The 115,343-nt window shown below is 63.1% G+C and carries 107 protein-coding genes, 2 tRNA genes, 3 pseudogenes and 1 riboswitch (2 of these 113 running past the window's edge); of the genes and pseudogenes, 58 read left to right on the forward strand and 54 right to left on the reverse strand.

The window, feature by feature from the left end; genetic code table 11:
* Together U1739_RS13805 and U1739_RS13810 are read left to right on the forward strand one after the other, a co-directional pair.
* On the forward strand, positions 1-179 hold the 3' portion of the coding sequence (locus U1739_RS13805; RefSeq protein ID WP_332709021.1) for a YggS family pyridoxal phosphate-dependent enzyme. The gene continues 502 nt to the left of window position 1, outside the view; 179 of the gene's 681 nt are visible here — the last part of the coding sequence; the start codon falls outside the window, past its left edge; its stop codon occupies positions 177-179.
* Positions 176-838 carry an HAD family hydrolase gene (locus tag U1739_RS13810; RefSeq protein ID WP_332709023.1) on the forward strand — a complete coding sequence of 221 codons (663 nt, stop codon included), beginning with the start codon at positions 176-178 and terminating at the stop codon, positions 836-838. Before U1739_RS13805 ends, U1739_RS13810 begins: the two co-directional genes overlap by 4 nt.
* A gap of 19 nt (positions 839-857) precedes the next feature.
* Here U1739_RS13810 and U1739_RS13815 read toward each other — a convergent pair whose 3' ends face one another.
* From U1739_RS13815 to U1739_RS13835, 5 genes are all read right to left on the reverse strand, one after another.
* Complete coding sequence (locus U1739_RS13815) at positions 858-1,376, reverse strand: YdcF family protein (protein WP_332709025.1); 519 nt, start codon at positions 1,374-1,376, stop codon at positions 858-860.
* 2 nt (positions 1,377-1,378) lie between these two features.
* Positions 1,379-2,440 (reverse strand): GTP cyclohydrolase II, encoded by a 1,062-nt coding sequence (ribA, locus tag U1739_RS13820; protein WP_332709027.1) that lies wholly within the window; start codon positions 2,438-2,440, stop codon positions 1,379-1,381.
* Complete coding sequence (locus U1739_RS13825; protein WP_332709029.1) at positions 2,437-3,231, reverse strand: exodeoxyribonuclease III; 795 nt, start codon at positions 3,229-3,231, stop codon at positions 2,437-2,439. The genes ribA and U1739_RS13825 overlap by 4 nt, the downstream gene beginning before the upstream one ends.
* 222 nt (positions 3,232-3,453) lie before the next feature.
* The gene (locus U1739_RS13830) at positions 3,454-4,056 is read right to left on the reverse strand and encodes a LolA family protein (protein WP_332709031.1); all 603 of its coding nucleotides are present in this window, start codon (positions 4,054-4,056) and stop codon (positions 3,454-3,456) included.
* Positions 4,057-4,123: 67 nt separating this feature from the next.
* Entirely contained in the window at positions 4,124-6,421 is a 2,298-nt protein-coding gene (locus U1739_RS13835; RefSeq protein ID WP_332709033.1) for an FtsK/SpoIIIE family DNA translocase, read from the reverse strand.
* A gap of 324 nt (positions 6,422-6,745) precedes the next feature.
* Here U1739_RS13835 and U1739_RS13840 point away from each other — a divergent pair, with 324 nt between their 5' ends.
* Entirely contained in the window at positions 6,746-7,963 is a 1,218-nt protein-coding gene (locus U1739_RS13840) for a UbiH/UbiF/VisC/COQ6 family ubiquinone biosynthesis hydroxylase (RefSeq protein ID WP_332709035.1), read from the forward strand.
* A 112-nt stretch (positions 7,964-8,075) separates the two neighbouring features.
* Here the strand turns inward: U1739_RS13840 and U1739_RS13845 are convergent, their stop codons facing one another.
* Positions 8,076-8,717 (reverse strand): LON peptidase substrate-binding domain-containing protein, encoded by a 642-nt coding sequence (locus U1739_RS13845; protein WP_332709037.1) that lies wholly within the window; start codon positions 8,715-8,717, stop codon positions 8,076-8,078.
* Positions 8,714-9,610 (reverse strand): tetratricopeptide repeat protein, encoded by an 897-nt coding sequence (locus tag U1739_RS13850; RefSeq protein WP_332709251.1) that lies wholly within the window; start codon positions 9,608-9,610, stop codon positions 8,714-8,716. Before U1739_RS13850 ends, U1739_RS13845 begins: the two co-directional genes overlap by 4 nt.
* 181 nt (positions 9,611-9,791) lie before the next feature.
* Between U1739_RS13850 and U1739_RS13855 the strand changes: the two genes are divergently transcribed.
* Both U1739_RS13855 and U1739_RS13860 read left to right on the forward strand, forming a co-directional pair.
* Positions 9,792-9,866 (forward strand) — tRNA-Gly (locus U1739_RS13855).
* Between the two features lie 103 nt (positions 9,867-9,969).
* Positions 9,970-10,767, forward strand: a complete 798-nt coding sequence (locus U1739_RS13860) for a DUF72 domain-containing protein (protein WP_332709039.1) — start codon at positions 9,970-9,972, stop codon at positions 10,765-10,767.
* 205 nt (positions 10,768-10,972) lie between these two features.
* Here U1739_RS13860 and U1739_RS13865 read toward each other — a convergent pair whose 3' ends face one another.
* The 3 genes from U1739_RS13865 to hemC are packed head-to-tail and all read right to left on the reverse strand — an operon-like array spanning position 10,973 to position 13,456.
* Complete coding sequence (locus tag U1739_RS13865; RefSeq protein ID WP_332709041.1) at positions 10,973-11,851, reverse strand: hypothetical protein; 879 nt, start codon at positions 11,849-11,851, stop codon at positions 10,973-10,975.
* A 31-nt stretch (positions 11,852-11,882) separates the two neighbouring features.
* Positions 11,883-12,536, reverse strand: coding sequence for a uroporphyrinogen-III synthase (locus U1739_RS13870; RefSeq protein ID WP_332709043.1), 654 nt, complete (start codon positions 12,534-12,536; stop codon positions 11,883-11,885).
* Positions 12,537-12,538: 2 nt separating this feature from the next.
* The gene (gene hemC, locus U1739_RS13875) at positions 12,539-13,456 is read right to left on the reverse strand and encodes a hydroxymethylbilane synthase (RefSeq protein ID WP_332709045.1); all 918 of its coding nucleotides are present in this window, start codon (positions 13,454-13,456) and stop codon (positions 12,539-12,541) included.
* A 283-nt stretch (positions 13,457-13,739) separates the two neighbouring features.
* On the opposite strand from hemC, the gene tsaD reads away from it, so the two are divergent.
* The 3 genes from tsaD to U1739_RS13890 all read left to right on the forward strand — a co-directional run bounded on the left by tsaD (position 13,740) and on the right by U1739_RS13890 (position 16,430).
* Entirely contained in the window at positions 13,740-14,771 is a 1,032-nt protein-coding gene (gene tsaD, locus U1739_RS13880; protein ID WP_332709047.1) for a tRNA (adenosine(37)-N6)-threonylcarbamoyltransferase complex transferase subunit TsaD, read from the forward strand.
* A gap of 151 nt (positions 14,772-14,922) precedes the next feature.
* Positions 14,923-15,900, forward strand: a complete 978-nt coding sequence (locus U1739_RS13885; RefSeq protein WP_332709049.1) for an NAD(P)H-dependent glycerol-3-phosphate dehydrogenase — start codon at positions 14,923-14,925, stop codon at positions 15,898-15,900.
* A complete protein-coding gene (locus U1739_RS13890) occupies positions 15,900-16,430 on the forward strand; it encodes a DUF1697 domain-containing protein (RefSeq protein WP_332709051.1) in 531 nt (176 codons plus the stop codon). Before U1739_RS13885 ends, U1739_RS13890 begins: the two co-directional genes overlap by 1 nt.
* An 85-nt stretch (positions 16,431-16,515) precedes the next feature.
* On the opposite strand, the gene U1739_RS13895 is transcribed toward U1739_RS13890, so the two are convergent.
* The gene (locus U1739_RS13895) at positions 16,516-16,680 is read right to left on the reverse strand and encodes a DUF1674 domain-containing protein (protein ID WP_332709053.1); all 165 of its coding nucleotides are present in this window, start codon (positions 16,678-16,680) and stop codon (positions 16,516-16,518) included.
* A 125-nt stretch (positions 16,681-16,805) separates the two neighbouring features.
* Here U1739_RS13895 and U1739_RS13900 point away from each other — a divergent pair, with 125 nt between their 5' ends.
* The 4 genes from U1739_RS13900 to purH all read left to right on the forward strand — a co-directional run bounded on the left by U1739_RS13900 (position 16,806) and on the right by purH (position 22,295).
* Positions 16,806-18,077 carry an RsmB/NOP family class I SAM-dependent RNA methyltransferase gene (locus U1739_RS13900; RefSeq protein ID WP_332709055.1) on the forward strand — a complete coding sequence of 424 codons (1,272 nt, stop codon included), beginning with the start codon at positions 16,806-16,808 and terminating at the stop codon, positions 18,075-18,077.
* Between the two features lie 233 nt (positions 18,078-18,310).
* On the forward strand, positions 18,311-18,973 hold the full coding sequence (gene rpe, locus U1739_RS13905) for a ribulose-phosphate 3-epimerase (RefSeq protein ID WP_332709057.1): 663 nt from the start codon (positions 18,311-18,313) through the stop codon (positions 18,971-18,973).
* Complete coding sequence (locus tag U1739_RS13910) at positions 18,970-20,697, forward strand: heparinase II/III family protein (protein ID WP_332709060.1); 1,728 nt, start codon at positions 18,970-18,972, stop codon at positions 20,695-20,697. The genes rpe and U1739_RS13910 overlap by 4 nt, the downstream gene beginning before the upstream one ends.
* 26 nt (positions 20,698-20,723) lie before the next feature.
* Complete coding sequence (gene purH / locus U1739_RS13915; RefSeq protein WP_332709062.1) at positions 20,724-22,295, forward strand: bifunctional phosphoribosylaminoimidazolecarboxamide formyltransferase/IMP cyclohydrolase; 1,572 nt, start codon at positions 20,724-20,726, stop codon at positions 22,293-22,295.
* A 234-nt stretch (positions 22,296-22,529) separates the two neighbouring features.
* On the opposite strand, the gene U1739_RS13920 is transcribed toward purH, so the two are convergent.
* The 5 genes from U1739_RS13920 to nadB all read right to left on the reverse strand — a co-directional run bounded on the left by U1739_RS13920 (position 22,530) and on the right by nadB (position 31,382).
* Entirely contained in the window at positions 22,530-23,957 is a 1,428-nt protein-coding gene (locus U1739_RS13920) for a lipopolysaccharide biosynthesis protein (protein WP_443025572.1), read from the reverse strand.
* Positions 23,958-24,055: 98 nt separating this feature from the next.
* Positions 24,056-26,824 carry a DNA polymerase I gene (gene polA, locus U1739_RS13925; RefSeq protein ID WP_332709255.1) on the reverse strand — a complete coding sequence of 923 codons (2,769 nt, stop codon included), beginning with the start codon at positions 26,822-26,824 and terminating at the stop codon, positions 24,056-24,058.
* 50 nt (positions 26,825-26,874) lie between these two features.
* The gene (locus tag U1739_RS13930; RefSeq protein ID WP_332709064.1) at positions 26,875-28,488 is read right to left on the reverse strand and encodes a hypothetical protein; all 1,614 of its coding nucleotides are present in this window, start codon (positions 28,486-28,488) and stop codon (positions 26,875-26,877) included.
* Between the two features lie 42 nt (positions 28,489-28,530).
* Positions 28,531-29,625 carry a serine hydrolase gene (locus U1739_RS13935; RefSeq protein ID WP_332709066.1) on the reverse strand — a complete coding sequence of 365 codons (1,095 nt, stop codon included), beginning with the start codon at positions 29,623-29,625 and terminating at the stop codon, positions 28,531-28,533.
* A gap of 182 nt (positions 29,626-29,807) precedes the next feature.
* Positions 29,808-31,382, reverse strand: coding sequence for an L-aspartate oxidase (nadB, locus tag U1739_RS13940; RefSeq protein ID WP_332709257.1), 1,575 nt, complete (start codon positions 31,380-31,382; stop codon positions 29,808-29,810).
* 174 nt (positions 31,383-31,556) lie between these two features.
* Here nadB and U1739_RS13945 point away from each other — a divergent pair, with 174 nt between their 5' ends.
* The gene (locus U1739_RS13945) at positions 31,557-31,724 is read left to right on the forward strand and encodes a hypothetical protein (protein ID WP_332709068.1); all 168 of its coding nucleotides are present in this window, start codon (positions 31,557-31,559) and stop codon (positions 31,722-31,724) included.
* A 47-nt stretch (positions 31,725-31,771) separates the two neighbouring features.
* Here the strand turns inward: U1739_RS13945 and U1739_RS13950 are convergent, their stop codons facing one another.
* Positions 31,772-32,698 carry an ABC transporter ATP-binding protein gene (locus tag U1739_RS13950; protein WP_332709070.1) on the reverse strand — a complete coding sequence of 309 codons (927 nt, stop codon included), beginning with the start codon at positions 32,696-32,698 and terminating at the stop codon, positions 31,772-31,774.
* Between the two features lie 210 nt (positions 32,699-32,908).
* Between U1739_RS13950 and U1739_RS13955 the strand changes: the two genes are divergently transcribed.
* The 5 genes from U1739_RS13955 (at position 32,909) to U1739_RS13975 (ending at position 36,798) form a co-directional block, all read left to right on the forward strand.
* The gene (locus U1739_RS13955; RefSeq protein WP_332709072.1) at positions 32,909-33,142 is read left to right on the forward strand and encodes a zinc-finger domain-containing protein; all 234 of its coding nucleotides are present in this window, start codon (positions 32,909-32,911) and stop codon (positions 33,140-33,142) included.
* 19 nt (positions 33,143-33,161) lie between these two features.
* A complete protein-coding gene (gene tldD / locus U1739_RS13960; protein ID WP_332709074.1) occupies positions 33,162-34,592 on the forward strand; it encodes a metalloprotease TldD in 1,431 nt (476 codons plus the stop codon).
* Between the two features lie 59 nt (positions 34,593-34,651).
* Positions 34,652-34,855, forward strand: coding sequence for a putative signal transducing protein (locus U1739_RS13965; protein ID WP_332709076.1), 204 nt, complete (start codon positions 34,652-34,654; stop codon positions 34,853-34,855).
* Positions 34,856-34,996: 141 nt separating this feature from the next.
* Positions 34,997-35,335, forward strand: coding sequence for a P-II family nitrogen regulator (locus U1739_RS13970; RefSeq protein ID WP_332709078.1), 339 nt, complete (start codon positions 34,997-34,999; stop codon positions 35,333-35,335).
* A gap of 11 nt (positions 35,336-35,346) precedes the next feature.
* The gene (locus U1739_RS13975; RefSeq protein ID WP_443025565.1) at positions 35,347-36,798 is read left to right on the forward strand and encodes an ammonium transporter; all 1,452 of its coding nucleotides are present in this window, start codon (positions 35,347-35,349) and stop codon (positions 36,796-36,798) included.
* 247 nt (positions 36,799-37,045) lie between these two features.
* Here U1739_RS13975 and U1739_RS13980 read toward each other — a convergent pair whose 3' ends face one another.
* The 5 genes from U1739_RS13980 to recQ form a co-directional block, all read right to left on the reverse strand.
* Complete coding sequence (locus tag U1739_RS13980; RefSeq protein ID WP_332709082.1) at positions 37,046-37,201, reverse strand: hypothetical protein; 156 nt, start codon at positions 37,199-37,201, stop codon at positions 37,046-37,048.
* A 34-nt stretch (positions 37,202-37,235) separates the two neighbouring features.
* Entirely contained in the window at positions 37,236-38,138 is a 903-nt protein-coding gene (locus U1739_RS13985; RefSeq protein ID WP_332709084.1) for a sterol desaturase family protein, read from the reverse strand.
* A gap of 232 nt (positions 38,139-38,370) precedes the next feature.
* Positions 38,371-38,712, reverse strand: coding sequence for an FXYD domain-containing ion transport regulator (locus U1739_RS13990; RefSeq protein ID WP_332709086.1), 342 nt, complete (start codon positions 38,710-38,712; stop codon positions 38,371-38,373).
* A gap of 6 nt (positions 38,713-38,718) precedes the next feature.
* Entirely contained in the window at positions 38,719-39,153 is a 435-nt protein-coding gene (locus U1739_RS13995; RefSeq protein WP_332709088.1) for a protein tyrosine phosphatase family protein, read from the reverse strand.
* A 2-nt stretch (positions 39,154-39,155) separates the two neighbouring features.
* Positions 39,156-40,940, reverse strand: a complete 1,785-nt coding sequence (recQ, locus tag U1739_RS14000; protein ID WP_332709089.1) for a DNA helicase RecQ — start codon at positions 40,938-40,940, stop codon at positions 39,156-39,158.
* 53 nt (positions 40,941-40,993) lie between these two features.
* Between recQ and U1739_RS14005 the strand changes: the two genes are divergently transcribed.
* The gene (locus tag U1739_RS14005; protein ID WP_332709091.1) at positions 40,994-41,266 is read left to right on the forward strand and encodes a GNAT family N-acetyltransferase; all 273 of its coding nucleotides are present in this window, start codon (positions 40,994-40,996) and stop codon (positions 41,264-41,266) included.
* 137 nt (positions 41,267-41,403) lie between these two features.
* Here the strand turns inward: U1739_RS14005 and U1739_RS14010 are convergent, their stop codons facing one another.
* Positions 41,404-43,518: a M3 family metallopeptidase gene (locus U1739_RS14010; protein ID WP_332709093.1), complete on the reverse strand. Its 2,115-nt coding sequence runs from the start codon at positions 43,516-43,518 to the stop codon at positions 41,404-41,406.
* A 216-nt stretch (positions 43,519-43,734) separates the two neighbouring features.
* A complete protein-coding gene (locus U1739_RS14015; protein WP_332709095.1) occupies positions 43,735-45,561 on the reverse strand; it encodes an ABCB family ABC transporter ATP-binding protein/permease in 1,827 nt (608 codons plus the stop codon).
* 103 nt (positions 45,562-45,664) lie between these two features.
* Here U1739_RS14015 and U1739_RS14020 point away from each other — a divergent pair, with 103 nt between their 5' ends.
* Entirely contained in the window at positions 45,665-45,895 is a 231-nt protein-coding gene (locus tag U1739_RS14020; RefSeq protein ID WP_332709097.1) for a hypothetical protein, read from the forward strand.
* 62 nt (positions 45,896-45,957) lie between these two features.
* Positions 45,958-46,389 carry a hypothetical protein gene (locus tag U1739_RS14025; protein WP_332709099.1) on the forward strand — a complete coding sequence of 144 codons (432 nt, stop codon included), beginning with the start codon at positions 45,958-45,960 and terminating at the stop codon, positions 46,387-46,389.
* 9 nt (positions 46,390-46,398) lie between these two features.
* Here U1739_RS14025 and U1739_RS14030 read toward each other — a convergent pair whose 3' ends face one another.
* The 4 genes from U1739_RS14030 to crtY all read right to left on the reverse strand — a co-directional run bounded on the left by U1739_RS14030 (position 46,399) and on the right by crtY (position 50,884).
* A complete protein-coding gene (locus tag U1739_RS14030; RefSeq protein ID WP_332709101.1) occupies positions 46,399-47,367 on the reverse strand; it encodes a phytoene/squalene synthase family protein in 969 nt (322 codons plus the stop codon).
* A gap of 118 nt (positions 47,368-47,485) precedes the next feature.
* Positions 47,486-48,067: an LOG family protein gene (locus tag U1739_RS14035; RefSeq protein WP_332709103.1), complete on the reverse strand. Its 582-nt coding sequence runs from the start codon at positions 48,065-48,067 to the stop codon at positions 47,486-47,488.
* A 163-nt stretch (positions 48,068-48,230) separates the two neighbouring features.
* A complete protein-coding gene (locus U1739_RS14040; protein WP_332709105.1) occupies positions 48,231-49,715 on the reverse strand; it encodes a phytoene desaturase in 1,485 nt (494 codons plus the stop codon).
* Entirely contained in the window at positions 49,712-50,884 is a 1,173-nt protein-coding gene (crtY, locus tag U1739_RS14045) for a lycopene beta-cyclase CrtY (RefSeq protein WP_332709107.1), read from the reverse strand. The genes U1739_RS14040 and crtY overlap by 4 nt, the downstream gene beginning before the upstream one ends.
* A 165-nt stretch (positions 50,885-51,049) precedes the next feature.
* On the opposite strand from crtY, the gene U1739_RS14050 reads away from it, so the two are divergent.
* From U1739_RS14050 to U1739_RS14085, 8 genes are all read left to right on the forward strand, one after another.
* On the forward strand, positions 51,050-51,838 hold the full coding sequence (locus U1739_RS14050; RefSeq protein WP_332709109.1) for a sterol desaturase family protein: 789 nt from the start codon (positions 51,050-51,052) through the stop codon (positions 51,836-51,838).
* Complete coding sequence (locus tag U1739_RS14055; RefSeq protein WP_332709111.1) at positions 51,825-52,199, forward strand: DUF2141 domain-containing protein; 375 nt, start codon at positions 51,825-51,827, stop codon at positions 52,197-52,199. Before U1739_RS14050 ends, U1739_RS14055 begins: the two co-directional genes overlap by 14 nt.
* Positions 52,200-52,292: 93 nt before the next feature.
* On the forward strand, positions 52,293-53,156 hold the full coding sequence (locus U1739_RS14060) for a MipA/OmpV family protein (RefSeq protein ID WP_332709113.1): 864 nt from the start codon (positions 52,293-52,295) through the stop codon (positions 53,154-53,156).
* 194 nt (positions 53,157-53,350) lie between these two features.
* The gene (locus U1739_RS14065) at positions 53,351-54,367 is read left to right on the forward strand and encodes a ferritin-like domain-containing protein (RefSeq protein WP_332709115.1); all 1,017 of its coding nucleotides are present in this window, start codon (positions 53,351-53,353) and stop codon (positions 54,365-54,367) included.
* A 50-nt stretch (positions 54,368-54,417) separates the two neighbouring features.
* Complete coding sequence (locus U1739_RS14070) at positions 54,418-55,482, forward strand: ferritin-like domain-containing protein (RefSeq protein ID WP_332709116.1); 1,065 nt, start codon at positions 54,418-54,420, stop codon at positions 55,480-55,482.
* Positions 55,483-55,570: 88 nt separating this feature from the next.
* Positions 55,571-55,680: riboswitch (TPP riboswitch) on the forward strand.
* 41 nt (positions 55,681-55,721) lie between these two features.
* A complete protein-coding gene (thiC, locus tag U1739_RS14075) occupies positions 55,722-57,635 on the forward strand; it encodes a phosphomethylpyrimidine synthase ThiC (protein ID WP_332709118.1) in 1,914 nt (637 codons plus the stop codon).
* Between the two features lie 81 nt (positions 57,636-57,716).
* Entirely contained in the window at positions 57,717-58,121 is a 405-nt protein-coding gene (locus U1739_RS14080) for a DUF5343 domain-containing protein (protein WP_332709120.1), read from the forward strand.
* A 203-nt stretch (positions 58,122-58,324) separates the two neighbouring features.
* Positions 58,325-58,912 (forward strand): Swt1 family HEPN domain-containing protein, encoded by a 588-nt coding sequence (locus U1739_RS14085; RefSeq protein ID WP_332709122.1) that lies wholly within the window; start codon positions 58,325-58,327, stop codon positions 58,910-58,912.
* Here the strand turns inward: U1739_RS14085 and U1739_RS14090 are convergent.
* The 4 genes from U1739_RS14090 to U1739_RS14105 are packed head-to-tail and all read right to left on the reverse strand — an operon-like array spanning position 58,870 to position 59,915.
* Positions 58,870-59,100, reverse strand: coding sequence for a type II toxin-antitoxin system YoeB family toxin (locus U1739_RS14090; RefSeq protein ID WP_332709124.1), 231 nt, complete (start codon positions 59,098-59,100; stop codon positions 58,870-58,872). The genes U1739_RS14085 and U1739_RS14090 overlap by 43 nt on opposite strands.
* A 14-nt stretch (positions 59,101-59,114) precedes the next feature.
* Positions 59,115-59,402 (reverse strand): type II toxin-antitoxin system RelE/ParE family toxin, encoded by a 288-nt coding sequence (locus tag U1739_RS14095; RefSeq protein ID WP_332709126.1) that lies wholly within the window; start codon positions 59,400-59,402, stop codon positions 59,115-59,117.
* The gene (locus U1739_RS14100) at positions 59,392-59,655 is read right to left on the reverse strand and encodes a type II toxin-antitoxin system ParD family antitoxin (protein ID WP_332709128.1); all 264 of its coding nucleotides are present in this window, start codon (positions 59,653-59,655) and stop codon (positions 59,392-59,394) included. The genes U1739_RS14095 and U1739_RS14100 overlap by 11 nt, the downstream gene beginning before the upstream one ends.
* Positions 59,656-59,705: 50 nt before the next feature.
* A complete protein-coding gene (locus U1739_RS14105) occupies positions 59,706-59,915 on the reverse strand; it encodes a hypothetical protein (RefSeq protein WP_332709130.1) in 210 nt (69 codons plus the stop codon).
* Positions 59,916-60,182: 267 nt separating this feature from the next.
* Here U1739_RS14105 and U1739_RS14110 point away from each other — a divergent pair, with 267 nt between their 5' ends.
* The 3 genes from U1739_RS14110 (at position 60,183) to U1739_RS14120 (ending at position 63,148) form a co-directional block, all read left to right on the forward strand.
* Positions 60,183-61,097: a hypothetical protein gene (locus U1739_RS14110; protein WP_332709132.1), complete on the forward strand. Its 915-nt coding sequence runs from the start codon at positions 60,183-60,185 to the stop codon at positions 61,095-61,097.
* Positions 61,098-61,322: 225 nt separating this feature from the next.
* The gene (locus tag U1739_RS14115) at positions 61,323-61,778 is read left to right on the forward strand and encodes a DUF4126 domain-containing protein (protein ID WP_332709134.1); all 456 of its coding nucleotides are present in this window, start codon (positions 61,323-61,325) and stop codon (positions 61,776-61,778) included.
* On the forward strand, positions 61,775-63,148 hold the full coding sequence (locus tag U1739_RS14120) for an FAD-containing oxidoreductase (protein WP_332709136.1): 1,374 nt from the start codon (positions 61,775-61,777) through the stop codon (positions 63,146-63,148). The genes U1739_RS14115 and U1739_RS14120 overlap by 4 nt, the downstream gene beginning before the upstream one ends.
* Before the next feature lie 13 nt (positions 63,149-63,161).
* On the opposite strand, the gene U1739_RS14125 is transcribed toward U1739_RS14120, so the two are convergent.
* From U1739_RS14125 to U1739_RS14145, 5 genes are all read right to left on the reverse strand, one after another.
* Positions 63,162-64,001, reverse strand: a complete 840-nt coding sequence (locus tag U1739_RS14125) for a hypothetical protein (RefSeq protein ID WP_332709138.1) — start codon at positions 63,999-64,001, stop codon at positions 63,162-63,164.
* Between the two features lie 73 nt (positions 64,002-64,074).
* Positions 64,075-64,629, reverse strand: coding sequence for a DUF3237 domain-containing protein (locus U1739_RS14130; RefSeq protein ID WP_332709140.1), 555 nt, complete (start codon positions 64,627-64,629; stop codon positions 64,075-64,077).
* Between the two features lie 12 nt (positions 64,630-64,641).
* A complete protein-coding gene (locus tag U1739_RS14135; protein ID WP_332709142.1) occupies positions 64,642-65,481 on the reverse strand; it encodes a shikimate dehydrogenase in 840 nt (279 codons plus the stop codon).
* A 43-nt stretch (positions 65,482-65,524) separates the two neighbouring features.
* The gene (locus tag U1739_RS14140) at positions 65,525-68,551 is read right to left on the reverse strand and encodes a TonB-dependent receptor domain-containing protein (RefSeq protein WP_332709144.1); all 3,027 of its coding nucleotides are present in this window, start codon (positions 68,549-68,551) and stop codon (positions 65,525-65,527) included.
* 125 nt (positions 68,552-68,676) lie between these two features.
* Positions 68,677-69,324, reverse strand: coding sequence for a TetR/AcrR family transcriptional regulator (locus tag U1739_RS14145; protein ID WP_332709146.1), 648 nt, complete (start codon positions 69,322-69,324; stop codon positions 68,677-68,679).
* 187 nt (positions 69,325-69,511) lie between these two features.
* Here U1739_RS14145 and U1739_RS14150 point away from each other — a divergent pair, with 187 nt between their 5' ends.
* From U1739_RS14150 to U1739_RS14165, 4 genes are read left to right on the forward strand one after another with little or no spacing between them, the layout of a single operon-like run.
* Positions 69,512-70,495 carry an alpha/beta hydrolase fold domain-containing protein gene (locus U1739_RS14150; RefSeq protein WP_332709148.1) on the forward strand — a complete coding sequence of 328 codons (984 nt, stop codon included), beginning with the start codon at positions 69,512-69,514 and terminating at the stop codon, positions 70,493-70,495.
* A complete protein-coding gene (locus U1739_RS14155; RefSeq protein WP_332709151.1) occupies positions 70,492-72,063 on the forward strand; it encodes a carboxylesterase/lipase family protein in 1,572 nt (523 codons plus the stop codon). The genes U1739_RS14150 and U1739_RS14155 overlap by 4 nt, the downstream gene beginning before the upstream one ends.
* Complete coding sequence (locus tag U1739_RS14160) at positions 72,063-73,172, forward strand: SMP-30/gluconolactonase/LRE family protein (RefSeq protein ID WP_332709153.1); 1,110 nt, start codon at positions 72,063-72,065, stop codon at positions 73,170-73,172. The genes U1739_RS14155 and U1739_RS14160 overlap by 1 nt, the downstream gene beginning before the upstream one ends.
* Positions 73,173-73,216: 44 nt before the next feature.
* Positions 73,217-74,524, forward strand: a complete 1,308-nt coding sequence (locus U1739_RS14165) for an MFS transporter (RefSeq protein WP_332709155.1) — start codon at positions 73,217-73,219, stop codon at positions 74,522-74,524.
* Positions 74,525-74,922: 398 nt separating this feature from the next.
* On the opposite strand, the gene U1739_RS14170 is transcribed toward U1739_RS14165, so the two are convergent.
* A tRNA-Arg gene (locus tag U1739_RS14170) sits at positions 74,923-75,017 on the reverse strand.
* A gap of 585 nt (positions 75,018-75,602) precedes the next feature.
* Here U1739_RS14170 and U1739_RS14175 point away from each other — a divergent pair.
* The gene (locus U1739_RS14175; RefSeq protein ID WP_332709158.1) at positions 75,603-76,418 is read left to right on the forward strand and encodes a tyrosine-type recombinase/integrase; all 816 of its coding nucleotides are present in this window, start codon (positions 75,603-75,605) and stop codon (positions 76,416-76,418) included.
* 30 nt (positions 76,419-76,448) lie between these two features.
* Here the strand turns inward: U1739_RS14175 and U1739_RS14180 are convergent, their stop codons facing one another.
* The 5 genes from U1739_RS14180 to U1739_RS14200 all read right to left on the reverse strand — a co-directional run bounded on the left by U1739_RS14180 (position 76,449) and on the right by U1739_RS14200 (position 79,622).
* Positions 76,449-76,964, reverse strand: coding sequence for a hypothetical protein (locus tag U1739_RS14180; RefSeq protein ID WP_332709160.1), 516 nt, complete (start codon positions 76,962-76,964; stop codon positions 76,449-76,451).
* Between the two features lie 49 nt (positions 76,965-77,013).
* A complete protein-coding gene (locus U1739_RS14185) occupies positions 77,014-77,388 on the reverse strand; it encodes a DUF3768 domain-containing protein (RefSeq protein WP_332709162.1) in 375 nt (124 codons plus the stop codon).
* Positions 77,389-77,413: 25 nt separating this feature from the next.
* Complete coding sequence (locus U1739_RS14190) at positions 77,414-77,974, reverse strand: tyrosine-type recombinase/integrase (protein WP_332709164.1); 561 nt, start codon at positions 77,972-77,974, stop codon at positions 77,414-77,416.
* A gap of 172 nt (positions 77,975-78,146) precedes the next feature.
* Entirely contained in the window at positions 78,147-78,977 is an 831-nt protein-coding gene (locus tag U1739_RS14195) for a hypothetical protein (protein ID WP_332709166.1), read from the reverse strand.
* A 72-nt stretch (positions 78,978-79,049) separates the two neighbouring features.
* Positions 79,050-79,622: a hypothetical protein gene (locus U1739_RS14200; protein ID WP_332709169.1), complete on the reverse strand. Its 573-nt coding sequence runs from the start codon at positions 79,620-79,622 to the stop codon at positions 79,050-79,052.
* Between the two features lie 437 nt (positions 79,623-80,059).
* Between U1739_RS14200 and U1739_RS14205 the strand changes: the two genes are divergently transcribed.
* The 8 genes from U1739_RS14205 to virB11 all read left to right on the forward strand — a co-directional run bounded on the left by U1739_RS14205 (position 80,060) and on the right by virB11 (position 87,938).
* Positions 80,060-80,371, forward strand: coding sequence for a TrbC/VirB2 family type IV secretion system protein (locus U1739_RS14205; protein ID WP_332709259.1), 312 nt, complete (start codon positions 80,060-80,062; stop codon positions 80,369-80,371).
* A 4-nt stretch (positions 80,372-80,375) separates the two neighbouring features.
* Positions 80,376-80,660, forward strand: coding sequence for a VirB3 family type IV secretion system protein (locus tag U1739_RS14210; RefSeq protein ID WP_332709171.1), 285 nt, complete (start codon positions 80,376-80,378; stop codon positions 80,658-80,660).
* Positions 80,639-83,011 (forward strand): VirB4 family type IV secretion/conjugal transfer ATPase, encoded by a 2,373-nt coding sequence (locus U1739_RS14215; RefSeq protein WP_332709173.1) that lies wholly within the window; start codon positions 80,639-80,641, stop codon positions 83,009-83,011. The genes U1739_RS14210 and U1739_RS14215 overlap by 22 nt, the downstream gene beginning before the upstream one ends.
* Positions 83,011-84,282 (forward strand): type IV secretion system protein, encoded by a 1,272-nt coding sequence (locus tag U1739_RS14220; RefSeq protein ID WP_332709175.1) that lies wholly within the window; start codon positions 83,011-83,013, stop codon positions 84,280-84,282. The genes U1739_RS14215 and U1739_RS14220 overlap by 1 nt, the downstream gene beginning before the upstream one ends.
* Entirely contained in the window at positions 84,279-85,070 is a 792-nt protein-coding gene (locus U1739_RS14225) for a VirB8 family type IV secretion system protein (protein ID WP_332709177.1), read from the forward strand. The genes U1739_RS14220 and U1739_RS14225 overlap by 4 nt, the downstream gene beginning before the upstream one ends.
* Complete coding sequence (locus tag U1739_RS14230; protein WP_332709179.1) at positions 85,067-85,780, forward strand: TrbG/VirB9 family P-type conjugative transfer protein; 714 nt, start codon at positions 85,067-85,069, stop codon at positions 85,778-85,780. The genes U1739_RS14225 and U1739_RS14230 overlap by 4 nt, the downstream gene beginning before the upstream one ends.
* 80 nt (positions 85,781-85,860) lie before the next feature.
* Complete coding sequence (locus U1739_RS14235) at positions 85,861-86,901, forward strand: TrbI/VirB10 family protein (protein ID WP_332709181.1); 1,041 nt, start codon at positions 85,861-85,863, stop codon at positions 86,899-86,901.
* Positions 86,898-87,938 (forward strand): P-type DNA transfer ATPase VirB11, encoded by a 1,041-nt coding sequence (gene virB11 / locus U1739_RS14240; RefSeq protein WP_332709183.1) that lies wholly within the window; start codon positions 86,898-86,900, stop codon positions 87,936-87,938. The genes U1739_RS14235 and virB11 overlap by 4 nt, the downstream gene beginning before the upstream one ends.
* Here the strand turns inward: virB11 and U1739_RS14245 are convergent.
* The gene (locus U1739_RS14245) at positions 87,908-88,312 is read right to left on the reverse strand and encodes a TrbC/VirB2 family type IV secretion system protein (RefSeq protein WP_332709185.1); all 405 of its coding nucleotides are present in this window, start codon (positions 88,310-88,312) and stop codon (positions 87,908-87,910) included. The two genes, virB11 and U1739_RS14245, sit on opposite strands and share 31 nt — an antisense overlap.
* A gap of 258 nt (positions 88,313-88,570) precedes the next feature.
* On the opposite strand from U1739_RS14245, the gene U1739_RS21225 reads away from it, so the two are divergent.
* From U1739_RS21225 to U1739_RS14260, 4 genes are all read left to right on the forward strand, one after another.
* Positions 88,571-89,302, forward strand: a complete 732-nt coding sequence (locus U1739_RS21225; RefSeq protein ID WP_443025566.1) for an Ig-like domain-containing protein — start codon at positions 88,571-88,573, stop codon at positions 89,300-89,302.
* A 567-nt stretch (positions 89,303-89,869) separates the two neighbouring features.
* Positions 89,870-93,664, forward strand: coding sequence for an RHS repeat domain-containing protein (locus tag U1739_RS14250; protein ID WP_332709187.1), 3,795 nt, complete (start codon positions 89,870-89,872; stop codon positions 93,662-93,664).
* Positions 93,665-93,995: 331 nt separating this feature from the next.
* The gene (locus U1739_RS14255) at positions 93,996-94,385 is read left to right on the forward strand and encodes a hypothetical protein (RefSeq protein WP_332709189.1); all 390 of its coding nucleotides are present in this window, start codon (positions 93,996-93,998) and stop codon (positions 94,383-94,385) included.
* Positions 94,386-94,387: 2 nt separating this feature from the next.
* Positions 94,388-94,741 (forward strand): hypothetical protein, encoded by a 354-nt coding sequence (locus U1739_RS14260; RefSeq protein WP_332709191.1) that lies wholly within the window; start codon positions 94,388-94,390, stop codon positions 94,739-94,741.
* A gap of 7 nt (positions 94,742-94,748) precedes the next feature.
* On the opposite strand, the gene U1739_RS14265 is transcribed toward U1739_RS14260, so the two are convergent.
* From U1739_RS14265 to U1739_RS14280, 4 genes are all read right to left on the reverse strand, one after another.
* A complete protein-coding gene (locus tag U1739_RS14265; RefSeq protein ID WP_332709193.1) occupies positions 94,749-95,144 on the reverse strand; it encodes an ATP-binding domain-containing protein in 396 nt (131 codons plus the stop codon).
* Between the two features lie 412 nt (positions 95,145-95,556).
* A complete protein-coding gene (locus U1739_RS14270; protein WP_332709195.1) occupies positions 95,557-95,985 on the reverse strand; it encodes a hypothetical protein in 429 nt (142 codons plus the stop codon).
* Positions 95,982-98,588 (reverse strand): RHS repeat-associated core domain-containing protein, encoded by a 2,607-nt coding sequence (locus tag U1739_RS14275; RefSeq protein ID WP_332709197.1) that lies wholly within the window; start codon positions 98,586-98,588, stop codon positions 95,982-95,984. Before U1739_RS14275 ends, U1739_RS14270 begins: the two co-directional genes overlap by 4 nt.
* Complete coding sequence (locus tag U1739_RS14280) at positions 98,579-100,489, reverse strand: hypothetical protein (RefSeq protein WP_332709199.1); 1,911 nt, start codon at positions 100,487-100,489, stop codon at positions 98,579-98,581. The genes U1739_RS14275 and U1739_RS14280 overlap by 10 nt, the downstream gene beginning before the upstream one ends.
* 396 nt (positions 100,490-100,885) lie before the next feature.
* Between U1739_RS14280 and U1739_RS21230 the strand changes: the two genes are divergently transcribed.
* Positions 100,886-101,512: an Ig-like domain-containing protein gene (locus U1739_RS21230; protein ID WP_443025573.1), complete on the forward strand. Its 627-nt coding sequence runs from the start codon at positions 100,886-100,888 to the stop codon at positions 101,510-101,512.
* A 78-nt stretch (positions 101,513-101,590) separates the two neighbouring features.
* Here the strand turns inward: U1739_RS21230 and U1739_RS14285 are convergent.
* The 3 genes and pseudogenes from U1739_RS14285 to tnpA all read right to left on the reverse strand — a co-directional run.
* Positions 101,591-102,217: pseudogene (locus tag U1739_RS14285) on the reverse strand (transposase domain-containing protein); the annotation flags it as partial.
* A gap of 48 nt (positions 102,218-102,265) precedes the next feature.
* The gene (gene tnpB, locus U1739_RS14290; RefSeq protein WP_332709201.1) at positions 102,266-102,607 is read right to left on the reverse strand and encodes an IS66 family insertion sequence element accessory protein TnpB; all 342 of its coding nucleotides are present in this window, start codon (positions 102,605-102,607) and stop codon (positions 102,266-102,268) included.
* Positions 102,604-102,945 (reverse strand): IS66-like element accessory protein TnpA, encoded by a 342-nt coding sequence (gene tnpA / locus U1739_RS14295; RefSeq protein ID WP_332709203.1) that lies wholly within the window; start codon positions 102,943-102,945, stop codon positions 102,604-102,606. Before tnpA ends, tnpB begins: the two co-directional genes overlap by 4 nt.
* A 97-nt stretch (positions 102,946-103,042) precedes the next feature.
* Here tnpA and U1739_RS14300 point away from each other — a divergent pair.
* Positions 103,043-103,338, forward strand: a pseudogene (locus tag U1739_RS14300) (transposase); the annotation flags it as partial.
* 337 nt (positions 103,339-103,675) lie between these two features.
* Here U1739_RS14300 and U1739_RS14305 read toward each other — a convergent pair.
* The 3 genes from U1739_RS14305 to U1739_RS21235 all read right to left on the reverse strand — a co-directional run bounded on the left by U1739_RS14305 (position 103,676) and on the right by U1739_RS21235 (position 108,964).
* Complete coding sequence (locus U1739_RS14305) at positions 103,676-106,309, reverse strand: RHS repeat domain-containing protein (RefSeq protein ID WP_332709205.1); 2,634 nt, start codon at positions 106,307-106,309, stop codon at positions 103,676-103,678.
* Positions 106,306-108,147, reverse strand: a complete 1,842-nt coding sequence (locus U1739_RS14310; RefSeq protein ID WP_332709207.1) for a hypothetical protein — start codon at positions 108,145-108,147, stop codon at positions 106,306-106,308. The genes U1739_RS14305 and U1739_RS14310 overlap by 4 nt, the downstream gene beginning before the upstream one ends.
* Positions 108,148-108,394: 247 nt before the next feature.
* Complete coding sequence (locus U1739_RS21235) at positions 108,395-108,964, reverse strand: Ig-like domain-containing protein (protein ID WP_443025568.1); 570 nt, start codon at positions 108,962-108,964, stop codon at positions 108,395-108,397.
* 439 nt (positions 108,965-109,403) lie between these two features.
* Between U1739_RS21235 and U1739_RS14315 the strand changes: the two are divergent.
* The 7 genes and pseudogenes from U1739_RS14315 to U1739_RS14345 form a co-directional block, all read left to right on the forward strand.
* A pseudogene (locus U1739_RS14315) lies at positions 109,404-109,891 on the forward strand (transposase); the annotation flags it as partial.
* A 597-nt stretch (positions 109,892-110,488) separates the two neighbouring features.
* Complete coding sequence (locus U1739_RS14320) at positions 110,489-111,238, forward strand: DNA-processing protein DprA (RefSeq protein ID WP_332709209.1); 750 nt, start codon at positions 110,489-110,491, stop codon at positions 111,236-111,238.
* Positions 111,153-111,818 carry a hypothetical protein gene (locus U1739_RS14325; protein WP_332709211.1) on the forward strand — a complete coding sequence of 222 codons (666 nt, stop codon included), beginning with the start codon at positions 111,153-111,155 and terminating at the stop codon, positions 111,816-111,818. Before U1739_RS14320 ends, U1739_RS14325 begins: the two co-directional genes overlap by 86 nt.
* A 149-nt stretch (positions 111,819-111,967) precedes the next feature.
* Positions 111,968-112,474, forward strand: a complete 507-nt coding sequence (locus U1739_RS14330; protein ID WP_332709213.1) for a DUF4365 domain-containing protein — start codon at positions 111,968-111,970, stop codon at positions 112,472-112,474.
* Positions 112,475-112,520: 46 nt separating this feature from the next.
* Entirely contained in the window at positions 112,521-112,943 is a 423-nt protein-coding gene (locus U1739_RS14335; RefSeq protein WP_332709215.1) for a hypothetical protein, read from the forward strand.
* Complete coding sequence (locus tag U1739_RS14340; protein WP_332709217.1) at positions 112,913-113,338, forward strand: hypothetical protein; 426 nt, start codon at positions 112,913-112,915, stop codon at positions 113,336-113,338. The genes U1739_RS14335 and U1739_RS14340 overlap by 31 nt, the downstream gene beginning before the upstream one ends.
* Positions 113,335-115,343 carry the 5' portion of a hypothetical protein gene (locus U1739_RS14345; protein WP_332709219.1) on the forward strand. Its footprint extends 796 nt past the window's final position, so 2,009 of the gene's 2,805 nt are visible here — the first part of the coding sequence; the start codon lies at positions 113,335-113,337; the stop codon falls past the right edge of the window. The genes U1739_RS14340 and U1739_RS14345 overlap by 4 nt, the downstream gene beginning before the upstream one ends.

Consider the following 115,343-nt stretch of genomic DNA (forward strand, 5'->3'; position numbering starts at 1 on the left):
TGGCGATTCCGCCCGCCGAGACGGAGCCGGCGCCCTATTTCGCCCTGCTCGCCAAGCTCGCCCGCGACAACGATCTGGCCGGGCTGAGCATCGGCATGTCGAGCGACTATGAAACCGCCGTGACGATCGGCGCGACCTATGTGCGCGTCGGCACCGCCTTGTTTGGAACGCGCGCATGAAATTTTCCGGGATCATTTTCGATTTCGACGGTGTGCTGCTGGAAAGCGAATATGCCGGCAATCTGCAGCTTGCCGCGTATCTGACGGGCATCGGCCACCCGATCACGCCCGAACAATCGATGCAGAACTTCATGGGCCTGTCCGGCGGCGCCTTTATCGGCGCGGTCGAGGGGTGGATCGGCCGCCCGCTGCCGGCGAGCTTTCACAGCGAACGCGAGATCGAGAACGAACGCGTGCTGCGTGATGGGATCGACCCCGTGGTGGGGGCGATCGATTTCGTGCGCAGCCTGCCCGCCGATCTGCCGCGTGCGATCGCTTCGTCCAGTTCGACACGGTGGATCACCACGCATCTGGAGCATCTCGGTCTGCTCGATGCGTTCACGCCCCATATCTTCAGCGGTCATGAACATGTCGCGCGTGGCAAGCCGGCACCCGATCTCTATTGGCACGCCGCCAAGGCGATCGGCGTAGATATCGCCGAGTGCATGATCCTGGAGGATTCGGTGGTCGGCGCGACCGGGGCGGTCGCCTCGGGTGCGTATGTCATCGGGCTGTGCGCAGGCACGCATTGCGCGCCGGCGCATCGCGAGCGGCTGATTGGTCTGGGGGTCGATGCGATCGCACATGATTTCGATGAGGTGCGGGCGCTCATCGCGTAGGATCGCAGGAGAGCAGACGTTAGCGCCGCCGCAGCAAATCCCGCGCCCGCGCGCCGAGCCCGGCGACGAAATCATAAGGCAGCGCCGCGCCTTCGCGGGCGCGCATCCGCCACCACGCCTTGGTGCGCTCCTCGTCGCGGTAGAACATGATCGGCCGCGCATAGATGCCGTAAAACGCGAACAGCATGCGGATACGGGCCTGGTGATAGCGATCGGTACAGGTCAGGCAGTGGTCATAGCCGCCTTTGCGAAAGAAGGCGGCGGCGGCGCGCACGGAGGTCAGCGTGTCGATGCTCACCTCGTCGAGATGCAGCCGCGCCGGATCGATGTGCTCGGCCAGAATGGCTGCCATCACCGATGCTTCGGACGGTCCTTCGGCGCCGGCGGCGCCGGAGCAGAACAGATCGGCCTCGGGATAGCGCGCCGCGGCGCCGGCGGCATAGTCGATCCGGCGGCGTAGCGAGGGGCTGGGCCGGCCATCGGCGCGCACCGCCGCGCCAAACACGACGATCAATTGTCGTGGCGATTTGGCGAGCATGGTTACAGCTGGTGTCCGGTGCGATCGCGCTTGGTGGCGAGATAGCGTTCGTTGTGCGGATTGGCCGGCAGGAAATGCGGCACGCGCTCGATCACCTGGACCCCGGCGGCTTCCAGCTGCGCGACCTTTTCGGGATTGTTGGTCAGCAGCCGCACCTTGGGCTGGGCGAGCAAGGTCAGCATCCGCGCGGCGACGCGAAAATTGCGCGAATCGACCGCAAAACCAAGCCGGGTATTGGCATCGACCGTGTCGAATCCCTGATCCTGCAGCGCATAGGCGCGCAATTTGTTGATCAGCCCAATGCCGCGGCCTTCCTGGCGCAGATAAAGCAAGATGCCCCAGCCGCTCGCCTGAATCGCCGCGATCGCCGCATCGAGCTGTGGTCCGCAATCGCATTTGAGGCTGCCGAGCACATCGCCGGTGAGACATTCGCTGTGCAGCCGGACGAGCGGCGGCTGGCCATTGGGCGCACCGATCAGCAAGGCGACATGCTCACCGGGCATTTCTGGCGTGCGGAAAGCGACGATCTCCGCATCCTCCGCGCCCGCGACGGGAAGGCGTGCGCGCGTCGCGATGGCCAGGCGCTGGGCGTCTTCGTGCGCGGCGATATCGGCGACATCGAGCGTCAGATCCGCGCTACCGCCGGGAAGGGCGAAAAAGGCCGGCAAGACCCCGCCGATCCGCGCCAGCCGTAGCGCCGCCGCGCCCGCCGCGCTCTCGTCCAACGGAATGGCGCGAAACGGCCCCTTGAGCGGCGTCTGCAGATCGAGCTGCGGATCGGCCAGCGCGGTCGCCGCGGCAAAGTCGAGCCACGGCGCGCGGTCGACCAGCACCGGCGCATCGGGCACGGCGGCGGCACGCTGATTGGCCAGCTTGAGCGTCAGTGCGCGACCCGCCGAGAGCAGCACCGCCGCCCTGCCGTCGGGATCGAACGCCGCCAGCCGCACGGGATCGGCGGTCTCGATCGGCAACAGCGCCAGGCGACCATCCGCGCCGGTAAGCGCGATCGACCAGCCGCGGCGCAGCGCATCGATCGCCAGCGCCGTCTGGCGCGCATCGCTCACACCCGGAACTCGGTCATGATCGGAATGTGATCGGAGGGTTTCAGCCACGAGCGACAATCCTCGAACACGCTATGGGCGGTGGCGGTCGCGGCGACATCGGCGGTCGCCCACATATGGTCGAGCCGCCGGCCGCGATCATTGGCGGTGAAATCGGGCGAGCGATAGCTCCACCAGGTATGCAGCCGCGCCGGCGCGGGATGGAAATGGCGGCCCAGATCGACCCAGTCGTTCGACGCTTGCAGCCCGTTCAGCGCCTCGATCTCGATTCTTGTATGGCTGACCGTGTTGAGCAATTGCTTGTGGCTCCACACATCGGATTCGAGCGGTGCGATGTTGAAATCGCCGGTCAGGATCGTCGGCGTCTTGAGATCGGCCGACCAGCGCGTCATGCGCTCGACGAAATCGAGCTTCTGGCCGAACTTCGCGTTGACCTCGCGATCGGGCACGTCGCCGCCTGCGGGCACATAGACATTGTCGAGCCTGACCCCGTTGGGCAGCCGCACGCCGACATGCCGCGCTTCCATGTTCGCCTGCCAGTCGTAGCGATCATCCTCCACCACCGGCACGCGCGAGATCGTCGCCACGCCGTGGTGCATCTTCTGACCGTGCAGGATGACCTGATCATAGCCCAAGGCGCGGAATGCGGCGCTGGGGAAGTCGCCATCGATCACCTTGGTTTCCTGCAGGCACAGCACGTCCGGCTGAACCTCGCGCAGGAAGCGCTCGACGATCTCGATGCGGAAACGCACGGAATTGATGTTCCACGATACGATCTTGAGCGTGTCCGTCATGCCGAGCATGTAGCCATGGGGTGGATCGAACGCCAGAGCGAGCGCACGCGCTGCAAAAACGAAAGGCCCCCGCTCCGGGGGCATGGAGCGAGGGCCGACCTAGCGTTCGTCACGCAGGCGGGAAATGAGCCAGTTCGAGCAACAGGGGGAAAATCCCGAACCGCCCCACATCCGCGAGGTCGTATCTAGCGAGAGGAACCTGTCGCCAGTATGAATGAACGTTCAGCGTCCGCCGGTTTTGCGCTGCGGATCGTTGAAGCGGAACGTTCCGTCGCTAACCGGCGCGTTAAAGCGCTGATTGGTCAGCCGGATCGAGGTGCGATTGTTCTGCGCATCAAGCGCCACCCAGCCCTGCAGCATCAACCCACCCGGCGCCGTCGGGCTGCGCGCGAAGATCAAGGTGATGCGGCCATATTCAGGATGTTTGGGGTCGTTGGCCTCGACCGAGACGATGCGCGGATCGCCGCCGGGAATGACCCGGGCGAACCGTGTCATGTCCTTGTCCGGGTTGAGCAATACGCCGAGCGGCGAATTGCCGATCGGCCAGCGTTGCTTCTGCCCCACCGAATAATCCAGGAACCACAGCGCCTTGCCATCGCCGACGATCAGGATCGGCACGCCCTTTTCATATTGAAAGCGGATCTTGCCCGGCTTCTTCAGCGTCAGCACGCCGGTCAGCACCTTGCCGGTGCGATCGGTCTGGGTGAAATTGGCCGTCATGCTCTGCACCGATTGCAGATGGCTCTGCACCCGGCCAAGTTCGCCCGGCGCCGCGGCAACCAGCGCCGGCGTCAGCGCGAGCGCGGTAAGGAAACGATAGGTCACGGAATTCTCCTGAGGACTGGCCGGCGCTATGGGGGGCGCGCATTGAATGCGCCGTGAACCGCTCGGGCTAGAGCGGGTTCCCGTCGCGGTCGCGCAGTACTTCGCGGCGGCCCACATGATCCGGGCGGCCGACGATGCCGTCTTTCTCCATTCGCTCGATCAGTCGGGCAGCCGAATTATAACCGACGCGGAGCTGGCGCTGCAGCCAGCTGGTCGAGGCCTTCTGGCTTTCCACCACCAGCTGGATGGCGTTGCGATATTGCTGGTCCTCGGCCGAATCCTCGCCGTCCGGCGCGCCGTCGAGCGCGAAGCTTTCCTCGGGCTCCTCGGTGACCGACTGGATGTAATCGGGCTGCCCTTGCGCGCGCCAGTGATCGGCCACCGCGCGGACCTCGTCGTCGGTGACGAACGGCCCGTGCACGCGCACCACGCCGCGGCCGCCGGGCATGTACAGCATGTCGCCCTTGCCGAGCAGCTGCTCGGCGCCCTGTTCGCCCAGAATGGTGCGCGAATCGATCTTGCTGGTCACGTGGAAGCTGATTCGAGTCGGCAGATTGGCCTTGATCACGCCGGTGATGACGTCGACCGAGGGGCGTTGCGTCGCCATGATCAGGTGGATGCCGGCCGCACGCGCTTTCTGCGCCAGGCGCTGGATGAGGAATTCGACTTCCTTGCCTGCGGTCATCATCAGATCGGCGAGCTCGTCGACGATCACCACGATCTGCGGCAGCGGGTTATAATCGAGCTGTTCTTCCTCGTAGATCGGCTGGCCGCCCTCGGAATAGCCGCATTGCACCTTGCGCCCGAGCGGCTGGCCCTTGGCCTTGGCGGCGCGGACCTTCTCGTTGAAGCTGGCGAGACTGCGCACGCCGACCGAGGACATCTGGCGATAACGGTCCTCCATCTGCTCGACCGCCCATTTCAGCGCGCGCACCGCCTTGTTGGGGTCGGTGACCACCGGCGACAGCAGATGCGGGATATCCTCGTACATGCTCAGTTCGAGCATCTTGGGATCGATCATGATCATGCGGCACTGTTCCGGCGTCAGCCGATAGAGCAGCGACAGGATCATGCAGTTCAAGCCCACCGACTTGCCCGAGCCGGTGGTGCCGGCAACGAGCAGATGCGGCATCGGCGCGAGATCGGCGATCACCGGATCGCCGGCGATATTCTTGCCCAGCACCAAGGGCAGGGAAGCAGACTGATCCTCGAAGCTCCGCGAGCCGATCAGCTCGTGCAGGCCGACCATCTCGCGCCGAGCGTTGGGCAGTTCGATGCCGATCACCGTGCGCCCGGGAATGGTCGCGACGCGCGCGGAAATCGCGCTCATGTTGCGCGCGATATCGTCGGCCAGCTGGATCACGCGGCTCGCCTTGATGCCGCTGGCCGGCTCGAGTTCGTACATCGTCACGACCGGGCCGGGGCGGACCTCGACGATCGATCCCTTGACGTGGAAATCGTCCAGCACCGATTCGAGCAGCCGCGCATTGCGCTCCAGCGCGGCCTTGTCGATCACGTTGCCGGCCGAGGGCGGGGTGGGCTTGAGCAGGTCCAGATCGGGTAGCTGATAATTGTTGTCGCGCAGGTCGAGCCGTTCCTGCGCCACGCGGGGCTTGGCCAGCGACGGGGCGAGCGAGCGATCGGCGATCACCGGGCCAGGCCGCGCATCGGGCAAGGCGATGGCGCGCGGCTCGGGCGCCACCTTGCTGCGCACCGGCTCGGCTTCGAGCACCTCGCGTTCGGAAATCGGGCGATCGACGCGGAATTGCGGCAGGCGCGGCAGGTTGCGGGCGGAGAAACCGATCTGTAACGCGCGCGCCCAGATTGCCGCGCCGGCCACAGCGGCGACCAGTCCGACGCCGCGACCGGTCCAGGTCACCGCGGTCGGCTCGCCGATAAAGGCGATGATCCAGCGCAGCGCGTCGGCCAGCCCGAGCCCGAGCACGCCGCCCCAGCCCGCCGGCAGCGCCAAGACGGAAGAAGCGGAGATGAAGGTCAGCGCGGTGCCGATCAGCACCACGCCAAGGCTCGCCAGCAGCAGCATCCGCACCCAGCGGCCGAGCGGCGCGTCGCGCCACAAGCGCATGCCCAGGATCGGCGCGATCGGCAGCAGCAGGATCACCGCCGGCCCGAAAATCGCGAACACCAGATCGGCGAACCAGGCGCCGGGCGCGCCGAGCCAATTTTCCGCCGGCCCGCCAGACGCCGTGTTGAGCGAAGGGTCGCCGGAATGATAGCTCGCCAACGCGATCACCATCAGCAGCGTCGCGGTGAACAAGCCGAGCGCGCCGAGCAACGCGCTGCTGCGCATCGCTCCCGCCTTCACCGTTTCACGCCAAAGCGCAGGCCGAGCCCGGCTTGCCATGTCTCGTCCCCATCTGTCCGCTATCTGTTCCGGTTAATCGCTCTTGCGGAGTCTGGCGTCAAGCAATCCGGGTCGGCTCGTCGCCTGGGCGGCAGGGAAGGAAGAGGGGATTTCACGCGAAGGCGCGGAGGGGAAGGAAGGCGCGAAGGACAGAAGGCCGGGCGTTCCATCGGCCCGGCGCTCGGCCCGATAAACCTTCGTGCTGCGCTCTTCGCGCCTTCGCGCCTTCGCGTGAAACATCCTTCTTAGGCCCAAACCGGACTGCGCTGCGCGCGGCCCGTGTGGCGCATTGGCAGCGGCCGGGCAGGGCGTTACTATCGGTCCATGGAAAAAGCAGACGTCATCATTCTCGGCGGTGGGCTGGTCGGCAGCGCGCTGGCCGTTGCGCTCGACGCGCACAGCTTGACCGCCATCGTCATCGACATCGCCGATCCCGAGGTGATCCTCGCCGCCGGGTTCGATGGCCGCGCTTCGGCCATTGCCAGCGCGCCCTATCGCATGCTCAGCGCGCTCGGCGTGGTCGATCGGCTGGCTGGCCACGGTTGCCCGATCGCCGGGATCCGCGTCAGCGATGGGCTGGAGCCCGGCGCGCTCGATTTCGAACCCAGCGAGGATGATGGCGCGCTCGGCCATATGTTCGAGAATCGCCTGCTGCGTGGCGCGCTGTACGAAGCGGCGGTGGCCGCGCCGAACGTCGATCTGCGCATGCTGACCCGGGCCGTCTCGGTCACGCGCGGTGAGCATGGCGTCACGGCGGTGCTCGATTCGGGCGCCACGATCACCGCGCCGCTGCTGATCGCCGCCGAGGGTCGTAATTCGCCGACGCGCGACGCGGCGGGTATTCGCACCGCGCGCTGGCAGTACGACCACGCTGCGATCGTCACCTCGCTGCACCACGAACATAGCCACGAGAACATCGCCTTCGAGATTTTCTACCCGCAAGGCCCGTTCGCGATCTTGCCGCTCAACGACGATGCCGACGGGCATCGTTCGGCGATCGTCTGGTCGGTCAGTCGCGCCGAGGCGCCGGGCATGCTCAAACTGTCCGAGCGCGGCTTCCTTGCCGAAGCGGAGAAGAAAATGGGCGGGTTCCTGGGTAAGCTCGGGCCACTTGGCGGTCGCTCGAGCTACCCGCTCGGCTTCCACCACGCCGCGCAGATCGTTTCCAACCGCGTCGCTTTGGTCGGCGATGCCGCGCATGGCATCCACCCGATCGCGGGGCAGGGCGTCAATGTCGGCTTCCGCGACGTCGCCACCTTGGTCGAGGTGCTGGTCGAGGGCAAACGGCTCGGGCTCGATCTCGGGGACCCGGCGCTGCTCGCGCGCTACCAGCGCTGGCGCAGCCTCGACACGCTGATGGTGTCGATCGCCACCGATGGGCTGCAACGCCTGTTCGGCATTCCCGGCAAGACCGCCAATACGGCGCGGCGCTTCGGGCTATCGGCGGTGCAGAGGCTGCCGATGGTCAAGGACCGCTTCATGGCCGAGGCGCGCGGCGAAAGCGGCGAAGTGCCGAAACTGCTGCAGGGGATGATGGTCTAACGCTTCCCACCGCGTCATCCCAGCGCAGGCTGGGATCTCCACCGGCCGGCGCGGGACAGGAGCCGCACGAGACCCCAGCTTTCGCTGGGGTGACGTGGCTGGCTAACACCAACTATTGCAGCGTCACCGATTCATCCCCGTCATGTCGGCCGAAAAACTGCATCAATTGGATGATCAGTTCGGCACGGTCCTCGATCCCCTCCGCTTCGAGCAACGCCTGCTTGGCCGCCACGTCGAATGGCGCGATCTGGGCGATGCCGTTGACCAACGCCTCGTCGTCGAGCCGCGTTACCGCTTCCCAATCCACCGCATAGCCTTGCGCATCGGCGAAGCGGCGTGATTCCATTTCCAGCGAGGAGCGGCGCGACAGCGACAGCGTATCGTCTACCACGGCCGCCGGCAGCAATTCCGCCTCGACCTGGCGAAACGCCGTGCTGACGTCCAGCTCGCGCACGATGCGGAACAGCGACAGGCCTTCCAGCACGAGATTGTAGCGCCCGTCGTCGAGCATCTCGAATTCGGCGATCCGGCCGACGCAACCAATGTCGAACAGGGGTGGCGCTTCGTTGGGCGCATAGGTGCCCGGGCGCGGCTGGATCATGCCGATGCGCCGGTCGCGCGCCATCGCATCGCTCATCATCGCGCGGTAGCGTGGCTCGAACAGGTGTAGCGGCAGGTGCATGCCCGGGAACAACAAGGCGCCGGGGAGCGGGAAGACCGAGAGGCGCGTCGTCTGGCCGGCGGGTTTGATCATCCGAACAGGATCGCGGAAAGCTTGCGCCGCTGCGCCGAGACCCAGGGATCTTCGAGCCCGACGACCTCGAACAATTTGAGCAATTGCGTCCGTGCCGCGCCCTCGTTCCAGCTGCGGTCGGCGGCGATGATCGCCAGCAGCGATTCGGCCGCGGCATCGCGATCGCCCGCCGCCATCTGGCCGCCCGCTAGCTCGAACCGCTTGGCATGGTCGTCCGGATTGGCCGCGACTTCCGCCGCCAGCCCCGACAGATCGTCGACCGGCCGCGCATCCTTGGCCAATGTCAGCGCCGCCTTGGCGCGATCGAGTTCCGGCAACGCGGCCGTTTCGGGATCGAGCGCGGCGAGATGCGCGTCCGCCTCGTCGAGCTGCCCAGCGGCGACCAGCGCGCGAATCATCCCGGAATGCACGGCGGGGTGCCCGGGGGCCAGTTCCGCCACCTGGCGGAAGATCAGGATCGCCTGTTCGGCATCGCCCTCCGCCAGTACTTCCTCGCCCATCGCCAATAACGGGCCAAGCTCGGCCTCCAGATCGGCCGCCTCGCTCGGGATCGGCAATTTGGCGAGGATCTGGTCGAGCATCGTCTTCAGCGCCGATTCGGTCCGCGCCGGCGTCAGGTCGGCGACCAGCTGCCCCTGGAACATGGCATAGACGGTGGGGATCGACTTGATCTGGAATTGCGACGCGATGAACTGGTTCTTGTCGGTATCGACCTTGGCCAGCACCACGCCCTTATCGGCATAAGCGGCGCAAACCTTTTCCAGCAGCGGCGTCAGCGCCTTGCACGGCCCGCACCATTCGGCCCAGAAATCGATGATGACGAGGCTCGACATCGACGGTTCGACGACGTCGCGGCGAAACGCCTCGACCGCTTCGCGTTCGGCCGCGCTCAATCCCAAACTTGCCAAGACAGACTCCGTCGTTCGTGTGTTCGCCTTATGTGGGCGCTCTGGGCCGCACGCCAAGCCTTTTCGGCTATATCTCCAACGGGGGTTGCCGGATGCCGATACCACTGTTAGAGGCCGCCACCTTACCCCGCCCCTCCGGTCTCCGGCAGGGGCGATAGGCGCCAGAGCGGGCGTAGCTCAGGGGTAGAGCACAACCTTGCCAAGGTTGGGGTCGAGGGTTCGAATCCCTTCGCCCGCTCCAGCCGCCACCACAGATTTAGCGCAGCTAAATCGATTAGGTGGCGGCTCGGCCGACGCGGCCAACAGCCGCGACGCTCTCACTATTCCCCGTTATGGTGTTCGGCATGAGCAAACATCCGATTCGCGTCGGCATCGGCGGCTGGACCTTCGAACCGTGGCGCGGCGTGTTCTTCCCCGAAGGCCTCGCGCACAAGAAGGAACTCGAATTCGCCACCCAGGCGATGACCGCGATCGAGGTCAACGGGACCTATTACAGCACGCAAAAGCCGGCCACTTTCGCCACCTGGGCCAAGACCGCGCCCGACGGCTTCGTGTTCGCGCTAAAGGCCTCGCGCTACACCACCAACCGCAAGGTGCTGGCCGAGGCGGGCGAATCAATCGAGCGGTTCCTGGGCCAGGGCATCGTCGAACTGGGCGACAAGCTCGGCCCGATCCTGTGGCAATTCATGGCGACCAAGAAATTCGACGCCGATGAGTTCGGCGCGTTCCTCAAATTGCTGCCGGCCAAGCAGGATGGCATTGCGCTGCGCCACGCCGTCCATGTGCGGCACGAAAGCTTCGCAGTGCCCGAGTTCATTGCCATGGCCCGCGCGGCGGGCGTTACCGTCGTTTATGCCGATTCGGCGGACTATCCGGCCATCGCCGACGTCACTGGCGACTTTGTTTATGCCCGGCTCGAAAGCGCCGTGGAGGAAGTGACCACCGGCTATACCGACAAGCAGCTCGATCGCTGGGCCGAGGCGGCGCGGCTATGGGCCGCGGGCGGCGCGCCCGACGGCTTGCCTTATGTCGAACCGGCCAAACCGAAGAAGGTCGGCCGCGATACGTTCGTATTCTTCATCAACGGTGCCAAGGTCCGTGCCCCGGCTGGGGCGATGGCGCTGATCGAGCGCTTGAAATAGGATTTCGCGAAGGCGCGAAGAAGGTTGGTTCGCGCAGAGGCGCAGAGGCGCGGAGGACGCGGAGGTGATGCGCTTTTCGGGCAGGTCATGATCGGCCGCTGCTGCTTCGTTCGGCCAGCGAGTTTCGCTGCCGCTGTGCGGCACGAGCGCCCTCGCTGCGTCCTCCGCGCCTCTGCGCGAACCAACCCTCCAGGTCTCTTCGCAATCAGCCCGTCGGCGTGCCCATGCCCGGAATATCGGTCGGATTGGCCTGTCCGGTGATTGCCGCCGCCTCGATCGTATCCAGCGCCTGGCGCGCGCCGATATAGCGTCGCGCCGCAGCGGTCCAGCGCGCCGCCTGCGGGGCACCCGGCATGCGCGCGACTTCGGCCAGTGCGGCTTCGACCTTGCCGCCTTCGAGCATCTGCCGCGCGCGCGCGAGGCGGTCGATCGGCAGCGGGGAGGGGGTGTCGGCGCGGTGGATGACGATCAGATTGGCGAGCTCGCGGCGCAGGCTGTTGAGCCAGCTCGTGCTGGCCTGGCCGGTGACCAATTCGGGAGCGATGCTGTCGAGCCCGGCGCGCAGCTCGGCGACGGTGACCGGTTCGCGCGCCGCTTGCAGGATCGCGGCGACCGCGCGCGGCTGCGTCGCGGCGAAGCGCGTGCGCAATTGATCCTCGACATAGCCAAGCGCCAAGCCGCGATCGAGCGCCCGGCGCGCGGCAAACGCCACCAGCATGTTCTCGGATCGTGTCGCATAACCAGACGCGGCCTGTGCGTCGCTGCCGATGCGCGCGGTGCGCTGCTCCAGATCGGCCAGCCGCCCGGCCAGTTCGGTCTCGCGCGACGACAGGGCATTGAGATCGATCACCGGGGCTGCCGGCCCGGCGGGCGCGCCGGTTGCCGGAACGACCACCACCGGCACCTGGCCCTTGGCGGCGACCACCGGCACGGTGGCGGGCAGGCCCAGCCAGCGGCTCTGATACTGCAGCACCGCGGCCATCGCCACCAGACCGGCAAGGAAGGCGAGGCCGGCGACGATCGCCGCCCCCCGGTAACGGGGCTTGGCCGGGGTAACCAGCGGGGTCGGCATGAAATCGCTCATGCCGGTCTTATCCGCGCGCGCAGCCGGGTGGTCAATCGGCGAGCGCAATGGCGGCGGCGATCAGCGCGGCGTCGTCCGGCGTGGTGGCGACGGTGACGGCGGCCCAGCCGGGCCCGGCGGCGTGGAGCACGGCGTGGCTCAGGGCAGCGATACGAACGGTGGCGCGATCCGCGACCAGATCGCCCAGCCGCCGCGCCGCACGCGCGGAGTGGAGCAAGGCGACGGTATCGTCGAGTTGTGCGATCTGCGCCGCCGCGATCGGCAGCGCGTCGCTGGCATAGACCGCGATGCTCGCCGTGACGGTCTCGCTATCCGGCATCGTCCGCTCGCGAGCCCCGAGATGCAGCGCGCGGGTGATCCCATGTCCGGCGGCGAGCGCGAGCAGGTGCGCGGCATTGCGCTCCCCCGTCAGCAGCACGTCAAACCCGGCCGCGCGCGCCGCCGCCGCGGTCGCTTCTCCTACCGCCAGCACGGGCAGCGCGCGCAATGGGGCGAGTCCGTGGCCACCGTGGCGCAGCGTGTTGGCGCTGGTCAGGATCAGCGCGTCATGGTGCGCAGGATCGGGCGGCGTCCAGGCCAGCGCGCGCACCGCGAACAGCGGCAGGCACAGTGCGCGATGCCCCGCCGTGACGATCCGCGCGGTGGTCGCGGCGTTGCCGGGCGGCGGCCGCAGCACCGCCAGCATCCTCATCCCGCGAACAGGGCGCGGATCGCCGGGCTTGCCCGGTCCAGCAGGTCGCGCGCCAGCCGCGCGGGCAAGGCGGCATCGCCGAGCGGCCCGCTCAGCACCGCGGCGACATGATCGCTGCCATCCTCGGCCAGCAATTCCGCGCGCACGGTCAGCGTGTCGCCGTCGAGGCTGGCCAAGGCGGCGACCGGCGAATGGCAATCCGCCTGCAGCGCCGCGAGCAAGCCGCGCTCAGCCAGCACGCAGGTGCGCGTCGCCAGATGATCGATCGCGCCGATCAAGCCGACCGCACGGGCATCGTCGGCGCGCGTCTCGATCCCCACCGCGCCTTGCGCCGGGGCGGGGAGCATCACGTCGATCGGGATCGGCGCGCCGACATCGTCACGCCCGAGCCGCGCCAGCCCGGCCGCGGCGAGCAACGTTGCATCCACCTCGCCCGCCGCCAATTTGGCCAGCCGCGTATCGACATTGCCGCGGAACAGCACGATCGTCAGGTCCGGCCGCGCCCGGCGCACCTGCGCCGCGCGGCGCGGCGAGCTGCTGCCGACCACGCCGCCCGCGCGGATATCGGCGAGCGTCGCGGCGCCGATCAGCCGATCGCGCACATCCGCGCGTTCCAGCATCGCGACGATGGCGATCGCCGCCGGCCGCACCGTCTCGACATCCTTCATCGAATGCACCGCGCAATCGATCTCGCCCTCCAGCAGTGCGCGGTCGAGCTCCTTGGTCCACAAGGCCTTGCCGCCGATCTCGGCCAGCGCGCGATCCTGCACGCGGTCGCCGGTGGTACGGATCGGCACGATCTCGACCGCCCCGTCGGACCAGCCATGCGCGGCGTATAGCGCGTCGCGCACCATGCCGGCCTGGGTCAGCGCGAGCGGCGATCCACGGGTTCCGAGGCGAAAGGGTGTGGGCAAGAAAGGCTCCGTGCTTTTCGACCGCCCCCTTGAGAAGAAGAATGGCTCGCGCGGAGGCGCGGAGGCGCGGAGACGATGCGTTCGAGACCAGCGGCTGCCACGAACACTGGCCCCGACGCCATCATGGCTGTGCGCAACGGCTGCGCCGGGGATACCATCTCCGCGCCTCCGCGCCTCCGCGCGAACATTTCACGCTTCGACGCAGGCACCCGGCCAATTATGCCCCAGCCTAAAGCCAGGGCGAGGCTTCGACAAGCGGAGGGGGAGGGGGTAGGGGTGGCCGATGCTCATTCTCGGACTCGAATCCTCCTGTGACGAAACCGCGGCGGCGCTGGTCACCGGCGACCGGCGCATCCTCAGCCATCGCCTGGCCGGCCAGGAAGCCGCGCACCGCCCGTTCGGTGGCGTCGTGCCGGAAATCGCCGCGCGCGCCCATGTCGAGGCGCTGATGCCGCTGATCGAGGGCGCGCTGAGCGACGCTGGCGTCACCTTGCGCGAGGTCGACGCGATCGCCGCCACTGCTGGCCCGGGGCTGATCGGCGGGGTGATGGTCGGGCTGGTCACGGGCAAGGCGCTGGCGCATGCCGCGGGCAAGCCGCTGGTCGCGGTCAACCATCTCGAGGGCCATGCGCTCTCGCCGCGGCTGACCGATGCCGCGCTCGATTTCCCCTATCTGCTGCTGCTCGTCTCGGGCGGGCATTGCCAGTTGCTGCTGGTCGAAGGCGTCGGCGCGTATCGGCGGCTCGCCACCACGATCGACGATGCCGCCGGTGAAGCGTTCGACAAGACCGCGAAGCTATTGGGCCTCGGTTTCCCCGGCGGCCCTGCGGTGGAACGCGCCGCGCTTGCCGGCAATCCCCACGCCGTGCCGCTGCCGCGCCCGCTAAAAGGCTCGGTCGAGCCGCATTTCTCCTTTGCCGGGTTAAAAAGCGCGGTCTCCCGCGCGGTCGATTCGGCGCAGTGGAGCGCGGAGGATATTGCCGCTTCGTTCCAGCAGGCGGTGGTCGATTGCCTGCTCGATCGTACGGTGCGCGCCCTCCAGCGCGCCGATGGTGCGACCGCCCTGGTCGTGGCCGGCGGCGTGGCCGCCAACCAGGCGGTGCGCGGCGCGCTCGAAGGCCTGGCGACCGCCAACGGGCTGCACTTCGTCGCGCCACCGCTATGGCTGTGCACCGACAATGCGGCGATGATCGCCTGGGCCGGCGCCGAGCGCTTCGCCGCCGGCCTCACCGACCCGCTCGACATCGCCGCGCGCCCACGCTGGCCGCTCGATCCGGTGGCGGAAGCGGTGCGCGGGGCGGGGGTGAAGGCGTGAAAGTCACAATGCGGTCCATTCTTACTCCCCTCCCTGGAAGGGAGGGGCTGGGGGTGGGTCGGCCCATGAGGGACCGCTGCGACCGCCCCTTACCAACCCGCCCCCAACCCCTCCCTTCCAGGGAGGGGAGCATCGACCCGGAGACCCACGCATGAAGATCGGCGTTATCGGTGGCGGCGCCTGGGGCACCGCGCTCGCGCAAGTCGCCGCGCGTGGCGAGCGGGAAGTCCTGCTGTGGGCGCGCGAGGCGGAAGTCGTCGCGGCGATCAACGATAGCCACGTCAATTCGGTGTTCCTCAGCGCGGTGCCACTGCCGGAGACGATCCGCGCTACAAGCGATCTCGCCGAGTTGCGGGATTGCGAGGCGCTGCTCGTCGTCGCCCCGGCGCAGCATGTCCGCTCGGTGCTGACCGCGCTCGAGAGTGGCGCGACTCCCTTGGTCCTGTGCGCCAAAGGCATCGAAGCCGGCACGCAATTGCTCGTCGGCGAAGTGGCCCGCGCGGTGCGTCCCGACGCGCCGATCGCGGTACTCTCCGGCCCGACCTTTGCGCACGAAGTCGCCGCCGGGCAACCGACCGCGGTAACGCTGGCGTGCGAAAACGAAGCGCTCGGCGCGCGGCTTGCCGACCGGCTCGCCGGCCCGGCCTTCCGCACCTATGCCTCGAATGACGTCATCGGCGCAGAGATCGGTGGCGCGGTGAAGAACGTGCTGGCGATCGCCTGCGGCGTGGTCGAAGGCGCCGGGCTCGGGCAGAATGCGCGCGCCGCGCTGATCGCGCGCGGTTTTGCCGAGATGACGCGCTTCGGCCTCGCCCGCGGGGCCCGCGCGGAAACGCTCGCCGGCCTGTCGGGGTTGGGTGATCTCGTGCTGACCTGTTCGTCGACCAGTTCGCGCAACTTCTCGCTTGGCGTCGGCCTCGGCGAAGGCCGCCCTGCCGGCGAACTGCTTGCCGATCGCCGCACCGTAGCGGAGGGCGCGTTCACCGCGCCGGTGCTGCGCGAGGCCGCCGCCGCGGCGGGCATCGACATGCCGGTGTGCGAGGCGGTGTGCGCCTTGCTCGGCGGCGCGGATGTGCGCGCGGTGGTCGGTGCCTTGCTGGCCCGCCCGCTGACGCGCGAGCATGGCTGATGCGCTGGGCGGCGTTGCTGAAAGGCGTCAATGTCGGCGGCAATCGCAAGCTGCCCATGGCGGAACTCAAGGCGTTGGTCGAAGGGCTCGGGCATACCAACGTGAAGACGTTGCTCGCCTCGGGTAATGTCGTGTTCGACTGCGACGAGGATGGCGCGGCGCTTGAGACGCGACTGGAACAGGCGCTCGAGACGCTGGGGCTCAACACTGATGTCGTCGTGCGCAATCTCGCAGATATAGAGCGGGTGATCGCTGCCGATCCATTCCCCGACGCTGCGGCCGATCATCCCAGCCACTATCTGGTCGCGTTCCACCGCGATCCCGTGCCGGACGGGCTGATCGAGCGGGTGCCCGAACTCTACACCGGGCCGGAGCGGCTGAAAGCGATCGGGCGCGAGCTGTATCTCGATTATGCCGACAATATCGGCGACTCGAAACTGCCCCAGGCGATGGCCAAGCTGAAATTCCCCAAGCTGGCGACGACGCGCAACTGGAATACGGTGATCAAGCTGCGCGACTTGTTGGCGTAACCAGGTTCCCACCGTCATCCCCGACTTGGTCCGGGATCCAACGGGCGGCTAGGGACGGGCATAGCGACGGGGGGCGCTGCGTATCTCAGAAATCGATCGCGATGCCCTTCAGTTCCCAATCGCCATAGCGCGTCGGGTTGAGCCCCAGCGGATCGTCCTGCGCTGGCTTCGGCTTCTCCTCCGCCACCGGCAGCGGCGGATTCTTTGACAAATAAGCCGGCGGTTTCACGTGGGCGGGGCGCTGGCCCATGGCGAAAATCTCCTGGTTGCGACGGCCGCGCGCGTAGTTCCGACGGCGGCATGGCTTTACATCGGGTCTGCGCTGTCCAATGGCAATATGATGTTCCCGATCCACGATAAGACGACGCGCGCCTGATGGCCCAGTATGACGATACCCCCGGCGTTCCCGCGCGCCGCGCCGCGCTGAAACTGCTCGATGCCGTGCTGCGGCAGGGCCTGCCGCTGGAAGCGGTGCTCGACCGCGCCACCGCCGGCATCGACCGCGCCGATGATCGCGCGCTGGCCCGCGCGATCGCCTCCGAAGTGCTGCGTCGCCTGCCCGATCTCGATGCGTTGATCGATTCGGCCACCGCCCGGCCGTTGCCCGACGACGCCAAGGCGCGCTTTGCCCTGCGCATCGCGCTGATCCAGACGCTGGCGCTCGGCACGCCGGCGCATGCCGCGATCTCCACCGTGCTGCCGTTGGTCGATGGCGGACCGCGCAAACTGGTCCACGGCGTGTTCGGCACGCTGTCGCGCCGCGGCGATACCTTGCCCGAACAGCCGACCCTGCCCGATCCGGTGGCGATCCGCTGGCATGCCGCCTGGGGCGACGATGCCATCGAGGGCGCCGAACTGGCCATCGCCACGCCGCCGCCGCTCGACCTGACCATCGCCGATGCGGCGCGCACCGACGAATGGGCCGAGCAGCTCGGCGGCACCTCGCTGATGCCCGGCCATGTCCGCCTGCCCGGTGGGCATGTGCCGGAAATGCCCGGGTTCGAGGAAGGCGCCTGGTGGGTGCAGGATATCGCCGCGTCGATCCCGGCGCGGTTGATCGGTGTAGGTAGCGGTATCGCGCTCGACATCTGCGCCGCGCCCGGCGGCAAGACGATGCAGCTCGCCGCCGCCGGCTGGCAGGTCACGGCGCTGGACAATTCGCCGACCCGGCTGGAACGCCTGACCGACAATCTCGCGCGCACGCATCTCGCTGCTGACGTGGTCACCGCCGATGCCTTGCTGTGGAAGCCCGCCGAACTCGCCGACGCGGTGCTGCTCGACGCGCCGTGCAGCGCGACGGGCATCTTCCGACGCCACCCCGACGTGCTGCACCGCGTCCGCCCCTCGGTGATTGCCGACATGGCGACGATCCAGGCCCGCTTGTTCAGCCGCGCCGCCACCTGGGTGAAGCCCGGCGGCACCTTGGTTTACGCCACCTGCTCGCTCGAACCGGCCGAGGGCGAGGAGCAGCTCGATCATTTCCTGAAGAACAATACGCGCTTCACGATCGATCCGATCCGCCAGGACGAGCTTCCCGCCGGTCTCGCCCCGCACGACAGCGGCTATCTGCGCCTGCTGCCGGGCATGCTGGCGGATGTCGGCGGGTGCGACGGCTTCTTCATCGTGCGGCTGAAACATACCGGCTAGGCGTCGATTTAGGGCATGATGAGATTCCCCTGACCCGTCACCCCGGCCTTGAGCCGGGGCCCAGCTTCTTCATCGCTGCGAAAGCTGGGTCCCGGGTCAAGCCCGGGGTGACGAGGTAAATTGATCGATACCCGCATCTCTCGCTCTAAATGCCCCGCCAGGGGGTGATGTTGCTAGCCCGATACATACCAAGCCGGCTTGTCGGCGCGGACCGTCATGCTACAGGATCGACCATGCAATCTCCCGTCCGCATCGCGCCCTCGATCCTGTCCGCCGATTTCGCCAAATTGGGCGAGGAGGTGCGCGCGATCGACGTCGCTGGCGCCGATTGGATCCATGTCGACGTGATGGACGGGCATTTCGTGCCCAACATCTCGATTGGCCCGGCGGTGGTCAAGGCGATCCGCCCGCACACCAATAAGCCGCTCGACGTGCATCTGATGATCGCCCCGGTCGATGCGTTCCTCGATGCCTTTGCCGAAGCCGGCGCCGACACGATCAGCGTGCATGTCGAGGCAGGCCCGCACACGCACCGCACCGTCCAGCGCATCAAGGGACTGGGCAAGCGCGCCGGCGTCGTGCTCACCCCGCAGACGCCTGCCAAGGCGCTCGATTATCTGCTCGAAGAACTCGATCTGGTGCTGGTGATGAGCGTCAATCCGGGCTTTGGCGGGCAGGGCTTCATCGACAGCCAGCTGCGCAAGATCGAGGCGATCCGCAAGATGATCGACAAGGCCGGCCTGCACATCGACCTCGAAGTCGATGGCGGGATCGATCACCTCACGGCGCCGCGCGCGATCGCCGCCGGCGCCGACGCCTTGGTCGCGGGTACCGCCACCTTCCGCGGCGGCCCGGCTGCTTATGCCGCGAACATCGCGGCGCTGAGGGGCGGGTGAGCGACCAGGGTTCCGGCGGCGACGGTATCGAGGAAGGCAAGCGGCTGATCCGGCTGGGCGGCGACACCGGCCTGTCGCTGACCGAACGCCTCGCCGAACGCTTTCATCGCCTCACCTGGCGCACCCCGATCCATGGCCTCAAGCTCAAGGGCCGCCATCCGCTCAAGCTGATCGCGGTGCCCGACGATCCGTTTCTCGGCGATATCAAGCGCGGCCAGGCATTGCTGCGCGGCGAGATGATGCTGCGCGGCGACGTGCGCGCGATTGCCAGCCTGTTCGGCGCGAAGCCCGAACCGTCGCGCGACTTTAGCGATTATCTGCACAGCTTTGCCTGGCTGCGCGATCTGTCCAGCGTAGCGACGCGCGCGCAGGGCGCGCCGATTGCCGAGGAGATCATGCGCGGCTGGCTGGCGAGCCATGCCGATACCGTCGCCGAGCCGGCGTGGCGCGCCGATCTATGGGGTCGGCGTATCCTGTTCTGGACCGCGCACGCGCCGCTGATCCTGTCCTCCGCCGATCTGGTCTATCGCAGCCGCGTGCTCAACACGCTGGCGCGGGGCGCCCGCCATATCGATCGCGCGGCCGAAAAGATGCCGCCCGGCGCACCGCGCATCGCCGCGATGTGCGGCGTGGTCGCCGGTGGGCTGCTGATCGCCGGCGGGGATGCACGGCGTGCGGGCATGGAAGCGGCGCTCACTCGCGCGCTGTCCATGTCGGTGTTCGAAGATGGCGGCGGCGTGGCGCGCGCGCCGCTGGCGCAGATCGACGTGATCCAGCTGCTGACGATGCTGCGCGAAACCTATGCCGCGCGCCGGCTGGAGGCGCCGGCTGCGGTACATGAAACGATCGCGCGGATGATCCCGGCGTTGCTCGGCGTGTGTCTCGGCGACAAGGCGCTGTCGAGCTGGCAGGGCGGCGGGCCGGTTGCGGCCGACACGCTGGCGCAGATCGTCGAGGCCACCGGGGTGCGCACGCGCCCGCTGCGCCAGGCGCGCGATTGGGGCTATCAGCGGCTCGCCGCGGGCAACACGATCGCCATCGTCGATGCCGCGCCGCCGCCGATCGCGCGGCTCGTGGAGGGTGGCTGTGCCTCGACCCTGGCGTTCGAAATGTCCGATGGGCCGCATCGGTTGGTGGTCAATTGCGGCGGTGCGCGCGCCGCGCTCGCGCACGTGCCAACAGCGCTGGCCGAGGGGCTGCGCACCACGGCGGCGCATTCGACGCTGACCGTCGGCGACAGCAATTCCACGGCCATTCATGCCGATGGCACGCTCGGCCGCGGGGTCGCCGAAGTGGAACTGGCGCGCCAGGAGAGCGATGCGTCGAGCCGGCTCGAGGCCAGCCATGACGGTTATGCCCGGCGCTACGGCTTCCTGCATCGCCGCCAGCTGATCCTGTCGAGCGACGGGCGAGAATTGCGCGGCGAAGATATGCTGTTGCCTTCGGGCAAGCGCAGCAAAAGCGCGCAAACCGCGTTCGCCGTGCGTTTTCATCTCGGCCGTGGTATCCAGGTGTCGCCGACCGCCGATGGCCAGGCGGCGTTGCTGCGCCTGCCGGGCGGCGGTTTGTGGCAGTTTCGCGTGCGTGGTGGTGCCCTGGCGGTCGAGGACAGCCTGTGGATCGATGCCGACGGCCGCCCGCAACCCACGCATCAGCTCGTCGTTAGCGGCGAATCCCCGGCCGGCGGCTGCAATGTCAGCTGGGCCTTCAAACGCGCCAATTGAGCGCCAAAATTTCGACCGGAGCTACCATGACCGCTATCACCATCCGCCGCGCGCTTCTGTCGGTGTCCGACAAGACCGGCATCGTCGAGCTCGCCACCAGCCTGGCGCAGCACGGCGTCGAACTGGTCTCGACCGGCGGCACCGCCAAGGCGCTGCGCGATGCGGGCCTCGAGGTGCGCGACATTAGCGACCTGACCGGTTTCCCCGAAATGATGGACGGCCGCGTCAAGACCTTGCACCCGGTGGTGCATGGCGGGCTGCTCGCGGTGCGCGACAATGCCGAACATGTCGCGGCGATGGAGGCGCACGGCATCGGCGCGATCGATCTCGTCGTGGTCAATCTCTATCCGTTCGCCGCCACCGTGGCCAAGGGCGCCGAACGCGACGAGATCATCGAGAATATCGATATCGGTGGCCCATCGATGATCCGCTCGGCAGCGAAGAACCATGCCAGCGTCGCGATCCTGACCGATCCGGAAGATTATGCGCTGGTCGCCGGCGGCAGCACCACGCTGGCCGACCGCAAGAAGCTGGCGGCGAAGGCCTATACCGCGACCGCGACGTACGATTCGACGATCGCCGGCTGGTTCGCGCATGGCGACCAGGGCGAGGCGTTCCCGGCTGCATTGCCAATCGTACTCAAGCGTGGCGAAACGCTGCGCTACGGCGAAAATCCGCACCAGCAGGCGGCGTTCTACACCACCGCCGGCGCGACGACCCGCGGCATCGGCCAGGCCGAACAGGTCCAGGGCAAGGAATTGAGCTACAATAATCTCAACGATGCCGATGCCGCGTTGGAACTGATCGCCGAATTCCGCGACGCCGCGCCCAGCGTCGTGATCGTCAAACATGCCAATCCGTGCGGCGTCGCCACCGGCGAAACATTGGTCGCGGCGTATGAAGCCGCCTTTGCGTGCGACACGGTGTCGGCATTCGGCGGGATCATCGCGCTCAACCGTCCGCTCGATGCCGAAACGGCACGGGCGATCACCGGCATCTTCACCGAAGTCGTCATCGCGCCGGACGCGGACGAGGAAGCCCTGGCGATCTTCGCCACCAAGAAAAACCTGCGCCTGTTGCTTACCGGCGACCTGCCCGATGCGGCGCGGCCGGGCCTGCAGGCCAAGTCGATCACCGGCGGCTGGCTGTTGCAGACGCGCGACAATGGCATGCTCACCGACGCCGATCTGAAAGTCGTCACCAAGCGCCAGCCGACCGCCGAGGAACTGGCCGATTGCCGCTTCGCCTGGACGGTGGCCAAGCACGTCAAGTCCAACGCGATCGTCTATGCCAAGGGTGGCAGCACGGCGGGGATCGGCGCCGGCCAGATGAACCGCCTCGAATCCGCGCGCATCGCTGCCTGGAAGGCGAAGGACGCCGCCGACAAGGCCGGCTGGGCGACGCCGCGCACGATCGGCTCGGCGGTGGCGTCAGATGCCTTCTTCCCGTTTGCCGATGGCTTGCTGGCGGCAGTGGAAGCCGGCGCAACGGCGGTGATCCAGCCGGGCGGCTCGATCCGCGACGCGGACGTGATCGCGGCGGCGGACGAGGCTGGCTTGGCGATGGTGTTCACGGGGATGCGCCACTTCCGGCATTGAGGGTGGCGCAGCCTTCAAAAAGGTGTTTCCCGCGAAGGCGCGAAGAAGGCTATTCTTCGCGCCTTTTCTCCTTCGCGCCTTCGCGTGAAACTCTTCTGCAGCGCCAATATGCGGACGTTGATGGTTCGCGCAGAGGCGCAGAGAGCGCAGAGGAGAAATTGGAGGAGGCTTCGCCTCATATCCGCTCTGCGTCCTCCGCGCCTCTGCGCGAACCAACCTTCTTCTCGAGGGCGATTAGGCGGTGGCGACAGCGCCCTCTTTTGGCATCGACTTGAACAGCGCCCGGTCTTCCGCCGTCATTGCCCAGCGAAACAGCACGAACAGATAGGTGCCGGCGATCGCCGGTACGCCGAGCAGCACTTCGAGCCATTCGAGCCGCTTGGGCAGCAAAGTAAACATCGACCCCACCGCGATCGCTGCCAACGCGCCCCACAGCATCGGCCAGCGCCACCCGGCAACGCGCGCCTTGAGCAGGTGCGACAGGAAGTTCGATTTGATCACCGAGGTCAGCCCAACCGACAACAGCAAGGCGATGGCCGGCCCGGCCGCCTGGAAATTGACCGGCCAGCCCCAGCGCCGGATGGCGAAGATCAGCGCGAAGCTTAAGCCGATCTGGAAGCACAGCATCGCCGCCGAGATCAGCAGATTGCGGATGCGCGCGATATACACCAACGCGCCTTCCGAGACCGCACCGGTCGACGCCGCCGCCTCGGCGGTGAGCAGGAAGCCCAAGGCCGCGGTGCCGGCGACGAATTGCGGGCCCACCACCCCCATCACCGCTTCGCCCGGGATCGACCCCATCAGCGCCAATCCGGTCTGCGCCGCCATGATCCAGAAGCTCACTTGGCGTACTTGATGGGCGACCGCTTCCTTGTCGTTGCGGGCCAAAGCGGCGGTGACGACGGGGCCGAGAATGGGATCGAAGCTGGTCTTCAGTTTCTGCGGGATCGAGGCGACCTGTTGCGCCATATAATAGATGCCGACGATCTTGGGCTCGAACATCACGCCCAAAATGAAGCGATCGACGTTGCGCGTCGCCCATTCGATCGCATCGGCGCCGGCCAGCGGCGCATTGCGGCCTGCCAGATCGATCAGGATGCTCGGGCGCGGCCGCCAGCCATGCGGCAGGCCGTAGCTGCGCAGGAATGGGATGAGCGACGCGATCAGCGCCGCCGCCATGGAGGCGATGTACGACAGCACCAGCCCGTCGCGCAGCGAATAATAAGAGAATGCCCAGGCCGCGACCGAGATGGTCCATGGCTCGACCACCGCGCGCGCCGTGACGGTTGCTTTGACATTATGACGGTAAGCGAGCGCGGCCAGGCTGATATCGGACCAGGCGGTGGCGAAAACGATCAGCGCCAGCCAGCGATCCATGCCGCGGATCGCACTGTTGGGATACATGATCTCCGGAAGCGCGACGAGCACCGCACTGGCGATCAGCGACGCGATCAGCGCCACCGTCATGGCATCCCACACGACGCATACCGCCGGGCGATCGCCCTTGGACAAGGCCTGCGCCAGCCCGCGCTTGAGCCCCAGTGTCGCAACCAACGCCGCCAGCTCGACCACCACCACGGCAAGCGCGAAGCGCCCGACCATATCCGGGCCATAGATGCGCCCGGCGATGAACAAAAACGGCAGCCGCGCGACGAGCCGCATCAGGAAGCCGATGATGTTGGTGCGCCCGCCTTTGGCCAGCGCGTTCAACTCATCCTTACCATCGGCAATCTGGGCGTCGGTTTGGCTCCCCGTCTGGCTCAATGCGCTGCGCCCCAGCTCAAGCCCGTACCGATCTCGATCCCCAAGGGTACATCCAGCACCACCGCCGGCTCGGCCGCCTTGGCCATTACGCGCTCGATCACGGGCTTGGCGGCTTCGACGTCGCCGTCTGGCAGTTCGAACACTAGTTCGTCATGCACCTGCAGCAGCATGCGCACATTGGGCAGGCCAGCTTCGAGCAAGGCCGGCCCCATGCGCACCATCGCGCGCTTGATGATATCGGCGCTGGTGCCCTGGATCGGGGCGTTGATCGCCGCGCGCTCGGCGCCCTGGCGTTCGTGTTGCACCTTCGATTTGATGCGCGGGAAATGCGTCTTGCGCCCGAACAACGTGGTGGTGAAGCCGGTATCGCGCACCGTTTCGGTGGTCGCGGCGATATAGTTGCGGATACCGGGGAAGCGTTCGAAATAGCGATCGATCATCGCCTGCGCCTCGTCCGCCGTCACGTCGAGCCGGCCGGCCAAACCCCAGCGGCTGATGCCGTAGAGGATGGCGAAGTTGATCGTCTTCGCGCGCCCGCGCGTGTCGCGGTTGACTTCCCCGAACAGCTCCATCGCCGTCAGGCTGTGAATGTCGTCACCATTGGCGAAGGCGGCCTTCAGCGCGGGCACGTCCGCCATATGCGCGGCGAGGCGCAGCTCGATCTGGCTGTAATCGGCGGCGAGCAGCACGTTGCCCTCGTCGGCCACAAAGGCGTCGCGGATCTGGCGCCCGATCTCGGTGCGGATCGGGATGTTCTGCAGATTGGGGTCGGTCGAGGACAGGCGGCCGGTCTGTGCGCCGGTCAGCGAGTATGACGTGTGCACGCGGCCCGTCGCCGGATTGATCTGCGCCTGCAACGCATCGGTATAGGTTGATTTCAGCTTGGAGAGCTGGCGCCATTCGAGCACTTGCCGTGCAATATCCTTGCCCGGCGAATCCTTGTCCGCGGCGATCCGCTCCAGCTCGTTGACGTCGGTCGAATAGACGCCGGATTTGCCTTTGCGGCCGCCCTTGATGCCCATCCGCTCGAACAGCACGTCGCCCAATTGCTTCGGGCTGCCGATCGTAAACGCGCCGCCGGCAGCGGCATGAATTTCGACTTCCAGTGCGCCCATCTGGTGCGCGAACTCGGTCGATAGCTGCGACAGTTTCGCCGCATCGACCTTGATGCCGTGCCGCTCCATCTGCGCGATGACGGGAATAAGCGGCCGATCGACCATCTCGTATACGCGTGTCGCCGCCTCGGCGGGCAGCCGCGGCTTGAACCGCCGCCACAGCCTGAGCGTCACATCGGCATCTTCGGCCGCGTAGCGTGTCGCCGCCTTCAGATCGACCTCGGCAAAGCTGCGCTGTGTCTTGCCCACGCCGACCACGTCCTTGAACGCGATACAGCTGTGCGACAGATGCGTCGCAGCGAGTTCGTCCATCCCGTGGCCGTGCAAGCCGGCGTCGAGATCGAAGCTCATCACGATCGTGTCGTCGAATGGCGCGACGTTGAGCCCGCACCCGGCCAGCACAATCATATCGTATTTCAGGTTATGCCCGATCTTGAGGACGCTCGGATCCTCGAACAGCCCCTTCAATTTCTCTAGCGCCACGGTGCGATCGAGCTGCACCGGCACTTCGGCAAACATATCGGTGCCGCCATGCGCCAGCGGAATGTAGCAAGCGAGGTTGGGGTGCAGCGCCATGCTCACGCCGACCAATTGCGCGCGTGTCGCATCGACACCGGTGGTTTCGGTATCGATCGCCACCCAGCCCTGGTGCCGTGCGATGGTGATCCAGCGATCGAGCGCCTCTTCATCGACCACCGTCTCGTATCCGTCATGCTCGCACGGCGGGTCTTCCTCTTCCGCCACGCCGGGCAGTCCAGGCGCCGGCTCGGCCACCGGCGCATCCGCCACGGCCGACAATTTGTTGAGCAAGGTCCGGAAGCCGTGATGCTCCAGAAACGCGCGTAGCGGCGCATCGGGAATGCCCTTCAGCTCCAGATCGTCGAGCGGCTCGGGCAGCGCAACGTCGCAGCGCAATTCGACCAGTTCGCGGCTGAGGCGCGCCATATCGGCATGCTCGATCAGATTGTCGCGCAACTTGCCCGGCTTCATCGTCGGCGCGGCGGCGAGCACCGCCGTCAAATCGCCATGTTCGAGGATTAATTTTGCCGCAGTCTTCGGCCCCACGCCCGGCACGCCCGGCACGTTGTCGACGCTGTCGCCCATCAAGGCGAGCACGTCGCCCAGCTGTGTCGGGACGATGCCGTGGAATTTCTCCGCGACATGCTCCGGCCCAAGCCGGCGGTTGTTCATCGTGTCGTACAAATCGAGCCCCGGCTCGATCAGTTGCATCAGATCCTTGTCCGAGCTGACGATCGTCACCGACCAGCCCTGCGCCAGTGCCGCCTTGGAGTAGCAGGCGATGATATCGTCCGCCTCCAGCCCCTCGGTCTCGATGCACGGCAGGCTGAACGCGCGCGTGGCATCGCGGATCATGGGGAATTGCGGCACCAGGTCTTCCGGGGCCGGCGGGCGGTGCGCCTTATATTGATCGTAGAGTTCGTTGCGGAACGTGTGGCTCGATTTGTCGAGGATCACCGCCATGTGCGTCGGGCCGTCGGCGGCATGCAGCTCGTCGACCAGCTTCCACAGCATCGTGGTATAGCCATAGACCGCGCCGACCGGCTCGCCATGCTTGTTGGTGAGCGGCGGCAGGCGGTGATAGGCGCGGAAGATATAACCCGAGCCATCGACGAGATAGAGATGCGGCATGCGGCAGGGGATAGCAGGGTCGTTCGGCCAACGCGACCCATGCGGCACGATCAGCGTGTAGAAACGCAGCACACCTCGCCAGTGGCGATCGCCTTGGCGCGCAGTTCGGGTGGCATGTATGCGCAGGCCAGCACCGCGCCGGGCGAGTCGTGGCGGCGCATCCACGTCATCGGGTCGCCGGCATTGCCGTTCCACACCGATAGCACGCCCAGCCGGTGCATCGGGGTCGCGCTGTCGGCATAAGCGAAATAGGTCGAATCATCGATCAGGACACGGTGCAGCTTCGGGCCGCGCACGATGCCGCACTTCGCCCCCGCCGCCAGAATGTGCGCGCGTGGATAGGCGAAGGCGCTCAACGAAAAAGGTTGCCCGGCGATATAGCCGCCGCCCCGCCCCGCTGCCCAGAGCGGCGCGGCATAGCTTCCGATCAGGAGCAGCTGGCTGATCACCGACAGCGCCGCAACGGCCAGAACCGGCCGTTTCAACCACGTGGGAAGCACCGTCGGCGCAAACCATAAAAAGGCCAGGGCGAGCGTCATGACGGGCATATAGACGGACGATTCGTAGGCGTTCTTGTTGAGCTGCAGCATGGCCCAGCCGGTCGCGCAACCGGCCAGTACGAGAGCCGCGATTAGCGGCCATAGCCTGCGCGACGGATCCCGCGCGGTCACATACAGTAAAACTGCCCCGAGCAACGCCGCCACATACCAGGCGAGCAGCACTGCGATACGCCACAAGAGGAGCACGAACGGGGGCACCGGCGCGGCCGGCAGCCAATCGGACATGTAGGACGCTGCCGGCAGGACATGGTGGAGATACGGCCCGGGCAGCATGTTTTTCAACAAGGCGGGCACCGCGCCGGGCAGGCCACTCAGGCCGCCATTGCGCAACACCATCATGATGTTTTCTTGCTGCAGCTTGGCCGACAGGATGGGGTCGTCGGGGCAGGCAAAGCGGCCGGACCAATATCGATAGGCCGACCAGGTGCAAACCGCCAAGATTACGAAGGCGACAGCGCGAACGCGGTATCGGGGGCAATCACGAGCACTGGCCATGATCGCCAGCACGAAAACGGGCAGGTAGAACACCCCTTTGACGTGGTAGCCGAAGGCGATCAAGGCGAGCACGGTGATCGCCGCAATGCGCCATAGCGGTTCGCGCCCACTGCGCTCGGCGCGGCCACCGAACCCCAGCCACAAGCTGCCGACCATGGCGAGCCAGATCGGCTGGTCCGGCCGGCTCCACACGAGCAAAAACGGCAGGACGCCGGTGCCGAGCAAGGCGATGACGAGGATCATCACCAACGTCCGCCGATCGGATGCGGCATATTGTCGACGGATGATCCCGAGCATGGCGACCAAGGCGGCGATGGCCATCGCTATGCCCGCCAGCCGGACCGCCAATGGACCCCATAGCCAACCCGTCACCGTCGAACTGAATATCCGCAGCGGCACCATGAACCATGCCGGCGCGGCCAGCGTATTGAGGCCGCAAGTCTCCCCGGTCGCGCGGTCCAGCCCGTCCTGCAGATAGCGAGAGATCTGGAAGCGCCACGCCACTTCGTCGGTATAAACAGGCACCAGCACGCCGACCATCAAGGTCAGCAGCAACAGTCCAAACAGGGCGTAGACGACGCGGTTGAGTAGCTTGGTTCTGGTATCCATCGTCGCAACCATAGCGGGCGCGCTCGCCACTGACGAGTATCGTCAGTGATGGTTGAGCACCACCGCCATCACCACCGCCTGCATCAGATGCTGTCGCTCCGGGATGCTCCGCGGCGTGTCACCGATCATCACCGCCAGCGAATAACTCCGCCCGTCCGGCGCGATCAGGATGCCGACATCGTTATACCCCGCGGTGCGCCCGGCGAGATCCTGCCCCGTACCGGTCTTGTGCCCGAAGCTCCACCCCGCCGGCACCGCGCCGCGCAGCCGTTGCTTGCCGGTCCTGGACGATTCCATCGTGCCGATCAGATAGCGCGTTGACTCGGCCGACAGGATTTCGCCCTTCTTCAGCTTGGCCAGCGCGCCAGCAATGGCGATCGGCGCGGCGCCGTCGGGGGGATCACCGACATAGCGTTGGAACGCCGCCACCCGCTCCGCCGCGGGCAATGCCGCGCGCGCGCGTTCGAACGCGCCGCTTGCGGCATATTCCGGTTTCCACGAGAGCCCAGCCGTGCCGCTTTGCAGGTCGCGTTCGCCCGGGCCGAAGCGGATATCGCCGAGCCCCTTGCGCGCGATGAAGCTGCGCACCGCGCTCGGGCCGCCGACATAGTGGAGCAGCCGATCGTTGCACAGATTGTCGCTCATCGTCAGTGCGCGTTGCAGCAATTCGCCGACTGTCGTGTGCCAGCCATCGCCTTTGATCAGCATCGCCGAGGGCTGGTGGAACAGCGTCAGATCCTCGTTCCGCACCGTTACGGGATCATCGAGTCTCAACCGTCCCTGGTCGCGGAAATCGAGCACGGTCATCGCGACCCACAATTTGCTCACGCTCTGCTGGGGGAGGCGCGTCGTGCCGCCGCTCTGCACGGTCCAGCCCTCATCGATGCTTTTGACCGCGATACCGAGCTTGCCCGGAAAGTTCGCGCCGAGCGCCGCGACATTCATCGCCAGCACCTGCGGCGCGACGATCTCTTTCACTGCCTTGGCCGGTACGGGAATGACGAGCTGATAGAGCGGCTTGGGCAGGACGGTGACGCGTTGCTGTTCACCGTGCCCGCACGAGCCGAGGATCAACGCCAATGCGAGCACAGCGCTCGATTGCCGTAACGCGTCCTGCTCTACCCGAACTGGTGTCAAATCACTGCCCTACGTCCCGCCCGCCATCGTCCGTACTGCACGAAATCCGTTGAAGAATAGCTGATTAACCGTGCTGCGATGAACCGTCGCTGAAATGCGGCGGGGTGATCGGGGTGCACCCTGCAGCGGGCCACTATTATTGCGCTCTTACCCTGCCTCCTGCTTGCGCAGGAGCACTGGCCTTATGGCACCAGCACCGTATCCACCGCGACCGGCAGCGTCTCGGGATAATCCAGCGTGTAATGCAGCCCCCGGCTCTCATGCCGGTGCAACGCCGAGCGCACGATCAAATCGGCGGTTTGCAGCAAGTTACGCAGCTCGATCAGGTCGGGCGTGACCCGGAAATGGCCGTAATAATCGTTCACTTCCTCGGTCAGCAGCTTGATACGGTGCTGCGCGCGCTGCAGCCGCTTGGTAGTGCGGACGATGCCGACATAATTCCACATGAAGCGACGGATCTCGGTCCAGTTCTGCTTGATCACGACCTCCTCGTCGGAATTCTCCACGCGGCTTTCGTCCCAGGCGCGGATCGGCGGTGGCGGGGGCAGGTCGTCCCAGCAGGTGGCGATATGCTTGGCTGCCGCCTCGCCGAACACGAAGCATTCGAGCAGCGAGTTGGAGGCCAGGCGATTGGCGCCGTGCAACCCGCTCTCGCTGCATTCCCCGGCGGCGTAGAGGCCGGGCAGATCGGTGTTGCCGTGCATGTCGATCACCACGCCACCGCAGGTATAATGCTGCGCCGGCACCACCGGAATCGGCTCCTTGGTCATGTCGATGCCGAGACCCAGCAGCTTTTCGTAGATCGTCGGGAAATGGTGCATCACGAAATCGGGTGGCATGTGGCTGATGTCGAGATGCACGTAATCCAGGCCGTAGCGCTTGATTTCGGCATCGATCGCGCGCGCCACGATGTCGCGTGGCGCCAGTTCCATGCGCGTCTCGTCGTAATAGCTCATGAAGCGCTTGCCCGTGGTCGGGTTGATCAGCCGCCCGCCCTCACCGCGCACCGCCTCGGTGATCAGGAAATTCTTGACCTCGAGATTGTACAGGCAGGTAGGGTGGAACTGCATCATCTCCATGTTGGAGACGCGGCAGCCGGCGCGCCAGGCCATGGCGATGCCGTCGCCGGTCGCGCCGCGCGGTGCGGTGGAGAACAGGTACGTGCGCCCGGCGCCGCCGGTGGCCAGGATCGTCGCGCGCGCGGTATACAATTCGACCCGCCCGCTCGCGCGGTTGACGGCGTACACGCCCCACACATGGCCGGCGCCCGAATAGCGTTCCTCGTGCCGCCCGGTGGCGAGATCGATCGCCACCATGTCGGGCACCAAGGTGATGTTGGGATGCGCCACCGCCGCATTCTGCAACGCTTCTTGGACAGCCCAGCCGGTGGCGTCGTCGACATGCACGATGCGGCGGTGCGAATGCCCGCCCTCGCGCGTCAGGTGCCGCGTGTCGCCTTCCATATTGAACGGCACGCCGAGTTGCGCGAGCCGCTCGATCGCCGCCGGAGCGCCCTCGACGACGAATTCGACGGTGGCGCGGTCGTTCAAGCCGGCGCCGGCGATCATCGTATCCTCGATATGGCTGTCGAACGTGTCGCCGGGTTCGAGCACGGCGGCGATGCCGCCCTGCGCCCAGGCGGTCGAGCCCTCGTTGAGCTGGCCTTTGGCGAGCACCGTGACGTGGAAGCGATCGGCCAGGTTGAGCGCCGCGGTCAGCCCGGCCGCGCCGGATCCGATGATCAGCACGTCGCTCATATGTCCGCCGTCGCTCACGCTTACTCTCCTCAAGGTCGGGGCGTCTTAAAGGCCTTCGCGCCGCCGGTGACAAGGCGGCACGCGGTTTGGCGCGATCGATCCGATGCCGGACACGCTTCGCCGGGATGCGACGAACCACCGGAACGGCAAGCGCGCTCGCGCTTTGGGCTTGGCGTGACCAAAGCCAAGCATGCCCGCCCCTCGACCCGCGCCGCCAAGCTCCACCAGCAAGCGCTCAATTGCCTGACCATCGCGGTGAAGGAGGACGCGCATAGTGCCGAGTTGATCGACGAAGCGCTTAGGCTGGCCAAGCGATCGCGCGAGTTGAGCGGGGCGGAGTAGCCAACCACCACCGTTCCCCGGGGAAGCGCGCTTCTTCTGAACCGCCCTCAGGCCGCGTTGGCCGCCCGAGTGAGATTGAGGAACACATCCTCCAGATCGGCTTCGCGCGTCGATACGTCGACGATGCCGTACCCCCCGGCCTGCACCGCGCCCAGCACTTCGCCGGCATTCACCTTGTCCTTGGCGTAGGTGATGGCCAGCGTCCGTGTCCCCTTCAGCTCGATCTTTTGGAAGCACGCATTGTCGGGCGTCACCGCCACGTCGCGGTCGACCGTCACCTCGACCAGTTTCTCCGTCGCCATGCCGACCAGTTCGCGCGTCGGCTTGTTGGCGATCAGCTTGCCGTGATTGATGATGGCGATGCGGTCGCAGAGCTGCTCGGCCTCCTCCAGGTAATGCGTCGTCAGCACCACCGTCACGCCCTGCGCGTTGAGGCTTTTCACATAGGCCCAGAGCTGCTGGCGGAGTTCGATGTCGACGCCGGCGGTCGGTTCGTCGAGCACCAGCACCGGCGGCGAATGGACCATCGCCTTGGCCACCATCAGCCTGCGCTTCATGCCCCCGGACAGCGTGCGGGCGTAGGCATTGGCCTTGTCCTCGAGATGCACCGCGCGAAGCAATTCCATCGAACGGCGCTTGGCCTTGGGCACGCCGTACAGCCCACCCTGGATCTCCAGCGTCTCGAACGGCGAGAAGAACGGATCGAACAGGATCTCCTGGTTGACGATGCCGATCGAGGCCTTGGCGTTGCGCGGATGCACATCGGTGTCGAAGCCCCAGATCGTCGCGCTGCCGCTGGTCTTGTTGACCAGCCCGGCCAGGATATTGATCAGCGTCGATTTGCCCGCGCCGTTGGGCCCCAGCAGCCCGAAGATCTGGCCGCGCGGCACCTCGAACGACACGTCGTCGAGCGCGCGCTTGCCGCCCGCATAGGTCTTGCACAGATTGGCGATGCTGATGGCGGCTTCGGTCATGCGCGTGGGAATACGATCTTGGCCAAGCGGTGCAACACTATTCCTCCCCGGCACGGGGAGGGGGACCGTTCGTATCCTTCACGCGAATGGTAGAGGGGGCCCACCACGAGCGGTACCGCTGCCGGCCCACCCCCTCCGTCAGCCTGCGGCTGCCACCTCCCCGTGCCGGGGAGGATTGTTAGCGGCGGCCACCCTTGCTATCTGCCTCCCATGATCGCCCCACCAGAAGTCCTCCGCGTCAGCCACAAGCGCAACACCTGCGACGGCGCCACCGACATTGCCGGCGGCGCCGCGCTCGGCCATCCGCGCGTATTCCTCGAGATTGACGAGCATGGCTATGTCGATTGCGGCTATTGCGATCGGCGCTTCGTGCTGATCGGCGGCCCGGCCGACGGCGTGGATCAGGCGACGTTGCGCGACATCCCGTCTGGCGCCAGCATCTAACGCCCCTATATTGTGGGGCATGACCAGCCCGACAGACCCCCGCGCCTTCCTGTATCACGACGGCCAGCTCGATCCCGCCGAAGCGCAAGCGCTGACCGCCCAGGTGCTCAGCAAGGCCGATGACGGCGAACTCTATCTGCAATATCGCAAATCGGAAGCGTTCGGCTTCGACGATGGCCGGTTGAAGACCGCGAGTTACGATACGCAAAGCGGCTTCGGCCTGCGCGCCGTCTCCGGCGAAACCACTGCCTTTGCGCATGCCAACGAGCTGAGCGGCGCCGCCATCCTGCGCGCCGGCGAGACGATGGCGCTGATCGACCCCTCGACTGGTCCCAAGGCCGGACCGCCGCAGGGCACCAACCGCCATCTCTATACCGATGCCGATCCGCTCGATCTCGTGCCCTTCGCCGACAAGGTCAATCTGTGCCAGACGATCGATGCCGCCGCCCGCGCGCGCGATCCGCGCGTGGCGCAGGTCTCTGTCGGGCTGATGGGCTCGTGGTCGGTGGTCGAGATCGTCCGTGCCGACGGCTTCGTCGCCACCGATATCCGGCCCCTGGTCCGCCTCAACGTGTCGATCGTGGTCGAACAGAATGGCCGGCGCGAGACCGGCACGTTCGGGCTCGGCGGGCGCTATCTCTATCACGACCTGATGCAGCCCGAGACCTGGAACCGCGCGATCGACGAGGCACTGGCGCAGGCCGTGGTCAATCTCGACTCGGTCGATGCGCCGGCCGGCGAGATGACCGTGTTGCTCGGGCCCGGCTGGCCTGGCATCCTGCTGCACGAAGCGATCGGCCACGGCCTGGAAGGCGATTTCAACCGCAAGGGCACCAGCGCTTTCTCCGGGCGCATCGGCGAACGCGTTGCCGCCCCCGGCGTGACCGTGATCGACGACGGCTCGATCGCCGATCGCCGCGGCTCGCTCAGCATCGATGACGAGGGCACGCCGACGCAGGAGAATATCCTGATCGAGGACGGCATCCTCAAGGGCTATATCCAGGATCGCCTCAATGCCCGTCTGATGGGCGTCGCGCCGACCGGCAATGGTCGCCGCGAATCGTTCCAGCACGCGCCGATGCCGCGCATGACCAACACGTTCATGCGCGCCGGCACCGATGATCCTGCCGAACTCCTGTCGCGGGTAAAGAACGGCATCTTCGCCAAGAGCTTCGGCGGCGGGCAGGTCGATATCGTTTCGGGCAAGTTCGTGTTCAGCTGCACCGAGGCGTATAAGATCAAGAATGGCCGTCTCGGGGCCCCGATCAAGGGCGCGACGTTGATCGGCGACGGCCCCAGCGCGCTCACCAAGGTGATCGGCATCGGCAACGATTTCGCGCTGGATGAGGGCGTCGGCATGTGCGGCAAGGGCGGCCAGAGCGTCCCCGCCGGCGTCGGCCAGCCGACCGTGCTGATGAGCGGGCTGACGGTGGGCGGCACGGCGGCGTAGCAAACAACGCTCCGGCCCAGTTTCTTTTAGGGGGCGGGGCCATAACGGGAATGTTTCGCATGCCTCTCGTCGAACTTGGCCGCTTCACTCGCAACGAAGCCCATATCCTGATCGGCCGCCTGGACTCCGACGGCATTCCCGCGGTCGCCTTCGACGGCGAATCCAGCATCGGCGATGGCAGCTATCTGTTCATCGCCGTGCGCGTGATGGTCGACGAGCACGATCTTCCGGCGGCGCAGCGCATCGTCACCGACGCTGCCTAATTCGCAGGCACTTGTTCGCAACTGCACAATTTTTTAACCGCAGTGGAGACGTAAGCGGCGGAATTCGCGCGCTTCTGCGCCATTAGCGATTTGGCACGGCGATTGCTGAGTATCCTCCCGGGACAATATAGGGGGGCTTGAGTGAAACTCGTCATTGCCATCATCAAGCCGTTCAAGCTCGACGAGGTGCGCGAAGCGCTCACCGAGATCGGGGTCGCGGGCATGACCGTTACCGAGGTGAAGGGGTTCGGGCGCCAGAAGGGGCAGACCGAAATCTATCGCGGTGCGGAATACAGCACCAACATGGTGCCGAAGATCAAGATCGAGATCGTCTGCACGTCGGACCTCGCCGCGCGCGTCGTCGAGACGGTGCAGACCGCGGCCAATACCGGCGCGATCGGCGACGGTAAGATCTTCGTCCTCGATGTCGGTCAGGCCGTGCGCATCCGCACCGGCGAAACCGACGAGACTGCGCTGTGAAGGGGGAAATGATGCTTTCGAAAACCACATTGGCCGGCATCGCCGGGGCAGGCGCGGCGCTTCTCGCCAGCCTCCCGGCCTGGGCCCAGAACGCCACCGACGCCGTGACGACCGCCGCGCCAGCAGCGGCCGCCTTTGTGCCGACCGCAGCGATGGTCGACAAGGGCGACGTCAGCTGGATGCTGATCTCCTCGGCGCTGGTGCTGATGATGTCGGTGCCCGGCCTCGCGCTGTTCTATGGCGGCCTGGTGCGCACCAAGAACATGCTGTCGGTGCTGATGCAGGTGCTGACGATCGTCTGCGTCGCCTCGCTCGTGTGGGTGTGCTGGGGCTATTCGATGGCCTTCACCAATGGCGGCGATCTCAACTCCTATGTCGGTGGGTTCTCCAAGGTCTTTCTGAAGGGCGTCGATACCTCGACCTTCGCGGCGACCTTCACCAACGGCGTGTACCTCCCCGAATATGTCTTCGTGATCTTCCAGATGACCTTTGCGTGCATCACGCCCGCGCTGATCGTCGGGGCGTTTGCCGAACGTATCAAGTTCACCCCGTTGATCATCTTCGTGGTCGCCTGGCTGACCATCGTCTATTTCCCGATGGCGCACATGGTATGGTATTGGGCGGGCCCGGACTTCCTGTCGGCCAACACCGCCGATGCCGGCCTGTTGTGGGGCTGGGGCGCGCTCGATTTCGCCGGCGGCACCGTGGTGCATATCAATGCCGGGATCGCCGGTCTGGTCGGCTGCCTAGTGATCGGCAAGCGGCTTGGTTACAAGACCGAGGCGATGCCGCCGCACTCGCTGACCATGACGATGATCGGCGCCAGCCTGCTGTGGGTCGGCTGGTTCGGCTTCAACGCCGGATCGAACCTCGAATCGAACGCCGTCACTGCGGTGGCCTTCATCAACACCTTCGTCGCCACGGCGGCCGCGGGCATCGCCTGGGCGGTGGTCGAGCAGATCGTGCACAAGAAGCCGTCGCTGCTGGGTGGCGTGTCGGGGGTCGTCGCGGGGCTCGTCGCGATCACCCCGGCGGCGGGCTATGCCGCGCCGATGACGTCGATCGTGCTCGGCGCGGTCGCTTCGATCGTGTGCTTCTTCTTCGTCACCACGGTGAAGAACAAGTTCGGTTATGACGACACGCTCGACGTGTTCGGGATCCACTGCGTCGGTGGGATCGTCGGCGCTTTGGGCACCGCGATCGTCGCCTCGCCGGCGCTCGGCGGCCAGGGCTACTTCGATTACACCGTGATGCCCGCTGCCTTCCATCCGGAAGCCTATGATATCGGCGCGCAGATGCTCACCCAGGCCAAGGCGGTCGGCGTGACGCTATTGTGGTCGGGTGTGGTTTCCGCGGTGCTGTTCACCATTCTCAAGGCGACGATCGGGCTTCGTCCCACCGCCGAAGTCGAGAGCGAAGGCCTCGACATTAACGAACATGGCGAACGCGCCTACAATTATTGACCAGATTGGAGGGCCGGCCCGCGCAGGCCGGCCCCCCACACGATGTTCCTCCTGCGGACGACCTCAGGCCGGTGCGGCAACGCACCGGCCCTTTTTTTGTCATCAGAGCGCGTTTCCCTTCACCAAATCCGCTTCCCCGGCGAAGGCCGGGGCCCAGTCGCGATGGCAGCGGTAACGGCGCGCAGCGTTAGCCAATCTGCGCTGCGTAACTGGGCCCCGGCCTTCGCCGGGGAAGCGCTAGGGGAGGTCAGGTGGCGCTATCGCTGTCGCTGTCAGCCGCCGCCTTCTCCGTGCGCCGCTTCTGCCAGTAGCGCAGCCCCAATGTCGCGCCGAGGATGTAGCCGCCCGGCGCCAGCACGATCACGGCGGCCAGCCCCGCCTTGTTCCAAGTCTTCTTGTCCATCGCCCATGCCTAGACCAGCCAAGCTGAACCCGCGCTATCCGTCCGCCCGCACGCTGCGCTGTTTCGCGGCCCAGCGTTCCTTGATGATCTCCGACGTGTCACGGCTGCCGTCATGGCTCCAGCCCGGCGGCTTGATCATATAGTTGAGCTTGGCGCGCACCCCCGGCGCCGCCCACACATCCTTGGCGATGCCGATCCATTCGTGGAACGCCGCCCATAGCAGGTTGAAGCTGCCCAGATTCTTGACGATGCCATAGCGTGGCCTGTCGTCGTCGCGCTCGGCGATGAAGGTGCCGAACATCCGGTCCCAGATGATGAACACGCCGGCATAATTGCGGTCGAGATATTGCGGGTTGGTGGCGTGGTGCACGCGGTGGTGGCTTGGCGTGTTCATCACCGCCTCGACCCAGCGCGGGCATTTGCCGATCACTTCGGTGTGGATCCAGAATTGGTAGACCAGGTTGATGCCCGCGACGAACACCAGCATCGCCGGCGGAAAACCGATCAGCGCAAGCGGCAGGCGGAACAGGAAGCCGAGCGAGATGAAGCCGGTCCAGGTCTGCCTGAGCGCGGTCGACAGGTTATAATGCTGGCTCGAATGGTGGATCACATGGCTGGCCCAGAACCAACGCACGCGGTGCGCCAGCCGGTGGAACACGTAATACGCGAGATCGTCGATCACGAACGCCAGCACGAACCAATACCAGGCGTAGGAAATCTCGAAGAGCCGGAACTGCCACACCCACAGCGCCATGGCGAAGGCGATCCCCGCGGTCAGCGCGCCGGCCACGGTGCTGCCGGTGCCCAGCGCCAGGCTGATCAGCGTGTCCTTCGGCTCATAGCGCTCGCGATATTTGAGCCGCACGACGATCATCTCGACCAGCACCAGGAGGACGAAGCCCGGCACTGCGTAGGAGACGATATCGGGCAGGGTCATGCCGCCTGCTTACACCTTTGTCAGCGCGGACCCAAGAGGGGCTCATCGCCGGCCCGACACATCAGAAGAAGAAGGTTGGTTCGCGCGGAGGCGCAGAGGACGCGGAGAAGACGAAAGCGGCAAAAGTCTTTTCCGCGCAGCGGCCAATGGCTTAGCCGCCCATCATAGTGAAGCGCGACGGCCGCTCAGAACGCATCATCTCCGCGTCCTCCGCGCCTCTGCGCGCACCACTCTACTTCTTCACCGACACCCGCCCAAACAGCCGCTCGCCCGATTCGACGAGCAACGCCTCCCCAGTATCTTGCACTGCCGCCGTCCGCACCAACCGCACCGCCGGCTGCGCACCATGCATCTTGAGCACAGCTACGCGACCATCCACGCCGTAAACCAACGCCGCGCGGCCATCGCTGCCGACCACCGCGCGGGTCGCTTCGAACCCCGACAGCGCATCCTCCGCCGCCCGCATCGCGTCCGCCTCGCCGGTGATGCTCGTCCGGCCCAGCCCGAGCGCCCAGGCGATTCCCGCCAGTACGAGGATCGCCGCGATCGAGCCGCCGAGCTGCAGCCAGTTCACCCGCCGTTACCGACCGGAGGCCAAGGCATCCAGCAGCGGCCGGATGCCGGTGAGATCGTAGCCCGTCGCCGCCGCCTTCGCCATCAGCGTGTCGGGATGGCCATCGGTCTTCGCTGCCGCCAGTGCCCATAGATTGCAGCTCCGCGTGCCCGAGCGACAATAAGCCAGCACCGGTCCGGGCGAGGCAGCAAGCGCCGCCGCCATCGCGTCGATCTGCGGATGCGAGAAGCCGGCCTGCGTTACCGGTATCTCGCTATAGCTCAGCCCGGCCGCTTCCGCCGCTACGCGGATCGCCGCGCCCGAGGGCTGGCCGGCATCCTCGTCGTCGGGGCGGTTGTTGACGATCGCGGTGAAGCCGGCGGCGGCGATCTCAGCGATATCCTCCGGCTGGATCTGCGGGGCGACCGAGATATGGTCGTCGATGCGGCGGATAACGGCCATGATCAGGCTCCTTCTTCGCGGATAACTTGCAGGAAGGCGTCGCCATAAGCGGTCAGCTTGCGCTCGCCAACGCCGGTGATGTTGGCCATGGCGCCGAGCGACTTGGGCCGCAGCGTCGCCATTTCGCGCAGTACCGAATCGTGGAAGATCACGTACGGCGGCACGCTCGCCTCCGCCGCCAGCGCGCGGCGTTTCGCCCGCAATGCCTCGAACAACGGATCGCCGCTCGGATTGGCCACCGTCCCCGCGCTGCCCCGCCCGCCCCGCGCCCGCCGTTCGCGCTTGGGCTGCAGGATCAGCGCGACCTCTTCGTGTTCCTTCAGAATCCCGCGCGCCCCGGGGCCGAATTCGAGCCCGCCGAAATCGTTGGCGCGCAAGGCATCGCGCAATAGCAAGGCGCGCATCACCGGCTTGAGCAAGGCCAGTTCGTCGGCGCTCGACACGATGCCCCACACGCCCAGCGCCTCGTGCCCGTTCATCAGGCTGCGCTCGGTCGACACGCCGGTCAGCACCTGTTCGATATAGCCCATGCCGAAGCTCTGCCCGGTGCGGAACACGGCGGAGAGCACCTTCTTGGCCACCTCGGTGGCATCCACCGCGCCCGGCGGGTTGAGGCAGTTATCGCAATTGCCGCAATTGTCCGGTGCATCGTCGCCGAAATGCTTGAGCAGGATTTTCCGCCGGCACCCGGGCGTCTCGACCAAAGCGCCCAGCGCCTGCAGCCGCACGCGCTCGCCCGCCTGCCGCGCCGGCTCGACTTCCGCCATGCGCTGCCGCGCCTTGGCGAAATCCTCCGCGCCCCAGAACAGATGCGCCACCGCGGGATCGCCATCGCGCCCGGCGCGGCCGGTTTCCTGGTAATAGGATTCGATCGACTTGGGCATGCCGGCATGCGCGACGAAGCGCACGTCCGGCTTGTCGATGCCCATGCCAAAGGCGACCGTGGCGCAGATCACCATATCCTCGCTTGCCACGAAATCGGCCTGGTTGCGCGCGCGCACCTGTGGATCGAGCCCGGCATGATAGGCGCGCGTCGGTCGCCCGGACCGGGCCAGGGCCTCGGCCATCTTCTCGGTGCCGGCGCGGCTCTGGCAATAGACGATGCCCGCGCCCGGCGTCTCGGCGATCAGATCGGCGATCTGCCGCGTGGTATTGTCCTTGGGCGTGATGGTGTAGCGGATATTGGGCCGATCGAACCCGGCGACGATCATGCCCTCGTGGGGAATGCCGAGCTGATCGAGGATATCGTCGCGCGTCACCTTGTCCGCCGTGGCGGTCAGGGCGAGCCGCGGGACGTGCGGGAAATGATCGAGCAAGGGCCGCAGCAGCCGGTAATCAGGGCGGAAATCGTGCCCCCATTCGGACACGCAATGCGCCTCGTCGATCGCGAACAGGGCGAGCGGCGCTTGGGTCAGCAATTCTCGAAACGCCATGTTCGAAGCGCGCTCGGGCGCGACATAGAGCAGATCGAGCTCGCCGCGGCGGAAGCGGGCGATCGTCTCCATCTGGTCGGTATCGACCGAGGTGAGGGTGGCCGCGCGGATGCCCACCGCGGTCGCCGCGCGCAGCTGATCGTGCATCAGCGCGATCAACGGCGACACCACCACGCAGGTCCCCTCGAGCACCACCGAGGGCAATTGATAGCAGAGCGACTTGCCCGCCCCGGTCGGCATTACCGCCAGCGTGTTCTGGGCCGCCAGCACGCGCGTGACGACGCTTTCCTGTACCCCGCGAAAACCGGGAAAACCGAAGGTGGAATGGAGCAAAGGCAGGGGATCACGGGGCATCGCCGTGTACCTAGTCACTTTGGCCTGGGCGTCCAACCTGCTACGTGTGCGCCATGAGCGAACCCCAGGACAATCTCGCCAAGAGCCGCTTCGAGCTGATCGAGGACGACCAGACCGCCTTTGCCGCTTATGAGCTGGAGGGCAAGACGATCGCCTTCGCCCACACCATCGTGCCACCCGCGCTGGAAGGGCGGGGCATCGCCAGCCGGCTGATCGCCTACGCCCTTGGCGAAGCCCGCGCGCGGGGATTGAAGGTGCGCCCCGAGTGCAGCTTCGTCGCGGCGTTTATCGAGCGGCATCCAGAAACGCAGGATTTGCTTGGGTAAGCATCGCCGTACCTGTGTCGACCGTTCCCCCGCGAAAGCGGGGGCCCAGAGCCACAAGCGAAACGCCTGTAACCCTGGGCTCCCGCTTGCGCGGGAGAAGGACGGCGGCAATGCCCTCGAGGGGGGCGAAGCGGCGCTTACTTCCCCGTCAGCCCCAGATACTCCGCCATCGGCGCCACGTCCGGATCCTTGCCGTAGAATGCGCGGAACATCGGGCCGTAATCCAGCGTATGGCCGCGCGACAGGATCAGGTCGCGGAAACGCTGGCCGTTCGCCCGCGTCAGCCCGCCATGCGCGGTGAACCACGCAAAGGCGTCATGATCGAGCATCTGCGTCCAGGCATAGGCATAATAGCCCGCGGCATAGCCGCCGCCCCAGATGTGCGAGAAATAGCTCGTGCGATAACGCGGCGGCACATTGGCCGTATCCAGCCCCATGCCCGCCAGCGTCTTGGCCTCGAACGCATCGACATCCTGCTTCGGCGCATCGGCCGGTAGCGAATGCCAGGCCAGATCGAGCGCCGCGGCCTCCTGCGCCTCCCCGGTCGAATAGCCCTGGTTGAACGTCTGCGAGCGGCGAATCTTGTCGACCAGCGCTTGCGGCATTGCCGCCCCGGTTTTGTAATTCACCGCATAATGGCTCAGCACCTTGGGATCGAGCGCCCAATGTTCGTTGAACTGCGAGGGGAATTCGACGAAATCGCGCGCCGTGTTCGATCCCGACAGCGTCGGATAGACCTGATCGGCGAACAGGCCGTGCAGCGCATGGCCGAATTCGTGGAACATCGTCGTCACGTCGTCGAAGCTGATCAGCGCCGGGCTGCCCGCCGCCGGCTTGGTGAAGTTGGCGACGTTATAGATCACCGGCTTGGTGCCGAGCATCTTCGACTGCCCGACAAAGTTGGACATCCAGGCCCCGCCCGATTTGTTGTCGCGCTTCCAATAATCGAAATACATCACGCCGATCGGCGTGCCGTTCGCCTCCGATACCTCGAACACGCGCATATCGGCGTCATAGACCGGCAGGTCCTTCCGCTCCTTGAAGGTGATGCCGTAAAGCTGCGTCGCGGCGTAGAACACGCCATCGGTCAGCACCTTGTTGATCTCGAAATAAGGTTTCAGCGCGTCGCCATCCAGATCGTATTTGGCTTTGCGCACCTGCTCCGAATAGAAATCCCAGTCCCATGGCTTGAGCTCGAACGTGCCGCCACCCATCTTTTCCTGGCTTGCCTTGATCTGCGCCTGGATCTCGCCCGCTTCCTCGCGCTGCTTATTTGCCAAGGCAGGCGCAAACTGCGTCAGGAAGGCTTTCGCCGCGGTCGAGGTCTCCGCCATCTGGTCGGTCAGCGAGTAATCCGCATAGGTCGGATAGCCGAGCAATTTGGCCTTCTGCGCGCGGAGTTGCGCCAGCGTGGCGATCGTGGCGCGCGTATCGTTGGCATCGCCCTGCTCGGTGCGCGTCCAGCTCTTCTCGAACAACGCTTGGCGCGTCGCCCGATCGGTCAGCGACGACAGCGCCGGCTGCTGCGTGGTGTTCTGCAGCGGCAGCACCCATTTGCCCGGCATGCCCCGATCCGCCGCCGCCTTGGCCGCCGCGGCGATGCCGTCCGCGCCCAGCCCGTCGAGCTTCTTGACGTCATCGACTACCAACGCGCCCGCTTTGGTGCCGGCGAGCAATTTCTGTTGGAAGGCGGTCTGCAGCGTCGAGATCTGCGTGTTGAGCGCGCGCAACTTGATCTGGTCTGCCGCACTCAACTGCGCGCCGGCATCGACGAAGCGCTGATAGGTCACCTTGAGCAATTGCGCCTGCTCGACCGACAGTTTCAGCGTCGCACGGCTGTCATACAGCGTCTTGATGCGCGCAAACAGCTTGGGGTTGAGCGCGATCGCGTCGCCATGCGCGGTCAGCTTGGGCGTGATCTCGGTTTCCACCGCCTGCAGCGTATCGTTGGTATTGGCTTGGCTCAGCGCAAAGAATACCGAGCTGACGCGATCGAGCATGCGGCCGGATTTCTCCATCGCCGCGATCGTGTTGTCGAAAGTCGGCGCGGCACGGTTGGCCGTGATCGCGGCGATTTCCGCGCGCTGCTGCTTCATGCCCTGGTCGAATGCGGGGATGTAGTCGCTGTCCTTGATCACGCGGAAATCGGGCGCCTGATAGGGCAGCGTGCTGGGCTTGGCGAAGGGGTTGCCCTGCGCGGCGGCGGGCATAGCGATGACGAGAGCGGAGGTAGCGAGCAGGCGAGCGAGCATCGTTGTTCCTTGGCTAGGAGATGCCGCCGCTTGTGGACCTTGCCGGGGGAACGGCAAGTGAAATCAGCGCATTACGACGCCCCACTAGCGTCATCCTGAACTCGTTTCAGGATCCAGGCGCGGTCCGCAGTCCCACGGACACGATCCGTTGTGGCAAATGACCGCGCCTGGATGCTGAAACGAGCTCAGCATGACGGCGAGGGGCGACGACGGCAGTCATTCCGCCGCCAGCGCGCCTTCTTCCTCGGCGCGCTCTTGCGCCTGGCGGTTCCACATCTCGGCATATAGCCCGTTCTTGCGCAGCAACGCCGCATGGCTGCCACGCTCGACCACCTCGCCCGCCTCAAGCACGACGATCTCGTCGGCATGGACGATGGTGGAGAGCCGGTGCGCGATGACGATCGTCGTCCGGCCGCGCTCGATATCCTCCAACGTGGCCTGGATCTCGCCCTCGGTGCGGCTATCCAAGGCGCTGGTCGCCTCGTCGAGGATCAGGATCGGCGGGTTCTTGAGCAGGGTGCGGGCGATCGCCACGCGCTGCTTCTCGCCGCCCGACAGCTTCAGCCCGCGTTCACCGACGCGCGTATCATAACCGTCGGATTGCCCTTCGATGAAAGTCGAGATCGCCGCCCCCCGCGCCGCGGCCTCGATCTCGGCGCGGTCGGCGCCCTCGCGGCCATAAGCGATATTGTAGCCGATCGTGTCGTTGAACAGCACGGTATCCTGCGGCACGATGCCGATCGCGGCGCGCAGGCTGGCTTGGCTGACCTGCGCAATATCCTGCCCATCGATGGTGATGCGCCCGCTGGTCAGGTCGTAGAAGCGGTACATCAGCCGGGCGAGCGTGCTCTTGCCGGCGCCAGACGGCCCGACCACCGCCAGTGTATGTCCGGCGGGCACGTCGAGATCGATGCCCTTGAGGATCAGGCGCCCGCCGTCCTTGGCCGCGTCATAGCCGAACTTCACATTCTCGAACCGCACATGCCCGGCGCCGATGTGCAGCGCCGGCGCGCCCGGCACGTCGCGGATCTCGGACGGCGTATCGATCAGATCGAACATCGCGCCCATGTCGATCACGCCCTGGCGGATCGTGCGATAGACCATGCCGAGCAGATCGAGCGGGCGAAACAGCTGCGCCAGCAGGGTCGAGACCAACACCACGTTACCCGCGGTGAATTCCCCGCGCGCCCAGCCGAACACCACCAGCCCCATGCCGAACGCCATCATGATGTTGGTGATCAGCGCCTGCCCGACATTGAGCCAGGCGAGGGAATTCTCCGATTTCACGGCAGCGCCGGCATAAGCGGCCATCGCCGCATCGTAGCGCTTGGCCTCGCGCTCCTCCGCGCCGAAATATTTCACCGTTTCGAAGTTGAGCAGCGAATCCACCGCATGCGCCACCGCGCCGGTATCGAGATCGTTCATCCGCGTGCGCAAGGCGGCGCGCCAATCGGTCACCCAGCGGGTGAAGGCGATATATACCACCACCATGGCCAGCGTGCCGGTGACCAGCCAGCCGCCGAACTTGGTGCCGAAGATGCCGATCACCAAGGCCAGTTCGAGGATCGTCGGCGCGATGTTGAACAGCAGGAAATACAGCATCGTATCGATGCTCTTGGTGCCGCGTTCGACCACCTTGGTCACCGCGCCGGTGCGCCGCTCAAGATGGAAGCGCAGCGAGAGTTGATGAAGATGGCGGAACACGTTGGCGGCCAGCCGCCGCGTGGCATCCTGCCCGACGCGCTCGAACACGGCGTTGCGTAGATTGTCGAACAGCACGGAGCCGAACCGCGCGGCGGCATAGCCGACCACCAACGCGACGATCAGCGTCGTCGCCGAACGATCGCCTTTGGCCATGCCATCCACTGCGCCTTGCAGCGCGAACGGCGCGCCGTACACCTGCACCAGCTTGGAAAAGACCACCAAGGTCATCGCGCCGACGATGCGCAAGCGCAATGCCGGCGCATCCTTGGGCCAGAGATAGGGCAGGAAACGCCGGAGCGTCGGCAAGAGCGGCCGGTCGGCGCTGGTGGGTTCGGTCATGGGGGGCACAGCCCCATGTAGGATCGGTCAAGCCCCCGTGAAAGCAATTCGTGGAACAAGAATGCCGCTTCGTCGATTTTACCGGTGAATTGGGAGATGCGACATGGAACCTTTGTTCTTCGTCATGGCCATCATGGGGTGTTCGGACGGCAGCGCGAATTGCGCCGAGGCCCGCGTCGAGCAGACGCGCTATGTCAGCTATGCGCAATGCCAGGCGGCCATGCCGGGCGCCCTCATGCGCAACAGCGACGTCGATTATCCCGTGGTCAGCGCCGCTTGCCGCAGCAGTGGCCACTCGATCGTGCAGGCCAAGCCGGATAAGAATCAGGGCTGATTGCCCGCAATCGTTGGACTGGTATGAAGCCCTTGTCGCAGTCCCGCGGCAGGGGCTTTTCCATGCGTAACGCGCGGTTGATGCGGCGGATACTCGGTATCGTGCTCGGCGCCGCCGCCGCGCTGGCGATCCTCGCCGCAATCGAGGCCGCGGCGCATTGGCTCTATCCCGTCGCGCTCGATTACGAGGCGCTGGACCGCGCGGCCCTGGCGCGCGCGGTGGCGCTGCTGCCGCTGGCCGCCAAATTGCTCGTCCTGCTCGGCTGGTTTGCCGCGACGTTCGGCGGCGCCTGGCTGGCGCTGCGGGTGTGCGATTGGCGCTGGTCGGGCTGGATCATCGCGCTGGTGATCGTGACGGGTAATGTCGCCACGCTGCTCGCATTGCCGCATCCGCTATGGATGCAGGTCTCGGCGATTGTCGCGCCGCTTGCCGGGGCATGGCTGGCGCGGCGCGTGCATCACAAGCCGTATAAGGGCGAGCCGCTGCTGGGATAACGGACGCGGCTAGCGCCGTGGCCGTGTCCAGGCGATGGTACGCGGCGCCGGCGGGTACAGCCGCTGCCGCCCCCGCGCCTCGTTCGCCGCCCGGGCGATGAATTTCACCTTCTGCCAGCCGGACGTCGTCACCCGGTGATCCCAGGCCCGTTCACCGCGCGCGGCCACGGCGCGCCCGATCGCGCCATAGATGCCCGCCGCCGACAGCACTGCCCAAGCCGAACGGAACGACAGTTTCGGCGTCCCCGCTCGCGCGCTCGCCTCGAATTCGGCCGCGCGCTCGGCCATGCGCCGTGCCAGCACCGCCAGCCGCGGGCGGAACGGCGGCTTCATATGCTGACCTGGCGGGATATCCATCTCGACGAACCATTCTTCGGGCACATAGGCGCGCCCCACCCGGTCATCCTCCTCAATATCGCGCGCGATATTGGCCAGCTGGAACGCCATGCCGAGATCGCACGCGCGGTCCAAAGTGTCCTGATCGTGCGGATCGACGCCCATCGCCACTGCCATCATGCAGCCGACCACGCCGGCGACATGGTAGCAATATTTGTACAGGTCGGCCTCGGAACGCGGCCGCCAGTCGCGCGCATCCAGCGCGAAGCCGGCGATCAGATCGCGGGCAAAGTCGTGTGGCATCTGCGTTTCGGCGGCGACGATGCGCAGCGCATCGAATGCGGGATCGCCCACCACCTGACCGGCCAGCGCCGCCTCGGTCAGCGCGGTGATCCGAGCGAGCCGTTCCGGCGCGTCGTGGATCACGGTCATGCCGTGGCCATGATCCTGCCCATCGGCGATGTCGTCGCACGCCCGGCACCAGGCATAGAGCAACCACGCCCGCTCGCGCGTGCGACGATCGAACAATTTGGACGCGGCCGCGAAGCTTTTCGAGCCGCGCGCGATCGATTCCTGCGCGGTGGCGACGATCGCATCGCGGCTGGGCAGGGCGGTATGGCTGCTCACCGGCAGCTGCCCCACGAGCGCTTCCCCGGCGAAGGCCGGGGCCCAGTAGCAATGGCAGAAGTAATCAGGCGCAGCGCCAGTTTCCCTCTGCGCCACGACTGGGCCCCGGCCTTCGCCGGGGAAGCGTCGATGCTCAAAGGTCGCTCGCCTTCATCTTGGTGATCGTCTCGATCGGCTGATGCGCTGCCATCTGCGCGAGCAGGCCGTCGAGCGCGGTATCGATCAGCAGGATGCCCTGATGCTGCGGACGCAGAAAGCCGACCTCGCCCATCTTGCCGTAAAAGGCGATCAGGTGATCATAATAGCCCGCGACATTGAGCAGTCCGACCGGTTTGGCGTGATAGCCGAGTTGCGCCCAGGAGAGCGCCTCCCACAATTCGTCCATCGTGCCGGTCCCGCCGGGCAGGTTGATGAACCCGTCGCTGAGATCGGTGAACGCCTGCTTGCGCTGGTGCATCGTGTCGACGACGTGCAGCTCGGTGCAGCCCTGATGCGCCACTTCGAGATCGACCAACGCCTGCGGGATGATGCCGATCACTTCGCCGCCGGCGTCCAGCGCGCTATCGGCCACCGCGCCCATCAGGCCGAGCCGGCCGCCGCCATAGACGACACCGATGCCGCGCTCCGCCAGCGTGCGCCCGACGTGGCGGGCGGACTCGACATAGACGGGATCCGCCGGCGTCGCCGAGCCGCAGTAAATTGCCAGGCGCTTCACTTAATTCCTCCCCCAACGGGGGAGGGGGACCACCAGCCTTCTTCAGGCTGGTGGTGGAGGGGTAGCCAAGCAGCGGTAGCTATCGTGGCTACCCCTCCACCATTCGCATGAAGAATGCGAATGGTCCCCCTTCCCCTCTGGGGGGAGGAATTAAGACTGGCAGTCACGCCTGCGCCTCCAGCATCAGCGCGGCGGTCGCTTTCGCACTGCCCACCACGCCGGGAATTCCCGCGCCCGGATGCGTGCCGGCCCCCACGAAATATAGGTTGGGAATATGATCGTCGCGATTGTGCACGCGGAACCAGGCGCTCTGCGTCAGGATCGGCTCGAGGCTGAAGGCGCTGCCCAGATGCGCGTTCAGGTCGTGCGCGAAATCCTTCGGCGTGTAGGAGAATTTCACCGTGATCCGCTCGTGGATATCGGGGATCAGCCGCCGCCCGATCTCGTCGAGGATGCGCTTTTCCAGCACCGGCGCGATCTCGTCCCAATCGACCGGGAACTTGCCCATGTGCGGCACCGGGGCCAGCGCATAGAAGCTCGAATGGCCCTCGGGCGCCAGGCTCGGATCGGTCACCGTCGGGTGATGCAGATAGAGCGAAAAGTCCTCCGGCAGCACGCCGGTATCGTAGAGATCGGCGAGCAACCCCTTGTAGCGCGGGCCGAACAGGATGGTGTGGTGCGGAATACCGGGCCAGGTGCCCTTGATGCCGAAATGGACGACGAACAAAGACGGCGAGTAACGCTTGCGCTCCAGCTTGGCCTTGGTGCGCTGCCCCGAGCGCGAGGTCTTGAGCAGGTCCTTATAGACGTGCATCACATCGCCGTTGCACGCCACCATATCGGCCGTGCCGCTCCAGCCGCTCGCCGTCGTTACGCCGGTCGCCTTGTCGCCCAGCGTCTCGATGCTGACCACCGCATCGTTCAGCATCAGCTTCCCGCCAAGCCGCTCGAAATGCGTGACCATCCCGGCGATCAGCCGGTTGGTGCCGCCCATCGCGAACCACACGCCGCCATCGCGCTCCAGCTTGTGGATCAGCGCATAGATCGCGCTGGTGGTCATCGGATTGCCGCCGACCAGCAGCGTGTGGAACGACAAGGCCTGGCGGAGATGCTCGTCCTTCACGTAGCTCGAGACGATCGAATAGACCGAACGCCAGGCCTGATATTTGGCCAAGGCCGGCGCCGCCTTGATCATCGAGGCGAAATCGAGAAACGCGACTTGGCCGAGCTTCTCATAGCCTTCCTTGAACACGCCCGCGGAATAATCGAGGAACTTGGCATAGCCCGCGACATCGTCGGGATTGAGCTGCGCGATCTGCGTGTTCAGCAGCGCATCGTCATTGGTGTAGTCGAACGTCACGCCGTCCGGCCAGTTGAGCCGGTAGAAGGGCTGCACCGGCGCCAGCGTCACGTCGTCGGCCATGTCGCGCCCGGTCAGCGCCCATAATTCCTGCAGGCAGGCCGGATCGGTGATCACCGTCGGCCCGGCATCGAACGTATAGCCGTCCTTCTCCCACACATAGGCGCGCCCGCCGGCCTTGTCGCGCGCCTCGACGACGGTCGTTTCCACGCCGGCCGATTGCAACCGGATGGCCAGCGCCAGCCCGCCAAAGCCGGCGCCAACGATGATCGCGCTACGTGGGGTCATGAAGTCACTCCGTGGATCCCGGTGATCGCGCGGATCGCGCGGCCGATCGGTACCGGCGGCTTGCCGGTGAGTATGCGTGCCTTGTCGGTCATGGTCGAGCGTCCTGCATAGAACCGGCCGATAAGCCGCGGATCAAGTCGGTAGAAGCGTTCGAGCACGCGATAGCGTTCCTCGGGCTCGGCGGCGCGGAACAGCATCTTGTCGAGCATGCGGTAGAAACCGCGCCGGCGCCACTGCGTGCGGGCAAAGCCATGCGTCAGATCGTGCAGCGCCGCGGCGCTGAGATCGCCCGCGCCGGCGATCAGGCTCGCCGTGCGCACCGCGTCCGGCAGCGAATAACCGGTGGTCGGGTGGAACAGGCCGGCGCGCATCCCGGCCTTGGCCAGGCCCGTGCCGCTGCTTGCCCAGTAAGCCTCGAAATCGCCGCCCATCGTCACCGGCAGCACGCCCGCTTCCTCGCGCGCCGCCTGCTCGATCTGCCAGCCCCGTGCGGCGACGTACTCATGCAGCCGATCCGCCAGCACGCCGCGATCCAGGTCTGGCGTGTCGCTATAATAGGTGTCCTCGACGAACATCCGCGTCGCCGCGAACGGCAGGCAATAGACGAAGCGATAGCCGTCGAGTTGCGGCACGGTCGCGTCCATCACCATCGGGCGGGGATCGTCATGCGGTTCGGCGAGGCGGAATTCGCGGCCGAGAAACTTCTGCCAGCCGCAGTCGAGCAGCCCCAGATCGCCCGGCCCGCGCGCATCGATCACGGCTTTGGCGGCGATACGGTCGCCATCCGCCAGCGTCACCTCGGTCGGGCCGACATCGATCACTTTGCGGCCCAGCAACAGCGCGCCGGCCGGCAAGGCGGCGCGCACCACGGCATCGAGTCGCTCCGACTCGATCGAATAATAGGCCGCGTCGATCTGTCGGCGATGCGCGGGGAAGGCGATATCGTAGGTGCGCCAGCCATAACTGATCAGCGGCGCGACGATCCAGCGGTCGGCCTCGTCGACATCGCTGCCGAAGAACGACCAGACGTGATTGCCGCCGATCGCCTTCGCGGCGTCGATCAGCCGCACGTCGAGCAGGGGATGCCGCCGCTTCAGCGCCAGTGCCGCCAGCCCTCCGGCCAGCCCCGCGCCGACGATCGCGACATCGCAATGTAAGGTGCTCGCCATCGATCTAGCGGGTAGCCGATCTAGGCGGCGGTGCAAGTGGACGATTTGTCCCGGCCTTCCCGGAGCGCCGCCAAGCGACCGATCGGCCCTTTTGTTTAGGGCGTCGGGAACGACCACCCCCGATCAGTACTAGGTCCGCGCGCTCCGCGTCGCTATATCGCCCCCATGTCCATTGCGCTCGCCATCCTGCTCTCCGCCGCCGCGATGACGCTGATCGTCGGCGTGCGCTACCTGATCGTCAGCGGCGCCTTCGCCGCCGCCACGCACGCGCGCCACCCCGGCCTCTATACCGGGCTCGATAAACAGATGCGCCGCGAGATCGGCTGGAGCCTCGCTTCGGCGGCGATCTACGGCGTGCCCGCCGGCGTGCTTGCCTGGGGCTGGCAGCATCGCGGCTGGACCCAGGTCTATGCCGATGTGCACGCCTACCCGCTATGGTACCTGCCGGTGTCCGTGCTGCTGTATCTGTTTGCGCACGATACCTGGTTTTATTGGACGCACCGCTGGATGCATCGCCCCAAGCCGTTCAAGCTGGCCCATGCCGTGCATCACGCCAGCCGCCCGCCGACCGCCTGGGCGGCGATGGCGTTCCACCCGATCGAGGCGCTGACCGGGGCTGTGATAATTCCGCTACTAGTGCTGCTGATTCCGATTCATGTCGCCGCGCTGGGGGTAGTACTCACCGTGATGACGGTTATGGGAGTGACCAATCACATGGGCTGGGAGATGTTTCCGGCAATGATGTGGAAGGGGCGCCTAGGGGGGTGGCTCATTACGGCCAGCCACCACCAGCGTCATCACGAGCGATATGGGTGCAATTATGGCCTCTACTTCCGGTTTTGGGATCGGCTCTGCGGCACGGACCGCGGTATCGGCGACTTCACGGCGCGCGCGCCTGAGCGTCGCGGCGTTCGGGCTGATCGCGTTCCTGCCGGGAGCGATGCCGGTCGCTGACCTGCACGTCGATATCGCCAAATTGCGCTCGGCCAAGGGCATGGTGCGGATCTGCCTGACCGCCGATCCGAAGAATTTCCCCGCTTGTGTCGATGATGCCCGCGCGATGACCCGGTCGGTGCCGGCGCGCGACACGTCGATCACCTTCGGCGCGCTGCCGCAGGGCGATTATGCGCTTGCCGTGATCCATGACGAGAATAGCAACAACAAGCTCGATACGCTGGCCGGCATCCCGCGCGAAGGCTTCGGCTTTTCGCGTAACCCGGCGATATTGTTCGGCCCGCCACGTTTCACTGCCGCCCGCTTCACGCTGGCAGGTGATGCAGAAACGCAACAGGTCCGCATGAAGTACATGTTATGACTATATTACGCTGGACCTAATGTCGGATGCCAGCGTTACGCGGGTGAAACCATCTTTACCCGTCTTTACCTCACGTTACCTGGAGTATTCTCTTTGCGCTTCACCATCCGCTGCCTGGCCCTCACCGCCGCCGCTGTCATCGCTCTCCCCGCCGCAGCGCAGGACACCACGCCGCCGCCGCCCGCGGCAGACGTCGTCACTGGTGGCGACACCGTGATGGTCGCGGTCGGCGTTGCCACCGTGCCGACGTTCGAAGGCTCGGACAAGAACCGCGTCATTCCGGCGGCGCTGATCCGCGGCTCGATTTCGGGCATCAACTTCCAGACCCGCGGCACCAACCTGCTGGTCGATCTGGTGCCCAATGCCGAGGGCCCTGGTATCGATGTGCAGCTCGGCCCCATCGTCGGTGTCAATTTCGATCGCACGCGCCGCAAGACGATCGACAATGCCCGCGTCGCCGCGCTCGGCATCCGCGACACGGCGATCGAGGTCGGCGTCTATGCCGGCATCGCCAAGACCGGCGTGATCACCTCGGATTACGATACGCTGGGCGTCAACGTCACCTACACGCAGGACGTCAACAAGGCGCATAAGAGCTATCTCGTCACGCCGACGATCAATTACGGCACGCCGCTCAGCCGCAAGGCCTATGTCGGCATTTCCGGTAACGCGACCTATGCCGGCGGCGAATATGCCGATGCCTATTTCAGCGTCACGCCGTCGCAGTCGCTGGTCAGCACGCTGCCGTCGTATAATGCCGGCAAGGGCTGGAAGAACTATTCGATCACCGGCGTCGCCACCTATGCGCTGACCGGCGATCTGCTGCACGGCCTGTCGCTCGCCGCCGGTGGCGGCTATTCGCGCCTGCTGAACGACTTTGCCGATAGCCCGATCGTGCGGTTCGAAGGCAATCGGAACCAGTGGTTCGGCGCGGTCGGACTTGCCTATACTTTCTGAAACGCCTTAACCTGTGTTATTTGCTTCCGTTTGATGCATCCAATTACACGGTCGGACGTATCTTAACCATGCATCGCTTTTCGGTGACTTTTTTGTCAGCGAGCGCGCGGTGTGTGTGTAAAGAGTGCTCCTGAATCGGCGGATCGGGTGGCTCGTTGCCATGCGATCCGCTGACGTAAAGGGAGACGGACGGCATGACTGACACCAACCAGCAGCTGATGGATGCGTTCGATGCGCGCGTCGAGCGGCGCAACGATCGACGCGAATTCTTCAAGGCTGCCTTTGGCGCCGCGGCAGTCGCAGGCGCTGGCGCCGCGGCCCTGTCGCTGGAATCGGTGGTCAACGCTCAGACCGCGCCGACCGAGCTCGAAGTGCTCAATTTCGCGCTGAATCTCGAATATCTCGAAGCGCAATTCTATCTCATCGCGCTCAATGGCCCCGATGGCGGGCTCTCCGCCGCGCTCAAGGCGAGCGGCGCGGGCGTCGCCGGCGGCACCACGCTCGGCGGCACCAAGGTCGATTTCAGCGGCGACACCGTGGTCGGCTCCTATGCCAAGGAAATTGCCGCGGACGAGCTGGCGCATGTCACCTTCCTGCGCAATCAGTTGGGCAGCTCGGCGGTCGGCATGCCGAATCTCGACATTCGCGGCGGCGTGGGTGGCCCGTTCAGCGCCGCGGCGACAGCCGCCGCTTTGCCTGGCGCGGCCACGTTCAGCCCCTATAGCTCGCCGGAGAATTTCCTGCTCGGCGCGTTCATCTTCGAAGATGTCGGCGTCACCGCCTATAAGGGTGCGGCACGCTACATCACCACGCCGACCTATATCGAGGCCGCGGCTGGGATCCTCGCGGTGGAGGCCTATCACGCGTCGATCATCCGCACCTCGCTGTACAGCAAGGGCATCCAGACCCCGTCCAAGCTGCTGATCGAAGCGACGCAGGGCATTTCCAACGCGCGCGATTCGCTCGACGGCGCACCAACGCTGAACGCGACATTGGGCATCGGCCCGGACGACGATCAGGGGGTTGGCACCGATCCGCTGACCGCCGGCGCATCGAACATCGCGCCGCTCAACGCCAACGGCCTGGCCTATAGCCGTACGCCCGGCCAAGTGCTCAACATCGTCTATCTCAACCGCGCCGCGGTCGCGATGGGCGGCTTCTTCCCCAACGGTGTCAACGGCACGATCAAGACGAGCGCAGCTTCCGGCTGATCGTTCGACTGATCCTTTCCGTTCACGACCGTCTATACAGGGAATTCGATATGATCGACCAGAACAACGCAGCCGAAATCCTCGCCGCCGTCGCCACCCGGCGCGAGGCGCGGCGCCACTTCCTCAAGGTCGCAGGCAGCGGCACGGCGGCCGTTGGCGGCCTGGCCCTGCTATCGGCCTGCGGCGGCGGCGATGACGACAGCAGCCCGACGCCGACGCCCAGCGCGACGGTCTCGCCCACCCCGACCTCGAGCACCGCGACGTTCGACCTCGACATCCTCAATTTCGCGCTCAATCTCGAATATCTCGAGGCGCAATTCTACACTTATGCAGTGACCGGCGCCGGTCTGCCGACGGCGCTGACGCAAGGCGGCGGCGGTGCTGCGCCGGGGACGGTCACCGGCGGGCAGGCGGTGGACTTTTCCGGCGATCCGCTGGTCGCCGCCTATGCTCGCGAGATCGCGGCGGACGAAGCGCAGCATGTCGCGTTCCTGCGCACCGTCATCGGCACCAGCGCGGTGGCCATGCCCAATATCAACATTTCGGGCGACGCTAACGGTGCGTTTACCGCAGCGGCGATCGCCGCCGGGGTGATTACGGCCGGGCAGACGTTCAATCCCTATTCGTCGCCGGAATTCTTCCTGCTCGGCGCGTTCATCTTCGAGGATGTCGGCGTCTCCGCTTACAAGGGCGCCGCGCCGTTGATCACCAGCAAGGACTATCTCGAGGCTGCCGCCGGCATCCTGGCGGCCGAGGCCTATCATGCCGGGCTGGTTCGCACGGTGCTGTACAACAAGGGCATCGTCACGCCCGCGCTGATCACCAACGCCAACAAGATCTCTGACGCGCGCGACAGCCTGGACGGCACCACCGGCACCGGCGCCGAACGCGATCAGGGCATCACGGTCAACGCCACGGCGACCTATGTCGGCGATGCCAATCTGGTGCCGGCCGACGGCAATGGCATCGCGTATAGCCGAACGCCATCGCAGGTGCTCAACATCGTCTATCTCAACACCGCGGCCAAGACCGCCGGCGCCTCGATGGGCGGCTTCTTCCCCAACGGGCTGAACGCCAATCTCGCCGCGTTCAAGACCAGCACCGCCAACGCCTGATCGCCGGCGCGATCGAGCTGCTAGCAGGACCGGGCGGCAACGCCCGGTCCTTTTTCGTTTGGCGTCATGCCGACAAAGGCATATGCCCGTCGCTTCCCCGGGGGGCTGCCGATCCGCAGCTGAGAGGAAGGCTGGAGCCTTCGACCCGCTGAACCTGATCCGGTTAACGCCGGCGGAGGGAGGGAGCGGTCTCCAAACCCGGAAACCGCGCTCGCTCCGTGCATATGGAGCGTATACGCATGGCCGACTTTCCCGCCCGCACCGAAATCGGCGTCACCACAGGCGCGATCCGCGGCAGCCGCAAGATCCACGTGCCCTCCGCCAATATCCCCGGCGCCGGCGTGGCGATGCGCGAGATCATGCTCGATCCCACCTGTCTCGAGCCGCCGCTTCGCGTCTACGACACGTCCGGCCCGTATACCGATCCCAACACGCTGATCGACATCAACGCCGGCCTGCACGAGCTGCGCCGCGACTGGATCCTCGCCCGCGGCGATGTCGAGGAATACGAACCCCGCGAGATCCGCCCCGAGGATAACGGCCAGCTCGGCCCCGATCGCTCCGGCGGCGTCCCGCAATATCCCGGCGCCGCCAAGCGTCCGCTCCGCGCCAAGGCCGGCCACAATGTCAGCCAGATGCACTATGCCCGCCGCGGCATCATCACGCCGGAAATGGAATATGTCGCGATCCGCGAGAATCTCGGCCGCGCCGCCGCCAAGGAGGCGCTGATCCGCGACGGCGAAAGCTTCGGCGCCAGCATCCCCGATTACGTCACGCCCGAATTCGTCCGCGACGAAATTGCGCGCGGCCGCGCGATCATCCCCAACAACGTCAACCACCCCGAATCTGAGCCGATGGCGATCGGCCGCAATTTCCTGGTCAAGATCAACGCCAATATCGGCAACTCCGCCGTTGCCTCCAACGTCGCCGCCGAAGTCGACAAGATGGTCTGGTCGATCCGCTGGGGCGCCGATACGGTGATGGACCTCAGCACTGGCCGCAACATCCATGACACGCGCGAATGGATCATCCGCAACTCCCCCGTCCCGATCGGCACCGTGCCGATCTACCAGGCGCTGGAAAAGGTCGGCGGCGTCGCCGAGGACCTGACCTGGGAAATCTTCCGCGACACGCTGATCGAGCAAGCCGAACAGGGCGTCGATTACTTCACCATCCACGCCGGCGTGCGCCTGGCCTATATCCCGATGACCGCCAAGCGAGTCACCGGAATCGTCAGCCGCGGCGGCTCGATCATGGCCAAATGGTGCCTCAGCCACCACCGCGAATCGTTCCTCTACGAGCGCTTCGACGAGATCACCGAGATCATGAAGGCCTATGACATCGCCTACAGCCTGGGCGATGGCCTGCGCCCCGGCAGCATCGCCGACGCCAATGACGAAGCGCAGTTCAGCGAGCTCTACACGCTCGGCGAACTCACCCACCGCGCCTGGAAGTCCGACGTACAGGTGATGATCGAAGGCCCCGGCCACGTGCCGATGCACAAGATCAAGGAGAATATGGACAAGCAGCTCGAAGTCTGCGGCGAAGCGCCCTTCTACACGTTGGGGCCGCTCACCACCGATATCGCGCCCGGCTATGATCACATCACCAGCGGCATCGGCGCGGCGATGATCGGCTGGTACGGCACGGCGATGCTCTGCTACGTCACCCCCAAGGAGCATCTCGGCCTCCCCGATCGCGATGACGTGAAAGTCGGCGTCGTCACCTACAAGCTCGCCGCCCACGCCGCCGATCTCGCCAAGGGCCACCCCGCCGCCAAGATGCGCGACGACGCACTGAGCCGCGCGCGCTTCGAATTCCGCTGGCGCGACCAGTTCAACCTGTCGCTCGATCCCGACACGGCGGAACAATATCACGACCAGACCCTCCCCGCAGAAGGCGCCAAGACCGCGCATTTCTGCTCGATGTGCGGGCCGAAGTTCTGCAGCATGAAGATCACGCAGGAAGTGCGGGATTTCGCGGGCAAACAAAATCAGGGCGTCGAAGGCTTCATCGCCGCCGGCCCGACCGGTGCGGAGACGGCGGCGGCGAGCAAGGCGGCGGCGATCGCCGGGATGGAAGAGATGAGCCGCGTGTTTAAGGAGACGGGGAGCCAGCTGTATATGGGCGCTGGCGGACGGGAGCATGACTAGTTGCCACACCTAAGATAGCACCGTGTCGGCGGGTTGACTTCGCACAGCTCCTCCTGCTTATTCATAGGTGGGGGAGCGATAATGGCGCTTATAAATCGACCAACACAGATTCATCAGCAGCTTGCCAAATTCTTCAACACTCTTCGTGAAGGGACTGCCCCTGAAAAATTCACACAGCAGTATCTTGTCGATATCGGATTTGGCGGCTCAAATTATCGGGTGTTGATCCCTCTTCTAAAAGAGATTGGCTTTCTCACCGCGGATGGAAGCCCGACCGAGCGCTATCGAAACTACTTGGACTCATCTCGATCGAGGCAGGTTTTAGGAGAGGCTTTACAAGAGGCGTATTCGGATCTTTTTACGATCACTAAAAATCCTACAAAGTCGGATCGTGACAAAATTACGGGCAAGTTTAAAAGCACGTTCAATCTATCCGATCTTCAGGCAGAGCGATGTGCAAATACATTCCTCGCGCTGACTGACTGAATTAGCCGATTTATCTAGCTCAGCAACCGGAACGACACCCGAGGGGGCAGTGCCGCCGCCGCCAATAGCGGCCACATCAGATGTCGAGAAGATCAACGCAGGGCGGATTATCGGTCTAAAATACGATATTGCAATCCACCTGCCGCCAACGAAAGACATTGAGGTTTATAACGCTATATTTAAATCACTTCGGGAGCACTTGGTTGACTAGCGCTGCCCTTAGAGATTTCATATTCAGAGGCATGCTCTTTGATGCCGAGGCGGAGCAATTTAGAAAAGCTGGTATCCGTATCGGGTTAGACCGTTCAGAGTCCGAAGAAGCTTTGCTTTTAGAAGCACTATCGCAATTTGGTATAAAACGTCGAAACGATGCGCTTGAGATGGCGCGCTTATACGCGGTGCTACACGCATTTGAGAACGAAATACGGCGCCTAGTGCGCGATACGTTTGATGAAAATGTCCAGGGATCTTGGTGGGACGGAGACACAATACCCAAAAGGATACGGGACAAAGCTGAATCTCGTAGAAAGACCGCATTGGATGATAGCTGGCTAGAAGGGGGCAAAGATGACAATTTGGAATATGTTGACTTTGGAGATTTATCGCAAATAGTAATAGCTAATTGGGACTTTTTTAAAGAGATCATACCTAGTCAGAGTTGGCTTAATCAAATAATGGTTGAACTAGAGAAAGCAAGAAACTTTGTAGCCCACAACCGAATGCTTTTGCCGAATGAGTTTCAGCGGATCTATATGTATATATCAGACTGGAACAAAACGGTAGGAATTTGAATATCAGTAAATGATATCGCACCTGCGCCACCTGCGTATCCCGCTCCCTTCACCCGATACAGGAGTCGCTGCTCCCACCCGATCCGCCGTGACCACCAACCCGACTGATCGCCGCCGAGCGGCTCCGGCCTACCGGTGCTCTTGAACGAATGGCGGCGGCGTTCCTCGATTTGGCGAAGGGATATCAACTAGCCAGCTGCCGCTAAAAATGGCGGTAGACGTCCATCGTGGCATGCAGGATGCGCTGGATAACGATGGTGCGGTCTTCAGCCACATAAAAGATCCGATGCCGCTGGCAGGCAAGCGAGCGGATCGCTGGCGCAACCGCCGGGTACTCTTCGCCGATCTCCGGATAGAGCAGAATCCTTCGAAATGCCTGCTCGATCGCGTCGAGATAGGCGATCGCGCGGTCCACGCCGAACCGCTCGACGCTATAATCCCGGATATCGGCCAGATCGGCTTCGGCCCGGCGGCTTAGCTTAAGCCGCATCGACGCTCCGGGTGCGCTCCCGCAGCCCGGCGCGCAATTCTTCGAGATACTCGAATGGCTCGCGCTCGCTCACCCCCGACGCCAGCCCTTCGTCGATCGCCGCCTGTAGCGCTTTGAGCTTCACAGCATATTCCTGGTCTCTTCGTACCAGATCGACGACATAGTCGCTGGGGCTGCCGTATCCCCCCTCGGCCACACGCGCATCGGCCCAGTGCTGCAGATCGTCGGAAAGTGAAACGGTCACCTGCGCCATCGATCGAATTTACGACATCGTACCGCATCGGACAAGCGGCGCGGCAACCGCTACTTGCGCAGTTCCTTCGATGCCAGATCGTCCACCCGCTGCTTGCCGTCCTTGATCCCGTCCCAATCGGCGCTGCCGAAGGCGTAGCGGCTCGAGGGTATGGCATCGCCGTCCATCGTCTGGTCGAGCATCTGATGCGTCGCACGCCGCACGCGCCGGGCATGCTGCTGCTTCCACGGCTTGTCGCTCGGCGCGGTCGTGTGCCCCACGAATGGGGAAGACTTGCGGCTCCTGCTCACCCCTCGTCCAAGCGCGCGTCAACCCAGTGCGGGAGGTTGTCGGAAAGTGAAACGGTCATCCGCGCCATCGTTGTAATTTACGATATCGCACCGAAACAACAAGCAGCGTGATCGTGTCGTACGATTGCACCGCCCAGTCTTTGATGGATGCGCAACCGCCACACCTCGCCAACAAAACGTCCAACAAACACCCACCCCCGCTGTCCTACACGCGCGCCATATGATCCAAACTGTCGGATGACCGACTCATCCGATCCCGCCGCCCGCGCCGCCGCCGATCCCTCGGCTGCCGCGCTCCCCGCCACCCCCCAATCCGGTGCCCCGCCGCCCGCGCGCGACGCGCACGGCTTCGATCCGAACGAGTTCGAATGGCGCCCGGTCGCGCGCCGCCCGCGGTCCGATGGCTGGACGTCCGAGGTGCAGCGCGCCTTCATCGATGCGCTGGCCGATACCGGCCTCGTCTCCGCAGCCGCGCAAGCGGTGAACATGTCGGTGCAGAGCTGCTATCGCCTGCGCCGCGCAGCCGGATCGGAGAGTTTCGCCGCGGCCTGGCACGCCGCGCTCGCCGCCGCGGCGGAGCGCGTGCTCGACATCGCCTTCGAGCGTGCGATCCAGGGCGAGGACGTGCCGGTGTTCAAGGATGGCCAGCGCGTCGGCTCGGTCACCCGCTATAACGATCGCATGGCGATGTTCATCATGCGCGCCTATCTGCCCGATCGCTTCCGCTTCGCGCATGACGATGTCCGCCGCGGGCACGAGCCGCTGCCGCGCCCCGAACCGACCGTCGCCGAAGCGGCGCACAAGCTCGCCCCGGTCACGCCGGCCGCGCCACAGCTGCTGACGCCGCCCGACATCATGGACGATTACATCGCCGGCGCGCGTGGCGTGGCCGAGGTCTATGCCGATTACCCGCTCGACACGCCCGAACCTTATGTCTGGCCGCGCCAGGACGAGACGCGCTGGGCGGCATCGGCGCCGCGCCAGACCGAGCCCGAAGCGCCTTCCGATGGTCCGCGCTGGCAAGACTATGTCGAGCCCAGCGGCCCGCCCAGCGACGCGGAATATGGCGATGTCGCTGACGACGACCTCGACGATGACGACCTGGACGACGACGCCCTCGATGATGCCGACCTCGATGCCGACAAGGACTGAACCGGCCCGGCGCGATCCGGCGTCGGCCGCCATTGGCCTAACCTTAGCCTAACTTTCGGCGGCTCGGCGTCGTTTGCCCTAACCTTAGCCTAACTTTCCGCCCCGCCGGGCAAAGCTCGCGGGGCCATGACCTGTGCCAAATCCATGCTATAGGTCGCGTGCGTACCTGTTCCCCTGCTCCCGCATCCCCGCCGCCCCACGCGGCCAGCACAGGAACCACTGCTTATGCTCCTTCTCGCCTTTCTTATCGGTATCGTCGCCGGCCTGCGCGCGATGACCGCGCCCGCCGCGGTCGCCTGGGCCGCACAGCTCGGCTGGATCTCGCTCGATGGCACCTGGCTGGCCTTTCTCGGCTATCGCTTCACGCCGTGGATCTTCACCGTCCTCGCGCTCGCCGAGCTGGTCACCGATCAATTGCCCTCCACGCCCAGCCGCAAGGTGCCGCCGCAATTTGCCGCGCGCGTGATCCTGGGCGGCCTGAGCGGCGCGGCGCTCGGCGCCAATGGTGGGGCGCTGGCGCTGGGCGCGGCGTTCGGCGTGGTCGGCGCGGTGTTCGGCACCTATGGCGGCGCCTGGGCGCGCGGCCGGCTGGCGGCGGCGTTCGGCAGCGATCGGCCGGCGGCGTTGCTAGAGGATCTCGTTGCGATCGGCGGCGCTTTCCTGATCGTCTCGGCGGCATGACCCGCACGTTCGATGCGATCGTCATCGGCGCGGGCCAGGCCGGCCCGTCGCTCGCCGGGCGGCTGGTCGCGGCGGGGCAGAAGGTCGCGCTGATCGAGCGCGACCGGATCGGCGGCACCTGCGTCAATACCGGCTGCACGCCGACCAAGGCGATGGTCGCCAGCGCCTATGCCGCGCACCTCGCGCGCCGCGCCGGCGACTATGGCGTCGGCACCGGCGCGGTGACGATTGATTTCCCCAGGATCGTGGCGCGCGCGCAAGCCATTGCCGGTGCCTCGCGCGGCCGCAACGAGACGTGGTTGGACGGGCTCGATGGGCTGACCGTGCTGCACGGCGATGCCACGCTCACCGGGCGCGACACTGTCACGGTGAATGGCGAAACGCTGCAGGCGCCGCGCATCTTCCTCAACGTCGGTGGGCGCGCCCACCGGCCGGACATGCCGGGGATCGGCGACGTCACGACACTCACCAATGTCGAGCTGCTCACGCTGGACACATTGCCCGAGCATCTCGTGGTGGTCGGCGGCAGCTATATCGGGCTTGAATTCGCGCAGATGTTTCGCCGCTTCGGGTCGCAGGTGACGATCGTCGAAATGGCGCCGCGGCTGATCGCGCGCGAAGATCCGGACGTGTCGCAAGCGATCCGCGAGATGCTCGAGGCGGAGGGCATCGCCGTGCGCACCGATGCGACATGCATCGCCTTCGCCAAGCGCGCCGACGGGATCGGCGTGCAGGTCGATTGCGCCGATGGCGCACCGGAAGTGGTCGGCAGCCACATGCTGCTGGCGACCGGGCGGCGGCCCAATACCGACGGGCTCGGGCTGGGGGCGGCGGGGGTCGCGACCGACAAGAAGGGCTATATCATCGTCGACGATATGCTCGCCACCAACGTCCCCGGCATCTGGGCGCTGGGCGATTGCAACGGCCGCGGTGCCTTCACGCACACCGCGTATAACGATTACGAGATCGTCGCCGCCAATCTGCTCGACGGCGGTGACCGTCGCCTGAGCCAGCGCGTGCCCGGCTATGCGCTGTACACCGATCCCCCACTCGGCCGCGTCGGCCTGACCGAAGCGCAGGCGCGCGAGCGCGGCCGGCCGCTGCTCGTCTCGACCCGCCCGATGGCGCGTGTCGCCCGCGCGATCGAGAAAGGCGAGACGGTCGGGCTGATGAAGCTGGTCGCCGATGCCGAGACGCGCCGCATCCTCGGCGCCGCGATCCTCGGCGTCGGCGGCGACGAGGCGATCCATGGTATCCTCGACATGATGAACGCGGATCAGCCGCTCGATGCGCTGCGCTGGGCGGTGCCGATCCATCCTACAGTCGCAGAATTGATCCCCACCTTGCTGGTCGATCTGAAACCGGAATGACGCCGTGCGCCCCTCAGCCTTGCTGCGAAATTCGCTCGAGATGCGCGTATTCCAGGTCGCTCAGCGTCGGTGCGGCGTCGGTACGATGCCAACGATAGATCGGCAGCGTGGTCGCCAGCGACGCGCACTGGGCCAGCACAATCGCGTCTCGCCCCAGCAGGCGCGGCACGGCAGGCCGGTGGCGACTGGCCAGCAGCTCCGGCATGGCCGCCACTGGCGTCAATCGCTCGAACTGCGGCGCACCGCCGCCACGGTCGAGCAGCAGCACCGCGCCGAGCGGCGCGCGCCGCACCCCGTGCGCCGCCGGCTGGATCGCGCGCGCACCGCCTATCGTCACACGCCAAAAATACCCTCCTGCGAGCCCGCTGCCGAGCGGCACGGGCCGGTCGCCATCGATCGCCAGCGTATCGTCCCCCACCATCGCCGCGCCGCGCGCTAGCAAGGCCGCAAGCATGGTGGATTTCCCGCTGCCCGTCGCCCCGCCGATCACCAGCGCGCGCGCCGCCCCGGGCAGCACCACCGCGGCGGCGTGCAGCACCAATCGCCGCCCCAGCCACAACCAGGCCGGCAATGCCGTGGCGATCAGCAACGCGGCGATATCGGCGTCGACCGCGCCTTGCAGCGGCGTCACCGCGATCGCCGACGGCGTGATGCGATAGGCGCCGACACCGGGCGGGGTGAACATCAGCGCGTCAGCGTCGTGCTGGTACAGCGGCGCGGTTGGCAGCGTCGGTGCGGGGGCGTTGAGCACGATGCGCAAATCGGCCGGCGCTGGGCCGTCCGGCAACGGCATCGCACCGGGCAAATCGAGCGCCGACTCGACCACATGATCATAGGCCAGAAAGCGCGCCATGCTTGACCTCCACTCCTCCCGCCGAGCGTTATCGACGCCGGGTGTCGGAATGGAAAGCGCCGTTACCGCCTGCCTAGCCGACCTCGTAGATGTTCACCTCGACCGTCTGCGGATGGCGGATGCCGACCGCGACGAACACGCGCTGCCGCAGCCAATCGTGCTTGGCCCCGGTGGGCGAGAAACGCGGCGTGGTGCGGAAATAATAGAGTGCAGGATCGAGATCCTTGCCGGCGGTCAGGCGGGCGATGATCGCCGGCGTGGCGACGCGTACGCCGGGATTGTCGATTTCGACCACCGTTCCGTCGCTTGCCTGCAGCGCATAGCGCGCATGGATTTCGGTCGTGCCGTCGGCGCCGATCGTCTGCCAGTCGCCCCCGCCGGGCAGCACGATGCCGCTCAACTTCGGGCCGGAGACGGTGCCGCCGGTGATCGGGATGAAGCGGCGACGGCCGGTCGGCACCGTGCCCAGCTCCACCGGAACGCCCAACGTCACGACCAGGCGGAAGACGAAGGTCAGCGCGGGCGCGTCGGCGGCGGCGGCGTGGGCAGGGGCGAAAAGGGCGGCAGCGGCAACAGCCGCGCTGGCCGAAGCGCGGACCAAGGCGCGGCGAGTGATCGGTGTGGTCATGCTCGCGATCCTTTACGTGGCGAAGAAGCTCGCCCGCATCCGCGCCCGGTCGGCCGGCGCTCCGGTGATGATCTCGAACGCGGACGCCGCCTGGTTGATCACCATCCCGCTGCCGTCCAGCGTACGACAGCCCTTAGCGCGGGCAACCCGCAGCAATTCGGTTTCGAGCGGGAAATAGACGATATCGGCAACCCAGTGGCGCGGCTCGATCCGCGCGGGGTCGATCGGCATGCCGGGATTGGCCGCGAGGCCAACCGGTGTCGCATTGACGATCCCATCGACCGTGTCGGTGGCGCGATCGTCGGCGTCACGCACGCCGACCCGCTCCGCCCCGAAGCGGTTGGCCAGCATCGTCACCAAGGCGTTTGCCCGGTCGCGGTCGATATCGCCGATGTCGAGCCGCTCCACCCCGAGCGACAGCAACGCGCTCGCCACCGCCGCGCCGGCGCCCCCGGCACCAAGCTGCAGCACGCGACGCATGGCCGCGCCGGCCAGCCCGTCGACGACGCTTTGGCGAAAGCCGGACATGTCCGTATTGTAGCCGATCAGCCGGCCGTCGCGGATCGCCACGGTGTTGACCGCGCCGACGATCTCGGCGCTGTCGTCGAGCGCGTCGAGCAACGCGATCACCTGTTGTTTGAACGGATAGGTGACGTTGAAGCCGACCAGCCCGGCGTCACGCAATTCGGTGACCATGGTGCCCAGCGCGTTATCGTTGAGCCCGCGCTGGGTGAAGTCATAGATATCGTAGCGCAGGGCGAGCCCCTGCGCTTGCGCCTCCTGCTCGTGCAGCCAGGGCGAGCGTGAGGCGAGAATGGCGCGACCGATCAGCCCCGAGCGCAGCATGTTCATGGTCGTCGGGGCGCCGCGCGCGTCGGCGCCCCCGTCCGGCGCATCAGAAATTGAACTTTACCCCGGCATAGAAGGATCGACCGATCGGATCGTACAACGCAACGTCGGTGCCGTTCTGCGAACTGGCCACGAATGGCAATCCCTTGTCGGTCAGGTTGTTGACGCCGGCGCGCAGTTCGAAGCGGTCGTTGATGCGGACGTTCGTAAACAGGTCGAACAGGGAATAAGCGGGCACGCCGACCTGCGCGGTGGCCGGGGTGAGCACGGTGCTCACGTCGGCGAGCGAATCCTGGAAGCGCCAGCGCAGGCCCAGGCCGAACGCGTCGGAGCGATAGCCGACCGTGGTCAAGCTCTTCCATTTCGGCGTGGCGCGCGGCGGGACCGAGCCGGTGCCGGCGCCGCCATTGCTGATCCCGGTATAATCGAGGAATGGCGTGCCGGGCAGCAACTGCACCTTGTAGCTGCGGGTCCAGCCCACCGCGGCATCCGCATATACTTTGCTGCCCTCGCTCAGAAACGCGGTCGGGAAGCCGATATGGGCCTGGAATTCGACGCCATCGGTGCGCAGTCCGCCCAAATTGAGGAACGGAGTCGAGACGTTGACGATCTGCCCGGTCGCGTCGCGCTGGATCAGCTGGCAATTGGCGTTGGTCGCGGCGTAAGTCGGGTTGGAGCCGTCGAGATTGAAGCATTTCGACAGCACGGTCAGGCCCGGTACCGGCGAGATCACGTTGTTGATCTTGATGTTGTAATAATCGATCGACAGCGAGAAATCCTGCAGGAAGCCCGTCGCAAACGGCGAATCCAGCACGAAGCCGAAATTGTAGGTGGTGGCCTTTTCCGGCGTCAGCGCGCGGTTACCGGCAATGATCTGGCCGGTGGCGGTGGTCGGGAACGTATAGCTGGAAATCGCCGCAGCAGGCACGCCCTGCGCGACGCAGAGTGTCGCGACCTGCGCGCCATTGGCGCCGGTGCGGGCGGTGGATCGTACGTCGCACGGATCGCCCAGGGAGCCCGGCGGCGTACCGATGACCAGCTGCGTGCCCGAGGCCGGCGCGAACAGTTCGCCGATGTTGGGCGCGCGCACCGCGCGTTGATAACTGCCGCGGAACAGCAGATCCTTGATCGGCCGCCAGCGCACATCGCCTTCATAGCTGGTGACGCTGCCGGTGGTCGAATAATCCGAGATGCGCGCCGCGCCGCCAATGCCCAGCTCCTGGAAGAACGGGCGGTCGGCGAGCAACGGAATGTCGAGCTGAATGGCGGCTTCCTTGAGCGCGATCTTGCCCGAAGCGGCTTGCGAGGCGATGATCGATTCCAGCCCCTGTGCGGCCAGATCGCTGTCCGGCACGAAATCATATGTGTTGCGGCGATAATCGGCGACGATGGCGACCTGCGCATCGCCCGCGCCAAGATCGAACAGCCGTCCGTTGATCTGCCCCTGGACCTGTGTCTGCGACACCTTCTCGCGCGAGAAGCCGCTCTTGGTGATGTAGGCGACGCACGCTGGCGACAGGCCGCGGGCATTAGCGTCCCCGAACGGATTATAGCCACCCGCGCACAGCGACTGGCCGCCGTCTGCCGCGTTGAGCAAGGTCTGCACGCGGCTCTTCACCACGGCGGAGCTGATCGTCTGGCTGTGGACCGATTGGTCATAGGCGGCGAATGCATCGAACGTCCAGCCGGAGGCAATCTCGCCGCGCAGACCGAACAGATATTGCTGTACGTCATATTGTTCGGCGAAACCCTTATAGGGCACGCCGACATAGCGGCCGTTGATCGTGAACGGCGCCGCGGCATTGGGCCGCGAAGCGAGGATGGTGCGCAGGTCGGTGGGGATGAACGGATTGGTCACCGGGACGGTATTGATCGCACCGAACTGCGTCAGGCTGCCGCCGCTTTCGGTCTGTACGTTGAGATCGACATACATGAACTGGCCGTAAGCGGTGAGTTTCGGCGCGATCTCGTAATCGGCTTTGAGGAACGCGGTCTTGCGCTCCAGCCCATTGTAGAAATCGATCTGCTGGCCGACCGGCATGCGCACATTGCCGGCGACCGTCAGATAGCCCTGGCCATTGGTCGGCCCGCGATAATTGACCGCGCCGGTCTGCACGAACAGCGAGCCATCATTGTTGAAACCGAGATTGAGCAACGGATTGCGCGTGCCGGTGACGCCATAGCCACCGAAGACGTTTTGCACGACCGCGGCGCTCGGCGCATTGGTCGCGCTGGGCACGTAGGTGCCGGTGCCGATGAACGACGACGGGGTCTTGTCGTAGAAGAAGTCGCGCGTGCTGCCATTGACCGGATCCTGCTTGGCATAGCTGAATGCCGCGATCACGTTGCCGCGGTCGCCGCCGAAGCTCGAGCCGAACGCCACCGACCCGTTGAAGCGATAGGCGTCGCCGCGCTCGCTGATCGTGTTCATCAGATCGACGCGCACGCCCTGCAACTTGCGCAATGTCTTGAAGTTGACCACGCCCGACATGGCGTCCGATCCGTAGACCGCCGAGGCGCCGCCGGTGATCACGTCGATACCCTCGATGATCGCATCCGGCAGGATGTTGATATCGACATTGCCGTTAATGTCGGAGGACGGCAGGCGGCGGCCATCGAGCAACACCAGGTTGCGGTTGGTGCCCAGCCCGTGAAGGTTGATCGAGGCGCGGCCGCCGGTGCCCTGGCCGCCGGTGCCGGCATTGCCGCCGGTGGTGAAACTGGGAAATTGGTTGAGCGCATCCTGCAGCGTTGCGGTGCCGGATTCCTTGATCGCGGTTTCGCCGACGCTGACGATCGGGCTGACCGACGTATTGTTGGGGCGCTGGATCAGCGATCCGGTGACGACGATGTCGGGGCCGCTCTCCTCTTCGACGGCGGCGCGGGTCGGCGCTTCGACGCTGTCGGTCTGGGCTGCGGCGGTCGATGCCTCGCCGGGAACGGTGATCTGGCCCGCGGTGGTTTCGGGCCCGGTGCTGCCCACTGCTTGTCCGGCGGCAGGCGTCGCGGCGAGCGTGACGGCAAGAATCGAAACGGACGCGGTTAATCCCAGGCGATTCGCATAATGGCGCATCATCATATCCTCCCCATGACCCGACATGCTTTGTGCCGGTGACGAAGCGAGGATTAGTGGTACGAACTAGTACCTGTCAACGATAATTGCGTCGGGTGCTGCCCGTGTTTGGCCGGCGATGACGATCAGTCGCGCTGCGTGATCCAGGCGAGAATGATGTCGGCCACCTGCCGCGCGCGGCGATCGATCGCTGCCGGGCTGGCCATGTCGATCCCGAAATTGTGGCTGAAGGTGAATTGGTTAGACACGTTGTAAAAGGCCAATGCGGTCATGTTCATATGGAGTTCGACTGGATCGATATCGCCGCGGAATGCGCCCTCGGCTTCGCCGCGGGCAATGATCGCGGCAAGCAGGTCGATGACGTCATGGTTATGCGCGCTTAGTCCGTCGATCTGCCGGAGATGCTCGGCGCGATGGATGTTCTCGTTCATCACCAACCGGACCAGTTCGGGATGTTCGGAATGATAGCGCACATCGTGCTCGATCAATCGGCGCAACGCCTCGCCCGCCGTGCCGGACACGATATCGACGGTGTTCTCGCTGGCGCGCACGCGGCGATAGGCACGCTCCAGCACGGCGCGATACAGCTCGTCCTTGCCGCCGAAATAATAATAGATTTTGCGTTTGGTCGATTTGCCGGCGATCTCGTCGATGCGCGCGCCAGCCAGGCCCTTTTCGACGAACTCGACGGTGGCGATGTCGATCAGCTCGTTGATCGCTTCCTCGCGGGTTTCGGCGCGGGAGCGACGAACGGGCTTCTCACCGGTGGGCACAAACATCTCCTGAACGGATCGGCCGTTATCGATAGGCGATCCCGTATCCCTGGTCGATGGGGCAACAAGCCGGCACGAAGATAAAAGGTACGAACTTGTTCGTGCTTCTTGCATTCCGATGGCGATGCGGCATGTTGGGCAGCAGAACGGCGCGATCGATGCCGTTAGCTATCGTGGGAGAGCTGCCGTGATCAGACTTGTCAAAATCGGGGCCATGGTTGCCGCATCCCTGTCGGTGGTCTCCCCAGCGAACGCCCAGCGTGCCCCGCGCCTCTATCCGGTGGCGGAAAAGCCGGCACTCGACGATCTGTTTCCGGTGGTGCCCGTCGCCTTTGCCGATGGCGTCACGGCGTATCGCGACATCGTCTACCAGACCAATCCCGGCTATCGGCCGCAGATCGTCGATGTCTATGTCCCGGCCACGCCCGGGCCGCACCCGCTGATCCTCTATATTCATGGCGGGGGCTGGCAGGGCGGGCATACGCGGCATTCCGGGGCGCTGGCCGACTTTCCCAAAGTGCTGGCGTCGCTCGCTGCCGAAGGCTTCACTGTCGCCAGCCTGGAATATCGCCTGTCGAGCGAGGCGCGCTTTCCGGCGCAGTTGCAGGATTCGAACGCCGCCCTGCGCTTCCTTCGGACGCATGCCGCCGACTATCGCATCGATCCGGCCCGCGTCGGCGTGTGGGGCGGATCGGCTGGCGGGCATCTGGCGGCGCTGACCGCGGTCACCTGCCGCAACACCGCGCTCGATCCGGCGGCGGCACAAGACGGCTGCGTGCAGGCCGCGGCGACCTGGTACGGGGTGTACGATTTCGCCGGCATGACCGCGACGCCCGATGGCAATGCCGCGGGCGCCAAGCTGCTCGGTTGCGCGGCGGCCTGTCCAACGGACCAGATCCGCGCGGTCAGCCCGGTGACCTATATCGACGCCAAGACGCCGCCCTTCCTGCTCATCCACGGCGACGACGATCAGGTCGTCCCGGTCGGACAATCGCATCTTGGCGAGCGCGCCTTGAAGAAAGCGGGTGTGTCGGTTCAGTCGATCTACCTGCCCGGCGTCGATCACAGTTTTATCGGCCGGGATGCGGCGACGACGCGCACGGCGACGTTGCGGGCGACCAATGCGACGTTCGACTTTTTCCACGACAAGCTCGGCGTGCCGCGCAAATGAGGCGGGTGCTGACTGCCGCGCTGGCGGCATTGCTGTGCACGGGCGCCCAGGCGCAGTCGCGCGCGATCGCCGTGGACGGCGGACGGATCGACGGAGTCGTGCTCGCCTCCGGCGTGTCGGCCTGGCTCGGCGTGCCGTTTGCCGCGCCGCCAGTACGCGACTTGCGCTGGAAAGCGCCGCGGTCAGTGACGCCATGGCGCGGCACGTTCCACGCCGATCGCTTCGCACCGGAATGCCTGCAGCCGCTGCGGGGATCGCGGCAGAACCATTATTTCGGCAATGAAGCGAGCAGTGAGGATTGCCTGTACCTTAACATCTGGGCGCCACGCGCGGCGCGCAAGGCGCCGGTGATCGTGTGGATCTATGGCGGCGGATTCACCATCGGTTCGGCCAGCATGGCCAATTATTCAGGAGCGCCGCTTGCCCGCGACGGCGTGGTGCGGGTCAATCTCGCCTATCGTGTCGGCCCGCTCGGCTTCTTTGCGCATCCGGAGCTCAGCCGTGAGTCCGGCAGCGGCTCGGGCAATTACGGGCTGATGGATCAGATCGCCGGGCTGCAATGGGTGCGCCGCAACATCGCCAAGTTTGGCGGCGATCCCGACAATGTCACGATCGTCGGCCAATCCGCAGGATCGATGTCGGTCGCGCTGCTGCAGATGAGCCCGGCGGCCAAGGGACTGTTTTATCGCGCGGTCGGCATGAGCGGCAGTCCGTTCGGCGCGATGCTCGGCCCGGTCCCGCTTGCCACCGCCGAGGCACAGGGGCTGGCGCTGCAAAAGGAGCTGGGCGCAGCATCGCTGGCGGCGCTCCGCGCGCTGCCGGGCGATACGATCACCGCGGCCACCACGCGTCGCGATGCGATCGTGCAGGACGGCCGCATCGTCTCCGGCACGGCCGAACAGGTGTTTGCCGCGCGCACGCAAAACGACGTGCCGATCCTGATCGGCTATACCAAGGATGAGAGCTTTCGCCCGCTCGGGGCCGTCGCCGACCGCGCCGCGCTGACGCGGGTGGTGCGCGATCGTTTCGGCGGGCGGGCGGATGCCATCCTGGCTGCTTATGCCGATACCGATGCACGCCGTGCCGCCGCCGACATCGCCCGCGACGCGACGGTCGGCTTCCAGATGGCCGAATGGGCGACGTTCCAGGCGCGCTATGGCCGGCAACCGGCTTATGCCTATCTGTTCACGCGTCGACAGCCTTATGCGCCGGGCGTGGTGTTCAGCGATCACGATCCGGCCACGGTCGGCGCCTATCATAGCGGCGACGTGCCCTATTGGCTGCGGACCCGCCAGTCGCTAGATCTGTTTCGCCGGACGCGCATGTGGGAGGCGGGCGACGTATCGCTCGAGCGCGAAATGGCCGACGCGTTGCTGGCCTTCGCGCGGGGCGGCATCCCAGCCAGCCCGGTCGTGGGGCGCTGGCCGATGTTCGATCCCGCGGCCCCGCGCCTCGTCTGGCTGGCGCCGGAAAGCCGCGCGATCGCGTGGCCGCACTTTGCCGACATGGCGCTGTTCCGGGGCGACACCGTGCCGCCACGACCGACGCCAGCGCGACCCCGCGACTGATGTGGCGCGCGATCGTCCTGATTGCGCTCGCGCTGCTGCCGGTCACCGCGGCGCGCGCGCAGACGGGGGATTGTGCCGCCGATACCGAGCTTGCTTATGTCTGTGGCCCGCAAAAGCCCGAGGATGTTCTAGCGCTTCCCGGCACGCGCTGGCTGATCGCCAGCGGGTTCGCCGATGGCGCCGGGCTCAAGCTGGTCGATACGCGCACCCGCGGCTTTACCACCTGGTTTACCGGCAGGCCCGATCAGCTTGCGCCTGCGCCCAGCGCGCGCGACTGTCCGGGCCCGGTCGACGCCAAAGTGTTCAACGCGCGCGGCCTGTCGTTGCGTCGGCTCGGGAAACACCGCTGGCGCCTGCTCGTGGTCAATCATGGTGGTCGCCAATCGATCGAATTGTTCGACATCGACACGCGCGGAGAGGTCCCGCGCCTGCGCTGGCGCGATTGCCTGGCGATGCCGGAGGGGCAGATCGGCAATAGCGTTGCCGGCTTTGCCGATGGCACGGTGCTGGTGACGGTGCTGACGCGGCCCGGCACGACGATCGCCGATTTCGTGCTCGGCCAAGTCACCGGCGCGGTGTGGCAATGGCGGCCGGGCGATGCCGGCTTTGTCGCGCTCCCCGGCACCGCACTGCCCGGCAATAACGGCTTGGAAATCGACCCCGATCAGCGCCATTTCTATGTCGTCGCGTTCGGCTGGCATGCGGTGGTGGTGTTCGATCGCCGCGACACCAACCGTCCGGTCGCCCGCATCGACGCGCCCGATTTCATGCCCGACAATATCCATTGGTCCGGCAAGCGCCTGTTGCTGGCCGGCATGGTGCTCGACGAGCCGGCGTGCGGCGGGCGCCGCCGGGTGATCGCGGGGGTCGCCGATCCGATGCTCTGCCATCGCGGCTGGGTGGTGGGCGAGCTGAAGCATGGCCGAGTCACGACGCTGGCCCGAGGTTTACCGCAGCCCGGCTTCAACGGCGTCTCCGCCGCGGCGATTGCGGGCGGCACATTATGGCTCGGCTCGTTCCAATCGGGGCGGCTGGCCGTGCTGCGCGACTGGCAGGACGGCCGCAGCCGGGGGCAGCCCAGCCGCCGCACTTATTGTTGCGCGCCATAGCGTTCCGGTCGATAGCCCGTGCCAATGACGATTGGGAGAGCGGCATGACGGACGATCCACGCGAGATCATCGATCGCGAGCCGATGTCGCGCTTCCAATGGGGCGTGGTGGCGATCATGGTCGGGCTCAACGCGCTCGACGGGTTCGACGTGCTGTCGATCAGCTTCGCCTCGCCCGGCATCGTGCGCGCCTGGGGGATCGACCGCGCGGCGCTTGGGTTGGTGCTGTCGATGGAATTGATCGGCATGGCGGTCGGATCGATCGTGCTCGGCGGGGTGGCCGACCGGCTGGGGCGGCGCACCACAATCCTCGGCTGCCTGGTGGTGATGGCGGCGGGCATGTTCGCCGCCTCGACCGCGCAGGATGTGGTCATGCTGTCGGTATGGCGCGTGCTCACCGGGCTCGGCATTGGCGGCATGCTGGCGACAACCAATGCGGCCGTATCGGAAGCGTCGAACGCGGCGCGGCGCAATCTGGCGGTGGTGCTGATGGCGGCGGGCTATCCGCTCGGGGCGATCATCGGCGGGTCGATCTCATCGGCGCTGCTGCAGCATTTCGACTGGCCGATCGTGTTCCAGTTTGGCGCCGTGCTCACCTTGTGCTTCATTCCGCTGGTGCTGTGGCGTGCGCCCGAATCGATCGCGTTCGAAATGCAGCGTCGCGGGCCGAACACGCTGGAGGCGATCAACCGCACGCTGGCGCGGATGGGCCATCGCACGATCCACGCGCTGCCACCGGAACGCGCCGCCGGCGCCCGGCTGCCGCTTGCCGCCTTGTTCTCCCCGGCGTTGCTGCGCATCACCTTGCTCATCACTCTGGCCTATACGGCACAGCTGATGACCTTCTATTTCCTGCTCAAATGGATTCCCAAGATCGTCGTCGACATGGGCTTCGATCCCAGTTCCGCGGGCACGATCCTGGTGTTCGCCAATTGCGGTGGGCTGGTCGGTTCGCTGGTGCTCGGTTTCCTGACCGCCAAGATCGACGTGCGCACGCTGACGATCGCGATGATGGCGGTGTCGGCGGTGATGGTGGCCTGGTTCGGCCGGGGGCAGGGCAGCTATGCCGAACTGGCGGCGATCGCGGCGCTGACCGGTTTCTTCACCAATGGGGGGATTGTCGGCCTGTATGCATTGCTCGCGCGCTCCTTCCCGACCGAGGTGCGCGCCACCGCGACCGGCTTTGCCATCGGCGTCGGGCGCGGCGGTTCGGCGCTGGCGCCGGCCTTGGCGGGCTTTCTCTTTGCCGCGGGCTATGGCTTGCAGATCGTCGCGGTGCTGATGGCATCGGGGTCGGTGATCGCCTTGCTGGCGCTGCTTGCCCTGCGCAGCGGACGGGAAAGTCGCGGTTAGCGAGGGGGCGCCCGGATTGCGAACAGATCATGCGCGTACCGACAAGAATGATCGCGCCGCGCTGGTAAGCTGATCGGCCACTACCCCGGGGGATGGTGAACGATCATGAGCAGCGACGGGCCAACGGCTGTTGGGCTCTCGGCCGACACCGGCGGCAAGGGCGTATTCCTGCCAATATTGATGGCGCCGCGCTTGGTCGGTGCACCCAGCACGCTGGCGCAGTCCGACCGCGCCTGTGGGGCCATAAAATCACTGGCCACGGCTACGTGGACTTGCCCGGCGGGCGAAAGATATCGATGTTCGCGCTGCGGGGTAGCCGGTTGGCATGCCGGGCCACGCACGGACTGGGCATCGACAGTCGAACGCGCGCGATCAGGTTGGGGTGCATGGCTGGATAGTGGTGCACCCGACTGGATTCGAACCAGTGGCCTCTGCCTTCGGAGGGCGCAAGATATTGGCGCCCATCGTTCGCTGAAGTGTGGCTTTGCACTGCAAAATCATATACATAGATATAGGTCGCACGCTGGCGTTCGCCGACGTGCGCGGGTGCTTATTTGACGAATATTTGACGGTTTGCGAGGTTGGTGTGGCACAGACGCTAAAGGAAGCGCCGCTGACGACGCGTAGCGCGCGGATAAAGCTGGAGCCCGGAGTGCATTGGCGGGGAATAGATCCCGACACTCACCTCGGATATCGAAAAGGGAAACGGGGTGGTCGCTGGCTAGCCCGATGGTATTCAGGGAATGGAAAATATGCCCAGGTAACATTAGGCACGGCTGACGATGTTATCGGGGATGGAACGCTTTCGTTCGAGGCAGCGGTGGTGGCGGCAAAAGTCGCGGTTGCGAACGCCCGTCGCGAAGCGGCTGCTGCCGCAACGGGTCCAGTAATAACTGTCGGACTTGCCATAGAGGAGTACATCAAGCGTCGTGATGCCCGTGCAACCGCGCGGGCAGGAAGGCCTACACGCTCGGATGCATCAAGCCGACTTCGCTTGCACGTCCTAAGCAATGCTAAACTAGCGGCAACGCAGCTATCGCAGCTTAAAGAAAGCGAGCTCGAGAGCTGGCGGTCCTCGTTGGTTGGAAAGATCGCAACGAGGAAACGTTTGTCGAGCGATTTTCGCGCCGCTTTGAACGCGGCTGCGATCGCGTCACACCGCTCCCTGCCGGCCGATATTGCCTCGACGATCGCGAGAGGGCTTCGACCAACAGAGATCGAAAACGCGACGCCGATTGAGCCAGTGGCGAGAGAAAATCAGATACTCACAGATCAGCAAGTTCGCGCAATCGTGAGTGCCGCGGGCAGAGTCGATGCCGATCAATCTTGGGACGGAGATTTAACGCGGATGATCCTGGTGCTCGCCTCGACTGGCGCACGGTTTTCGCAGGTAGCTCGGTTGCGAGTGGCAGATGTGCAAGCTTCGCGGCTTTTAATGCCGGCCAGTCGGAAAGGGCGGAGTCGTGAAGATACGAGAACGCCTGTTCCCGTCAGCAAGGATTTGATCGAAGCTCTTCGGCCGATTGTTCTTGGGCGGGCATCCGATGCAATGCTACTTGAGCGATGGTTTCACGTGCCCAAGGGGCGTGGCAAATGGGAACGAGATCGACGCGGCGCATGGCGCGCAGCTTTCGAAATCACAAAAGTTTTTCACGCGGTCACAGCCATCGCCGGACTGCCTGGCGTAACGGCATATGCCCTGCGACACTCATCGATCGTTCGAGGTTTGCGAGCCGGGCTGCCGATACGGCTCGTGGCGAGTTTACATGACACGTCGACTCCTATGATCGAGCGATTTTATAGTCGGTATATTGCGGATGGGTTGGAAGACCTGGCTGCCGGCGCGGTGGTGTCGTTCGCCGATGACTCGCAAATTCTGGATGAAAAGCGCTAGCGAGTTTTTTAAGAATTCCCGCGAGTTTTTTCAGATAAACGTGAGAACGACCGCGGCATCGGTCGCGAGTTGCGGCCCATCGCCGCCGCGAAGAGCTATTGGCTGGCTTCGGCCGTTGTCGATCAGCTGATATGCATGTGTTTGGTGGCGCGCGGCCACCACCCAGTGGCTCCCGTCCCGGTGGGCGGCGATTACGGCAAAGGCCTTACCGTGCGCCCAGAGGGATCCGTAACGCTGCGAAAAGGACATGCGCTGCCGGTGCCCGATCAGTTCGATTGAAATGTCCAGGTCGATGCGCTCCGCGAAAATTCGGCAAAGATCGCGGATCTGGAACTGATCAATTCCGCCGATGGCTGAGTTGCTTTTTAATACACGAATATCGATACCGGGGACGCGGGCCAGGCATTCCACCCCTTCGTCGTAGAAGGCAGCGTCCTCTTCGCGCAGCAGAATATGTTTCGCCGTGTGCTGGATATACCGGAAGGCGTTTAGGGCAGCATAGAAGCCGCACAAGCCGTCATGCTGCCCCTGCTTGAAGTAGCGCATCGCTAGCTCGAGACCTTGCACCAGATGGCGGTACGAGCGGTCCTGCTGGTCAATATTCCGACGCCAGCATGATCGTCAGCACTCTGGTCGTAACCGCCGAGTTGGCGGAGTCAGGCGAGCCGTGTTCCAGATCGTTGTCGTAATAGTCGATCTTCCAGAAAACCCGTTCCCCGGCATAGAGGAACGCGCCCATATCATGTTCGCCGTGCGGATCGTTATCGGCGTTAAAATCGTCAAACTCACGGATTGTGCGCGTGATCTCGACGAGGGCGTCTGAACCCAGGGCCTTGATGCCCGGCGTAACCGCGGCCATGCCGCCAGCGCCTCGCTTTCGAAATGCGTCATTAAGCGCACAGATAGCAGCCACACGTGCGTGCGTTTTCCACATGCGCGCTGGGCGCACCTCTCCCGTGTCGTCAGTCATGTCGTTTTCTCCGATTGGTGTGGGGTTAGATCAGGGCGATGAGCTTCCGCTGGGCATCGCGATTGCCCTCGATGTAGCGCTGGGTCGTAGCGAGGTCGCGGTGTCCGACCAGCTCTTGTAAATCGCGAAGTGAACCGCCGGTTTTAGCGAGCATGCGGGCCGATCGCGTAATGAAGGTGCGCCGGCCGGAGTGGGATGAGCAACCGTCGAGGCCGAGCTCGGCATAGTTGGCAGCGAACCAATTCACGATGCTGCGACCGGTCATGTGCCCGCCGCGCTCAGATGCGATTACCGGGCCATCGCGTGGCCGTCCTTGGTCGATGCGATGGCACCGAAGGGCAGCGAGCAGATCGGCATGTACCGGGATGCGTCGGGGCGATCCGCCCTTGGTGATATCGCCTGACACGAACAACACCGGTGCAAGTTGTCCGTTGGGACGGAGCACCATTGACCAGGTGAGGCCGGCAATCTCGCAGGCCCTAAGTCCGGCTTTGAAGCTGAGCATTATGATGACGCGGTTACGCGTCGCGTGCCGGAGATCGCTAACGTGGTCGAGCAAGCGACGCACGTCGGCGATCTCCAGCACCCGGGCGGGCTGGGCCATTTCGATCTCCAATTTCAGGGGCAGCACGCGGCCGCACTGTGTTAGTATACTAGCGCACGTTAGCCAGAAAGTCAAAGGCAGCCGGATAAAGGCGTGACCTGCCGCTGCAGTTCACGCCTGTTTATACCGAGGAGGTGCGGGTTGTCGCGACGTCCTATTGGATCGTCGAAGGTTCGTTCTCAGCGTCGATGCCAGAAGCATCGCCAGGCTCGTCTGCATCGCCGTCGTCCTCCGGCGGAGGCGTGAATTCCGCACGTGAACAACGCCGAGCGGATGCCAGGGTGGTCCCTGTAGCATCGGACAAGAAGCTGTCTTGATCAGCTTCTCCGATATTCAGCTCAATAGCAGCGCCGGTGCCAATGATTTGCAGCCGAGTACCGGATAGTTTCCAGGACCCGGCGGGGCCGGTTGCATCGAGGTAGCGATGACTGCGCGCGAACTCATAAAAGGGGCCACTGAGGCACGCATCCGATCCCTGCTGCGCACCGACCCATCGACCAATCAGCCAGCCATCTTTGACCGTCGCCACTAGGCGGTTGCGATCCGTCTCTGCGGCTTGGTCGGCAGCTTTGCCTTTCGCCTCGTTGATCATGCTAACTTCAAGGCGCTCTGCGAATCCCCCGAGTTCAGCCGCGACGACGAATGTGTCAGGATCTTGCGCTGAAGGTACGATGGTAAAATCGAAGCCCGTTCGTTCGACGATTTCCCCGAACGGACCATCAATCTTGATGTTGGCGTGGCAGGACGCCTTGCTTACAACCTTGTCGTATGTTTCTAGCGTCGCGTCCGCGAAAGCGATCGTGTAGCCCTTGGCCGCGCCGTCCTGAGATATCACCAGCTTTCGCAGCAATTGTTCGACGTCGGGCGCGATGCAGACCTTTGCATCACCTGCCCTGAGCAACTCGACGGTTTTTGTCTCGGAGGTGCCTCCGCACGATACGAGTAGGGCTGAGAAACTGGCGAGCGCCAGCGTTGGACGGTTCATACAATTCTCCCTTTATTGCGCAGTTGCCGTCGGTGCCGGCAGACCGTCCGCTCGAATGAGCAGACGTAATAGTTAGCGCGGAACGCAGGCGCGGAGCCGATTCATGGCACGCGCGCTGTGTGTCAGGTCAAAGTTCTGGATTATTGTCGCATCGGCATTCATGAATCCAAGCCGATCAAACTTACTGAAGCTTGTAAGCACCTGCGCGCCGTTCAGTTTGGCGTTGAACACGCGTTGGCCACCCCGATTGACCCCAATTAGGAACTTGTTCGAGCCCCATTCGCGGTTCGGATCGCTGAGCCCAACGCCTGGAATAACGTTGATCAGGATGATTTCGAGGTAAGTCGTATCAGCCGTTCGGTAGCTCGTAAGGTCCTTATTCCAAAACCCCACATGCGCCTGGTTGCGGCGGCGATCATAGCCAACCAACAGGACGCCTCGTTCGTTTTCGGCAGATGCGTAACAATAGCCCGGCGTCCGGAAGTATTTCCATTCTGGGCTATCTTGGAAAACGTCGAAGTTTTGCTCCATCGGATCGTCGATAAAACCGTCAAAGCCGCCTGTTTGTGCGGGCAAGGCGGAGGCGGCGGCAGTTATCGCCGCGCAGCCAAGCGCCATGCGGGAAAGTGTTTTGTAAAATTTCACGGAGGTCCCCTGTTTGAGGGGCGGATCGGGCTTCTGCCTCGCGCCGCCCGTATGTCCACTCGGGGCGACGGCCGAAGCCGGATGTTCGAAACTCGCTACGCACGAGCGCATGCGCCTTTACCGGCGAACCGGCTGGACATGCGCGCATGCCACCCGGCCCCGATAAAAATCGCGACCGAGAAGGCGTAGAGAGGTTTCGAAGCCCCACACTGCAGCTTTTTTGCAGCGCGTCGTTATGGTACGACGTTATGGAACTTTCGGCAAGGTGGCCCGCCCCGGACAGCAATTGCCGAGTGTACGACCCACATTGCTATGCCATTGGTCTCGCATTATTTTTTGTTTTGATGACCGCTTGCTGTCGTTCGTGTTGGTAATATTGAAACAAGTGCGCAAAGAAGGGCATTCGCGTGATCGATAGCTAGGGGGCAGCGGTGGGGATTGGTAAATTCAGGGTTGGGGCGGTAGCGCTCGCCGCGTTTCATTCGGTCAGCGCTTCGGCGCAAGATACGCTCGCGGATCCTGCTGGCTCGGGCGTATTGGTGTCAGCGGTCGGCTGGCTGCAGGGCACATTGCTCGGTACGATAGCAACGGTCGTCGCGGTCATCGCGATAGCCAGCGTCGGGTTTATGATGCTGACCGGTCGGATTAACTGGCGCTACGGCGTAACCGTGATCGTCGGTTGCTTTATCGTATTCGGTGCCGCGAGCATCGTTGCAGGAATCCAAACAACCGCCTCATTGGGCAACTGACGCAATGAACGGCCTAGATCGCGATCCCCTTTTCGTGGCGTTAACGCGTCCACAGATGTTTGCCGGTGTCACATACAGCTATTTCGTGATTAACGCGATCGTAGCCACCGAACTGTTCCTCATATTCCATTCGATCTGGGTGTTGGTCGTGGCGATCATCGTCCATGTTGCAGGCGTGCTCGCATGCCTGCGCGAGCCCCGCATCTTTGATTTGTGGCTAACGCGCGTGTCCAAGACCCCACGGGTGCGCAACCATGCGATCTGGCGATGCAACTCCTACCGCCCTTAAGCGCCGATCCGCAGGCGATCACGCGGGAGAAAGCGGCTGGACATCACCTGCCTTATGGCAGGCACGTCGACGACTACACGATCGAAACGCGCGACGGACTGCTGCTCCAGTTCATCCATCTACGCGGTCTGTTGTTCGAGACAGCCGACAGCGACGAGATCAACTATCGTAAGGGCCTGCGCGATGCGATGCTGCAGGCGATCGGCTCATCGCGGTTTGCTCTTTATCATCATGTCGTTCGGCGACGTGTAGACGTCGAATTGAAGGCAACGTTCCCAGATCCCTTTTCAGGAGAGCTAGACGCGACCTGGCGAGCGAAGCTCGCGGCGAAACAGCTGTACGTCAACGACCTGTTCCTTACCCTAGTGCGCCGACCGTTACAGGGCCGGGTCGGCGTTGCCGATAGGGTGCGTGGCTTATTCGAACGGGCGGGTCATGGGCCGGCCTTAGCTTCGGCTCATGAGGTGCGACAGCTCGATCAGGCGCGTGATGCATTGCTCGCGCAGCTCGGTAGCTATCAGCCACGCTTGCTCGGCGCCTACGACACGGCGGCAGGCGCCTGCTCTGAACCGCTCGAGTTTCTTTCCTCGCTTTATCATGGCGAGATGCGCCCCGTGCTGATGCCGCTGCAGGATCTCGGCGCCTACCTGCCGTACAAGCGCGTCAGTTTCGGACAGGAGACTGTCGAACTGGGTGCGGCGGGCGCGAGCCCGCGCGAGTTCGTTGGACTGGTATCGATCAAGGATTATCCCGCGCAGACGGCGCCGGGCATGCTGGACGAACTATTGCGGCTGCCATTTGAGCTGACCGTGTCGCAATCGTTCGGCTTTGTTGATCGCGCGGCGGCGTTGGGCCGTATGAATCTGGCGGTAAGACGGATGCGCTCGACCGAGGATGAGGCACTCAGCCTGCGTGGCGAACTGTCGACGGCCAAGGACGAAGTTGCAGCCGGGCGCGCCGGCTATGGCGAGCATCACATGACTGTCGCAGTGCGCGCCAGCACGCTGGCGGAAGTCGACGAAGGTGTCGCGGAGGTGCTGGCTTCGCTGGCCGATCTCGGCATCATCGGGGTGCGAGAGGATTTGGCGCTGGAGCCCGCCTTCTGGGCGCAGTTCCCTGGAAACTTTAAATATATCGCGCGGCGTGGGATGATCTCGACAAGCAATTTTTCAGGGTTTGCCAGCAGCCACAATTTTCCGATCGGGCGCGCGGAAGGCAATCATTGGGGCGAGGCGGTCACCTTGCTCGAGACGACCGCCGCGGGGCCTTATTATTTCAACTTCCATCACGGCGACCTGGGCAATTTCACGATTATCGGACCATCGGGGTCGGGCAAGACGGTGGTGCTCAACTTCCTGCTCGCCCAAGCACGAAAATTTGCTCCAAGAATCATATTCTTCGATAAGGATCGCGGTGCGGAACTGTTCATCCGCGCGATCGGAGGGCGCTACGACCTGTTGCGCCCCGGCACACCCGCAGGGCTCAATCCGCTACAGATCGAGGACACTCCCGCTAACCGACAATTCTTGATCGACTGGGTGGCACAGCTCGTGGGTGGCGCAGACGTCGATGAGGTGGCCCGGATCAAAGATGCGATCGACGCAAACTTCGCTCAGCCGATCGAGCATCGCCGCTTGCGCCACCTGGCCGAACTGTTCCGCGGCGGGCATCGCCCGCATGCCGCCGATCTGTGGGCGCGCCTCCGCCCGTGGGCGCTAGACGGCGAGCGCGCCTGGTTGTTCGACAATGTCCAAGATCTGACTGATCTAACGGCCGATGCGGTAGGGTTCGACATGACCGCTATTCTCGACGATCCAGCGCTGCGCACACCCGCCATGATGTATCTGTTCCACCGCGTGGAAGAGCGATTGGACGGTACAGCGGCGATCATCGTCGTGGACGAGGGCTGGAAAGCGCTAGACGACGAGGTGTTTGTACGGCGGATCAAGGATTGGGAAAAGACCATCCGCAAGCGCAATGGTATTGTCGGCTTCGCCACGCAGAGCGCGCAGGATGCGTTGGAAAGCAAGATCGCCAGCGCGATTATCGAGCAGGCTGCGACGCAAATTTTCATGACCAATCCCAAGGCGCGTGCGTCCGATTATATTGACGGGTTCGGGCTGACGGCTCACGAATACGAATTGGTTCGCACGCTGCCAGACGATGCGCATTGCTTTCTGATCAAGCACGGCACCGATAGCGTGGTGGCACGCCTCGATCTGTCCGGCGAGCGCGACATATTGACGATCCTATCAGGCCGTGAGCGCTCGGTCCGATTGCTCGATGAAATCCGGCAGACCAGCGGCGACGATCCGGCTGATTGGCTCCCGCAACTGCTGGAGCGCGTGTGATGGCGTGTCCGGCGATCCTCCCCGGCGATGCGTTCCTCAGCGGGCTGCTGAACTATGTCGATTGCCAGGCCCAGATGATTGGCCAGAATGGCTATCAGGCGCTGGCCATGCCGGGATCACCGGTCGCCATGATGCTGACCGCGCTTCTGACAATCTTCATTGCTTTGTTCGGCTATCGTTTGCTGTTGGGCCATGTGCCCGAGCTGCGCGACGGCGTGATAGCGGTAGTGAAAATCGGCATCGTTCTTGTCCTGGCGACTAGCTGGCCAGCGTTTCGCACATTGGCTTATGACGTGACGATGCACGCGCCAGCGGAACTGGCGACCAGCATCGGCAGTAGTGCAGCGCTGCCGGGCGCTGGAGGCGGGCTGGTCGCGCGGTTGCAGCGGATCGATAACGGGTTTGCCGAGCTTATCGTGCTGGGCACAGGACGACCGGATGGCAGCGATGCTATGAGTGAGGAGCCTACGCCTCGCACTGCCGCGCAACAGCAACAACAGATGCAGCGCCTGCAACAGCTGTCCGGGCGACTTGCCTGGAACCCGGAGAAAGACGCGAGCCGCGTAGCCTCCGCGCGGACCGTATACCTGACGGCGACGATCACAGCGTTCGCCAGTGTGCGGCTGATTGCAGGACTGTTGCTTGCTCTCGGGCCGTTGTTCGCGCTGTTTCTGCTTTTCGATGCCACGCGTGGGCTGTTCGAGGGGTGGGTGCGTGGGCTGGCGGGCGCGGCACTAGGGGCAGTATCGACGGCAATACTGCTAGGCGTGCAACTAGCGATGATGGAGCCTTGGCTGGCGACTGTGCTCGCCGAACGCCGCGCCGATGTGCCAACACCGAGCGTGCCTGTGGAAGGCCTGGTGATAGCATTGGTATTTGCGCTGACAATGTTGGCCGCCTTGATCGCCACCGCCAAAGTGGCAGCGGGCTTCCGTCTACCAGAGGCGTGGCGTTTACTACCGAGTAGGTTAGCGGGGACGGTCGATGGGGCATCGTCAGCTACCTATCCGATCGCGACCGGGGATCGAGCTGTGGTCGATCAACGCTCACGTGCTCTGGCCGTTGCGGATGCCGTTGCCGCGACGCAGCGGCGCGAGCTTATGCCGGTCGCCGGATTGGGCTCTGCGGGGGGCGCTCGTACACACGGCATCTTTCAAGCGGTGTCGCGTGATCGCACCGTCGCGGCGATAGTCCCCCTCGGACAGAGTTATCGTCGGCGGACCGGCACTCGCGTATCCGCGGGCGCTTCGCGGCGGGATAGGAAATCATGAAGCAGCAGCAACGCGAAGCGCTCGACGCATATTATAGCGAGGGCGAGAGCTGGGCGGCAGATCGCAATGCCGAGCTCCGCGGATCGCGGCGAAGTGCGTGGATCATCGCAGCAATTGCCGTCGTTATAGCGTTGTTCGAGGCGATCGCGTTGATCGTCCTTCTGCCTCTCAAAACCGTTGTGCCCTATACCTTGCTTGTGGATCGCCACACCGGCTTCGTTGAGGCGCTCAAACCTCTGGATGGGGCGAAGATCGCGCCCGACACGGCACTGACCCAGTCGTTCTTGGTTCAATATGTCATCGCCCGCGAGAGCTTCGACGCTGACGCGCTGCAGGCCAACTATCGTAAGGCAAGCCTGTGGTCAGCGGACCGGGCCAAGGCCGACTATGTTGCCAGCGTACAGGCATCTAACCCGGACAGCCCGCTTGCTCGCTTGCCTCGCAGCACGGTGATCGAGACGCGGGTTAAAAGCATCTCGCCATTGGGCGGCAACAGTGCACTGGTTCGCTTCGAAACGCAGCGGCGCGATGCTGGCGGTCGCGCGTTGCCGTGGCAGCCTTGGGTTGCTGTCGTGCGTTATCGGTTCTCGGGCGAGCCGATGCAGCGCGACGACCGCTTCTTGAATCCGCTGGGCTTTCAGGTTCTGCGCTATCGCCGAGATGCAGAGGCGCTGCCCATTGCCGAACCCATCCTACTTACACCGTCCGCGGAACCAACACCTTCATTCCCGAGATTACCAGGTTCACGACCGGTGCCGGTACAGCCACTACCGGCGGCTCAACCTTGACGCCGCGGCGCGCTCTGCTCGGCCTGGTGCTCTCTAGCGTAGCCGCGATCGATGGCGCGACAGCGCAACTGCGCCCGGTTGCGGGGCCGGGTGATCCGAGGATCCAGAGCGTGCCCTACGACGCTAATCAGGTCGTGCAATTGCAGGTTGCCAGTGGATTCCAGCTGTCGGTAGAATTTGGCCCCGACGAGCGTATCGAAAATGTCGCTGTGGGCGATAGCGCCGCTTGGCAGGTGACGCCCAACAAGCGTGGCGATCACCTGTTTGTGAAACCGGTCGCGGCTGGCGTCACAACCAACCTGACTGTTATCACCGACGCACGAAGCTATAATTTCGAACTGTCCCCGCTTTACGGCGCGATGGGCAACACGGCCTATACGGTGCGATTCACATACCCCGAGACGGCGCTCGCAACGCTCCAGGCGATGCCCCCATCTATACCCGCCCTCGAGGATGGGCTCTACAAGCTGCGTGGTGCCAAAGCTCTGCTGCCTGAGGCGATCAGCGATGACGGCACCAAAACCTTTATCGAGTTTCCAGCCGATCGGCCGCTTCCGGCGATATTTGCCTATGACGAGCATGGGCGCGAAGTGCTGGTAGAGGGGGCGATGCGTGCGGGCCAATATGTCATCGATGGCGTGAAGCCGAAACTGCTGTTCCGTATCGACAAGCGTACCGCTACCGCAACGCGGGTGCTGGATCGCAAATGATGGTTGCGCGCAGCTCTTCCGCCGTGGGCCCCAGGGGAGACGATCCTCGTAAGGGGTTGGCCGAAGCAGACGTGCGACCAGTGGTGGCGCATCTGCCTCGGGGGCTGCCATGGTGGCTTATTGCCGGCGGCGTGACGCTAGCCGCGATCCTGCTCTTTGTACTGCTCGATACGAAACGCCGCTCGCTGACCGCGCCAGCGACGAAGGTGCGCGCCAGCGATGCCTATGCCAGGGCGGCGGCGCCCTCTCCGATGCTGTTCGTGCCGCCAGAGCCGGTAGTGCTGCCACCAGCTCCATTCATGGAACCGCGACAGGTTCCGATCACACCTTCGGCGCCACCTCCCGCACCACAGGTTTACCAGCCGTTGCCGATGCCTCAACCGTTACCGGTTGACGTGCCGCTTCCCTCACCGCCGCCCGCTGCGGGAAACAACGCTTCCGCCTTAGTCTTCGACTCAACGCAAGCCGAAGCGGTTGCGTCATCCGCTCCGCTAACTGCGGGCGCAAGCGCAGTCGCCGCGTCGGGGCGGCCGGGAGGAAGCGAACGCGCGCGGGCGACCATGATGCGGCAACGCCCGACCACCGTGCCGCAGGGCACGCTGATCCCGGCAGTGCTCGAGACGGCGCTCGATTCCACGCGTCCTGGCCTGGTTCGCGCCCTGGTGCAGCGCGACGTGCGAGGCTTCGATGGCACTAAGGTGCTGATTGGCCGGGGCAGCCGTCTGATCGGCGAATATGGTGCAGATCTTCGCTCCGGGCAAAATCGCGCGAGCGTAATGTGGAGCCGGCTAGTTCGTCCCGACGGCGTGACCATCGCGCTCAACTCACCGGCCGCAGACACCCTTGGGCGTGGTGGGATTAGAGGCAAGGTTAACACCCATTTCCTCGCGCGCTTTGGCGCGGCGATCTTGCAATCGACACTCGATCTGGGCGTAAATCTAGCTAGCCGAGTTGGCAACAACAACAATAGCGTCGTGGTGGGTGTTCCTCTCGGCAGCGGCGCGCAACAGATTTTTAATAACAATCAGGTGCAACCAACGTTGACCGTGCGGCAGGGCACGACCATTATGGTGTTCGTCGCGCGGGATCTCGATTTCACTGACGTCGAGACTATAAAATGAGCGCGCTTGCCGACCGGTCGATTTACCTCCAATCCTACCTGGCACCGTTGGCCGAGATGCTCGCCCGCGCCGACGTGACTGACATATACGTCAATCGTCCCGGCGAAGTGTGGGTCGAGACGATCAGCGGTGGCATCGAGCGCCTAGAGGCGCCCGGTCTGGACGAAGCGACGCTAGAGCGGCTGGCGCGGCAGATCGCAGCGCTGTCGCATCAGGGGATCAGTCGTGAACATCCATTGCTATCGGCGACCCTGCCGGATGGCGCGCGCGTGCAAATCGTCACGGCGCCGGCAACGCGCGGAAGCCTAGCGCTAGCGATCCGCAAGCACGTGTCGCCCGATCTCTCGCTCACCGACTATGTGGCGCACGGCGCGTTCGAAGGGACGCAGCGGGGGACTGCCGCGGCGGCATCGGAGATCGATATGGAACTCGCCGGTCTGCTGGCGGTCGGCGACATCGCGGCCATGCTGGCAAGCGCGGTTCGCGCACGAAAGAACATCCTCGTGTCGGGCGGCACCTCGAGCGGCAAGACCACGTTCCTGAATGCGCTGATCCGCGAGATTCCGGCGGAGGAGCGTTTGATCCTGATTGAGGATACCCCCGAAGTGCATATGCGCCACGCCAATGCCGTGGGTTTGCTTGCGGCGCGAGGAAGTCTGGGCGAGGCACGGGTCAGTGCGGATGATCTGCTCGCCGCGAGTCTGCGCATGCGACCCGACCGCATCATCTTGGGCGAATTGCGGGGTGAAGAAGCCTATACCTTCCTGCGAGCGGTCAATACCGGGCATCCTGGATCGATGACCACCGTCCATGCCGACAGCGCCGCGCGCGCAATCGAGCAGATCACATTGCTCGTGCTGCAAACCGGCACCAAGCTCGGCCGTGATGACGTGCACCATTATGTGCGCAGCACCGTCGATATCTTCGTGCAGCTCACCCGCAGCGGCGGACGGCGGGCCGTGTCGGAAGTGGTGCTGCGCCAAGACACTGGTATTTCGTTCAAGTGTTATCGCTGCGGCACCGACGCGCCCGCGTAGGGATCATAAGGTTCCGCGGGAACGCGGGGCGGCGGTGGTCTCATGGGCGTCGTGGGCTCTGACGGTTCGAATAAGATTGGAATCGGCCTTTCAACGACTTTGCCCGTTAGCGATTGCAGCCCCGCAGCAATACTCGACGCACCAAACAATATGAAGCAGCCAACTACGACGGTAAGTCCCCGACGGACATTGATCTGGCCCGAAAACATGAGCACGCCCGTTGCCGCGACCGCGACGATAGCAACCGTCGTTGCAACCGTCCCCAACATCGTGCCCTGCGTCCATTCAGCAGCGTTAAGCAGAGAACTGCTTCCAGCCGCACCTGGGGGTACCGCGGGGTCCTGAACCAACGACTGCACAAAAATGATAATCACCTCCTGCAGGACTTCGTTTGCCGGTTGTCATCCATATGCACTGTAGAGCTCCGCACCGAGAATGACATCTTAATGCTCAGAGTTGCACGCTATCGCGGATCAGGCAAACAAGCCGACGATATACGCTCCACTCCATAAGCGTGGATGGCGATTCCGGCTGGCGTTGGGCACGTGACAAACACCACCTCGCAGATCCAATATAATTGCTTGCGTTGATCCCCCTCGCGTGAAATCTATGTCCGAAATTCGGGGGGACACATGAAAAGGGTAAGATGGCTACTGCTGGCATCCGCCAGTGGCGCGTGGTTGTTCGCGAACCAGGCAAATGCTGCAGACACCACGACTTATACCTATGATGGATTAGGTCGGTTGATTGGTTCGTCGGTGGTGAAAGTTAACGGTACAACTTCGACAACCATCTGCCACGACTCCGCAGATAATCGGCTGCGTTACATCGTGGCCAGCGGGCCTTTGGCGTCCTGTCCGACACCTACGCCTACGCCTACGCCTACGCCTACGCCTACGCCTACGCCTACGCCTACGCCTACGCCTACGCCCACACCGACGCCTACGCCTACGCCCACACCTACGCCTACCGTCAATCAGCCTCCGGTACCAGTTGCGGACACTTACAGCCTGCTGTGCCATTCGGACGGCAGCAAGAACCTAACCCTGAATGACTCCGATCCCGAAGGCAACGTTCCGTTGGTCTTGCAGTCCATAACGCGCACAAGCGGTGATGCAGAGGCGGGGAAGTCAAGCAGTTCGACAGTGTGGGTTATCACTTACAACAAAGGACCCTCGGCTTTCAATTACATCGTAGCAGATAGCTTAGGAGCCACCTCTGTAGGAACGCTTAAGGTGACATCGACTGGTACATTGGCAGCATGCGGCGGTACTGGCACAGATGCTCAACCTGAGGATAGTTCAGCCGGCAGTGACCTAACATATGTGGATCCCGGCACAGGTTTAATCTCACCCCCAGAGTAGTTCGATTGTTGGCCTAGCATTGCCTAAATGCGAACATCTAGACAGGTAACAGGTCTACATCCGGGGTTAAAAATGTATCGACATCATTCGCGCGGTCGGGCGCAGCTAGTAGCCTCTCTTCTCGCCAGTACATTGCTATCAGGCGTGGCGTTGCCTGCATATGCGCAGGGGACGGACTCAGATCCACCTCCTGCGCGGTATTCCCTGGATGCTAATGGCGTTAATCTTGCCACAGGCGAGCAATTCCGGCCGGTAACAGAACTTTCGATAGGCTCCGGCGAAGGGACGTTGGCGTTAGTCAGGGGGCGAGGAGTCTTTGGAGGGAGTAGTTTCGGACAAGCCGTATATGTAAATGGCGCCATCTGGTCGGCAACCGTTCCGTCCGATGCAGGCGCCAGGTCATATAAGTTCGTGCTTGCTGGAGGGGTCTACACCTCCACGACCGGCGAGCCCGTCACCTTCGTTAATAGCAGTGCCGGCTATACGCTGACGTTAGCGGATGGGACGGCCTATGTTTACGGGTACACTACGGCCGCGACTCAGGATGGACCGTCGCTCAAGGCAAGATTGACGAAAATTTTAGGCTCCCGTGGTGATACGATCACGATTACTTACCTGAGTGTTGACTATTGCTCGGTGCTGAACCAGGAGCCATGCCCACAATCGCTGTATCGAACAAAGGTCCGAGTGCAAAGCGTCAAGAGCTCTTATGGCTATCAGTTGCTCTACTCATACGCCAATAACAAGATGGACAACCCGCTTCCTACCCAGGCGGTTAACTGGGACAAGCTGAATAGCATAACAGCATTCAATCTAGCAGTTGACTATTGTGCGCCGGATGCCGTCAGCTGCACCTTTAGTCGCCCTTGGCCGGGTGCTTCGTACTCGTCATCAATATCTGGGTATGATTTCATACAGTACGTGACCGCATTCGGCCAATTGACGCGTTACACCCGCACAAGCGGGACTGGGATCCCAGTCACGTATAAGATTAAACGGCCGAGCTCGACGACCGACAACATAACAATAACCTTGGACGGTAACGGTCGCGTAGGCTCGGTCAATACGGATGGGCGTATTACTGGCTATACATGGTCGCTGAATGGGAATCTTTTAACGGCTACGATCACAAACCCGGACGCAACGACGAGAGTCGTGGTTTCTGACACCACAGTGGGATTGCCGGTTTCCGTAAGAGACGAGCTTCTTAGAACCACTAGATACGAATACGATACGCAGGGCCGCCTAAAGAAGACAATCCAGCCAGAGCAGAACACTACAAGCTATACCTATGGCGACGCGAGTGCGCGCGGCAACCTGACCGAAACACGCCTTATATCAAAGACGCCCGGCACCCCGCCCGACATCGTCACCAAGGCGGGGTACCCTGTCGGCTGCAGCAATACGAAAACCTGTAATCAACCAAGTTGGACACAGGACGCCAAAGGCGCGCAGACCGATTACACCTACGACCCGACCCACGGTGGCATTTTAAGTGTGAAGCGGCCCGCCGCCATGGTGAACGGCGTGAGCGTTCGCCCCGAGACCCGCTATGGATATACGCCTCTTCAAGCCTACTTCAAAGGCGCGTCCGGCACCATCGTAGCATCGGGCGCGACGATGTATCGCCAAACCTCTGTTTCGGCATGCCGAACTACGGCAAGCTGCATCAACGGAGCGGATGAAGTCCGCTCTGTGGTCAGCTATGGACCTCAGGCAGCCGGCGCCGCAAACAATGGAATACCAGTATCGGTGACACGGGGTTCGGGTCTCGCGTTTCAGGCGAACGATGTCGCCAGTCTCGCAAAGACTTCGTTCGGATACGATGACATTGGCAACGTGACTACTGTTGATGGTCCGCTTACCGCGGTGAACGACGTCACGACATACCGCTATAATTCGGCGCGGAACGTCTCAGGCGTGATATCGGCCGACCCGGATGGCATAGCAGCCTTGCCGAGGCGCGGGATCCGGCTCTCGTACGATGTGGACGGCCAGCCGACGATGACGGAGCTAGGGACGGTTACCGGGACGGATGATACCGCTTGGGCAAACTTCACGTCGTTGCAACAATCGACGGCGAGCTACGACGCATCAGGCCGAAAGGTTAAGGATGTAGTTAGCGCGGGATCCACAACCTACAATGTGACACAATATAGTTACGACGCCGCGGGACTCAGTGAATGCACGGCGTCACGCCTCAACCCGGCCTCTTTCGGATCGCTGCCGGCGTCTGCCTGTACGCTGGCCACGGCAGGTACCTCAGGGAACGACCGCATTATCAAGGTTCAGCGTGACGCGGTTGGTCGTGTCACAAACACGTTCAGCGCCTTAGGTACCAGCTTCCAGCGCGAAGAAAGAACAAGCTATACGCAAAATGGCCTCGTCGACACAGTTACAGACGGCAACGGCAACGTATCCAAGCAAGCTTATGACGGCTTCGATCGTGCCAGCACGACTTACTTTCCGTCCAAGACAGCGTCGGGGCAATGGAATACAAGTGACTACGAACAATTTAGCTATGATTCCAATGGAAACGTTAAGACCCGTCGCTTGCGAAGCGGGCAATCGATTGCTTTCACCTACGATGCTCTTAATAGAACAACATTAAAGGATCGGCCGTCGCCAGAAACTGACGCCAGCTACGGCTACGATTTGATTAACCAATTATCATCGGCGAGCGAAAGCGGAATAAACGTTGGCCTAACTTACGACGCTCTCGGGCGCATCACTGCTGAGTCTCAGCCATTTGGGTCAGTTTCATACCAATACAATCTGGCAGGTGCTCGGACGAGGCAAGAATGGAATGATGGATTCTATGTAACTTATGACTATGACGCGACGGGCCAGGTCACCGCTATTCGGGAAAACGGGGCGACATCGGGAATAGAGGTGCTAGCCACTTATGCGTATGATGGGCTCGGCCGCAGGACGAGCCTCACCCGTGGCAATGGAACAGTGACCGCCTACGGGTACGATGCTACTTCGGGTCTTAATAGTTTGTCTCAGGACCTAGCCGGAGCATCTAGAGATGTCACATTGTCATTCACTCGCAATCCCGTTGGGCAAATAAAGACAGCGATGCGATCTAACGACAGTTATTCCTGGGTGAGTCCAAGTGATATCAACCGCCCATATTCAGTCAACGGCTTGAACCAGGCAACTGCCTCCGGACCGTTTGCACTGAGCTATGACGCACGTGGGAATCTTACCGGCTCCGGCACGACGGTGTATACCTATTCGCTCGAGAATATGCTGAAGGCAGTAAGCAATGGCACCACCTTATATTATGATCCCTTCCAGAGGCTGGTTGAATACGACACGACGGTGTCTACTAGATTCATTTACGACGGCACATCAATGGCTGCGGAGATTGACAATCCGACGGGTGTAGTTCGGCGGCGGTTTGTGTACGGCCCTGGTCCTGATGAGTTGCTAGTGCAGTACGAAGGATCCAGCCAAAATGACCGCCGGTTTGCTCATGCTGATGAGCGGGGCAGCATCGTTGCCTATAGCGATGCGAGCGGCACGGCGACCGGAACAAACGTCTACGACGAATACGGCATTCCTGGGCCGGGCAGCGTCGGACGGTTCCAGTATACGGGCCAGGCTTTCCTTGAAGAAATCGGCTTATATTACTATAAGGCGCGAATGTATTCGCCCACGCTCGGCCGCTTCATGCAAACCGATCCCATTGGCTACGCCGATGGACTGAACTGGTACAACTACGTCGGCGGAGATCCGGTGAATTACTCCGATCCGACAGGGCTTTCTCAGGGAGCTTGCGGCCCCGACGGTGGAGCTTTGGACGAGTGTATCGTCACGGCAATTCGGCAGCAGAACGAAACTATGATCGGCAGCTGGAATTTTGTTGCAGTGCAAGCGGGGTTAAACGGTCTTGATATGGCACTCGGCGGTTCAGTAGATAAGCAGCAAAATGCCGAGCCGATGTGTCACCAAGGCGCGCTGAATTTCTGGAATGGCCTTTCTGACTTAGGCGAGGGATTTTCATCGGCGGGTGACATAGCCGTGACCGTAGGAGCGGTTGGCGTAGTCGGCGGGGCAGCTATCACCGCAACAGGAATAGGTGCACCGGTAGGAGCAGCGACAGCAGCAAGCAGCAGTGGCTTGATAGGCCTGGGTTTGCTTTCGAAGGGCATCGGAGGCGGATTGCAAGCCATCGGCAATATCGGGGCAGCCATCAACACGGGAGATACGAGAGCTGAAAACAACGCAATATTCTCTGCGCTTACGTCTGTAATCCCAAGCGTGGGTGGAAACGCAGGTGGCTTTTTTCAGGACAAGGCTCAGAGCGCTGCCGAAAATATGATTGGTTCAGCCCGAACTAGAAGGAAGTGTTAATCATGGGCGGCCGCGAGTGGGGGCTCATACTAGTGAGCTGGTTAGTTGCAACGTCTGTTGTTACTTTCCCTAGGTATTTTGCTTTTGCGATATTAAAATTCACTGCATTTCGATACAGGCCCAGTTTACTGGTCGATCTGGCTCCACAGATATTTATATTTTCTGTAGTTTGTGGATATGGAGCTTCGATGCAACTCCCTTTCGTGCCATTGCCGTTGGTTATGACATTCCTCGTATTAGGAATGAGTGCCACACTAGTTCTGCTATATGTGGGTCTTAAGTGTGAGTTATCGACTGTGGGTAGAAGAGCTTAGGTAATGCTATCGTCCTGATGTATGCGCCGCAAAAGGTGGAGCCCTCCACTCTACAGTGCGTTGGAAAGGCCCTGTGGGACAATAAGGCCGTCTTGGCGCTTGATGGTTTGAGCGTAGCAGCATCGTTCGTTCCTGAGGGCCGGGGGTTGCTGACCGCTGGAGCATCAATTGTCGGTTCTTATACCGGCGTTGCAGCGCTCGGGCTTGGTGTAGCTGGGAAAGACGCTACCGGAGCAATAATTGGTGGTTCTGGACACTATGTATCGGCTGCCGCTGGATTGACGGATGGTGCCAAGGGCTTGGCAAAGAATCTTCCGGTTGCAGGACAAGCGCTTGCAATTGGTGGGCTCGCGTATGACGTATATGGCACTATTGCTGGCAGCGGCTGTCTCGGTGGCAAGAAGTGACCGTGGGTGGCGATACGAAACCAATCTCATTGGGTTGGGCATTAGTATGCATGGCCGCCAGCTTAGTTGTTGCGATTGCTGTCAATGAGGCGATCCTTCCGGGTAAAGGAAAGGTCGTATTCTTAGGCGTCTTTGTGACATCCTTTGTTGGCAAATCTATTGATGGCATGGCTAGCAGAAATGTCATACTTATTTTTCTAGCTGCCGTAGCGTTTTTCCATGTTCTCTTGGTTGCACTTGGTCCCAATGACAATCTGTATCCGGGAGGGTTGCTTTTCCCGATTGGTGTTGTGGATATCGGAATTTGCTATTTAGCGTTCCGTTGGACGCAGAAAAACTTGGAACCTGACCACTAGGTGAAAACTACCCGCCGATCGCGATCCCCACGGCCCTGACGGGTGCGGGGGTGGCGATCGTCGCCACCTTGCCGCGCAACAGCGTCTCGTCGATCGCGCCGACCTTCGCGCCGTCGCGGCCCTCGATGGCGTCCAAAAACGCCAGGCGATCGTCGGTGTAGATGGTGGCATGGGTCTTGGCGCGGGAGATGGCGACATAGGCGATGCGGGCATCGACGTTGCTGCGGAGCGACTCCAGGTGGACCATGACCCGGTCGCTGGTCGCCCCTTGGGCGGCGTGGATGGTCAAAACCCAGCCGGGGCGGATGTGACGATCGGCGACGCGGGCCATGTCGAGCGTCTGACGCTTGCCGGTCTTGTTGCGGACGACGAGCAGGCCCTCGTCCGGGTCGATCGCGACCACCTCGGCCGTGCGCCCGTTGACCCGCTTGGCACTGTGGTTGTTGCGGGTGAACTAGACGCGGTCGCCGGTGCGAAACTCCTGCGCGACCTCGGTGTAGGCTTCGGCCTGGTCCGCGCCGCTCTCGGCGGGGTTCCAGATGATGGCCTGGTTCGCGGGATCGAGCAGCCGCAGCGTGTTGCGCTGGGGTCGATGGCATCGACGCGGTAGGCAGTATCGCGACGCAAGCTCTCCAGGGCCGGTCGACGAGCTTGTTCCAGGCGTCGCAGCAGTGATCAACGATGTCGTCGTAGGATTCGAACCCGCGGTTTGAGAGCCAGTTGTCTTGTCTCGCCGCAGGGCAAGACAGCTCACCGAGGCGCTTGGCCTGCGCGACGGCGCGCAGGTGGGAGCGATAGATGAGACGATGGGGCGTTCACAATCGGAACCGTTGAACATCTTTCAACCACTCCAGTTGCCCCCCTTGCTCCAAGAACGGCCCAATAATACAGTTCAGAACGGCCTCATGCAGGGTGAAGGCATCTTCATATGAAAGATGAAGCAGTTCGACTTCTTTAGATGGTATATCGTAGAGCGACATATTAATTCCATCCTGATCCTTGATCAGATCAAGTTTGTATCCCGATCCTCTAAGAGTTTCATGATATCTTGATGCTGATCGATCCTTCAACACTTCGGTAAACCGCTCAAGCCATTCCGTGCTAGGAACGTCGAAGGTTATAGATTGGTTGCCCCTGACTACATGCACTCTGCAATCGTCAAACCTATAAATCTGCGCAATCTCATTAATTTCTGAGACAAGAAGCTCCCAAGAGCCAACGATATGACACTGGATTTCCATCAATTTTCTTTCTTGATGGGATATACGTTCATGATGACCCTGATCTCTAATGGAGCGACAGGCCTTGTTCCAGTGGCAGCATCTCCAACGGGAGCCATCGCCGCACCTTCAGCAGCCGCTTGTCCCCGAACTACTGGATCGCCGATCGAGGACAATGAGTTAACAACAACCCTGACATCCCGCTGCCCTTCGGAACCAACTCCCCGGATTCCTTCATTAGCTCCTCTTAAGGTCAACCAGAAGTCTTTGGTCGAAACTGCTTTGCCATCATAGCTGGTTCCGCGATTAGCACCATCATCAACTACTCGACCATTTCGTTCAGCATCAGGAATAGCGCTTGAGGCATATCGCGCTAAGTCTGCGCGCGAAGGAGTTGATCGAAAGTGATCCTTGTTGTTGTTCGCATCTGGCCCATGAGTATTGACGATTTTATCATACATTTTCTGAGGCAAAACGTAGACAACCCGCCTGCCATCATCACGATCTTGAACTTGCTGATTGCCTGTTGGATCGCGTCCATTGACCGGATCGTTTGCGACATAGGCATAGAGGTTAACCTGGTCGTCATATCCTATTGGATCGGTCTGGAGGAACCTTCCTAGGGTAGGCGAATAAATCCGTGCCTTGTAATGATACATCCCCAGCTCGGGAATCCACGCCTGCCCGGTATATTGGAAACGCAGATTGGCAGGGCCACCGTTCGGGATGCCATATTCGTCGTAGCCCTTGACCCCGATCAAGGCACCATTGCTGTCCGCGACCGACACGATCGAACCTTGATGATCTGCCTGAAGGCTACGGCGGGTCGTGCTCGACACTGCGCTGCCCTCATACCAAAGCACGGGATCGTCCTCGCCAGCACCGTGCACATAGCGCCGCAGAACCGTGCCGCTGCTGCTCAGCTCAAGGGCTAGTTCGTTGCCATCATATACGAATTGTGTGACCCCGGTGCTGCCATTGGTCGTCTCGTAGAGGCGTCCCATTGGGTCATAGGTCAACGTTGCCTGAACCGCGCCGGTGTAGTTGACTGCAGGACAGGTTCCATTGACCTGGGCCCGCTTTCCTACAAGGCGGTTTTCGACGTCGAATTTGTAAGCGCTGGTGCCATCGAGCGTTAGGTTGCCGTTGCTATCGTGACAGAACGCCGCGGGCCCCGCAGTCGTATACTGATTCAATCCGTTGACCGCATACGCCCGGTTGAGATTCACGTAGCCGGTGAACCGGTACTGGTCGTTAGTGCGGGTCCGTGTGACGATCTGATTCGCTGGATTGTACGTGAAGGACAGCGTTACGTCGTTCGCGGCACCCACGAGATCGTCGGCTAGGCTGAAAAGCCGCGAGACACTGTCATAGCCATAAGCTCTAGCCACCCCGCCGCGGGTATCGCCTGATCGCTGTTCTTGAGCATTGTAGCTGATGGCGACGACCTGAACGCTTCCGTTTTCCCGAATCGCGGTTAGCCGATTCAAACCGTCATAGGTTGAGGTAAAATACACTGCATCCGGATGCGTCACGCGCGTGCGATTTCCGTTCGCGTCCCATAAATATGCCAGTGTCCGGGCGGTTCCGCCCTGATTAGTTGTGCTCGAGGTTATTCGCCCGAACCCGTCATGGGCATTCGTAATCCCCTGGCCCTCAGTTGAGCCGTACCGTGCATACAGCTGCAGGCCACGCAGATCGTACGAATAGTAAACGTCTTGCGTAGTGTTGCCAGGCACATCCTTCAGCGTGACTCGATTCAACGCATCATAGTTGTAGTTGATGACCTGACCGTCTCGCTTCCGCAGCAAGGTTTGGTTACCATTCGCATCGTATCCATATTGTTCATAGTCAGCAGCATTCACCGACCAAGGTGTTGCTTTTGAGGGGAAGACCCATTTCAGCCGCCGATCGTACCCGTCATATGAAAATTCGGCGCGATTAGCATTTGCGTCAATAACGGCCGCCTGCTTGCCATTAAGCGTGTACTCATAACGAGCATAGTCGATCTGGACGCCTGTACCGAACGCCTTCTGAACCTTCAAAACTTGGCCGGCGGCATCATAAATGATTTTGGTGATGCGGTCCTGCCCCTGGCCGCCCTCCGTCCCTAGCAGGCACGCGTTGGACGGTAGTGATGTGAACACAGCAGGGTTCATCCGAACAGCCGTGCATTCCGGACGCCCCGCGCTGTCGTAACTGTATTGCGTCACAGCGTAGACAGTCCCCCCTGAAGACACACTCGCCTTGAGCTTGCGATTGGCTGCGTCATAGACGACGTCTTGGGTCTGAAAGACTGTGAAGTTGGTAAGCTGTTGCCATTCGGACGGCTTCACGCTTTCGGGCTGCCAGGCCCCCAACTCTCCCGTCTCGACTTTGACCAAGTTACCAGAGGCGTCGTATGAATTGCGCACGGCTGCATATTTCAGCGGACCGGTGCCGTCGGGATCTGGTGCGATGGTTCCCACAAGCCGCTGCATCAGATCATAGCGCGCGCCGCTGGTAAACGCCGATGCTGACGATTGCGACCATGCCGGGGATGAAGCCATCACCGATGTCAACGCGCTTACCGCAATGGCAATGCGAGCTAACATATTTTGGATATCGCTGCGCTGGCTCAGTTGCATGATGTTAATCCAGCGAGGGGCGCGGTTTCCCAGATTTTATTGGCTGCGCTGTCATAGCCATAGCAGGTCCGTAATGGTACGCCGTTCGCCGTAACGATCTTGCCCTTTAATAGCAGGTTGCTGGGTGTCGAAGCGTTTCCGGTCTGATATTCGTAGGTGACCGCCAGTTCGTCCGATGCCCCTCCTGCGCACGTGTTGTTTACGGTCGTTGTCGACCCGCAGCTTCGCTCTTCCGTCAATAGCCAAACGGGATTTGCCGCCTGGACATAGCCGCTACCGCTTTTCACCCAGGCGAACTTTTGCGCGTAGCCATAGCGCGTTACGGCTGCCAAGCCTCCAACAGCAGGAAGCGTCCTAGTCAAAACGCCGCCGTGATCAGCGCTGTATGTAAATGTTTTAACGTTACCATTGGCATCGGTCACCGTCAGCGGCTTTCGACAGGATTTCGAATTCACGGTGCACGAATAAGCCGCGCTCGTGATTAAGGTTGGTAGTGACGAGCCTGCTTTAGCAATTGTCATAATCTGGGTAACGTTTAGTCTGCTATCATATGAGTAGTTGGTCCTGATGCCCTCCGGATCGACCGAGTATTGCATCTCCGTGACGCGGCAGCCGCCGAGGCTATCAAACGGCACGCAAAAATCTGAAGTATGCGTCCGGCCAAGCTCATCAACGATTTTCTCAGGTTTAGGTGTAATGTAGAAAGTTCTATCATTCAATGCCTTCGGCGGACGGTGAAAACCGAATAGGACGCTCACGGACTTTCCATCGTAACTGTAGCTTCCGCCAGCAATTTCTTCCGATCCGGGCGCAGTGTCACCCTGTGAAAAGCGGACGTAAGAATAACTGTACGTGGGCCCCGACGTAAATTGTTGTGACAGGACCGCTCTAAAATATGGATCCCCCTGAACGCCGACATAATTGTTCACAAGGAACGGCGTTGGCGAACTCGGCTTATAAAATGAAAGCGTGTAGGGCGTAGCCGTATCTACGTAATTGGTGCTGAATGCCCATGCCGCCCCCAATACGTCTGTTGCTTGGGTCATAAAATTGCCAGAGTAAAAATAGGAGGTTGATGGTGCGCCCGCGGGGCAGTTGTGGTTTGCAGGCGCCTCATAAACCGATAAATTTAATGCGCAGGCCTTCGACACAAGGGGGCGGCCGTCCCTACCAGTCGTATATTCAAAGAGAAGTGCAAAGCCGGTGCTTACTGCAACTTTTCTGAGCCGGGTATTCCAGTCTCCCGTGTTGTCGTAAGTGAAGACGTACTTGACTCCACTAGCAAGGGTCATATCCGTGGCATAAGCGCATAAGTTAGTTAGATGACCACACCGCGCCGACGTGAAGGTTGAAAAGTTGATTATGTCTCCATCGGCGGAAGTGTAACGATAATAATAAGTTGCTCCCGACTTTATTCTCTCAAGATTCGCATAGGAGGGGTTCACCGGTACGCCTACGGATCCGTAATTACTTTCGGGCGAGCCTGATCGGAAAGTCATCGACCGACTACCGGCCGTAACAGTAATCTGGCTCGAAGGCGGAGGAGCGGCCTGCCCCGACACCCCCTTGAATGGTACGGTATACTGGGTAAGCACAATTTCCCAACTGTGCGAGAATTGCGCCATCCGCTCTCGAAACTGCGTGCTGTCGGTCAGGCGGGTTAGGGAAATACCACGGCCCGAGTCGGGATCGCCAACACTAAGATCGGTCACTGAGTATCGGTACTGGCCGGTCCTCATATCGACAGCGCCCGGGCTCAGTGTAAAACGATCGGAGGGAACGGGCGCCAAAATCCCGGCGTCCTCTTCGGCGAAGGCGGGCATCGCTGAAAACACGGTCGAGCAAATGCAGAGACATATTCGGGAAGCCGCGACAACCCGTACCAGAATGCCGCCAATCATCTCTTACCCCACCCCATTATGGTCCAATTCAAGGCAACAATCGCACGTTGGCGTACGACATTTGCCCTCCCCGTGCTCGTTTTCCAACATTGGCAAGCGCGCTATTATTTCGATAATGCTACGCGCTCCAACTTTACGCGGATAAGTGGGCATAGCTAGATTGTCCTCGATAGGCGGGCAAGTCGTTTATTAGCCGACGGCCATCCGGCGAATTGATACCCAACAATCTTTTCCGGGAAGCCTTGGACGCTTGACTCGCGGAGGAAGTCAGATGCACCTGTGAAAGGAGGAGAGTAGGTTACATTGATCGCGACTGTCTTTCACACGGTCTAAAGTGTCGCAGGGAAGCATTTGCCTGCGACCGATTTGAACATCCTCAATATGGGCGGGAGCAAGATGCGGTCGAAATCAAAGGTACTTTTGGCTGTCGGGATATCGACTGCTATTCCATGCTACAGCAAAATCAATGCCCAGGAGATCACGGGTTATTCATACGATGCGCTGGGACGCCTAATCGGGAGTTCGATCGCGGGCGGTGGCAACAATAGTGTAAATACTAAAGCCTGTTTTGATTCTGCAGGAAATCGCACCCAGTATAAAGTCTCCATTGGCGGGGCGTTGACGTGTCCGCCGCCCGCTTCGCCCCCGCCGAGCCCAACACCTACCCCTACGCCTACTCCGAGTCCCGCTAATCAACCACCGGTGGCGGTCAATGATGCGACGACCATTGCCTGTTACTATCAGGCGTCAGTGAACCTGGTCTATAATGATAGCGACCCCGATGGAAATATACCGCTAACCATTATTTCCATTACCCGGACAAGCGGGACCGCGGTAGCGACCGTGGCTAGCGCATCTAACGTTTTGGTCACGACTGCAGCGATTGGTAAATCGATATTCTCTTACACCGTTTCCGACGGATTAGGAGCGATAGCAACCGGTCAGCTTAGCGCATCCTCGGTGAAGGGAACCAATTGCCCTACGGGACCTGGCACCGATATCGTTATTACGCCTGAGTCATAAAAATGCTTTGCGTGTGCGCATTTAAGACGATATGTTCTTTGCCATGTAATACCGAATTCTGTTTGGATCGCGGAAAAGGTGCTGTCCGTACTTCTCGAACAGCAGCATGGCGAGGAAGCTCGGCCCCGCCCATCCACGCGGCACGACGTGGAACGGCGCGGGCGGCTGGCTGATAGTCTGGCAGTCGCGGCACGAGACCTTCTCGCGGACCGTCTGGATGACCTTCCACGACCGCGGGATCACCTCGAGCGTCTCTGTCACGTCCTCGCCGAGCCGCGACAGGCGCGAGCCGCCGCAGGCCGGACACGAGCACGGTGCTGGTATGACAACACGCTCGCGCGGCAGGTGCTCGGGGAACGGCTTGCGCGTCGGCCGCTTACGCTCGAACGGGGCGACGTTGGTGGTGCTGGCGGCGGCAACCTCGGCGGCAAGATCGTCCTCGCTTGCGTCCGCCTCGAGATCCTCGAGCTGGAGCTCCATCTGCTCGAGCAGGCGGCGGCTGCGCTCGGCGCTCGGACCGTACTGCTCACGCCTGAGCTTGGCGATCTGCAGCTTGAGATGCGCGATCAATGCCTCGATGGCGCTCTCCCGGGCCAAGGCGTTGGCAGCGCGCGCTTCAGCCTCGTCAGCACGTTCTAGGGCAGCGGTAAGCAGCGCCTTCAGCGCTTCGACGTCGTCCGGAAGGGGCGATATGGCAGCTTCCATGAGGTAGAGTGAATCACCCTCCGCCTCTCGGTGCAAGGCGATAATCCCCTATCCGGCGCTCGTCGGGCGCCAGCTGTACTGCGGATTACGCCAGTCGATCCCGTCGAGTAGGCAGGCCAGTTGCGAGGCTGTCAGCGACACGGCGCCGTCGTTCGCCGAGGGCCAGATGAGCCGCCCCTTCTCCAGCCGCTTCGCATAGAGCGACATGCCCAGGCCGTCGTGCCAGATGATCTTGACCAGCGATCCGAGCCGACCCCGGAACACGAAGAGATCGCCCCCATGAGGATCGCGGTGGAGGTGCTGCTGTACGAGCAGCGCCCGGCCCTGCATCCCCTTCCTCATGTCTGTGTGGCCCATCGCGATCCACACCCGCGCGCCCGGAGGGATCACCGCAGCGCCTTCAGCGCCGCGGCCGCCAACGCCGGCGACGCCGAGTTGAAGATGCTCAGCCGTCCGCCGTCGGCCAGATCGAGTACGGCCGCGACGACAGGCTCGGAGGCTTGCTCGGGCGGCTCGTCCATGACCACCGCCGGCACGAACACCGGATCCACCCTGCGCTGCGCGGCCCGACGCCACTGGTAGATCAAGCTGCGGCTAACGTCATGGCGTCGGGCCACGTCGCAAACCCTGGCGCCAGGCCGGAGGGCATCCGCCAGAATCAGCTCGCGCTGCTCATCGCTCCAGCGACGCCGACGCTCTGGCCCTGCCAATATCGTTACCTGTGCCATGATCGGAAGGGACGTCCTTACGTACGACTGTAAGGACGTACTCTATCCCTGACCCACACTCCGCAAGGCGGCTCCCGCCGGAAGGATACTCCTGGAGGGTAACCGCAAGCGTTGGCGCTGGGTGAAGCACCTCTTCGCCGATGGCGGCTATGACCGGCTCAAACTCATGAGCAAGGCCGACTATCTCGACTTCGTCATCGAGATCATCCGCCGGTCCGACGACCAGAAGGGTTCAAAGTCCTGCCGCGTCGATGGGTGGTCGCACGGATGTTCGGATCGATGACTGGATGGCGACGCCTGGTGCGTGACTATGAGAAGCGCATCGACGGGTCCCAGGCGATGATCCTCGTCGCCATGGGCGGAAATCTCATCCGCAGAAACGCTCACCCGTGAATTCCAAAACGGACTCTAAGCTTCTAAAATCCTATTATCACCTTTTCACTTGCCAACTTCCATCGCCCATTTGCTCTTATATAGCAGCGCCTTGAGGAACCTGGCTTATCATCTCCCAAGACAACGCATACTTGCGCTCCGTATTTAACTATCGATGGAGACGCGGACGACATGACCGTTTCTGACGACACTCCTTGAAAACTGGCCTGACGCTTCGCCGCATCAATATATATATCTTTAAACTCTGGCGCAATCGACTGGCCTCCGGGACTACATCCGCTTAAATTAAACGAGATGGCAATCCATAATAAGGTAATAATGCTTCGTACGTTCATAACTAGCACCCCGGATATGAGGGCCAAAAACCATAGATGTCGCCGACTGCGGGACAACCCATCGCCCCCAATCCACTAGCTTTAGTTTGCTGCCGGGCCCTTGCGTCGATTGCCCTGTGAGCGTCATTCACCATGAATACGCCCTGACCTGCCCGTGATTGATGCCCTCGTTCATGAAATAAAGTGCGAGCCAATGCGCTCGGGTTGTTTCTCTGATTCTTGTAATTCATGTTGATAGAGGTCCTATATGTGCCTGCCTCCGGCTCACCGGCCCTGCGAGACCAGCTGGTGTTACCCGCTTTGTCACCATTTGAGTTATCTATGTAAATGCCTACATTCTTCGCCCATGGCGCAACCGATCCAACGAACTGAGTTGCTACCCTAAGAGTTGAAGCATCGGTGCCACTTCCATCAACCTTAAGGCCATTACCAGATATGTTCCGACCATTATGAGAGCCGATAAAACCGCCATATGCAGATGCGAACGCGCTCTTCTGACCGGAGCTCAGATCATTGTCTTTGAAGTTCCCATCACCGTTTCCATCTACGCCTACACAGGATTGGACTCTTGATCCCGTAGATACCGCGCAGACCTGAGCCATGCCACTCGGGTCGGTGCCGTTCACCGGATCGTTTGCGACATAGGCATAGAGGTTGTTCTGGTCGTCGTAACCGATAGGATCGGTTTGCAGGAAGCGCCCGAGGCTTGGCGAGTAGATACGGGCCTTATAGTGATACATGCCGAGCTCAGGGATCCAAGCCTGGCCGGTATATTGAAACCGACCGGTATTAAAAATCTGTCCATAACCGTCGTTATTCGGGATGCCATATTCGTCGTAGCTGTTGATGCCTAGAACGGCGCCAGCGCCGTTAGCGATCGACACGATCGAGCCCTGATGGTCAGTCTGCATTGAGCGTCGATCCGTCAGTCCCGCGCCTTCATACCATAATAGCGCATCGTCGTCGGCTGGGCCATGGACATAACGCCTGAGCAACGCCCCGGCCGCGCTGTATTCCGCGATCAACTCGTCGCCGTCGTACAAGAACCGGGTATCGGTTCCGCTACTCGCAGCCGCATATAGCCGACCAGTCGGATCCCAGGTCAACGTTTTGCCGCCGCTGGCAGTGATTAGCCGATTTTCCACATCGTATGAGTAAGTGGTTGTGCCGTCCGATGTCAGGTTACCATTGTTATCATAGGCGAAAGTTGCCGGACCTCCACTCGTATACTGGTTGAGGCCATTCACCGCATAGGCTCTGCTGATTGGGAAGTAGCCGCCAAACGCATAGCTTTCATTGTTGAGCGTTCTGCTAACCATCTGGCTCGCCGGATTGTATCCGAACGTGCTTGTCACATCGCCCGCTGTGCTGACAAGATTGTCTGAGATGCTGGACAGCCGCGATACCGGATCATAACCATAGATGGTCGCAACTCCGCCCTGAGTACTCCCCCGACGGCGCCCCTGTGCGTCATAGGTGAGCGTAGCAACGGTGACCGTGCCATTTTCCTTGATCGTCGTTGCTCGGTTGAGCCCGTCGTATTGGTAAGTAAAATAGGTGCCGTCAGGATGCGTCACCCGCGTCCGGCCGCCATCGGCGTCATACTGGTATGCGATAGCACGTGACGTGCCGCCCTGATTTGTGGTGCTGGACGTGAGGCGACCGAATCCATCATAGACATTGGTAATGCCTTGCCCCGTTGCGCTGGAAAGCCGCGCATAAGTATTCAGGCCGCGAAGATCGTATCCATAATAGGCGTCGCCTCCGCCGCCGCCGGGAATATCCTTCAACGTAACCCGATTCAGCGCATCGTAGGTGAAATCGATCACCTGGCCATCGCGCTTACGCAGGGTCCGCCGGTTTCCATTCGCGTCATAGGTGTAAGCCTCGTAATCCGTCGTACTGGTCTGACCCACGCTTGTCTTGCTGGGAAAGCTCCATCGGTCCTGCCGGTCGAAGCCATCATACGTCATCAAAGCTTTATTGCCGTTCGCATCGACCATTGAGGCCACCTTGCCGTTCGGCGAATAGGTGTAGGTCGCATGATCCTGTTGCAGGGCCGTGCCGACCGCGTTTTGGATTTTCACAACCTGACCGGCGGCATCATAGATTGTCTTCGTGATCCGGTCCTGCCCATTGCCACCTGCCGCCCCCAAAGAGCACGCGCTTGCTGGCAAGCTACCGAACGCAGCCGGGTTCATTCGCACAGCCGTGCATTCCAGCTGACCGCGAATATCGTAGCTATACTGCGTAACAGCGGACACCAGCAAAATCTGCGTTGAGGGATCACGTCCCGACGTTACCTCTTTGGTCTTGCGACCAGCTTCGTCGTACGTCGTTTCCACCATCTGGAACGAAGAGAAGCCGACCCATTCCGCGGGTACAGCTTCCGATTGCCACTCGGCGAGCTGACCTTTTTCAACTTTTGTAAGGCGCCCAGCTAGATCGTAGCTGTTTCGCACCGCCGCATGACGTAACGGCCCTGTCCCATCAGGGTCGGGCAAGATCGAGCCCGTTAGGCGTCCCATCGCATCATAGCGCGACCCGCTGGTGAAGGGGGGCGCCGCCGTTTGTGCTGAAGCGGCGCTGGGGGTGGTCGCGGCCAATGTCGCAGACAGGGCAAAGCGCCAAATCATGGACACACCGCCAGGCCTGCGCGGGGGCTCGTCTCGCTGATCTTGCGGCCCATCGCATCATATCCATAACATGTACGAAGGCTGACGCCGTCAGCTGTTACGACCTTGCCACGAAGCAAGAGATTATTTGGACCAGCATCAGGACCGTAATCGTAGCTTGTCACTATCTCGTCTCCAGCACCAGTCGCGCACAAATTTCCCAGCGTTGCACCGGAACGACAAGTCCGTAACTCGTTGATCAGCCAAACGGGAGACGTACTAGCAACAAAAGAGCCGTCATTATTTTTGTACCATGCTGATCGTTGTGAATATGAGTATCGCATAACCCCCGAAACACCGTTTACGGGCGGCAACGTCTCTGAAACAATCTGCCCATGTACTGGGTCATAAGAGAAGCTCGTTCTATTTCCTTTTGCATCGATAGAATACTGCTTTTTATTGCACTTTAGGAGAGTTGTACAATCGTATGAAGCTATAGTTTCGAAGGGATTGAGACCGGAGCCCGCCTTCGGTACCGAAACAACCTTTATTAAGTTGTCCTTACCGTCATAAGTATAATCTTCTCTCATTCCCGCCGGAAACTGCTTAGACGCCAACGTCGGACTACTGCATAGCGCTATACAGTACGAAAACACTGTAGTTCTGCCGATGGGATCCGTAACAACTGCCGGCCCTGTAGAAAAAACAGGAGCGAACCTATCAGGATTATCAAAGAATTTGTCGAATGACGTTATCGTAGTATCGCTGCCATTGAGCGTGTAATTGTATCCGATAATAACGGATCTTCCAGGTGCCGTGTCGGTTTCTCCATACCAAATTACGTCGTAACCGTAGTCGTAGTGCCTGCCATCGGCAAAATCCTGGGCAAGAACAACCCTGTGGTACTCAACAGAACTGTAGTGAAGAGTCATGTAAGGGGAAGCGACGCCCGGGTTATAAAAGCGCATATAAAAAGGGGCATAAGTCGTTGTAAAATTGCTTTCGATCGGCCAGATTGAACCATCCGCTGCTCTGACCGCTGAAACAAAAGGCCCAGAATACTGATAAGTTGTCGAAACCGCGTTAGTTGGGCAAACATTATCACTAGGTAGTGTCTGAACGGCTATATTCAATACACATGCCTTCGTTACGCGACCCTGCGAATTCTCCAAAATTAGAGCGTAGCCAAGATTGCTAACAACGCGCCTACCGCCTTCGGTATATGAGATTGCATAGACCACGCCATTTGACGCTTTAAGCTCGACGGCCCTGAGATTTAGAGATCCGGTAGCTCCCGGCTCAAATGTGATAACGCCGCCCCCCTTTGATAAAAGACGATACACAGATTGGCCGCCCGCCGAAGGATTTCTGGTGAGCTCCGAATACCCAGAGGAAACGTGTGAAAAAAAGCTGAGATCGGTCGAATAAAAGCTGTCTCCGATACCCTCGCTTGATATACTTACGTCGTATCCTTGCCCAATACCTCTAGAACGCTGCGCCAATACAATATCCCAGTTATCTGAGAACTGCCCCAAGGTGCCTAGCTGAAATGAGTCATTTCCAATACGAGTAGGCCGAGCATTTACTGCGGTGCGCCTAAAATCAAGCCCGCCAAATTGAACGTTTCCAATGCTCAGGTCTTTTTCGTTAAATATGTAGCGTAGACTGCGCATATCCACACCGCCGGGGCTTCTAACCATGCTATCCGGAGGATTGGGATTAGAAACACTTGATTGAGCTACTGCGGGATTGGAGAGACTCAACAAATAGGCAACAGCTATCCGAGTAAACCCGCCAACAACAAGCTTCTTCATAGATGCAAATATAGAATGCATGGGTTCAACCTTGAAGCAGATCAACGATATTCCTCAAGAGGCAATACTCGTGGTCGGGTGTGTGCCAATAAGCCATTATTTCTGACGAATAGTTCTCTTAAAGTTCAGATGTTCGACAAGTAGCGTAGTTTCTGCCAGGCCGCGGCCAAATTTTTGCCGTAGGTAAAATTACTTGTGCCGCTAATCTAAATACTAACGGATCGTTAGCTCTGAAAGTCTAAATACCTAATGAGGAGAACCTCCCGCGAAGATACTTTTCAGCGCCATAATTCTAGCAGGAAGTTGATAATCCGGTAATGTTAACGATAAGAATTCCGCTACCTACCGCGCCAAGGCTATCCGTCACATAATACTTGAAATTCGCTACGCCCGGCAAGCCTCCGCTTATGCTGACGCTTGATGCACTTATTACGTCAACATAGGTACCAGTCACTCCGCTAGTGAAAGACACACTTTGCAAGGTAAGTGGGAAATTATTTTCAAGGTCCGTATCGTTGCTCGTTAAATTAACATCGATAGAAGAGCCGCAAGGGACGCGGGCCGTATTGCTCACAGCGGTTGGCGGGGTGTTAGTTGGGGTTGGGGTCGGAGTCGGAGTTGGCGTCGGGGTTGGCGTCGGAGTTGGCGTGCTCACGCTTGATACCTGATACGACGATCTGTTTCCGGCCCGATCATATCCGATCGCGCTAGCTATCGTGCCACTGGTCTTGGCAATCGAGGAGGTCACCAGTCGTCCTAAAGCGTCGTACGTGTAAGTGACCGTCTCCGACGCTGACACAACACTTGAAACGGAAAATAGGCCGCTTGCGGACGCTAGTAGCAACCATTTTGCTCGTCTCATATTCCCCCAGCCCCCGCCGTTTTTTCACTTGGATCATACCCCCTGCATTTTTGCAAGGACGCAGAGCGTTGTGCGAGAAATAAGTCGGCTTTTTTGTGAAGCTTCTTGAATTAGGCATCGCCCTTTGAATGGGCCGCGCCTTAGTAATTCGAGCTAAAGAAACTGGTGAGTTGGAAGCATCGCATGATGGGCCGTTTCAATATTCGTTAGTATAGTTATTCCTTCCATTAAAATGATGCGGCATAGCTCTTTCGGGGGGCTGATGAAACCGGTAGCCTGGGAACTTATGGCATCTTGTTGAAAGGTCATGAGGCTGGATGGCGAACTTTTCGCGATCGACCGGCGGAACGGGAGTAGGTGACCTGCTGCCCGTTTCCTGGACCGTTTTGAGCTGGAAAACTCCAGTTTAAGATTGGTGGGCCAGGTGATGGAGTGAGCAATGAAGAGATCGAAGTTCAGCGAGGCCCAGATCGCGTTTGTGTTGAAGCAGGCCGAGGATGGCACGACGGTCGGAGAGGTCTGCCGCAAGGCCGGGATCAGCGATCCGACGTTCTATGCTTGGCGCAAGAAATACGCTGGGCTGATGCCATCGGAGATGCGGCGGCTGCGCCAGCTCGAGGATGAGAATGCGAAGCTCAAGCGGCTGGTGGCCGACCTGAGTCTCGACAAGGCAATGTTGCAGGATGTCGTCTCGCGAAAGCTCTGAGGCCTGATCGACGGCGCCAGCTGGTCGATGACGTCCGGAGCATCTGGTCCGTCAGCATCAGACGGGCATGCAGCGTGCTTCGGGCGGAGCGATAGAGCTACCACTATCGTGGGTGCCGTGCAGATCAGGCCGACCTGAAGAAGCGGATGCGGGAGATCGCCGAGACGCGTGTGCGCTACGGCTATCGCTGCATCCATGTGCTCCTCCGGCGGGAGGGCTGGATGAAAGACCGGGGTCACGGCACCTCGCGTGAGTGGAAGAGTCATGACACTTGTGCATTAATGTACTGAGTTCGACGGCGGTATCGGGTGGTGGCGGACCGGCTGCTTCTGGGTGACTCGGGTGGAAAACCGCTTGGCCGCTTTGGAGCGCGAGACCTCGTAAGCCGCCCTTCATTAAGGTTCAGGTCGCGGACCAACCCACACGAACCCGGCGCTGCGGCTTGTTGACGGCCAAGGCGGAGGCAGGCAACGCCCCGATGCTTCAACGGTGATGCCTTAATTGCCAATGTCGCCTATATGTTCTATATATGTTTCAATCTTGGTTCAATGTTCTCGTTGCGTCGGGCAACGACCTGGGTCTTAACATCCGGTGGGAGTTAATAGCGGATGCATCAATCGACTCTTTGGAGTGTTGGCGACCGCAGCAGTCCCATTTCCGCGCCGATCGACGCCGCGCTCGAAATCGGGGCATATGAAGCGCTCTGGTGCGAGCAAAATGCGAGCTTCAAGTCGATCGCTGAGCGCCTGCGTGGGGCGCCGGGATCGCGACCTTCTCACCTCGTGCCCGAGATAGAGGCGCGCGCGCTTGGCAACCAGGTGCTTGCCAAATTGCGCGAACGTACCCGTCAGCGCTTCGACATCCGCATTCACGGCGAATGGGAATATCCCCACCGCCTTCGCGACGCGGCGGACCCGATCGAGCTGCTCTATTTTCAGGGTGACTGGGATCTGGTGACCCTGCCTGCGGTCGCGGTGGTCGGGACGCGCAAGCCGACCGACATCGGCCGCGAGCGCGCCACCGTGCTCGCGACAAGGCTGGTCGAGGATGGCTTCACCGTGGTCTCGGGGCTTGCCGAGGGCATTGACACCGCCGCGCATGAGGCGGCACTCGCCGCTAGCGGTCACACTATCGCGGTCATCGGCACGCCGCTGGGCCAGGTTTATCCCAAGTCCAACACCGCGCTTCAGGAGCGGATCGCGCGCGACCATCTGCTGATCAGCCAGGTCCCAGTGATGCGCTACGACGCGCAGGATTTCCGGACAAATCGGTTCTTCTTCCCAGAGCGGAACAAGCTAATGTCTGCCCTCACCAAGGCGACCGTCATCGTCGAGGCGGGCGAGACCTCGGGCACGCTCGTCCAGGCGCGCGAGGCGATCCGGCAGGGACGCAAACTCTTCATCATGAACAGCTGTTTCGAACGCGGGGATTTGACATGGCCGCGCCGCTTCGAGGAGCAGGGCGCCATCAGGATCCACAGTTATGCCGATGTTAGACGGGAGTTGGTCGCCGCGGATTCGGCAGATCGGGGACCTGGAGCGGCAGGATCACTGGTACCTGACGCCTGAGCATAGCTGCTACTTCTTCGGCGAGTATACCGCCCGCGCCGGGTACAGCCACAGCTCGACCAACCAGATCATCCACAACATCAAGAAGCGGCCGAGCGTCCAGGGGACGCCGCAATGGCAGTACAAGGTGCGAGCGATGAACCAGGTTGCCGCCGCTATCCGCGGCGCGATCAATCACGAAGCCTTTGGCCGAGTGACGCTCGTCCCCATTCCGCCGTCGAAGCTGCGTACCGATCCTGAATATGACGGCCGCATGGCGACGATCGCGCGCGCCGTATCGCCCCAGATCGATGTGCGCGAGTTGGTCGAGCCGGTCGCGGCACGCTGCACGATGCATGAGAGCGACCAGCGCCTCAACCCGGAAGAGCTGCTGGCGACGCTCGGGCTGCAGGAGCAGCTCGGCAATCCCGCGCCGCAGGAGATTTTCCTGATCGACGACGTGATCACGACAGGGTGCAGCTTCGTCGCCTGCCGCACTCTGCTGCAACAGCGCTATCCCGGCGTCCCCATTTCGGGAATCTTCGCCGCCCGGCGAGCGCTCGATCATACCGATGATTTCACCGCCCTGACCGCTGCCTGATCTGCCACCGCCCTCACTGCGGGCAGGCGGGACTTGCGCGATACCGTGCCACGGCGGATGTGGGGGAACCGGTCTCGATCGGGACGAGGGAGAACCGGAATTGTCGCAGTCCAAGACGCCAGTGCGCATCCCTCCAGCGAGATGGTTCGATGCGCACGCGTTCTAACCTCGCCACCGAGCGAAGCGGCGTCAATTTCGTGCGCAAGGTGGTCGAGGACACCGGCTGCCTGTTCAAGGAGATCAACCTCCAGCATGACTTCGGCCACGACGCCACCATCGTCCTTGTCATCGACAACCAGGTCCAGCCGCGCGAGATCGCGCTGCAGATCAAGTCCGGCTCGAGCTACAACAGCGATGCTGGGTGCCATCTGCCCGCGACCGCGGATCATATCGATTTCTGGGCGCGCCACGACCTCACGACGCTCGGTGTGGTCTATGATCCAGCAGAAGAAGCCGCCTATTGGGTTGATCTTAGGGCTGATTGTCGGGCGCGGCGGAACCAGCGCCTCACTGGTGGAGCGACGATCAGCGTTGCCAAGGCATCCTGGAATCGCTTTGACGCTACCCATTTTCCGACGGTCCTGATCCCCATTTTTGCTCGGCAGCCCACCGACCATCCCACTCTCCACGGCGATCGACTGGACAAGCTCGACTGATGGGGGAACCCATGACCTTGGCGCGCAGATCCTCAACGCACGTCACATGGCCGATGCCGAGACCTGGGACTGTTTCATTGCCCTTTTCCTGGCGCGCGAGGCGCGAGAACTATCCGCAGCCGTACCGGTCGCCTTCGCCAAGCTGCTCGGGCACGACGAGCTCTGCTTTGATCGGCACCGTATCCCAACTGAGATCTGGCAGTCCGCGAGCGCCAGGATCCTTTCGTTTGGCGCTCCAGAAATCGCCAAGCTCCTCCGTATGATCCCCGATGAGGATCAATTCGATCGCGGCGATCTCGGTTACGCCTTCCTGCCGATGCTGGGCGGTCGGGCGGGCAGTCGCGAATTGCTCTGCACTGTGCGCGATGACGCCGCCGAGGACGACGAGGTGCGCCGCAAGGCAGCGCATCTGATCGCCTGGCAGGATGAGGATCCCGAGTGGTGGCTGTTCTGGCGCAGGACGGCTTGAATATGGTCACTATGTATATGTCGCTGACCGACCGCAGCTGGTTCGATCATCTGGCCGCGCTGCGTCCGGATGAGGCCAATTTCTGGCCGCCGAGCGGGACGAACGCTTTCCGGGCCGTGACGGCCGGTGAATTCTTCCTGTTCAAGCTCCAAAGCCCCGAGGACTATATCGTCGGCGGCGGCGTCTTTAGTCACGGATCAAACGTGCCGCTGTCGATGGCCTGGGAAGCCTTTGGCGAGAAGAACGGGGCGGCGACGTTCGAAGACATCCGTCGGCAGATCACCCAATACCGGCGCGAACCCGCCATGCTCGACCCGCGCTATGATTCCATCATCGGCTGCCGCATCCTCGCTATGCGGCATGATTCGTCACAGGGAGTACGCACAGGCTCGTGAAGAAATGGGGAGAAGACCGGTTTCAGAAGCTCCAGCAGTCGCGCGCCGATATGGTCGCGAAGCGCGCGGCGCTGGCCGGACAATTGCACCTCACCGCGCAGCAACAAGCTGAACTGAAGGCGGCCGAGGCCGCACAGGCCAGGCGCTTCGCCGATATCGACATCGGCGCCGCCCTAGCCTTCGCCGCCACGATCAAGCTGCGGCGTTTCGACATGACCTTCGAGGGCGATGCCGTCCTCAACCGGCCGACATTAGCCCTGATGCGGCATTTCCTCGAAGCGATCGTCGAGCAGCGTTCAGCTGCAGCCCTGCAATGGCCAATGGCACAGCGCGACGCTTCGATCCTGCATCCGCTGACGATGCTCGCCATGCTCGGTAGTCGTCCGGCCATCGTCGGGGACGGACACCGCTGGTGCGCCCCCGTGCCCGACATGCGCACGCTTTATTATCCCCATCGGGGCGGCGGCACCGGTTCGGATCATCGCGGCTGGCTTGTGGACCGGGCGAACATTCTCGGCCCGAACGCTCTGCACCGGACGCGCGGTCGTGCCCGACAGCAGGAAGCTTCCAACGTGATGGGCCAGCTTCACGACACACTGGGGCATCTCAGCCTGTTGAAGCTGCGCGACGAGGCGATGCCGCATCTCGCGCATCCGACGCTCGGTGAACTCTTTCCCGTGTTCGCCGCGGACGGAGGCGTCGATGCGCGAGCGATGTTCGCCGGCGCGCGCCACGAGCTATTCGGACGCGTCCGTCACGGCGCCGCCATTGACAAGCTGGGCGACCACCGCGCCGCGCTGACCGATCCTTGCCAGGCACCCTTCGCGTTGTTCGGCATCGACGCTCGCGCCAACTTGAAGGCCGCTCTCAACCACCCGGCATTGACCGCCGCCAAAGGCGGGCGGCCACCCGATCTCTGCCTGCTCGACCTTGGCCAGCCCGCGCTGAACCGGCTTGGTCCCGTCTGGGAAGAGACGGTCACCCGCTTCCTTGAAACGTTGCTCGACCAGTTTCCCCAACTGCCCATCCTCGCCGTCACGCATGACGCCTATGTTCAGCGCCGGCTCGCGCATCTGTTTCGCCAGTCAAAGGCGGCGCGTCTGGCGGAGCGCTCAGCGCTGCCGGTACCGGCCATCATTCGCCGCACGGCGGACATCTGCACGCCCGATCCCCCGATCGAGCCGGTCACCTCGATCAGCGCGATCTTTCAGTCGATGGCTGGCGCCAGCGTGACCGCGCTAAGTGCGCTGGCCGAAGCCGCCCGTGCCATGCCCGACGCGGTAAGCGCCGGGGCGATCCGGCGCAGTGCCGCCAATCTGCGCCGCGCCGCCGCGCTGCCCTGTGGCTTGCGCGCGGCCTACGACGGATTGTGCGATCTCGAAGGCCAGGCCGCCGCTGAGGCCTTTCTCGAACAACGCTCGGAAGCGAGCGTGCTCGACCCGGTCCAGACAGCAATGGCCACCGGCATTGCCGGCACCCCACGGACAAAATTGCTCGCAGCGGAGGCCGCGATCGCTAAGGCTTATGCGCAACTCGACACCGATACCCCGATCGGGTCTGCCGTCGCCGAGCTCGCCGCCGGTTTTGCGCGCAAGGTCGACTTCTCGATCGTCGTCTTCGCCAGCGCCATCGATCTGCGGCTTGCCGAGCGCCGCTTCGCCGAGGACCCCGCGGTCGCCGATGGCCTGCGCAAGCGCATCGCCAGCGGAAAGCTCAAAATCTGTCATGCCGGCAATCTCGATTCCATCCTCGCCGAGATCGAAGCTGGCCCCGACCGCAATAGCTGGAAGCGGCTTGCGCTACTAGCGCCGCCCATCTCTTTTCTCGACACAGTGCTCGTGCGGCCTTGGTTGCCCGAACAGCTTCTGGTGATCTGCGACCGCGCTTTCACGGGTCGGGTTGCCGGGACCTATGCGCCGCTTGCGCGGCACGCCGACTTTGCCAGCGGGACCAATATCGGCGGCCGAATGGCGGTGCTGGCCGCCGCCGCGAAGAAGGAGGGTGA

The sequence above is a fragment of the Parasphingomonas puruogangriensis genome (genome assembly GCF_036663635.1).
Taxonomy (GTDB): domain Bacteria; phylum Pseudomonadota; class Alphaproteobacteria; order Sphingomonadales; family Sphingomonadaceae; genus Sphingomonas.

What these genes read in the sequence shown, in the direction of transcription:
- U1739_RS13810 (WP_332709023.1), top strand. Translation starts at nt 176, where the DNA reads ATGAAATTTTCCGGGATCATTTTCGATTTCGACGGTGTGCTGCTGGAA.
- U1739_RS13815 (WP_332709025.1), bottom strand. Translation starts at nt 1,376, where the DNA reads ATGCTCGCCAAATCGCCACGACAATTGATCGTCGTGTTTGGCGCGGCG.
- U1739_RS13825 (WP_332709029.1), bottom strand. Translation starts at nt 3,231, where the DNA reads ATGACGGACACGCTCAAGATCGTATCGTGGAACATCAATTCCGTGCGT.
- U1739_RS13835 (WP_332709033.1), bottom strand. Translation starts at nt 6,421, where the DNA reads ATGGCAAGCCGGGCTCGGCCTGCGCTTTGGCGTGAAACGGTGAAGGCG.
- U1739_RS13840 (WP_332709035.1), top strand. Translation starts at nt 6,746, where the DNA reads ATGGAAAAAGCAGACGTCATCATTCTCGGCGGTGGGCTGGTCGGCAGC.
- U1739_RS13845 (WP_332709037.1), bottom strand. Translation starts at nt 8,717, where the DNA reads ATGATCAAACCCGCCGGCCAGACGACGCGCCTCTCGGTCTTCCCGCTC.
- U1739_RS13860 (WP_332709039.1), top strand. Translation starts at nt 9,970, where the DNA reads ATGAGCAAACATCCGATTCGCGTCGGCATCGGCGGCTGGACCTTCGAA.
- U1739_RS13865 (WP_332709041.1), bottom strand. Translation starts at nt 11,851, where the DNA reads ATGAGCGATTTCATGCCGACCCCGCTGGTTACCCCGGCCAAGCCCCGT.
- U1739_RS13870 (WP_332709043.1), bottom strand. Translation starts at nt 12,536, where the DNA reads ATGCTGGCGGTGCTGCGGCCGCCGCCCGGCAACGCCGCGACCACCGCG.
- tsaD (WP_332709047.1), top strand. Translation starts at nt 13,740, where the DNA reads ATGCTCATTCTCGGACTCGAATCCTCCTGTGACGAAACCGCGGCGGCG.
- U1739_RS13885 (WP_332709049.1), top strand. Translation starts at nt 14,923, where the DNA reads ATGAAGATCGGCGTTATCGGTGGCGGCGCCTGGGGCACCGCGCTCGCG.
- U1739_RS13890 (WP_332709051.1), top strand. Translation starts at nt 15,900, where the DNA reads ATGCGCTGGGCGGCGTTGCTGAAAGGCGTCAATGTCGGCGGCAATCGC.
- U1739_RS13895 (WP_332709053.1), bottom strand. Translation starts at nt 16,680, where the DNA reads ATGGGCCAGCGCCCCGCCCACGTGAAACCGCCGGCTTATTTGTCAAAG.
- U1739_RS13900 (WP_332709055.1), top strand. Translation starts at nt 16,806, where the DNA reads ATGGCCCAGTATGACGATACCCCCGGCGTTCCCGCGCGCCGCGCCGCG.
- rpe (WP_332709057.1), top strand. Translation starts at nt 18,311, where the DNA reads ATGCAATCTCCCGTCCGCATCGCGCCCTCGATCCTGTCCGCCGATTTC.
- purH (WP_332709062.1), top strand. Translation starts at nt 20,724, where the DNA reads ATGACCGCTATCACCATCCGCCGCGCGCTTCTGTCGGTGTCCGACAAG.
- U1739_RS13920 (WP_443025572.1), bottom strand. Translation starts at nt 23,957, where the DNA reads ATGCGGCTCGTCGCGCGGCTGCCGTTTTTGTTCATCGCCGGGCGCATC.
- polA (WP_332709255.1), bottom strand. Translation starts at nt 26,824, where the DNA reads ATGCCGCATCTCTATCTCGTCGATGGCTCGGGTTATATCTTCCGCGCC.
- U1739_RS13930 (WP_332709064.1), bottom strand. Translation starts at nt 28,488, where the DNA reads ATGGATACCAGAACCAAGCTACTCAACCGCGTCGTCTACGCCCTGTTT.
- nadB (WP_332709257.1), bottom strand. Translation starts at nt 31,382, where the DNA reads ATGAGCGACGTGCTGATCATCGGATCCGGCGCGGCCGGGCTGACCGCG.
- U1739_RS13950 (WP_332709070.1), bottom strand. Translation starts at nt 32,698, where the DNA reads ATGACCGAAGCCGCCATCAGCATCGCCAATCTGTGCAAGACCTATGCG.
- U1739_RS13955 (WP_332709072.1), top strand. Translation starts at nt 32,909, where the DNA reads ATGATCGCCCCACCAGAAGTCCTCCGCGTCAGCCACAAGCGCAACACC.
- tldD (WP_332709074.1), top strand. Translation starts at nt 33,162, where the DNA reads ATGACCAGCCCGACAGACCCCCGCGCCTTCCTGTATCACGACGGCCAG.
- U1739_RS13965 (WP_332709076.1), top strand. Translation starts at nt 34,652, where the DNA reads ATGCCTCTCGTCGAACTTGGCCGCTTCACTCGCAACGAAGCCCATATC.
- U1739_RS13975 (WP_443025565.1), top strand. Translation starts at nt 35,347, where the DNA reads ATGCTTTCGAAAACCACATTGGCCGGCATCGCCGGGGCAGGCGCGGCG.
- U1739_RS13980 (WP_332709082.1), bottom strand. Translation starts at nt 37,201, where the DNA reads ATGGACAAGAAGACTTGGAACAAGGCGGGGCTGGCCGCCGTGATCGTG.
- U1739_RS13985 (WP_332709084.1), bottom strand. Translation starts at nt 38,138, where the DNA reads ATGACCCTGCCCGATATCGTCTCCTACGCAGTGCCGGGCTTCGTCCTC.
- U1739_RS13995 (WP_332709088.1), bottom strand. Translation starts at nt 39,153, where the DNA reads ATGGCCGTTATCCGCCGCATCGACGACCATATCTCGGTCGCCCCGCAG.
- recQ (WP_332709089.1), bottom strand. Translation starts at nt 40,940, where the DNA reads ATGCCCCGTGATCCCCTGCCTTTGCTCCATTCCACCTTCGGTTTTCCC.
- U1739_RS14005 (WP_332709091.1), top strand. Translation starts at nt 40,994, where the DNA reads ATGAGCGAACCCCAGGACAATCTCGCCAAGAGCCGCTTCGAGCTGATC.
- U1739_RS14010 (WP_332709093.1), bottom strand. Translation starts at nt 43,518, where the DNA reads ATGCTCGCTCGCCTGCTCGCTACCTCCGCTCTCGTCATCGCTATGCCC.
- U1739_RS14015 (WP_332709095.1), bottom strand. Translation starts at nt 45,561, where the DNA reads ATGACCGAACCCACCAGCGCCGACCGGCCGCTCTTGCCGACGCTCCGG.
- U1739_RS14020 (WP_332709097.1), top strand. Translation starts at nt 45,665, where the DNA reads ATGGAACCTTTGTTCTTCGTCATGGCCATCATGGGGTGTTCGGACGGC.
- U1739_RS14025 (WP_332709099.1), top strand. Translation starts at nt 45,958, where the DNA reads ATGCGTAACGCGCGGTTGATGCGGCGGATACTCGGTATCGTGCTCGGC.
- U1739_RS14040 (WP_332709105.1), bottom strand. Translation starts at nt 49,715, where the DNA reads ATGACCCCACGTAGCGCGATCATCGTTGGCGCCGGCTTTGGCGGGCTG.
- crtY (WP_332709107.1), bottom strand. Translation starts at nt 50,884, where the DNA reads ATGGCGAGCACCTTACATTGCGATGTCGCGATCGTCGGCGCGGGGCTG.
- U1739_RS14050 (WP_332709109.1), top strand. Translation starts at nt 51,050, where the DNA reads ATGTCCATTGCGCTCGCCATCCTGCTCTCCGCCGCCGCGATGACGCTG.
- U1739_RS14055 (WP_332709111.1), top strand. Translation starts at nt 51,825, where the DNA reads ATGCCGGTCGCTGACCTGCACGTCGATATCGCCAAATTGCGCTCGGCC.
- U1739_RS14065 (WP_332709115.1), top strand. Translation starts at nt 53,351, where the DNA reads ATGACTGACACCAACCAGCAGCTGATGGATGCGTTCGATGCGCGCGTC.
- U1739_RS14070 (WP_332709116.1), top strand. Translation starts at nt 54,418, where the DNA reads ATGATCGACCAGAACAACGCAGCCGAAATCCTCGCCGCCGTCGCCACC.
- thiC (WP_332709118.1), top strand. Translation starts at nt 55,722, where the DNA reads ATGGCCGACTTTCCCGCCCGCACCGAAATCGGCGTCACCACAGGCGCG.
- U1739_RS14080 (WP_332709120.1), top strand. Translation starts at nt 57,717, where the DNA reads ATGGCGCTTATAAATCGACCAACACAGATTCATCAGCAGCTTGCCAAA.
- U1739_RS14095 (WP_332709126.1), bottom strand. Translation starts at nt 59,402, where the DNA reads ATGCGGCTTAAGCTAAGCCGCCGGGCCGAAGCCGATCTGGCCGATATC.
- U1739_RS14100 (WP_332709128.1), bottom strand. Translation starts at nt 59,655, where the DNA reads ATGGCGCAGGTGACCGTTTCACTTTCCGACGATCTGCAGCACTGGGCC.
- U1739_RS14110 (WP_332709132.1), top strand. Translation starts at nt 60,183, where the DNA reads ATGACCGACTCATCCGATCCCGCCGCCCGCGCCGCCGCCGATCCCTCG.
- U1739_RS14115 (WP_332709134.1), top strand. Translation starts at nt 61,323, where the DNA reads ATGCTCCTTCTCGCCTTTCTTATCGGTATCGTCGCCGGCCTGCGCGCG.
- U1739_RS14120 (WP_332709136.1), top strand. Translation starts at nt 61,775, where the DNA reads ATGACCCGCACGTTCGATGCGATCGTCATCGGCGCGGGCCAGGCCGGC.
- U1739_RS14125 (WP_332709138.1), bottom strand. Translation starts at nt 64,001, where the DNA reads ATGGCGCGCTTTCTGGCCTATGATCATGTGGTCGAGTCGGCGCTCGAT.
- U1739_RS14130 (WP_332709140.1), bottom strand. Translation starts at nt 64,629, where the DNA reads ATGACCACACCGATCACTCGCCGCGCCTTGGTCCGCGCTTCGGCCAGC.
- U1739_RS14135 (WP_332709142.1), bottom strand. Translation starts at nt 65,481, where the DNA reads ATGAACATGCTGCGCTCGGGGCTGATCGGTCGCGCCATTCTCGCCTCA.
- U1739_RS14140 (WP_332709144.1), bottom strand. Translation starts at nt 68,551, where the DNA reads ATGCGCCATTATGCGAATCGCCTGGGATTAACCGCGTCCGTTTCGATT.
- U1739_RS14155 (WP_332709151.1), top strand. Translation starts at nt 70,492, where the DNA reads ATGAGGCGGGTGCTGACTGCCGCGCTGGCGGCATTGCTGTGCACGGGC.
- U1739_RS14160 (WP_332709153.1), top strand. Translation starts at nt 72,063, where the DNA reads ATGTGGCGCGCGATCGTCCTGATTGCGCTCGCGCTGCTGCCGGTCACC.
- U1739_RS14165 (WP_332709155.1), top strand. Translation starts at nt 73,217, where the DNA reads ATGACGGACGATCCACGCGAGATCATCGATCGCGAGCCGATGTCGCGC.
- U1739_RS14180 (WP_332709160.1), bottom strand. Translation starts at nt 76,964, where the DNA reads ATGCGCTACTTCAAGCAGGGGCAGCATGACGGCTTGTGCGGCTTCTAT.
- U1739_RS14185 (WP_332709162.1), bottom strand. Translation starts at nt 77,388, where the DNA reads ATGACTGACGACACGGGAGAGGTGCGCCCAGCGCGCATGTGGAAAACG.
- U1739_RS14195 (WP_332709166.1), bottom strand. Translation starts at nt 78,977, where the DNA reads ATGAACCGTCCAACGCTGGCGCTCGCCAGTTTCTCAGCCCTACTCGTA.
- U1739_RS14210 (WP_332709171.1), top strand. Translation starts at nt 80,376, where the DNA reads ATGAACGGCCTAGATCGCGATCCCCTTTTCGTGGCGTTAACGCGTCCA.
- U1739_RS14215 (WP_332709173.1), top strand. Translation starts at nt 80,639, where the DNA reads ATGCAACTCCTACCGCCCTTAAGCGCCGATCCGCAGGCGATCACGCGG.
- U1739_RS14220 (WP_332709175.1), top strand. Translation starts at nt 83,011, where the DNA reads ATGGCGTGTCCGGCGATCCTCCCCGGCGATGCGTTCCTCAGCGGGCTG.
- U1739_RS14225 (WP_332709177.1), top strand. Translation starts at nt 84,279, where the DNA reads ATGAAGCAGCAGCAACGCGAAGCGCTCGACGCATATTATAGCGAGGGC.
- virB11 (WP_332709183.1), top strand. Translation starts at nt 86,898, where the DNA reads ATGAGCGCGCTTGCCGACCGGTCGATTTACCTCCAATCCTACCTGGCA.
- U1739_RS21225 (WP_443025566.1), top strand. Translation starts at nt 88,571, where the DNA reads ATGAAAAGGGTAAGATGGCTACTGCTGGCATCCGCCAGTGGCGCGTGG.
- U1739_RS14255 (WP_332709189.1), top strand. Translation starts at nt 93,996, where the DNA reads ATGTATGCGCCGCAAAAGGTGGAGCCCTCCACTCTACAGTGCGTTGGA.
- U1739_RS14275 (WP_332709197.1), bottom strand. Translation starts at nt 98,588, where the DNA reads ATGCAACTGAGCCAGCGCAGCGATATCCAAAATATGTTAGCTCGCATT.
- U1739_RS14280 (WP_332709199.1), bottom strand. Translation starts at nt 100,489, where the DNA reads ATGATTGGCGGCATTCTGGTACGGGTTGTCGCGGCTTCCCGAATATGT.
- U1739_RS21230 (WP_443025573.1), top strand. Translation starts at nt 100,886, where the DNA reads ATGCGGTCGAAATCAAAGGTACTTTTGGCTGTCGGGATATCGACTGCT.
- tnpA (WP_332709203.1), bottom strand. Translation starts at nt 102,945, where the DNA reads ATGGCACAGGTAACGATATTGGCAGGGCCAGAGCGTCGGCGTCGCTGG.
- U1739_RS14305 (WP_332709205.1), bottom strand. Translation starts at nt 106,309, where the DNA reads ATGATTTGGCGCTTTGCCCTGTCTGCGACATTGGCCGCGACCACCCCC.
- U1739_RS21235 (WP_443025568.1), bottom strand. Translation starts at nt 108,964, where the DNA reads ATGAGACGAGCAAAATGGTTGCTACTAGCGTCCGCAAGCGGCCTATTT.
- U1739_RS14325 (WP_332709211.1), top strand. Translation starts at nt 111,153, where the DNA reads ATGCCGATGTTAGACGGGAGTTGGTCGCCGCGGATTCGGCAGATCGGG.
- U1739_RS14330 (WP_332709213.1), top strand. Translation starts at nt 111,968, where the DNA reads ATGCGCACGCGTTCTAACCTCGCCACCGAGCGAAGCGGCGTCAATTTC.
- U1739_RS14335 (WP_332709215.1), top strand. Translation starts at nt 112,521, where the DNA reads ATGGCCGATGCCGAGACCTGGGACTGTTTCATTGCCCTTTTCCTGGCG.